Source organism: Rhizobium sp. 05L429, from assembly GCF_056397645.1.
Genome location: NZ_JBFTNV010000021.1, coordinates 1 through 113161, shown reverse-complemented (window position 1 = coordinate 113161; position 113161 = coordinate 1). Strand labels below are relative to the sequence as shown.

107 protein-coding genes, 4 tRNA genes, 1 pseudogene and 1 riboswitch are annotated in these 113161 nt (G+C 60.4%); of the genes and pseudogenes, 51 read left to right on the top strand and 61 right to left on the bottom strand.

Annotated elements, in window-relative coordinates; genetic code table 11:
• Nucleotides 1-879 (bottom strand): protoglobin family protein (locus AC1DNW_RS21720; RefSeq protein ID WP_477854303.1); only part of this gene is annotated, 879 nt, incomplete at its 3' end.
• A gap of 653 nt (nt 880-1532) precedes the next feature.
• On the opposite strand from AC1DNW_RS21720, the gene AC1DNW_RS21715 reads away from it, so the two are divergent.
• Nucleotides 1533-2957, top strand: coding sequence for a glycosyltransferase family 39 protein (locus AC1DNW_RS21715; protein ID WP_113306940.1), 1425 nt, complete (start codon nt 1533-1535; stop codon nt 2955-2957).
• 6 nt (nt 2958-2963) lie between these two features.
• Here the strand turns inward: AC1DNW_RS21715 and AC1DNW_RS21710 are convergent, their stop codons facing one another.
• Nucleotides 2964-3269, bottom strand: coding sequence for a helix-turn-helix domain-containing protein (locus tag AC1DNW_RS21710; protein WP_113298541.1), 306 nt, complete (start codon nt 3267-3269; stop codon nt 2964-2966).
• Between the two features lie 34 nt (nt 3270-3303).
• Between AC1DNW_RS21710 and ybaL the strand changes: the two genes are divergently transcribed.
• The 4 genes from ybaL to AC1DNW_RS21690 all read left to right on the top strand — a co-directional run bounded on the left by ybaL (nt 3304) and on the right by AC1DNW_RS21690 (nt 9009).
• Nucleotides 3304-5124, top strand: a complete 1821-nt coding sequence (gene ybaL, locus AC1DNW_RS21705) for a YbaL family putative K(+) efflux transporter (protein ID WP_113306941.1) — start codon at nt 3304-3306, stop codon at nt 5122-5124.
• Between the two features lie 54 nt (nt 5125-5178).
• Nucleotides 5179-5559, top strand: a complete 381-nt coding sequence (locus AC1DNW_RS21700) for a hypothetical protein (RefSeq protein WP_477854302.1) — start codon at nt 5179-5181, stop codon at nt 5557-5559.
• Nucleotides 5560-5643: 84 nt separating this feature from the next.
• Nucleotides 5644-8196, top strand: coding sequence for a protein translocase subunit SecD (secD, locus tag AC1DNW_RS21695; RefSeq protein ID WP_113298538.1), 2553 nt, complete (start codon nt 5644-5646; stop codon nt 8194-8196).
• A gap of 96 nt (nt 8197-8292) precedes the next feature.
• On the top strand, nt 8293-9009 hold the full coding sequence (locus tag AC1DNW_RS21690) for a sensor histidine kinase (protein ID WP_477854301.1): 717 nt from the start codon (nt 8293-8295) through the stop codon (nt 9007-9009).
• Between the two features lie 3 nt (nt 9010-9012).
• Here AC1DNW_RS21690 and AC1DNW_RS21685 read toward each other — a convergent pair whose 3' ends face one another.
• The 3 genes from AC1DNW_RS21685 to AC1DNW_RS21675 form a co-directional block, all read right to left on the bottom strand.
• Nucleotides 9013-9471: a response regulator gene (locus AC1DNW_RS21685; protein WP_477854300.1), complete on the bottom strand. Its 459-nt coding sequence runs from the start codon at nt 9469-9471 to the stop codon at nt 9013-9015.
• 9 nt (nt 9472-9480) lie between these two features.
• Nucleotides 9481-10185, bottom strand: coding sequence for a helix-turn-helix transcriptional regulator (locus tag AC1DNW_RS21680; RefSeq protein WP_113306945.1), 705 nt, complete (start codon nt 10183-10185; stop codon nt 9481-9483).
• A 455-nt stretch (nt 10186-10640) separates the two neighbouring features.
• Nucleotides 10641-11012 carry a response regulator gene (locus tag AC1DNW_RS21675; protein ID WP_113306946.1) on the bottom strand — a complete coding sequence of 124 codons (372 nt, stop codon included), beginning with the start codon at nt 11010-11012 and terminating at the stop codon, nt 10641-10643.
• Nucleotides 11013-11177: 165 nt separating this feature from the next.
• On the opposite strand from AC1DNW_RS21675, the gene AC1DNW_RS21670 reads away from it, so the two are divergent.
• From AC1DNW_RS21670 to AC1DNW_RS21655, 4 genes are all read left to right on the top strand, one after another.
• On the top strand, nt 11178-13358 hold the full coding sequence (locus AC1DNW_RS21670) for a sensor histidine kinase (RefSeq protein WP_477854299.1): 2181 nt from the start codon (nt 11178-11180) through the stop codon (nt 13356-13358).
• Nucleotides 13345-13770 (top strand): response regulator, encoded by a 426-nt coding sequence (locus AC1DNW_RS21665; RefSeq protein ID WP_477854298.1) that lies wholly within the window; start codon nt 13345-13347, stop codon nt 13768-13770. Before AC1DNW_RS21670 ends, AC1DNW_RS21665 begins: the two co-directional genes overlap by 14 nt.
• A 3-nt stretch (nt 13771-13773) precedes the next feature.
• Nucleotides 13774-15369, top strand: coding sequence for a response regulator (locus AC1DNW_RS21660; RefSeq protein ID WP_113306947.1), 1596 nt, complete (start codon nt 13774-13776; stop codon nt 15367-15369).
• Between the two features lie 88 nt (nt 15370-15457).
• The gene (locus AC1DNW_RS21655; RefSeq protein WP_477854297.1) at nt 15458-17032 is read left to right on the top strand and encodes a VOC family protein; all 1575 of its coding nucleotides are present in this window, start codon (nt 15458-15460) and stop codon (nt 17030-17032) included.
• Nucleotide 17033: 1 nt separating this feature from the next.
• On the opposite strand, the gene AC1DNW_RS21650 is transcribed toward AC1DNW_RS21655, so the two are convergent.
• The 4 genes from AC1DNW_RS21650 to AC1DNW_RS21635 form a co-directional block, all read right to left on the bottom strand.
• Complete coding sequence (locus tag AC1DNW_RS21650; protein WP_477854296.1) at nt 17034-18731, bottom strand: hypothetical protein; 1698 nt, start codon at nt 18729-18731, stop codon at nt 17034-17036.
• A gap of 65 nt (nt 18732-18796) precedes the next feature.
• Nucleotides 18797-19690, bottom strand: coding sequence for a DMT family transporter (locus AC1DNW_RS21645; protein WP_113306949.1), 894 nt, complete (start codon nt 19688-19690; stop codon nt 18797-18799).
• A 120-nt stretch (nt 19691-19810) separates the two neighbouring features.
• Nucleotides 19811-21262, bottom strand: coding sequence for an FAD/NAD(P)-binding protein (locus AC1DNW_RS21640; protein ID WP_477854295.1), 1452 nt, complete (start codon nt 21260-21262; stop codon nt 19811-19813).
• A 96-nt stretch (nt 21263-21358) separates the two neighbouring features.
• Nucleotides 21359-21787, bottom strand: a complete 429-nt coding sequence (locus AC1DNW_RS21635; RefSeq protein ID WP_113306951.1) for an OsmC family protein — start codon at nt 21785-21787, stop codon at nt 21359-21361.
• 156 nt (nt 21788-21943) lie between these two features.
• Here AC1DNW_RS21635 and AC1DNW_RS21630 point away from each other — a divergent pair, with 156 nt between their 5' ends.
• Genes AC1DNW_RS21630 through ligD form a run of 4 tightly spaced genes read left to right on the top strand, consistent with a single transcriptional unit; the run spans nt 21944 to nt 25839 of the window.
• Entirely contained in the window at nt 21944-22210 is a 267-nt protein-coding gene (locus AC1DNW_RS21630; RefSeq protein ID WP_113298619.1) for a hypothetical protein, read from the top strand.
• Between the two features lie 15 nt (nt 22211-22225).
• On the top strand, nt 22226-22459 hold the full coding sequence (locus AC1DNW_RS21625) for a DUF2188 domain-containing protein (protein ID WP_113298526.1): 234 nt from the start codon (nt 22226-22228) through the stop codon (nt 22457-22459).
• Between the two features lie 12 nt (nt 22460-22471).
• Nucleotides 22472-23314 carry a non-homologous end joining protein Ku gene (gene ku, locus AC1DNW_RS21620; protein ID WP_477854294.1) on the top strand — a complete coding sequence of 281 codons (843 nt, stop codon included), beginning with the start codon at nt 22472-22474 and terminating at the stop codon, nt 23312-23314.
• Nucleotides 23315-23316: 2 nt separating this feature from the next.
• Nucleotides 23317-25839: a DNA ligase D gene (gene ligD / locus AC1DNW_RS21615; RefSeq protein ID WP_477854293.1), complete on the top strand. Its 2523-nt coding sequence runs from the start codon at nt 23317-23319 to the stop codon at nt 25837-25839.
• Between the two features lie 113 nt (nt 25840-25952).
• Here the strand turns inward: ligD and ku (AC1DNW_RS21610) are convergent, their stop codons facing one another.
• Nucleotides 25953-26759 (bottom strand): non-homologous end joining protein Ku, encoded by an 807-nt coding sequence (gene ku / locus AC1DNW_RS21610; protein ID WP_477854292.1) that lies wholly within the window; start codon nt 26757-26759, stop codon nt 25953-25955.
• Nucleotides 26760-27295: 536 nt separating this feature from the next.
• Here ku (AC1DNW_RS21610) and AC1DNW_RS21605 point away from each other — a divergent pair.
• Entirely contained in the window at nt 27296-27841 is a 546-nt protein-coding gene (locus AC1DNW_RS21605) for a class I SAM-dependent methyltransferase (protein ID WP_162748410.1), read from the top strand.
• A 459-nt stretch (nt 27842-28300) separates the two neighbouring features.
• Here the strand turns inward: AC1DNW_RS21605 and AC1DNW_RS21600 are convergent.
• The 10 genes from AC1DNW_RS21600 to AC1DNW_RS21555 all read right to left on the bottom strand — a co-directional run bounded on the left by AC1DNW_RS21600 (nt 28301) and on the right by AC1DNW_RS21555 (nt 34467).
• Nucleotides 28301-28376 (bottom strand) — tRNA-Phe (locus AC1DNW_RS21600).
• Between the two features lie 276 nt (nt 28377-28652).
• On the bottom strand, nt 28653-28865 hold the full coding sequence (gene yacG, locus AC1DNW_RS21595) for a DNA gyrase inhibitor YacG (RefSeq protein ID WP_113298516.1): 213 nt from the start codon (nt 28863-28865) through the stop codon (nt 28653-28655).
• A 121-nt stretch (nt 28866-28986) separates the two neighbouring features.
• Nucleotides 28987-29607 (bottom strand): Maf-like protein, encoded by a 621-nt coding sequence (locus tag AC1DNW_RS21590; RefSeq protein WP_007821131.1) that lies wholly within the window; start codon nt 29605-29607, stop codon nt 28987-28989.
• A gap of 57 nt (nt 29608-29664) precedes the next feature.
• Nucleotides 29665-29883: a translation initiation factor IF-1 gene (gene infA / locus AC1DNW_RS21585; RefSeq protein WP_003545338.1), complete on the bottom strand. Its 219-nt coding sequence runs from the start codon at nt 29881-29883 to the stop codon at nt 29665-29667.
• Nucleotides 29884-30002: 119 nt separating this feature from the next.
• Nucleotides 30003-30488 (bottom strand): arsenate-mycothiol transferase ArsC, encoded by a 486-nt coding sequence (locus AC1DNW_RS21580; protein WP_477854291.1) that lies wholly within the window; start codon nt 30486-30488, stop codon nt 30003-30005.
• On the bottom strand, nt 30485-30958 hold the full coding sequence (locus AC1DNW_RS21575) for a UPF0262 family protein (protein ID WP_113306957.1): 474 nt from the start codon (nt 30956-30958) through the stop codon (nt 30485-30487). Before AC1DNW_RS21575 ends, AC1DNW_RS21580 begins: the two co-directional genes overlap by 4 nt.
• Before the next feature lie 4 nt (nt 30959-30962).
• Nucleotides 30963-32261, bottom strand: coding sequence for a histidinol dehydrogenase (gene hisD, locus AC1DNW_RS21570; RefSeq protein ID WP_477854290.1), 1299 nt, complete (start codon nt 32259-32261; stop codon nt 30963-30965).
• Between the two features lie 35 nt (nt 32262-32296).
• A complete protein-coding gene (locus tag AC1DNW_RS21565) occupies nt 32297-32734 on the bottom strand; it encodes a DUF2948 family protein (protein WP_113306959.1) in 438 nt (145 codons plus the stop codon).
• 114 nt (nt 32735-32848) lie between these two features.
• On the bottom strand, nt 32849-34141 hold the full coding sequence (gene murA / locus AC1DNW_RS21560) for a UDP-N-acetylglucosamine 1-carboxyvinyltransferase (RefSeq protein WP_477854289.1): 1293 nt from the start codon (nt 34139-34141) through the stop codon (nt 32849-32851).
• A gap of 116 nt (nt 34142-34257) precedes the next feature.
• Nucleotides 34258-34467 (bottom strand): hypothetical protein, encoded by a 210-nt coding sequence (locus tag AC1DNW_RS21555; RefSeq protein ID WP_477854288.1) that lies wholly within the window; start codon nt 34465-34467, stop codon nt 34258-34260.
• A gap of 154 nt (nt 34468-34621) precedes the next feature.
• On the opposite strand from AC1DNW_RS21555, the gene AC1DNW_RS21550 reads away from it, so the two are divergent.
• Together AC1DNW_RS21550 and AC1DNW_RS21545 are read left to right on the top strand one after the other, a co-directional pair.
• A tRNA-Thr gene (locus AC1DNW_RS21550) sits at nt 34622-34696 on the top strand.
• 152 nt (nt 34697-34848) lie between these two features.
• Nucleotides 34849-35091 (top strand): DUF982 domain-containing protein, encoded by a 243-nt coding sequence (locus tag AC1DNW_RS21545; RefSeq protein ID WP_477854287.1) that lies wholly within the window; start codon nt 34849-34851, stop codon nt 35089-35091.
• A gap of 235 nt (nt 35092-35326) precedes the next feature.
• Here the strand turns inward: AC1DNW_RS21545 and AC1DNW_RS21540 are convergent, their stop codons facing one another.
• Together AC1DNW_RS21540 and AC1DNW_RS21535 are read right to left on the bottom strand one after the other, a co-directional pair.
• A complete protein-coding gene (locus AC1DNW_RS21540; protein ID WP_113306961.1) occupies nt 35327-35590 on the bottom strand; it encodes a hypothetical protein in 264 nt (87 codons plus the stop codon).
• 84 nt (nt 35591-35674) lie between these two features.
• The gene (locus AC1DNW_RS21535) at nt 35675-35938 is read right to left on the bottom strand and encodes a BON domain-containing protein (protein WP_113306962.1); all 264 of its coding nucleotides are present in this window, start codon (nt 35936-35938) and stop codon (nt 35675-35677) included.
• A gap of 155 nt (nt 35939-36093) precedes the next feature.
• On the opposite strand from AC1DNW_RS21535, the gene AC1DNW_RS21530 reads away from it, so the two are divergent.
• Nucleotides 36094-36357 carry a hypothetical protein gene (locus tag AC1DNW_RS21530; protein WP_113307075.1) on the top strand — a complete coding sequence of 88 codons (264 nt, stop codon included), beginning with the start codon at nt 36094-36096 and terminating at the stop codon, nt 36355-36357.
• Between the two features lie 210 nt (nt 36358-36567).
• Nucleotides 36568-38628: an ATP-dependent helicase gene (locus tag AC1DNW_RS21525; protein ID WP_477854286.1), complete on the top strand. Its 2061-nt coding sequence runs from the start codon at nt 36568-36570 to the stop codon at nt 38626-38628.
• 22 nt (nt 38629-38650) lie between these two features.
• Here the strand turns inward: AC1DNW_RS21525 and AC1DNW_RS21520 are convergent, their stop codons facing one another.
• The 3 genes from AC1DNW_RS21520 to galE form a co-directional block, all read right to left on the bottom strand.
• Nucleotides 38651-39712 carry an enoyl-CoA hydratase/isomerase family protein gene (locus AC1DNW_RS21520; RefSeq protein WP_477854285.1) on the bottom strand — a complete coding sequence of 354 codons (1062 nt, stop codon included), beginning with the start codon at nt 39710-39712 and terminating at the stop codon, nt 38651-38653.
• Between the two features lie 67 nt (nt 39713-39779).
• The gene (locus AC1DNW_RS21515) at nt 39780-41735 is read right to left on the bottom strand and encodes an EAL domain-containing protein (protein WP_113306965.1); all 1956 of its coding nucleotides are present in this window, start codon (nt 41733-41735) and stop codon (nt 39780-39782) included.
• 109 nt (nt 41736-41844) lie between these two features.
• Complete coding sequence (gene galE, locus AC1DNW_RS21510; RefSeq protein WP_477854284.1) at nt 41845-42879, bottom strand: UDP-glucose 4-epimerase GalE; 1035 nt, start codon at nt 42877-42879, stop codon at nt 41845-41847.
• Nucleotides 42880-43352: 473 nt separating this feature from the next.
• Here galE and AC1DNW_RS21505 point away from each other — a divergent pair, with 473 nt between their 5' ends.
• A complete protein-coding gene (locus tag AC1DNW_RS21505) occupies nt 43353-44033 on the top strand; it encodes a Type 1 glutamine amidotransferase-like domain-containing protein (protein WP_113306967.1) in 681 nt (226 codons plus the stop codon).
• On the opposite strand, the gene AC1DNW_RS21500 is transcribed toward AC1DNW_RS21505, so the two are convergent.
• Together AC1DNW_RS21500 and mscL are read right to left on the bottom strand one after the other, a co-directional pair.
• Nucleotides 44030-45196, bottom strand: coding sequence for a pyridoxal phosphate-dependent aminotransferase (locus AC1DNW_RS21500; protein WP_113306968.1), 1167 nt, complete (start codon nt 45194-45196; stop codon nt 44030-44032). The two genes, AC1DNW_RS21505 and AC1DNW_RS21500, sit on opposite strands and share 4 nt — an antisense overlap.
• A 121-nt stretch (nt 45197-45317) precedes the next feature.
• Complete coding sequence (mscL, locus tag AC1DNW_RS21495) at nt 45318-45755, bottom strand: large conductance mechanosensitive channel protein MscL (RefSeq protein ID WP_113306969.1); 438 nt, start codon at nt 45753-45755, stop codon at nt 45318-45320.
• Nucleotides 45756-45974: 219 nt separating this feature from the next.
• Between mscL and AC1DNW_RS21490 the strand changes: the two genes are divergently transcribed.
• Complete coding sequence (locus AC1DNW_RS21490) at nt 45975-49475, top strand: PAS domain-containing hybrid sensor histidine kinase/response regulator (RefSeq protein ID WP_477854283.1); 3501 nt, start codon at nt 45975-45977, stop codon at nt 49473-49475.
• 3 nt (nt 49476-49478) lie between these two features.
• Here AC1DNW_RS21490 and AC1DNW_RS21485 read toward each other — a convergent pair whose 3' ends face one another.
• Nucleotides 49479-50042 (bottom strand): TetR/AcrR family transcriptional regulator, encoded by a 564-nt coding sequence (locus AC1DNW_RS21485; RefSeq protein WP_113298499.1) that lies wholly within the window; start codon nt 50040-50042, stop codon nt 49479-49481.
• 238 nt (nt 50043-50280) lie between these two features.
• Between AC1DNW_RS21485 and AC1DNW_RS21480 the strand changes: the two genes are divergently transcribed.
• A complete protein-coding gene (locus tag AC1DNW_RS21480; RefSeq protein WP_113306971.1) occupies nt 50281-51468 on the top strand; it encodes an MFS transporter in 1188 nt (395 codons plus the stop codon).
• Between the two features lie 18 nt (nt 51469-51486).
• On the opposite strand, the gene AC1DNW_RS21475 is transcribed toward AC1DNW_RS21480, so the two are convergent.
• Nucleotides 51487-52509 carry an LLM class flavin-dependent oxidoreductase gene (locus tag AC1DNW_RS21475; protein ID WP_113298615.1) on the bottom strand — a complete coding sequence of 341 codons (1023 nt, stop codon included), beginning with the start codon at nt 52507-52509 and terminating at the stop codon, nt 51487-51489.
• 258 nt (nt 52510-52767) lie between these two features.
• Between AC1DNW_RS21475 and AC1DNW_RS21470 the strand changes: the two genes are divergently transcribed.
• Complete coding sequence (locus AC1DNW_RS21470; RefSeq protein WP_113306972.1) at nt 52768-53079, top strand: metalloregulator ArsR/SmtB family transcription factor; 312 nt, start codon at nt 52768-52770, stop codon at nt 53077-53079.
• 215 nt (nt 53080-53294) lie between these two features.
• Here AC1DNW_RS21470 and AC1DNW_RS21465 read toward each other — a convergent pair whose 3' ends face one another.
• The 5 genes from AC1DNW_RS21465 to AC1DNW_RS21445 all read right to left on the bottom strand — a co-directional run bounded on the left by AC1DNW_RS21465 (nt 53295) and on the right by AC1DNW_RS21445 (nt 59642).
• The gene (locus tag AC1DNW_RS21465; RefSeq protein ID WP_113307077.1) at nt 53295-53765 is read right to left on the bottom strand and encodes an SRPBCC family protein; all 471 of its coding nucleotides are present in this window, start codon (nt 53763-53765) and stop codon (nt 53295-53297) included.
• An 8-nt stretch (nt 53766-53773) separates the two neighbouring features.
• Nucleotides 53774-54121 carry a metalloregulator ArsR/SmtB family transcription factor gene (locus AC1DNW_RS21460; protein WP_113298496.1) on the bottom strand — a complete coding sequence of 116 codons (348 nt, stop codon included), beginning with the start codon at nt 54119-54121 and terminating at the stop codon, nt 53774-53776.
• 154 nt (nt 54122-54275) lie between these two features.
• Nucleotides 54276-56489, bottom strand: a complete 2214-nt coding sequence (locus tag AC1DNW_RS21455; RefSeq protein ID WP_113306974.1) for a 3-hydroxyacyl-CoA dehydrogenase NAD-binding domain-containing protein — start codon at nt 56487-56489, stop codon at nt 54276-54278.
• Between the two features lie 12 nt (nt 56490-56501).
• Nucleotides 56502-57710: an acetyl-CoA C-acetyltransferase gene (locus AC1DNW_RS21450; RefSeq protein WP_477854282.1), complete on the bottom strand. Its 1209-nt coding sequence runs from the start codon at nt 57708-57710 to the stop codon at nt 56502-56504.
• 138 nt (nt 57711-57848) lie between these two features.
• The gene (locus AC1DNW_RS21445; RefSeq protein WP_477854281.1) at nt 57849-59642 is read right to left on the bottom strand and encodes an acyl-CoA dehydrogenase C-terminal domain-containing protein; all 1794 of its coding nucleotides are present in this window, start codon (nt 59640-59642) and stop codon (nt 57849-57851) included.
• Between the two features lie 221 nt (nt 59643-59863).
• Between AC1DNW_RS21445 and AC1DNW_RS21440 the strand changes: the two genes are divergently transcribed.
• The 8 genes and pseudogenes from AC1DNW_RS21440 (at nt 59864) to AC1DNW_RS21405 (ending at nt 69005) form a co-directional block, all read left to right on the top strand.
• Nucleotides 59864-60253, top strand: coding sequence for a hypothetical protein (locus AC1DNW_RS21440; protein WP_113298492.1), 390 nt, complete (start codon nt 59864-59866; stop codon nt 60251-60253).
• 78 nt (nt 60254-60331) lie between these two features.
• Nucleotides 60332-61015 (top strand): DNA-3-methyladenine glycosylase I, encoded by a 684-nt coding sequence (locus AC1DNW_RS21435; RefSeq protein ID WP_113306977.1) that lies wholly within the window; start codon nt 60332-60334, stop codon nt 61013-61015.
• 76 nt (nt 61016-61091) lie between these two features.
• Nucleotides 61092-61793: an SDR family NAD(P)-dependent oxidoreductase gene (locus AC1DNW_RS21430; protein ID WP_477854280.1), complete on the top strand. Its 702-nt coding sequence runs from the start codon at nt 61092-61094 to the stop codon at nt 61791-61793.
• A gap of 85 nt (nt 61794-61878) precedes the next feature.
• Nucleotides 61879-62244 carry a VOC family protein gene (locus AC1DNW_RS21425; RefSeq protein ID WP_113306979.1) on the top strand — a complete coding sequence of 122 codons (366 nt, stop codon included), beginning with the start codon at nt 61879-61881 and terminating at the stop codon, nt 62242-62244.
• Between the two features lie 284 nt (nt 62245-62528).
• Nucleotides 62529-66281, top strand: a complete 3753-nt coding sequence (locus AC1DNW_RS21420; protein ID WP_477854279.1) for a peptidoglycan-binding protein — start codon at nt 62529-62531, stop codon at nt 66279-66281.
• A gap of 213 nt (nt 66282-66494) precedes the next feature.
• A complete protein-coding gene (locus AC1DNW_RS21415) occupies nt 66495-67418 on the top strand; it encodes a sulfite exporter TauE/SafE family protein (protein WP_113298487.1) in 924 nt (307 codons plus the stop codon).
• Entirely contained in the window at nt 67418-68218 is an 801-nt protein-coding gene (locus tag AC1DNW_RS21410; RefSeq protein WP_113298486.1) for a TIGR02186 family protein, read from the top strand. Before AC1DNW_RS21415 ends, AC1DNW_RS21410 begins: the two co-directional genes overlap by 1 nt.
• Nucleotides 68219-68443: 225 nt before the next feature.
• A pseudogene (locus tag AC1DNW_RS21405) lies at nt 68444-69005 on the top strand (dihydrofolate reductase family protein).
• On the opposite strand, the gene AC1DNW_RS21400 reads toward AC1DNW_RS21405, so the two are convergent.
• Nucleotides 69006-69587 carry a TetR/AcrR family transcriptional regulator gene (locus AC1DNW_RS21400; protein WP_477854278.1) on the bottom strand — a complete coding sequence of 194 codons (582 nt, stop codon included), beginning with the start codon at nt 69585-69587 and terminating at the stop codon, nt 69006-69008.
• An 86-nt stretch (nt 69588-69673) separates the two neighbouring features.
• Between AC1DNW_RS21400 and AC1DNW_RS21395 the strand changes: the two genes are divergently transcribed.
• The gene (locus tag AC1DNW_RS21395) at nt 69674-70618 is read left to right on the top strand and encodes an alpha/beta hydrolase family protein (RefSeq protein ID WP_477854277.1); all 945 of its coding nucleotides are present in this window, start codon (nt 69674-69676) and stop codon (nt 70616-70618) included.
• A 57-nt stretch (nt 70619-70675) separates the two neighbouring features.
• Nucleotides 70676-71257, top strand: a complete 582-nt coding sequence (locus AC1DNW_RS21390) for a transglycosylase SLT domain-containing protein (protein ID WP_113298482.1) — start codon at nt 70676-70678, stop codon at nt 71255-71257.
• Nucleotides 71258-71292: 35 nt separating this feature from the next.
• Here the strand turns inward: AC1DNW_RS21390 and pdeM are convergent, their stop codons facing one another.
• On the bottom strand, nt 71293-72030 hold the full coding sequence (gene pdeM / locus AC1DNW_RS21385) for a ligase-associated DNA damage response endonuclease PdeM (RefSeq protein WP_477854276.1): 738 nt from the start codon (nt 72028-72030) through the stop codon (nt 71293-71295).
• Between the two features lie 8 nt (nt 72031-72038).
• Complete coding sequence (locus AC1DNW_RS21380; RefSeq protein WP_113298480.1) at nt 72039-74549, bottom strand: ligase-associated DNA damage response DEXH box helicase; 2511 nt, start codon at nt 74547-74549, stop codon at nt 72039-72041.
• 96 nt (nt 74550-74645) lie between these two features.
• Here AC1DNW_RS21380 and AC1DNW_RS21375 point away from each other — a divergent pair, with 96 nt between their 5' ends.
• Both AC1DNW_RS21375 and AC1DNW_RS21370 read left to right on the top strand, forming a co-directional pair.
• Nucleotides 74646-75146: an RrF2 family transcriptional regulator gene (locus tag AC1DNW_RS21375; protein WP_113298479.1), complete on the top strand. Its 501-nt coding sequence runs from the start codon at nt 74646-74648 to the stop codon at nt 75144-75146.
• A gap of 44 nt (nt 75147-75190) precedes the next feature.
• Nucleotides 75191-75652, top strand: coding sequence for a carboxymuconolactone decarboxylase family protein (locus tag AC1DNW_RS21370; RefSeq protein WP_113298478.1), 462 nt, complete (start codon nt 75191-75193; stop codon nt 75650-75652).
• Nucleotides 75653-75718: 66 nt separating this feature from the next.
• On the opposite strand, the gene AC1DNW_RS21365 is transcribed toward AC1DNW_RS21370, so the two are convergent.
• The 3 genes from AC1DNW_RS21365 to AC1DNW_RS21355 all read right to left on the bottom strand — a co-directional run bounded on the left by AC1DNW_RS21365 (nt 75719) and on the right by AC1DNW_RS21355 (nt 77782).
• Nucleotides 75719-75889 carry a hypothetical protein gene (locus tag AC1DNW_RS21365; RefSeq protein WP_162747144.1) on the bottom strand — a complete coding sequence of 57 codons (171 nt, stop codon included), beginning with the start codon at nt 75887-75889 and terminating at the stop codon, nt 75719-75721.
• A gap of 127 nt (nt 75890-76016) precedes the next feature.
• Nucleotides 76017-76652 (bottom strand): YitT family protein, encoded by a 636-nt coding sequence (locus AC1DNW_RS21360; RefSeq protein ID WP_113306984.1) that lies wholly within the window; start codon nt 76650-76652, stop codon nt 76017-76019.
• A gap of 197 nt (nt 76653-76849) precedes the next feature.
• The gene (locus tag AC1DNW_RS21355) at nt 76850-77782 is read right to left on the bottom strand and encodes a class I SAM-dependent DNA methyltransferase (protein WP_477854275.1); all 933 of its coding nucleotides are present in this window, start codon (nt 77780-77782) and stop codon (nt 76850-76852) included.
• 140 nt (nt 77783-77922) lie between these two features.
• Here AC1DNW_RS21355 and AC1DNW_RS21350 point away from each other — a divergent pair, with 140 nt between their 5' ends.
• The 3 genes from AC1DNW_RS21350 to AC1DNW_RS21340 are packed head-to-tail and all read left to right on the top strand — an operon-like array spanning nt 77923 to nt 80067.
• Nucleotides 77923-78189, top strand: a complete 267-nt coding sequence (locus tag AC1DNW_RS21350; RefSeq protein WP_113298476.1) for a DUF6460 domain-containing protein — start codon at nt 77923-77925, stop codon at nt 78187-78189.
• Between the two features lies 1 nt (nt 78190).
• Nucleotides 78191-78688, top strand: a complete 498-nt coding sequence (locus AC1DNW_RS21345; RefSeq protein ID WP_113298475.1) for a CAP domain-containing protein — start codon at nt 78191-78193, stop codon at nt 78686-78688.
• A gap of 32 nt (nt 78689-78720) precedes the next feature.
• Nucleotides 78721-80067, top strand: a complete 1347-nt coding sequence (locus AC1DNW_RS21340; RefSeq protein WP_113306985.1) for an MATE family efflux transporter — start codon at nt 78721-78723, stop codon at nt 80065-80067.
• On the opposite strand, the gene AC1DNW_RS21335 is transcribed toward AC1DNW_RS21340, so the two are convergent.
• Complete coding sequence (locus AC1DNW_RS21335; protein WP_113306986.1) at nt 80043-81131, bottom strand: quinone-dependent dihydroorotate dehydrogenase; 1089 nt, start codon at nt 81129-81131, stop codon at nt 80043-80045. The genes AC1DNW_RS21340 and AC1DNW_RS21335 overlap by 25 nt on opposite strands.
• Nucleotides 81128-81481: a DUF952 domain-containing protein gene (locus tag AC1DNW_RS21330; protein ID WP_113298472.1), complete on the bottom strand. Its 354-nt coding sequence runs from the start codon at nt 81479-81481 to the stop codon at nt 81128-81130. The genes AC1DNW_RS21335 and AC1DNW_RS21330 overlap by 4 nt, the downstream gene beginning before the upstream one ends.
• 113 nt (nt 81482-81594) lie before the next feature.
• Between AC1DNW_RS21330 and AC1DNW_RS21325 the strand changes: the two genes are divergently transcribed.
• The 5 genes from AC1DNW_RS21325 (at nt 81595) to AC1DNW_RS21305 (ending at nt 84809) form a co-directional block, all read left to right on the top strand.
• Entirely contained in the window at nt 81595-81993 is a 399-nt protein-coding gene (locus AC1DNW_RS21325) for a hypothetical protein (protein WP_113298471.1), read from the top strand.
• Nucleotides 81994-82082: 89 nt separating this feature from the next.
• On the top strand, nt 82083-82730 hold the full coding sequence (locus AC1DNW_RS21320) for a response regulator transcription factor (protein WP_113306987.1): 648 nt from the start codon (nt 82083-82085) through the stop codon (nt 82728-82730).
• A gap of 172 nt (nt 82731-82902) precedes the next feature.
• Entirely contained in the window at nt 82903-83571 is a 669-nt protein-coding gene (locus tag AC1DNW_RS21315) for a S24 family peptidase (protein WP_113298469.1), read from the top strand.
• An 11-nt stretch (nt 83572-83582) separates the two neighbouring features.
• Nucleotides 83583-84347: a thermonuclease family protein gene (locus tag AC1DNW_RS21310; protein WP_113306988.1), complete on the top strand. Its 765-nt coding sequence runs from the start codon at nt 83583-83585 to the stop codon at nt 84345-84347.
• Nucleotides 84348-84395: 48 nt separating this feature from the next.
• Nucleotides 84396-84809 carry a tellurite resistance TerB family protein gene (locus AC1DNW_RS21305; protein ID WP_113298467.1) on the top strand — a complete coding sequence of 138 codons (414 nt, stop codon included), beginning with the start codon at nt 84396-84398 and terminating at the stop codon, nt 84807-84809.
• Between the two features lie 117 nt (nt 84810-84926).
• Here the strand turns inward: AC1DNW_RS21305 and AC1DNW_RS21300 are convergent, their stop codons facing one another.
• Nucleotides 84927-85802 carry a transporter substrate-binding domain-containing protein gene (locus AC1DNW_RS21300; protein WP_113306989.1) on the bottom strand — a complete coding sequence of 292 codons (876 nt, stop codon included), beginning with the start codon at nt 85800-85802 and terminating at the stop codon, nt 84927-84929.
• Nucleotides 85803-86253: 451 nt separating this feature from the next.
• Here AC1DNW_RS21300 and AC1DNW_RS21295 point away from each other — a divergent pair, with 451 nt between their 5' ends.
• The gene (locus tag AC1DNW_RS21295) at nt 86254-88245 is read left to right on the top strand and encodes a methyl-accepting chemotaxis protein (RefSeq protein WP_477854274.1); all 1992 of its coding nucleotides are present in this window, start codon (nt 86254-86256) and stop codon (nt 88243-88245) included.
• A 61-nt stretch (nt 88246-88306) separates the two neighbouring features.
• On the opposite strand, the gene AC1DNW_RS21290 is transcribed toward AC1DNW_RS21295, so the two are convergent.
• Nucleotides 88307-88690 carry a VOC family protein gene (locus tag AC1DNW_RS21290; RefSeq protein WP_113306991.1) on the bottom strand — a complete coding sequence of 128 codons (384 nt, stop codon included), beginning with the start codon at nt 88688-88690 and terminating at the stop codon, nt 88307-88309.
• 372 nt (nt 88691-89062) lie between these two features.
• Here AC1DNW_RS21290 and AC1DNW_RS21285 point away from each other — a divergent pair, with 372 nt between their 5' ends.
• Nucleotides 89063-89344, top strand: coding sequence for a hypothetical protein (locus tag AC1DNW_RS21285; protein WP_113306993.1), 282 nt, complete (start codon nt 89063-89065; stop codon nt 89342-89344).
• Nucleotides 89345-89354: 10 nt separating this feature from the next.
• Here AC1DNW_RS21285 and AC1DNW_RS21280 read toward each other — a convergent pair.
• Nucleotides 89355-89428: transfer RNA gene (locus AC1DNW_RS21280), tRNA-Gly, on the bottom strand.
• A gap of 58 nt (nt 89429-89486) precedes the next feature.
• Nucleotides 89487-90581: a 2'-deoxycytidine 5'-triphosphate deaminase gene (locus tag AC1DNW_RS21275; protein ID WP_477854273.1), complete on the bottom strand. Its 1095-nt coding sequence runs from the start codon at nt 90579-90581 to the stop codon at nt 89487-89489.
• A 73-nt stretch (nt 90582-90654) separates the two neighbouring features.
• Nucleotides 90655-90733: riboswitch (SAM riboswitch) on the top strand.
• Nucleotides 90734-90779: 46 nt separating this feature from the next.
• On the opposite strand from AC1DNW_RS21275, the gene AC1DNW_RS21270 reads away from it, so the two are divergent.
• Together AC1DNW_RS21270 and apaG are read left to right on the top strand one after the other, a co-directional pair.
• Nucleotides 90780-91964 (top strand): O-succinylhomoserine sulfhydrylase, encoded by a 1185-nt coding sequence (locus AC1DNW_RS21270; protein ID WP_113306995.1) that lies wholly within the window; start codon nt 90780-90782, stop codon nt 91962-91964.
• 242 nt (nt 91965-92206) lie between these two features.
• Nucleotides 92207-92599, top strand: coding sequence for a Co2+/Mg2+ efflux protein ApaG (gene apaG / locus AC1DNW_RS21265; RefSeq protein ID WP_113298460.1), 393 nt, complete (start codon nt 92207-92209; stop codon nt 92597-92599).
• A 67-nt stretch (nt 92600-92666) separates the two neighbouring features.
• Here the strand turns inward: apaG and AC1DNW_RS21260 are convergent, their stop codons facing one another.
• The 4 genes from AC1DNW_RS21260 to AC1DNW_RS21245 form a co-directional block, all read right to left on the bottom strand.
• Nucleotides 92667-93257 carry a hypothetical protein gene (locus AC1DNW_RS21260; protein WP_113306996.1) on the bottom strand — a complete coding sequence of 197 codons (591 nt, stop codon included), beginning with the start codon at nt 93255-93257 and terminating at the stop codon, nt 92667-92669.
• A gap of 130 nt (nt 93258-93387) precedes the next feature.
• On the bottom strand, nt 93388-94383 hold the full coding sequence (locus AC1DNW_RS21255; protein ID WP_113306997.1) for an Hsp33 family molecular chaperone: 996 nt from the start codon (nt 94381-94383) through the stop codon (nt 93388-93390).
• 91 nt (nt 94384-94474) lie between these two features.
• Nucleotides 94475-95392 carry an ornithine carbamoyltransferase gene (argF, locus tag AC1DNW_RS21250; RefSeq protein ID WP_113298458.1) on the bottom strand — a complete coding sequence of 306 codons (918 nt, stop codon included), beginning with the start codon at nt 95390-95392 and terminating at the stop codon, nt 94475-94477.
• A gap of 45 nt (nt 95393-95437) precedes the next feature.
• Complete coding sequence (locus tag AC1DNW_RS21245) at nt 95438-96637, bottom strand: aspartate aminotransferase family protein (RefSeq protein ID WP_113298457.1); 1200 nt, start codon at nt 96635-96637, stop codon at nt 95438-95440.
• Nucleotides 96638-97063: 426 nt separating this feature from the next.
• Here AC1DNW_RS21245 and AC1DNW_RS21240 point away from each other — a divergent pair, with 426 nt between their 5' ends.
• Nucleotides 97064-97600 (top strand): GcrA family cell cycle regulator, encoded by a 537-nt coding sequence (locus AC1DNW_RS21240; protein ID WP_477854272.1) that lies wholly within the window; start codon nt 97064-97066, stop codon nt 97598-97600.
• A gap of 372 nt (nt 97601-97972) precedes the next feature.
• Here AC1DNW_RS21240 and AC1DNW_RS21235 read toward each other — a convergent pair whose 3' ends face one another.
• Both AC1DNW_RS21235 and AC1DNW_RS21230 read right to left on the bottom strand, forming a co-directional pair.
• Nucleotides 97973-98128 (bottom strand): hypothetical protein, encoded by a 156-nt coding sequence (locus tag AC1DNW_RS21235; protein ID WP_162748412.1) that lies wholly within the window; start codon nt 98126-98128, stop codon nt 97973-97975.
• Between the two features lie 229 nt (nt 98129-98357).
• Nucleotides 98358-99176 carry an alpha/beta fold hydrolase gene (locus AC1DNW_RS21230; RefSeq protein WP_113306999.1) on the bottom strand — a complete coding sequence of 273 codons (819 nt, stop codon included), beginning with the start codon at nt 99174-99176 and terminating at the stop codon, nt 98358-98360.
• Between the two features lie 379 nt (nt 99177-99555).
• Between AC1DNW_RS21230 and AC1DNW_RS21225 the strand changes: the two genes are divergently transcribed.
• Nucleotides 99556-100479, top strand: coding sequence for a LysR family transcriptional regulator (locus tag AC1DNW_RS21225; RefSeq protein ID WP_477854271.1), 924 nt, complete (start codon nt 99556-99558; stop codon nt 100477-100479).
• Nucleotides 100480-100757: 278 nt separating this feature from the next.
• Here AC1DNW_RS21225 and phoB read toward each other — a convergent pair whose 3' ends face one another.
• The 7 genes from phoB to phoR form a co-directional block, all read right to left on the bottom strand.
• The gene (gene phoB, locus AC1DNW_RS21220) at nt 100758-101441 is read right to left on the bottom strand and encodes a phosphate regulon transcriptional regulator PhoB (protein ID WP_003570612.1); all 684 of its coding nucleotides are present in this window, start codon (nt 101439-101441) and stop codon (nt 100758-100760) included.
• A 131-nt stretch (nt 101442-101572) separates the two neighbouring features.
• A complete protein-coding gene (phoU, locus tag AC1DNW_RS21215) occupies nt 101573-102286 on the bottom strand; it encodes a phosphate signaling complex protein PhoU (protein ID WP_113298453.1) in 714 nt (237 codons plus the stop codon).
• A 44-nt stretch (nt 102287-102330) separates the two neighbouring features.
• Complete coding sequence (pstB, locus tag AC1DNW_RS21210; protein WP_477854270.1) at nt 102331-103146, bottom strand: phosphate ABC transporter ATP-binding protein PstB; 816 nt, start codon at nt 103144-103146, stop codon at nt 102331-102333.
• A 14-nt stretch (nt 103147-103160) separates the two neighbouring features.
• A complete protein-coding gene (gene pstA, locus AC1DNW_RS21205; RefSeq protein WP_113298452.1) occupies nt 103161-104483 on the bottom strand; it encodes a phosphate ABC transporter permease PstA in 1323 nt (440 codons plus the stop codon).
• Nucleotides 104480-105961: a phosphate ABC transporter permease subunit PstC gene (gene pstC / locus AC1DNW_RS21200; protein ID WP_477854269.1), complete on the bottom strand. Its 1482-nt coding sequence runs from the start codon at nt 105959-105961 to the stop codon at nt 104480-104482. Before pstC ends, pstA begins: the two co-directional genes overlap by 4 nt.
• A gap of 164 nt (nt 105962-106125) precedes the next feature.
• Complete coding sequence (locus AC1DNW_RS21195; RefSeq protein WP_113298450.1) at nt 106126-107160, bottom strand: substrate-binding domain-containing protein; 1035 nt, start codon at nt 107158-107160, stop codon at nt 106126-106128.
• 198 nt (nt 107161-107358) lie between these two features.
• The gene (gene phoR / locus AC1DNW_RS21190) at nt 107359-108582 is read right to left on the bottom strand and encodes a phosphate regulon sensor histidine kinase PhoR (protein WP_477854304.1); all 1224 of its coding nucleotides are present in this window, start codon (nt 108580-108582) and stop codon (nt 107359-107361) included.
• 245 nt (nt 108583-108827) lie between these two features.
• On the opposite strand from phoR, the gene ppk2 reads away from it, so the two are divergent.
• The gene (gene ppk2 / locus AC1DNW_RS21185) at nt 108828-109709 is read left to right on the top strand and encodes a polyphosphate kinase 2 (RefSeq protein ID WP_477854268.1); all 882 of its coding nucleotides are present in this window, start codon (nt 108828-108830) and stop codon (nt 109707-109709) included.
• Nucleotides 109710-109835: 126 nt separating this feature from the next.
• Here ppk2 and AC1DNW_RS21180 read toward each other — a convergent pair whose 3' ends face one another.
• A complete protein-coding gene (locus tag AC1DNW_RS21180; RefSeq protein WP_113307080.1) occupies nt 109836-111062 on the bottom strand; it encodes a regulator in 1227 nt (408 codons plus the stop codon).
• Nucleotides 111063-111391: 329 nt separating this feature from the next.
• On the opposite strand from AC1DNW_RS21180, the gene AC1DNW_RS21175 reads away from it, so the two are divergent.
• Together AC1DNW_RS21175 and AC1DNW_RS21170 are read left to right on the top strand one after the other, a co-directional pair.
• Nucleotides 111392-112351, top strand: a complete 960-nt coding sequence (locus tag AC1DNW_RS21175) for an NAD(P)H-dependent flavin oxidoreductase (protein WP_477854267.1) — start codon at nt 111392-111394, stop codon at nt 112349-112351.
• 124 nt (nt 112352-112475) lie between these two features.
• Nucleotides 112476-112551: transfer RNA gene (locus tag AC1DNW_RS21170), tRNA-Thr, on the top strand.
• Nucleotides 112552-112695: 144 nt separating this feature from the next.
• On the opposite strand, the gene AC1DNW_RS21165 is transcribed toward AC1DNW_RS21170, so the two are convergent.
• Nucleotides 112696-112908: a hypothetical protein gene (locus tag AC1DNW_RS21165; protein ID WP_113307003.1), complete on the bottom strand. Its 213-nt coding sequence runs from the start codon at nt 112906-112908 to the stop codon at nt 112696-112698.
• Nucleotides 112909-113161 lie beyond the last annotated feature (253 nt).

Here is a 113161-nt window from a genome sequence, read left to right as displayed (position 1 = left end):
GCTTTCGGCGGCACCCTCGCGGACCCGCTCGGCGATGCCGGCAAGGGCAGCGGCGGAAAGCTGCAGCCGTCCGGCATGACCGGAAGCATTGCCGGCAAAGCTGCGGGATGCGCCGGCGAGCGATTGCGTTGCGGCTTCCGCCTTCGCATTGCGTTCGGCGATCGCTGCAAATTCCGTCTGGAGGTTGTCGAGTGCTGCGTTCAGCGCGGCGGCAATGTCGGCGTGAGCGCCATCGACCGGTGCGCGCTGCGTCAGGTCGCGGGCCGACAGGCCTTCAATGACATCGCTGAAGATGCGGGCGACGTCCGCCTCGCCTTCGGCACGCTGATCGGCGAGCTCCCGTTGCTGGGTGGAGCGCAGTGCGTTGAAGCGCAGCGAGACGGCGATTTCCGTATCGACCATGACGATGCGGATGATCGCTGTCATCAGGTCCGTGATCTCACGGGCGCGGCGTTTGGCCGAAGGCAGTACCGGACGGCCGGCAAGCTCGTCGGCCAGACCGGAAATCACGTGTTCCAGCATGACGCCGTGGCCCGCCACGTGCCAGCGGGGATCAAGGCCGATCTTCATTTCGGTATCAGAGAGAACCTTGACGCGCTCTGCATAGAGGCTGTCGAAACGCGCATCCGTCAGCACATCCCAGTGCGAGGATTGCAGGTCGTGCAGGCGCTCGATCTGGCGTTCGCTTTCGAAATTGCTGGCTGCGTCCGGGAAGGACTGGAAGCGATGGAAGAGATCGCGCAGGCCGGCCTTCAGATAGGCTTCGAGAGCGGGCCTGTTGCGGCGGACCATCTCACACTGGTCGGGATCGAGCCCGGCAAAGCGCAGGCGGTCGCGCAGGCTGCCTGCCTGTGCTCCACGAGCCTGATCTGATGGCATATCCTGCCTCAACGCCTGTCCCCAACCAATTTCCGGGCGAACCCGGCCAAAAACTTTCGCAGCTTCCGATGAATGCCATACGCGGAGACGGTCTTCGCCACCGGTCGCAACCGGGGGGCTGAAGCCTCCTGCTCAGCAATTCTGTTTCGGAGCTGCCTGAAGAAGATGGATACCGGATCAACCCGGTACGGCGGTACGGCGTCATGCCTGGTGGGAACGAGTGCATCTTCCCATTCCGACGTGTAACCCAATGTTTATGGTTAATTCCTTGCTTGAAGGTTAATAACCCATTCCTGCCGGCAGCTTTTGAAACAATTAGGCAGACTTCACATAGTAAATACTGGCGGGGAGTTGCATCGCTGCTACAAGGCACACGCAAGCTTTATGTTATAGACCCGTTTTATAGAGCCTGACATGATGTCAACAAGGAAAGAGAAATGATAGTTCTCGGAATGGGTTCCTGCCTGATCGCAATCACGATCGCCGCAGCCGTTGCCCTCCTCGATGTGATCGCGGCGCACCGCGGCAACCGCACGCTTCGCGTCTTCTAAGAGGCCACCGCGCCCAAAGTCTCCCCTTTACCTTTCCCGTTGGCAGCCCGGCACCGTTGGTGTATCGACACGCGCTCCTGTGTCAGCGGAAGTCAGTAATTCATGTCAGCTCGGACCGGCCTCTTCATCATTCTGGCGTTTACGATCTTCCGCATCGTGACACTGCATTTCGATAGGACGGATCTGTTCGTCGACGAGGCGCAATACTGGTTCTGGTCGCAGAATCTCGATTTTGGCTACTATTCCAAGCCGCCGATGATCGCATGGGTGCTCAGGATCTTCACCGAGCTTGCGGGCTCCAGCGACATCTATTGGCTGCGACTTCCCGGCCCCCTCTTCCATATGGCCACCGCGCTATTACTGATGAAAACGGCGAAGCGCTTCATCGGGCCCGAGATCGAAGGCTGGGTCGGCGCGACTTACATAACGCTGCCGGCCGTTGCCCTTTCCTCCGTGTTCTTTTCCACCGACGTCGTCCTGCTCTTCTTTATCGCGGTTGCGTTGTTTGCCTATTTCGAACTGACGCAACGCCGTTCGGTCGGGCTGGCGCTTCTCATGGGGTTGGGTGTCGGGCTTGCCTTCCTGTCGAAATATGCAGTGCTTTTCCTTGTCCCGGGTGGAGCGATCGCGCTGCTGTTCATTCCGGCTGCGCGGATTTCGCTGCGCGATTTCATTATCGCCGTCGTCACTTCGGCGGTTATCGCTTTCCCGAACCTCTGGTGGAACCTTCAGAACAACAATACGACAGTGCGCCACACGCAGGATATTGCCCATTGGAGCGATCTCGGCATCAATCTTCGCGGCGGGCTGGAGTTCTTTTCCGCGCAGTTCGGCGTCGTCGGTCCGATCGTCTTCTTCGCTATGCTCTGGGCCGTCTGGAACATGATCCGCGGCAACAGCGAGCCGCGTGAGAAGATACTCGTCTGGCTCTCGATCCCGGTCGTGCTACTCATTACGCTGCAGGCGACCGTCGCCAAAGCCTATGCCAACTGGGGGGTCACAGCCTATGTGGCGGGCATTGTGCTGGCTGTCTGGCTGCTTCACCGCCTGTGGCCGAAAGGTCTTAAAACCTCGCTCTGGATCAATGGCGTCACCTGCCTTCTTTTCCCCTTCGCAACGATCTTCTCGCATCAGCTGGTTCTGCCCAACGGCAAGGAGGTCATGCAGCGTTACCTCGGCCGGGCAGAAGTGAGCAGCGCCGCTGCCGATCTTGCGGCACAAGCCGGCGCCGGCATCATCGTCACCGATAACAGGGACATGGTCGCCGATCTCTTCCATACACTGCGCGATACTCCCTACAAGATCTATGCCCGTCCGCCAGCCGACCTGCCGGACAGCTATTACGAACAGGAATTCGCCTTACCGGCCGATACCGGCGGGCAGGTTCTGTTCCTAACAGTCAAACCGCTGAGCTGCGCCGACGAAACGCCGGAAATGCTGAAAAGCTGGCAGCCAGAAAAAGGCAACTACAAGGGCGATACGATCTACGTCTACAAGGTCGGCGCGGCCTGCTTGATGCAGCCATAAAGCCGTTCAGTTCACGGGGTCGGGCAGGCAGAGGCCGGTTCCACCGCCTTCCAATTCGACAAATCTCACGCCGCCCTCCTCGAAGGCGAGGCGCAGCTGCGCTTCCGTCGCACGATGGATTTCGTGATGCCGGCCTTCATAATCCCGGATCGTGCTGCGGGAGACGGCCGCCTTCTCGGCGAGATCCGTCTGGGTCCAATCGAGCAGCCCACGAGCCGCGCGGCACAAAGCCGGCGTCAGAATTGTCTCTTTTGCGCCTTGACCCATAATCCTAAACCACCCATATTGGTCAATATAGATCATATATGTCATATTCTGAACGGGATTTCCAGATCGGGAGAGAGCGATGCCACACGATACGCCTTTGATTTCGACGATCGTCGGGGGGCTCGTGCTGGCGTTTATCCTCGGTGCGATAGCCAATCGCCTGCGCCTGCCACCACTTGTCGGATATCTTGTCGCAGGCGTTCTCGTCGGTCCGCATACGCCGGGTTTCGTTGCAGATCAGAGCCTTGCGCCTGAGCTTGCGGAAATTGGCGTCATCCTGCTGATGTTCGGCGTCGGCCTGCATTTCTCCCTGAAGGATCTGCTTTCGGTGCGCGGCATTGCGGTGCCGGGCGCTGTCGTGCAGATCGGCTTTGCCACGCTGCTCGGCTGGGGTCTCGGCGCTTTCATGGGATGGCCGACCGGCGGCAGCCTAGTCTTCGGTCTCGCGCTTTCCGTCGCTTCCACCGTGGTACTGCTGAAAGCCCTGCAAGAACGGCGTCTCGTCGAGACCGAGCGTGGGCGCATCGCGGTCGGCTGGCTCATTGTCGAAGACCTCGCCATGGTGCTTGCGCTGGTACTCATCCCGGCAGCTGCCAGCATCACCGGCGATGGTCATGGCCCGGTCGAACCGCTTTCGGCAGGCTTGAACCGGCTTTTCGGTCTCGATCTTGGCGTCGGCGGCATCATCGCCATGACGCTGGTCAAGGTGGCGCTGTTCGTCGCCCTCATGCTCGTCTTCGGCCGCAAGCTCATCCCCTGGACCATGCACCGCATCGCTCATACCGGCTCGCGCGAACTCTTCCGCCTCGGCGTGCTGGCGATCGCCCTCGGCGTTGCCTTCGGCGCGTCCAAGCTTTTCGGCGTGTCGCTGGCGCTGGGCGCCTTCTTTGCCGGCATGGTTCTCGCCGAGAGCGAGCTCAGCCATCGCGCCGCCCAGGAAAGCTTGCCGCTTCGCGATGCCTTCGCCGTACTTTTCTTCGTCTCCGTCGGCATGCTTTTCGATCCGAACATCCTGATCGAGCGGCCGCTGCCTGTGCTTGCGACCGTCTTTATCATCGTGATCGGCAAGTCTGTCGCCGCCTTCCTGATCGTGCTCCTTTTCAGAAAACCAATCAGTACGGCGCTGACAATCTCGGCGAGCCTCGGGCAGATCGGCGAATTCTCCTTCATTCTCGCTGCCCTCGGCGTCGATCTCGGCCTGCTGCCAGAAGAAGGCCGCGACCTGATCCTTGCCGGGGCGATCATCTCAATCATCATCAATCCGCTGCTATTCTTCCTCTGCGACCGTGCACGGCCGTTCCTGGAAAGCCCGAAGCGCGAAGAGCCGGCCACCGAAGCTGCGCCGGCCGCTGAGCCTTCGCCCGCACCGGAAGCGCCTGAGGCAGACAGTGACGACGTCCGTCCGACAGTGCTGAACCGCCATGCGATCCTTGTCGGCTACGGCCGCGTCGGCAGCATCGTCGGCCAGAACCTCAAATCTTCGGGCACGCCCTTCCTCGTCATCGAGGATTCGGACAAGCGCATTGCCGAACTGCGAAGCCAGGGCATCGAGGTGCTTTCCGGCAATGCCGTCAGCCGCGAAACGCTGGATCTTGCCAATATCGCCGGCGCCCGCAGTCTTGTTATCGCCATTCCAAACGCATTCGAGGCCTGCAGTATCGCCGAGCAGGGCCGCACCATCAATCCGTCGATCCTGATCGTTGCACGCGCCCATTCCGACGCCGAGGTGGATGAACTGCAGCAATATGGCGCCGATACCGTGATCATGGGAGAACGGGAAATTGCGCTTGGCATGGTTGACCGGCTCGCCCAAGTGCATCATGACAGTGCACCCTATGAAGACGGGCTTGCGACTGGTACAATCGCGCCCACGGTGGAGCCCCCGCCGGAAAAAGAATGAGAGATTGCCGCACCTTTGAGCCGATTTGGGAGTGAAATCGCCGAGACAGGGGAGATGGAGCTGGATCAGCGCCGTCTGGCAAGTCGTATTGCCGCCTCCGTCGTCGTTGCGATTGTCGCCTATCTCGGCCTGCTCTTCGGCGGCAATATCATTATCGGCCCGTCCGCGGCGGCAAACAGCCTTTCTTCCTCCAGCAGGGATTCGCAGCAGACGCAAGTTACGGCGCGCGACGCCATTCGCGGCCTGCTGATCAGTGATCGCAAGGTTTCACCGAAACAATCGCTCCAGGATTCCGGCCCGGCGGCCTTTGCCGTTGTTCCCGCACTGCAATTTGCCAACTGGCGCGCCGCTRCGCCGGCGCCTGAATTCGAAGCCCCGCTCCGCCCCGCGGCAACCTGGGCTCATCAGCCCCGCGCACCGCCGCAGGCTGCCTGAATTACGCGCCTACGGGCACTTCTGATCCATAGACATGCCGCAGCGCGGTTGCGCCGGCCCAAGCATTATCCAAGGACTTAAAACATGCGCAATTCACCATGGCTGGTGTTCACCTATACGGTGATCATCGTGCTCGGTCTGTTGATCGCCCTGCCGAACGCACTGCCCCCGAGCGTCTTGCAGCGCGTGCCCTCCTGGCTGCCGCACAGTCAGGTTTCCCTMGGTCTCGACCTTCGCGGCGGTTCGCACCTCGTTCTCGAGGTCGATGAGGCCGACCTGACCAAGGAGCGCCTGAACTCGATGCTGCAGGATGCACGTCGCGTGCTGCGCGAAAAGAACATCCAGCCGAAGTCGGTCGTGCGCAACAACAACAACATCGTTGTTTCGCTTGCCGACCCGTCGCAGAGCGACGCAGCCGTCACAGAGCTTCGCACACTCGGCAATGTGATTGCCAGCGGTATCAGCGCCGGCCAGTCCGACCTTGCAGTTACGGCCAACGGCGGCAACATCACCATCGGCTTCTCGCCGGCCGGTATCTCCACCAATGTGGACAATGCCGTCCAGCAGAGCCTTGAAGTCATCCGCCAGCGCGTCGACCAGGTCGGCGTTGCCGAGCCGACGATCCAGCGCATCGGCGCCAACCGCATTCTCGTCCAGCTTCCGGGTGCGCAGGATCCCTCCCGCCTTCGCGAACTTCTCGGCTCCACCGCCAAGATGTCCTTCCACATGCTCGCCCCGAACGGCCAGGCCGGCCCGGGCGTGACGATCATGAAGGATGATGAGGGCAACTCCTATCCGGTTCTCGACCGCGTCGAGATTTCCGGCGACCGCCTCTCGGATGCCCGCGTGAGCTTCGACCAGAGCCAGCAGCCGGTCGTCACCTTCCGCTTCGACAGCGCAGGCGCCACCCGCTTTGCCGATATCACCCGCCAGAATGTCGGCAATCCCTTCGCGATCGTCCTCGATGACAAAGTGCTGAGCGCGCCTGTCATCCGCGAGCCGATCACCGGCGGTTCGGGCCAGATTTCCGGCAATTTCTCGACCGACACGGCAAATACGCTGGCCGCCATGCTGCGGGCCGGCGCCCTGCCCGCCAAGCTGACGGTCATCGAAGAGCGCACCGTCGGCGCCGACCTCGGCGCGGATGCGATCCGCATGGGTCTTTATGCCGGCATCGTCGGCTTCGCACTCGTCGCCGCCTTCATCTTCGTGCTCTACGGTACGTGGGGTATTCTGGCGAACACCGCGCTTCTCATCCACACGATCCTGACCTTCTCGGCACTGACGCTTGTCGGCGCGACACTGACGCTGCCCGGCATCGCCGGCGTCGTGCTCGGCATCGGCCTTGCGGTCGACGCGAACGTCCTGATCAACGAGCGCATCCGTGAAGAAACGCGCAAGGGCAAGAGCGCCTTTGCGGCCATCGACACCGGCTTCCGCCGCGCCTATTCGACCATTATCGATGGCAACATGACGGCGCTGATCGCCGCCGCCGTCCTCTTCTGGTTCGGCTCCGGCCCTGTTCGCGGCTTTGCCGTGACCATGGCGCTCGGCCTGATCATCTCGATGTTCACCTCGGTCGCCTTCGTGCGCGTCACGATGATCGAGATCACCCGCCGCCGGAAGATGAAGGTGCTGAACATCAAGCCGCTGTTCCCCTTCTTCAGCCCTTACGACAAGCATATCCAGTTCATGAAGGCGCGCTTCTTTGGCGTGAGCGTCTCCGCGCTGCTGTCGATCGCCTCGATCGCCCTCTTCGTCTATCCGGGCCTCAACTACGGCGTCGACTTCCGTGGCGGTATCCAGATGTCGGTGAAGACGCAGGACGCTGCCGATCTCGGCCGCTTCCGCGAGGAACTGAACGGCCTCGGCCTCGGCGAAGTCGCCCTGCAGTCCTTCGGCGACAACAACACCATGCTGGTGCGTGCGCAGAGGCAGGAAGGTGGCGAAGAGGCACAGACCGCTGCCGTCACCAAGCTCAAGGCCGAGATCGTCAAGATCGACCCGTCGGCGACCGTCACCGGCACCGACGTCATCGGTCCGAAGGTCAGCGGCGAACTCGCCTGGGCAGGTATCCTGTCCGTCGTGATCGCCAGCCTCGCGATGCTGTTCTACATCTGGTACCGTTTCGAATGGCCCTTCGCCGTCGGCGCAATCGTCACCCTTGTGCTCGACGTGACGAAGGTCATCGGCTTCTTCGCGCTGACGGGTCTCGACTTCAACCTGACGGCAATTGCGGCGATCCTGACGCTGGTCGGCTACTCGGTGAACGACAAGGTCGTCGTCTACGACCGCATGCGTGAAAACATGCGCCTCTACAAGTCGATGCCGCTACGCGAGATCATCGACAAGTCGATCAACGAGACGCTGGCACGAAGCCTCTACACCAATGCGACGGCCTTCCTCTCGCTCCTGCCGATGGCGATCTGGGGCGGCAGCGCCGTTGAAAGCTTCGCCATTCCGATGGCCTTCGGCATTCTCGTCGCCGCTGCATCGTCGGTCTTCATCGCAGCGCCGATCCTGCTCTTCCTCGGCGACTGGCGCCGCCGCCATGCCAAGGCAGTCGCGGCTTCCAACGATGCAGCCGTGGAAATCATTCCGCCGGACGCAGGCCAGCCGCGCAAGACGGCGGGCTAAAAAGTCGACATTTAACGTGGACTTGAAGAGGGCGCCGGTTGCACAGCCGGCGCCCTCTTTCTATGTTCGGTTCAAAGAGATCGGGAGCACCGCCACATGTCTTCCAGCCCGACGGCGAAAAAGCCGGAAACCGGTTCCACTGGGGATCAGGAGGAGCGTATCAAACGCTTCCTCGCGACCGCCTCGCACGACCTGCAATCGCCGCTTCGCCACATCGCCATGTATGCGGAAATGCTGCTCGACGATCTGGAACCGATGCTGGACAGCGAGCAGCTGCAGAGCCTCAAGACGATCATGGACAAGGCCCAGACGGCACAGCGGCTCACCAAGGCGTTGATGAGCCTTGCTGGAACGCCTCCCCAGATCACCATCGGCGACGCGCACCTCACCGACATTGCGCGGGATGCCTGGAAACAGGTGCTCGGTGAATTTCCTGGCAGCGGCGTGACACTCGATGCGGACAATCTACCCATTATCCGCAGTGATGCCGCACTTCTGACCATTGTTCTGAAGCACCTCTTCGCCAATGCCCTGACTTATCAGGGCGCTCCAACACCGCATGTCGCCGTGACGGCCGCAAGGGAAAGTGCGGACTGGCGCATCATCGTGGCCGACAATGGCTKCGGCATCGAGCCGGCCTATCAGGAGAAGATCTTCGATGCCTTCTGGAAGCTGCCGAAAGCCGGCAGCGTACCCGGACCGGGACTGGGTCTGACGACCACCCGCGAACTACTCGGCGCGCTTGGCGGTGATATCAGGCTCGAACATTCCGACGAGAACGGCAGCCGATTTGCGATCCGCCTGCCAGCCTGAGAGTCAGATGCTGTAATCGTCCTTCCAGAAATCCGGCACGTCATAAGTCACGTATTCACGGATGATGTGCTGCAGGGTTTGCACGTCGATCTCATCCTTGCCGATACGGAAATCGACGCCGTAATCGGGGAATTCCTGGAAATAATTGCCTGATATATCGGTCGAGATGACGCCGATCGGGCCGGTGTAACCGATGCCCCTGAGTTCGGGCACGGTCTCGCGAAAATCTGCATTCGGCAGCAGGCGGTTGTCGAGAAGAACGAGATCGAAGCGGGCAGCCTTCACCTTGTCCAGCGCATCGCCTATCGACTGGGAATATTCGACATCGACACGCGGTTCGGAGAGATCGGCGATCTTTTTCTTGAGCGAACGAAATTCGATGAACTCGTCATCGACGAACAATACCTTCACCGCATTCCTGCGCGTTGCTTCCGCACTMATCGTTTCATCTTCCCCCGACATGAAACCGGCTCACGAAACCAGACCGTTTCGCATCGCAATCGCCACCATATGAACGCGGTTGACGGCATCGAGTTTGCGGACTGCGGACGTAATATGCGAATTGACCGTGTGCTCCGAAAGGCCAAGGATAATGGCGATCTCCGCGGAGGTCTTGCCTTCACTCGTCCATTTTACGATTTCGGTTTCGCGCTGCGTGAGGCGACCCGACATTTCCTGCGTCAGGATTTCCTCATACAGCTTGTCGAAGATGCGCATGGCATCGAGCAGAATATCCGCCACCGCGCCCTGGTCCGGCTCCTGACGCTGGCCGCTGAGCACCAGGCAGTAACGCCGCCCCTCCGGCGTGAACAGCGGAATGAAAAGGAATGTGTTGCCGCTGAATTCATTAAAGACGAGGTCTGACGGATAGCCTTCTATCGCCGTACTCTTTCCATGCACCGGCGTCGTCAAAAACTGCGCCGTCCGCGCTTTGGCTGTTCCCAGCGCCTCCTTGAGTGTCTTAACAAAGAGGCTCATGCGCCTTTCAGCGACATTGGTGATGAGAACCTCGCGTTCGCCGAAAGGAGCAGCTGCTTCCGAGATGCGCGCCAGGGTAAAATTGTCGAAATTGTAATGCTGCGCGGCCGCCTTCAGCAGGCGAAAAAAATCCGTGCGGTTGATGGCCCGGCTAAGTTCCGGACCGGCATGAAAGGGAACTGCGGCAGCACTGGTCATTCCCACTCTTCTTCCTCCCCCAATTCTCATTCCGCCGATCCCGAAATCTTGGGATATACGTCTTAAACGCGAACAGCTACAAAAAGTGCGAGACAGTTGATGATCGATAGCGAAACGGGGACTTTCGATATCGCAGGCGGAAACATCTCAACTACAGGTGATGCACAGGACAGTTTACTCGAATAGTAGCTCTTACCTAGGTATCCCAATCTCTCCGCATTCAACATCCATGAATGCGGAAGACAGTGCCAGAAGTAAGCGCGGGAGAGTCGGTCGGCCCATCAGCTAAGGGGTTGGCTGGMGTTCGTGGCGGCGAACACGGATCGGTCGGCTCTCTCAGCGCTTTTGTTTTTCTTCTCTTCGGTTGCATCTTGAAATGCACCGCCAGGCTTGTCAATTGTGCATTGCTGCATGCACCCGGCACTTTGCGCACAGTCTCGTTGCATTTTCCACAATCACCGGTTGCTGATGATGCCGGCAAGATCCAGTGGCTTCTCAAGGTAGAAATCGGCACCGGCAGCAAGTGCCCGTTCACGGTCCTCGACCGCGTCCGAACCACTGCAGACGCCGAGCCGCATCGCGGAAAAGCGGTCGTCCCGCCGCAGTCGCGCGATCAGTTCGCTGCCGCTGTCGAGCGGCATGTAGAGATCGGCGATCAGTATATCCGGCACGCCTTCGCCTTCTTCCAGGCGCTTCTCAAGCGCCTCGAATGCAGCCGGTGCGGTGGAAAAGCAGAATAGATCAACATGTACCTGCTGTTTCTTTCGGATATAGTCGAGATAGAAGAGGTCATCCCGGCTATCATCGATGTAAAACAAGGTCGGCATCTGGCGCCACAATCCGGATATTGTTTCTGATGTCCTGCACTGTCCTTCACTGGGACAGTAACGCCACTTCACTAAAATTCGATATCAACCTTCACGGATTTGCTGTCGAAAAAGCATGTTTTGCGCAACAATCTGCCTATTGAGTATTCGGCGATTTCGGAAAAGATGGCTCGCAAACAAGGACATGGCGAAGAGGTGTTGCAGGTGCGGGATGCCGCTGTAGCGGGACGGAACGGGACGGAAAGCGTACGCTATCGCGCGGTCGCGCTCGTCGTCGGCTGCCTGCTGGTCTTGCTCGGCCTGACGGCGCTGACCGGGTGGCTGCTCGAAGTCGGGGTGATCATCTCGATCGTGCCTGGCTTTCCGTCCATGGCATTCAATACCGCCATCTGTTTCGTGCTGTCGGGTATCGGACTGGCCACGTCGATGGAGACAGGCAGGCGCTACCAAATAGTGCCTGTCATGACTTGCAGCCTTGCCACCCTGCTTTCCGCGATCCGCCTGATGGAGATCATCACGCTCGGCCGCACGATACATAATGTCGATGTGTTCCTGACGCAGTTTTTCATTTCTCCAACCTTTGCCGAGCAGATCGGCGGCGGCATGGGGCCGAATACGGCACTGATCTTCCTGATATCAAATCTTTCCATTCTTTTTGCCCTCTATGGGAGGCAGCCGCGCGGTCAGCTCGTACAGGAACTCACCAGCTATATCGCGATCACGCTCGGCATGATCGCGCTTGCCGGATACATCACCGATGCCGAACAGGGATATCGCTGGGGTCCCTATGCCGCCATGGCCCTGCCTACGGCCATCGGCCTGGTGGCTTTCGGCGGCGGGCTTCTCGCCAGATCCTGGTGGATGTTGCCAACCAACAGGGCACAGATCCCCCTCTGGATACCGGCAACGATCTGTTTTACCGGCATCATCGTCGATCTCTATACACCGCTCGGCGTGGCAAACGGTATTCTCTATGTCCCACTCGTGCTGACAGCGCTCTGGTTCGGCAATCGTAACGCGCCGATCTTCTTCGCTTTCGTCTGTACAGTCCTGATCCTGCTCGGCTTTTTCGCCGTCACCCATGCTGAGAACGAATACTGGCGGGAAGCCGCCAACCGCTCGATCACGGCAGCGACGCTCTGGCTGGTTGCCATTTTCGTCTTCTATTTCATGCGTAACAGCCAGCATCTGGAAACCGAGCGCATCCGCTTCAGCGCGCTGGTCCGCAATACGCCTGACGCCGTGATCGCCATCGACGAGGTGGGGCGGATCATGAGCTTCAATCCGGCCGCCGAGACCATGTTCGGCTACACACCAAAGGAAGCGACCGGCAACAACATCAAGATACTGATGCCGGAACCCTACCATTCCGAACATGACGCCTATCTCGGCAATTACCGGCGCACCGGCGAGGAACGCATCATCGGCACGACGCGCATGGTCTCCGGCCGGCGCAAGAACGGCGTGGTCTTCCCGATCGACCTCTCGGTCAGCGTTGTCATCACCGGCTCGAGCAAGACCTTCGTCGGCGTCGTGCGCGATATCAGCGAGCGCGTGCGCCAGGAAGAGCGGATGAAGACGACGCTTTCCCAACTCGAGGAATATACGGCCGATCTCGAGCGCTCCAACCACGATCTCGACGAGTTCGCCTATATCGCCTCGCACGATCTCAAGGAACCGCTGCGCGGCCTGCACAATCATTCGCGTTTCCTGCTGGAAGATTATGAAGACAAGCTCGACGAAGACGGCGTGCGCCGGCTCAACCGGCTGGTTCGCCTTAGCCAGCGCATGGAAAAGCTCGTCAACGATCTCCTCTATTTTTCGCGAATCGGTCGCCAGCAGCTCGCCGTCAAGCGCACCGACATCGGTTCGATCGTCCGCGACGTTGTTGCCACCATGGAGCTATTTCTGGAAGAKCGGCATGCGAAGGTCGTCATCGACGGCGTACTGCCGGAGGTCGTCTGCGATGCACCGCGCCTGACCGAGGTGTTCCGCAACCTCGTCACCAATGCCATCAAATATAACGACAAGCCCGTGCCTCTCGTCAGCGTCGGCTACCTGGAACGCTATGTCGGCAAGGACGGGACGCTGGCCCGCCATGTCTTTTACGTGAAGGACAACGGCAAGGGCATACCCCAAGAATTCCACGAGGATATTTTCCGCATTTTCAAACGGCTTGAAAAATCGCAAGATTCCGAGGATGGCACCGGCGCAGGGCTCACCTTTGTGCGCAAGATCATCGGGCGTCACAATGGTGAGGTATGGCTGGAGTCAGAAGTCGGCATCGGCACGACGTTTTATTTTACCTTGGGAAGGAAGCGCGAGGACCAGAATGCAGCAGCGTGACATGCAACCGATCCTCATCGTCGAGGACAGCGAGGACGATTTCGAAGCGACGATGCGCGCCTTCAAGCGTACCAATCTGCGCAATCCGATCCGCTGGGCTGCCTCCGGGCAGGAAGCGCTCGATGTGCTCGCCACGATGGCACCGAAGCCTGGCCTCATCCTGCTAGACCTCAACATGCCGGGCCTCGACGGGCGCAAGACGCTGGAGGCAATCAAGTCCAACGCACATTGGCGCAAGATCCCTGTCGTGATCCTTACGACATCGGACGACGAACGCGACATCGAGGGTTGCTATGCGCTCGGCGCCAATACCTATGTACAGAAGCCCGTCGATCTCGACGGGCTGTTCGCCGCCATCCAGCGGCTCAAGGAATRCTGGTTCGAAATCGCAATCCTGCCTTTAGAGGGCTGAAGTTTGGCGGAAGACTGCAGCGTTCTCATCATCGACGACAACATAGACGACCGGGAAGTCTATCGCCGCATGCTGGCGCGTGTCCCCGGCACGAACTATACGGTCATCGAGGCCGAGAGCGGTGAGGAGGGTATTGCCCTCAACAGCCAGAGGCGCCCTCAGTGCATATTGCTCGACTATTCGCTTCCCGGCCGTGACGGCCTCGGCGTGCTCTCGGAAATCCTCGCCCACGATGCTGCCGCCAATGTCGTGATGCTGACCGGCCAAGGCAGCGAGACCGTTGCCGTCGAGGTCATGAAGGGCGGCGCGCGTGATTATCTCACCAAGGATGCGCTGTCGCCCGAGACCCTGCATCGCTGCATCCAGAACGCGCTCATGCATGGTGCGCTGGAGGCGAAGCTGGAGCAGAAACGGCAATCGCTGGAGATATTCACCCGCGCCATGGCGCATGATCTCAAGGAGCCGCTGCGGACGATCAAATCCTTCAGCCGCATCCTTCACGGTTCGGCCGAACTGCCGGCCGAAGACCGCGAGCTTCTCGACTATATCCTGAGCGCCGCCGACCATATGGAAGACTTGATCGTCAAGGTGTCGGGCTTCACGAGGCTGGAGGTTTCGAGCGGGCTTGAGCTCAAGCCGGTTTCGCTGTCGGCCGTACTCGACCAGGTGGAGCACAATCTGCATCAGCAGATCGAGAGCCGACAGGCAGTCGTCGTTCGTGGTGCATTGCCTGAGGTGATGGGCGACGCGACGCTGCTGATCCAGCTTTTGCAGAATCTCGTGTCCAATGCGATTCGCTATTGTGAGGATACCGTTCCGGAAGTGCGCATTTCGGCCATGGCAGACAAGGGCATATGCCGCCTGACGGTCGGCGACAACGGGCCGGGCATCGCCCCTGATCACCGTGAGCTGATTTTCCAACCCTTCAAGCGCCTCGTCGGCCGCGGCATCGAAGGCACGGGGCTTGGGCTTGCGATCTGCCGGCGCATCGTGCAGCTGCATAGCGGCTCGATCTGGTGCGAGGCGAAGACCGGCAGGGGCGCGACCTTCCTGCTCGAAGTGCCGCTCGCGGAGATCTCAGGCGAACAGCCGGTCGCCAGCGGACAGCCGCAGACGGCAAAAGCAGCCGACCATACGAACGAAAGCAGCGGCCGGCTCGCCGAAGTGCTGCTGGTGGAAGACAGCCCGGCCGATATCCAGCTTCTGAAGATCAAGCTGATGCGGCGCGAGAAGGTGAGCTTCAACCTGCATGTGGCCACCAACGGCCGCGAGGCAATGCAACTTCTGGAGCAGCGTGCCGGCATTCCCGACCAGCCGCAGATCGACCTGATGCTGCTCGACATCAACATGCCGATCATGGATGGTTTCGAAGTGCTGAACGCGCTCTCGGCCGATCAGCGGCTGAGCCGAATTCCGGTCTGTGTGCTCAGCACGTCAAGCGACGAAAGCGACATACAACGGGCAAGAGACCTCGGCGCGCTCGCCTATATGGTCAAGCCGCCGACGCTGCAACAACTCGAAGAAGCTTTGGAGGAGGTCGACACGCTGGAACTCTTGCCGCGTGGTGACGCACTTGTGCTTTTTGCGGAACAAAATTAGAGAAAAGGCCATTGGCAACGGTATGATGCTAGCAACGACCCTCATACTCACGCTCCTAGCCTCGCCTTTTCAATTCGGGCTTTCATCTATGGCTTCAGGCATACACCATATCACGCTAATCACCCGCAAGGTGCAGGCGAATGTGGATTTCTACGCCGGATTCCTCGGCATGCGGCTGGTCAAGCAGACCGCCGGCTTCGAGGATGCGACGCAGCTTCATCTCTTCTATGGCGATGCGGAGGGCACTCCGGGCTCACTCGTCACCTTCCTCGTCTGGGAAGACGGAGCACCCGGCCGCGCCGGCTATGGCCAGATCAACGAAATGTCGCTGGCGATCGATCCGACCAGCATCGGCTACTGGCTGACGCGTGCCATGCGCTTCGGCCTCCGCTCGGAAGGCCCCGCGGATGAATTCGGCGAACCGGTGCTGCGGTTGAAGGACCCGGATAATGTCATCGTCAAGCTTGCCGGCGCCAGGGATCTGAAATCGCCGGCCGCCTGGGATGGCGGCGATGTGCCGGTCGAGCATTCCGTACAGCGCGTGCGCGGTGCAACCATGCTGACCGAAAAGCCGGCGGAGAGCCGCCATTTCATCGAAAGCCATTTCGGCTACCGCTTCCAGGCAAATCGCGGCACGATCGACCGCCTCGTTTCGCAATCGGGAGACATCATCGACGTGCGCGATGCGCGTGGCTTCTGGTCCGGCGCAGCGGGTACCGGCACAGTCGATCATGTGGCCTTCCGCGCAGATGACGACGCAGCCGTGCTGGCCGTTCACAAGGCGCTCGAAAAGGAAGACGCCTCGGCGACCAACCTGCACGATCGCAAATACTTCCGCTCACTCTATGCCCGCGAGCCCGGCGGCACACTTATAGAGCTCGCCACCAACAAGCCGGGCATGCTGGTGGATGAGCCGAAAGCCACACTTGGAACCAAGCTCTTCATCCCGCCGAAGGATTCGATCACCAATCTGACCGACCTGAAAGTCATGCTCCCGCAGTTTTCCATGCCGGGCCAGCCGCGCATCAATTATCGCGATCTGCCCTTTGTCCATCGTTTCTATACACCGCCCGATCCGGACGGCAGCGTCTTCGTACTGCTGCACGGCTCCGGCGGCAACGAGACGACGCTGATGCCGCTGCTGCACAAGGTCGCACCACGCGCCACCCTTCTCGGCGTGCGTGGGCGCGCGACCGAGGAAGGCTTCCCGCGCTGGTACAAGCGCATCACACCCTTCTCCTTCGACCAGGACGACATCAAGAACGAAGCCGAAGCGTTCGCTGCCTTCATCGAAGGCGCGGTCAAATCCTATGGCCTCGATCCGAAGAAGGTCGTCTATGTCGGCTATTCCAACGGTGCGAACCTTTTGAATTCGCTGCTCTACCTGCACCCGAACCTGKTGCACAAGGCCGTGCTGCTACGCTCCATGCCGGTACTCACCGCCTATCCGCATGCAGACCTGAAGGGCACGGACCTGCTTGTCATCAGCGGCAAGACGGATGCCTACGGCAAATATGCGAGCGAGCTGGAAGGGCGGCTGAAATCATCAGGTGCGACCGTCGATTCCGGCGTCATTTCCGGAGGCCATGACCTCGGCGACGCCGACGTGCCGATCATTCAGAAATGGCTGCTACAGGAAAATAAACTACAGGCAACCCAATAATCTACCAGTGGAAGCTATCAGGGCATGACGGCGGGACGGCATCCGGCAGCGTTGTTGCATTCCGATCGATGGCATAGAGTCTTGCAAAGCCTGCGTTTTTTACAAGATCGATGCCTTCCGGCATCGTGTCGCCGACATTCTGATCGACCATGTCGGCGTTGACGACCAGGATGAAATCGAACTTGCTGCGCCAATCGACAAGATAGGGCGTGAAGCTGGCGGCCTGCGCCATCAGGCCGGGACAGGACAGCACACCGGTCGAAAAGAGATTTCCTTCCGGCACCGATTTCTCCGACCAGGCGGGAAGCACGGCGAGCGGTTGCTTGCCCTGCGCGCTGAAGAGGGTCGGGACAAAGGCATGCGCCAGCGGGACGGCCATCGTCGGCAGGTGCCGGAACGTATCCTCGCTGAATGCAAAATGCCGCGGATCGAGTTTCATCTCGGCAAAGGCCGGATCGTGCTGCAGCGGCAGAATCGCGGCACCGGCGGGAACGGCTTCCAGTACCTTCTCGACGCTCGCAACATCGGCCTGCCCCCGCCACCAGTTGAAACCGATCCACATGGTCCGGCCGAAGACGACGATATTCAGGACAAGGAACAGGATCACGGCCTGTCGCCGGCTGACCTTTTGAAAGGGACAGATCATAATCATGCCGACAAGGGCGGCCATGATGGGAAAGCGCCAGCTTATCCATCCCGTGCCGAGGGCATGCCGCGGCGAGAGGATGGACAGGGCGAGCAGCCCTGCCGCAGTGACGACCAGGCCAGCGTGGATGCGCAGATTTTTCGCGGCAAGCGCCCTGCTGCAGACCAGCAGGATCGGCACAAGGAAAATCGCGTCGACAAACGCAGCATAGGTCCAAATAGCCGAGAGCAGATTAGAGATCAGCAGCATCGGGCTGTCGTTCCAGACCGCCAGGATGTCGCCAACCTGGCTACCGGGAAGATCGGCAGCGGTCAGCGACAGGGCGGCCGGAGGCAGCAGGCAGGCAATCATTGCCGCCACGAGCCTGCCGGCAAGGCGCAGGACCGCCGAACGCGATTTGAGGACATCGAAGCGCCAGGAAAATTCCAGTCCACAGACGATCGCCAGAAAGAAGCCCACGGAAAATATATGAACGACGGTGAGCAGCAGCGAGACTACCACCCGCCACAGGAAGAGCCTGACCGCGGAACCGGATTGCAGGCGGTGATCCAGCGTTGCAAACAGCAATGCGAGGCCAAGGCCGATCTGGAAATTGATAAAACCGCCGATCAGCGTGGCGCACCAGGCGAGATACAGCATTCCGATCTGCCAGTAGTAGCTGCCGCCGAACAGGCGTCGATGCAACGTGATGGCGCCGAGCGGCGGCAGGACGATCGCCAGAAACAGCAGGATGCGGGCGAGCAGCGAGACACCGATGAAAGGACCGATGAAGCGCGCGAGCAGATCGATGCCGACATTGGTGAAGGTGCGGTTCCACTCGATCGCGTAGATTTCGGGGAATGGTGCTTCCTTTATCCCGCCGGCAAGCAGCMACATGCGGGCATAGTGGTTCGCATAATCGAGCAGCGGCGGAAACTTGAAGAGGGCAACAAGGATGGCGACAAGGGCCATGAAGGCCACCAATGGCGCGGTCGAAGCCTGGCGCATAGCGACTTCCTGCGGCTTTTCCATATCGTGAACTTCAGCTGAAAATACCTGATCAAGGTTCGCCATGGCCGATCCTGTCCGAACTCCGGGACAGGTCTAGCAGCCAATGGTCAAGCTTCCTTTAAGCGGGATTAGCCGCGCCTTGCGACCATGATGCCCGCCAGAACGATCAGGCCGCCCAAGGCCTGCATTGCTGTGATCGACTCGTTGAGCAGAGCCCAGGCGAGAATGGCCGCCACAACCGGCTGGAGAAGCAGCGTCAGCGAGGAGAAGGCGGCCGGCAGATAGGCAAGCGCGTAGGCGATCGCCACTTGCCCGCCTGCATGGCTGATGAAGGCAAGGCCGAAGACGATCGACCAGCCATAAAGGCTGGCCGGCAGCATCTGGCCTTCGAAGAAGAAGGCGAGCGGGAAGATGCCGACTGCTGCAGAGGCTGTGCTCCACAGCATGATACGGATCGTATCGAAACGGCTGCGAAGCGCGCCGATCGCCAGGATATAGCAGGCGTAGAAGAAGGCGGCGATCATGGCGACGCCATCACCGCGCAGGTCACCATTGCCGAAGGCGGCAGGCCCGCCCTTCAGCACGACCACGCCGGCCAATGCCAGCACGAGGCCGAGCACGAAGACGCGGGTAACCTTCGCGCCGAAGAACAGGAAACCGATGGCGGTCACGAAAACCGGCGCAAGGTTTGCGAGCAATGTCGCATTGGCGACCGAGGTCATGGTGATCGACAGATGCCAGGCCGAGAGATCCAACGCCAGCACGGCGCCCGGCAGGATCAGCAAGCCGTAATCGGCAAGGCTCTTCGGCTTGGGGCCGGTATCCTTGCGCAGAAGCGAAAAGATGAAGATCGGGATCAGCGCCAGCGCCACACGCCAGAAGGCCGTCGCCATCGGCCCGACTTCGGAAAGCCGTACGAAGATCGGCGATCCGCCGATCGCAGCGCCGCCAAGAATGAGGGCGATCAGCGGAAGACGGCTGGTGGATGGATTTTCGGAAACGGGGGAAGCGGCCTGCGACATGATCTCGATGCTCTCTGTGCGGCTTTGTTGAGTAAGCCGCGCCTGTCGTCGCGGACTAGCAGAAGTCGCACAGGGATGACAGTCACAGAACGACAGATCGATAGGGAACAGAGCCACGAACTATCTCGCGGCTGCGGCTTTCAGCTTCTCGGCGATCTCGCGGGCAACGAAAACTGTATGTTCCGTTATCTGCGGCAATCCCATCAGCTCCCCGAACGTGCCGCGTGCAWGCGGGCCTGAAATAAGCAGCGATGAGACCACCCTGCCCTCTGGTCCCAGAGCCTCGGAGCGCTCACTGCAGGCAAGCCCGAGGCCGGTCGGATCAAGCGCGAGATAGCCCTCCCGCGCGAGTTCGCTGAGCCAGGGCTGCGTCTGCAAAATGCCGCCATGTGCCGGACCGGTCGTGACGATGACAGCATCGAACATTCGTTMCAATTTTCCGCGTGCATGCCGCGGCTGGAGGGTGACGTGGATCGCCTCGCCCTCTACCTTCGCATCGGCGATGGATGCCGCGAGGATTTCCAGCCTGCCGGCTTCGATTGCGGCGTCGAGCACCGCCTCCACCTGCGGCGCGATGCGGAAGCGGTGAACATCCCAGTAAGKCCGCAGATGCCGGACGATCCGCCRCCGCTCGGCAACCGGTAAACTGCGCCAGAGATCGTGACCCTGGCCACGCACCTGATCGATCACGGCATGCCAGCTCTGGCCACGCTCGGTCGCCTGGCGGATCGTCTGCCGGATAAGACGCAGCAACGCGACGGCTGACAATGCCGGCTCGGAGATGAAATCACCGAAAGCCTCCTGCGGAACTGCGGCATGGCCGCGCGAACGAAGGCCGCGGCGGGAGATTGCGGTAACGAAGCCGTCGTGGCCGTTTCGCGCAAGGGAGGCAATCACGTCTGCCGCGGTCAGCCCGTTGCCGATGACGAGAACCCTGTCATGCGGCCGCACGACTTCGAGCGCACCCGATTGGGTGGTGTCGGCAACGAAGCGCGGGTGTTCCCCAAGAATAGCCGCGAGCCTGCCCGGCGCCACCGGCGGCGGATGGCTGGTGGCGATGGCGACGATATCGGCCTCCGTCAGCCCGCCCTTGTCATCGAGGATCGCCCAGCCACTACCCCGGCGGTGGATGCCGGTCACGGTCGCCCGGCGATGGCTGATGGCGCCAGACTTCAGGAAAGGCTGGAGGAGCGAGCCAACGTAATCGCCGAATACGCGCCGGCGCGGGAAAAGCTGGCCGTTCTCGCGCGCGGCTTCGGGATCGTCGCGCACGGCATTGTTCGCCTCGATCCAGCGCTGGAACTCTTCCAGATCATCCGGCTGCAGGCTCATCTTGGCGGCCGGCACATTGATGCGGTGCGCCGGATCGGCAGTGTCATAGGCAAGGCCACGGCCCAGCATGGGACGCGGCTCGAAGACCACGATATCGGCTGCATCGTCGCCAGTCAGCTTCAGCAGATGGTAGGCGACACCCGCCCCGGAAACGCCGCCGCCGATGATGGCGACGAGCGGCCGCCGGGATTTCTGTTCGGTCGAAGCTTGTGTCTGGAACTGCATCTCAGCCGGCATCATTTCAATCGATGCCGGAGCATAAGTTGAGGGCGAAGACCACGCAATGCTCCGGTCCTATAGTCTATGATTTTTATGCCGAAACCTGCGGTGACCCGATCAGCCGGAGATCGTGGTTGCGAATTCCGGAGTGCCCCTGATGGTGTTGCTGACCGTGCAAATCTCGTCTTCGGCCATGTGGGCGATCTTGCGGCGCGTTTCCTCGTCGATATCGCCTTTGATGGAGAAGGCGATGTTGAACTTCGCGACGCGCGACAGCCCTTCCGCCGCCTTCTCGCCGGTCACATCAGCGGTGATCTCGGTGATCTTGTCGAGGATGCCGAGCTGGCTTGCCGCCATGCGGGCGCTCAGCACGAGACATGCCGAAAGCGAGGAATAGAGCAGATCGAGTGGATTGAAGCCCGGCTGCGACGGGCTGGTAACGATATCGATCTCGCCGCCGGTGACCGACGTGACATGCGGGAAACCGGTTCGGCCGAGAACGGCGCTTGCACCTGTGGGACGGGGACGCGCCTTGAGATCGGCCATTTTGAAATCCTCTGTCGAATAGAGCTTTCAAATAGTGTCTTAGCCGCAAACCCGCAATGCGGCGATTTTGATTTTCAATGCGCCGTTCAGCGGAACCTTTCCACCTGTCAGCGGTTTTTTCCCGTGAACAACCTCATGAAGAGGCAGGATTTTCCCATGCCTGGCATCCGCAAGATCGACCGCAAACACAGCAGCATGGATGCGCGCGACCGACTGATCGTAGCGCTCTATGCCCAGCTCAAGGCCGAACGGGAAACCCGCGAGACGCTGGAATGGGCAATACGCAATGGCGCTGTGTCCAGGGAAGTCCTGGAGGCGATCGCCGCCGATCCGGTTCCGGTCGTCACAAGCGAGGATATCGCATCTGTTGAAAAGATCATCGCGCTTGACGAGCGGCGCAGTCGCTCGCGTGGCAACGGCTGACAAGGAGGAAAGCACATGGCCGACATCACCTATCAGATCGTCCCTCACGACAATGGCTGGGCCTACAAGCTCGGTGATACATTGTCTGAACCCTATGCCACTGCAGAACAGGCGATGGATCGCGCGCGAGACGTAGCCGCGCGCCAGAAAATCGGCGACGGCGATGCGCTGCTCGCCTATCCGGCGCCGGATGGAAGCGGCTGGAAATTCCAGCCAATCGAAACCGACAAAAGCAACAGCAGGCTCTGAACGGAGGACGCGATGGCGGGACGCGCGAGCTGGAAGGGCCATCTGAAGGTCGGCGACCTCGCTTGCGCCGTTGGCCTTTATACGGCTGTTTCTTCTTCCGACCGTGTCTCTTTCAACATCGTCAACCGCAGGACTGGCCATCGCGTCGAGCGGCAGTTCGTCGATAGCGAAACGGGCAAACCGGTGGAGCGCGACGACCAGGTCAAGGGCTACAGGATGGAGAGCGGCGACTACATCGTCATCGAAGGCGACGAGATTGCCGAGATCATGCCCGAAAGCGACAAGGTGCTGAATGTGCAAGGTTTCATTCCCTGCGATGGGATCGACAAGCTCTATTTCGACCGCCCCTACTATCTGGCGCCAGTCGACGAGCATGATGCGGAAGCCCTCGCATTGATTGCCAAGGGCATGCTTGACGGCAAGGTGGYAGCCCTTGCCGAAGCCGTGCTCTTCCGCCGCAACCGGACGCTGCTCATCCGTGCCCATGACGACCACATCATCGCGACCATGCTGAACTTCGACTATGAGGTGCGCTCTGCAAGCTCCATTTTCAAAGACATTCCCGATATCAAGTTCGACAAGGAAATGCTGGAACTTGCCGGCCATATCATCGGCACCAAACAAGGCAGTTTCGACCCGAGCGAGTATCACGACCGCTACGAATCCGCGCTCGTCGAACTGGTGAAAGCCAAGATTGAAGGTCGCGCGCCGCCGAAGCGCAAGCGCGAGCCGGAGCGCAAGGTGGTCGATCTCAGGGAGGCGCTGCGCCAAAGTGCGAAGATGGGCGGCAAGGCGCCGGCGAAGAAGCCTGCCGCACGCAAGACCTCCGATAGAAGCAGCAGAAAGGCCGGCTGACCATGGCTCTCGAAACCTATCAGGCCAAACGCGACTTCAAGATCACATCGGAGCCGCGCGGCCGGAAAGGCCGGGCGACAGGCAACAGTTTCGTCATCCAGAAGCACGACGCCACGCGCCTGCATTATGATTTCCGTCTTGAGATGGATGGCGTGCTGAAAAGCTGGGCCGTCACCAAGGGTCCGAGCCTCAACCCCGAGGACAAGCGGCTTGCAGTGCATGTCGAGGATCATCCCCTCACCTACGGCGATTTCGAAGGCATCATTCCAAAAGGCCAGTATGGCGGCGGCACGGTCATCGTCTGGGATCGCGGCGTCTGGACTCCAACAGGCGATCCGCGCAAAGCCTACAAGAAAGGCCACTTGGAATTCGAACTCGACGGCGAGAAGCTGAAAGGGCGCTGGCATCTCGTGCGCATGCATGGCAAGGCCGGCGAAAAACGCGAAAATTGGCTGCTCATCAAGGGTGAGGACGAGGAAGCCCGCAATGAGGGCGAGGCCGATATCCTCGAGGAGCGTCCCGAATCCGCCAAGACCGGTCGGCAACTCGAAGAGGTGGCGGAAAATCCTGATGCCACCTGGCACTCCAGACCAGAAGGCGGCAAGGCCGTTGCCGCAAAAGCCGGGACTCCGGTGAGGAAGGCAAAGTCTCCTGCCCCGAAAGAGCAGGATTGGCCGAAGGGCGCGAAAAAAGCTGATATGCCCGACTTCATCGAGCCGGCGCTCGCCAAGCTGAAGCCCAAGCCACCGGCCGGTGAACGCTGGATCCACGAGATCAAGTTCGACGGTTACCGGCTGCAGGTGAAGATCGAGGATGGGCGGGTAACGATGCTTACACGCGGCGGTCTCGACTGGACGGAAAAATTCGGCCGGAACATTGTCGATGCCTTCGCTTCCTTGCCGACTGAAACGGCCGTCATCGATGGTGAACTGGTGGTGGAGCGCGATACCGGCGCATCAGATTTCTCCGCCCTGCAACACGATCTCAGTGAAGGCCGCTACGACCGCTTCGTCTTCTATGCTTTCGACCTCCTCTATCTCGATGGATACAGCCTGCTCGACGTAGGCCTTCTCGAGCGCAAACATCTGCTTGAGAAGCTCATTCCCGAAAATAGCGGCAAACTGCGCTACAGCGCGCACTTCAACGAGAACGGTGGTTTGGTTTTGAACCATGCCTGCCGGCTCAGTCTCGAAGGCGTSGTCTCCAAGCAGCGCGACAGCCACTACGTCTCAGGCCGCAAGGGTGAATGGATCAAGTCAAAATGCTCGCAGCGGCAGGAATTCGTCATCGGTGGCTATATGCCCTCGACCGCCATGAAGAATGCCATCGGCTCGCTTGCCATGGGTTATTACGAAGACGGCGCGCTGAAGCATGTCGGCCGCGTCGGCACCGGCTATACGGTTGCGACGGCGCAGCTGCTTTACGAACGCCTGTCGGCGATCGAGCTGAAGCAGAATTCCTTCGACGACAAGCTGAGCGCCGAAGAGCGGCGCGGCCTGCATTACGTCAAGCCGCAACTCGTGGCCGAAGTGGAGTTCCGCGCATGGTCRGCGGATGGTAACCTGCGCCACGCGGCCTTCCGCGGACTGCGGGAGGACAAGCCGGCAAAGGACGTTGTGCGCGAGATGGAAAAGACGACCGCGAAAAACCTGCCGAAATCAGCCGTGACGCTGACCCATCCCGATCGCATCTACTGGCCGGACGAGGGCGTCACCAAGGAAGGTCTCGCCAATTATTATGCTCAGGTCTGGCGCTTCATGGCGCCCTATGTCGTCAACCGGCCGCTTGCCCTGCTGCGCCTGCCCGACGGCATTTCCGGCCATCAGCGTTTCTTTCAGAAACATGCATGGAAAGGCATGAACGAACATATCGACGAGATCACCGACCCCAAGGACAAGGGGGGAGAGAAGCTGCTGCGCGTCACCGATTTCGACGGCGTCGTGGCCCTGGTGCAATCCGCCGTGCTGGAAATCCATCCATGGGGTACGACAACCGACAATTGGGAAAAACCCGACATGATCACCATGGACCTTGATCCAGGTGAGGATGTGCCATGGGAGAATGTGATAGCGGCGGCTTACGAGTTGAAGGAGCGCCTCGAGGACGAAGGTCTTGCGGCCTTCGTCAAGACATCGGGTGGCAAGGGCCTGCATGTGGTGACGCCGCTGGAGCCGAAGGCCGGCTGGGACCAGGTGAAGGGTTTTGCCAAATGGCTTGCGGACAGCATGTCGAAGGATGATCCCGACCKCTACCTTGCAACCGCCACCAAGGCAAAGCGCAACGGCAAGATCTTCATCGACTACCTCAGGAACGGGCGCGGCAATACCGCGGTGGCCGCCTATTCCGCCCGAGCGCGCCCGGGTGCTGCGGTCTCCATGCCGCTGGAATGGAGCGAGCTGACAGCCGAGATCGGCCCTGCCTATTTCACCGTCGACAATACGCCGGCGCGGCTCGATGCGCTTCCAAAGGATCCGTGGGATGGATTCTTCGCCGCGGCCAAACCGTTGCAGACGCGGAAGCGATAGAGCTTCGCTGTAAACCCTCCCCATCACATAGTTTGTGGCGCTCGGCGCTTGAGGAGCGCCGAACAGCCAAAGGTACCCGCTGGGGACGAGTGAGAAGGGATTTCTGCGGGAGACTACCRCGACTTGCCGCGCCCACCTTCCGCGGCCAGACTCTTCTTCAATGCATCCATGATGTTGATGACATTGCCGGTGGATTTGACGGGCGCAGGCTTGCGGGCCGGGGCTGCCTTTTTGAAGCTTTTCTCCTTGCCGCGGATCAGCGTTTTCAGCCGTTTCTGGATAGGGTCCTGCACCATCGAAGGGCTCCACTCCTTCGTCTCCTCCTTCACCAGTCGCTTCATCAAAGTCATCAGTTCGCCATCGACCTTCGCCTTCATGTCGAGTTCTGCCGCCGGTTCGCGCACTTCGTCGCCATAGCGCAGCGTCCAGAGAATGATGCCGTTGCCCTGCGGCTCCAGGAGAACGGCGCGCTCTCGCCGGTACAGTACCAGCCGGGCGATGCCGACGACATCACTGGCCTTCATCGCCTCGCGGATCACACAGAAAGCTTCTATACCGACCTTGTCTTCCGGCGCTAAAAAATGCGGCTTGTCGTACCAGATCCAATCGATCGACCCGCGCGGCACGAAGGTGTCAATATCGATGGTACGGGTGCTTTCCAGTCCCACTTCCTCGATCTCTTCATCCTCAAGCAAGACATAATCATCCTCGCCACGCGGATAGCCCTTCACCTGATCCTTCTCGGCGACGGGCTTGTGCGTGACGCTATCCACATAGCGGCTTTCGACACGGTTCTTCGTTGCGCGGTTCAGCACATGAAACCGCACCTTGCTCGACTCCGTCGTCGCCGGCGTCAGCGAAACCGACGCGGTGACAAGCGAGAGCTTCAGATAACCTTTCCAGAATGTTTGACGGGCCATTCGCCATAAACGGCGATGGCGGCGGGAGGTTCCGCCTGGTGATGTTTGCCGAAGCGGAATCCGAGCTCGACACCCGGACTTTCAACGGGATGTGATGGCCAGAGACAAAAATGAGAAAAGGACTGGCCGACCGTCGTGCCGTAGCCCTGATGCCGTTATTTTTACGCCGGAGCGGCAGGGCCGGTTACTCCGAGTACATGCGTAGTTAAAACGTCGTAGAAAACCAATTTGGACAGTGAGCAATGCAACCAGTGCCTGATATGCCCGCACCAATAGTCGAGGCTCCAAAAGCGACGCACATGTGAAACAGTTACAGAACTCACGTCACGTCTGTCTGTGAGTTGAGTTTCGCCTACAGGGAATTTTGCCCCGAATCTCACCTGGTCTTTGTACGGAGGTTGATGTGCGCGCTGCGATATACGACGCGATTAGACGGCGAACACCACCGGGAATGCGGCAGATGATCAAGGGACAAAATTGGATCATGCCACTCGTGGCAAAGACGTTTGGCAGCGATATATATTCAAAGTCTTACTATGATGAAGTTGAGAGGGACGAAGCCAACAGCGTTAAGGGCAATAAGCGAGTGGATCGTAAAAGAGATAGATCCAAAAAGCGTGGTGGACGTAGGCTGCGGCCCCAGGCACCTGATGGAGGCTCTGAATAAAAGAGGCGTGAAAGTTCTTGGGTTAGACTATTCTGCTGCAGCAAAAAAATATCTGCTTCGCAAGGGTTTGTCGTTCGAGACTTTCGATCTGACAGTTCCGGCAGCAACCATTCCAGGTTCGCCTTGGGATCTGGCAGTATGTTGCGAAGTGGCTGAACATCTTGAGCCGCGCCACGCGGATGTCTTTGTCTCCAAGCTCGCCAGCGCCAGCAACTCGATATTCTTAACGGCGGCCGTTGTGGGGCAGGGCGGCCTTAACCATGTCAACGAGCAGCCAAATTCCTATTGGATAGAGAAGTTCGCAAAACACGGCTTCGCTTTCGATGAAGCCCTTACAAACCTCGCGAGAAAAAGCTTCTCGGGGCGAGGTGTCGTTCACTATCTGGCAAAACCGATGCTGTTCCGCAAAACCTAGGGCGAGCACGGTTTGCGTACTACTCCTAGCTTCTCGTAGTGTTCCTCGGCCGGCTGAGACGCCTCACGCACCATACCCGCCCACCCGTTTGTTACGGTATGATCAGCTGCCGCACCCAAGGGCAAAGCCACCGTTCCATCCCACGTCGTTCAGTTCGAGGTAGTGGTGTCGAGTTGGATGTCAGAGGATGGCGTCACCGTCTGGGCCCGTGAAGTCCTGATGTCGACTGGCCCACCTCTCCCGCTATTCGTATGGCGGCTTGTATATATCAGTCATAGCATGCGCCGTCCCAAACGAGTCAGATCGCCAACCAGTTGGAATCACTGTGCAGGACGCGGGTGAGTCGGCGGAGTTTTTCCACGACATCGTGAGAAAGAGCCCTAGCGAGCGTCAAAAGGTCGATACAAAACATATGAGAGAATCTATAAAACCGGGAAATCAATGCTTTCCGGGAATTAATGGTGCCCAGGACCGGAATCGAACCAGTGACACGCGGATTTTCAATCCGCTGCTCTACCAACTGAGCTACCTGGGCTAACCTGCTTCACAAAAACATTCCGCTTTCGAATGTCGGGGCCTTGGTGCGCCCCGGAAGCGAGCGGGGTTATAGCATCTTGTTCGTCCATGGCAAGCATCAAATGATAGTTTTTTGACGGTCCCGGAGATTTTGGCGATTTGCGAGGAAAAATAAGGGCTTCGCGGTGGAAAACTGTCGAGCACTTCCGTTTTTCTTCGAATCCGGGAAATGCTCTACCTCATTGTTTTTGCGCAATTCCGGACGCAAACCGCTGCACACTTTTGCTGAATTGATCTAGCTTTCCTCGTCGGGATAATCCGCCTTCGTCTCGTCGTCCGCCACGGGAATGGCGTAGGAACCCGTCAGCCAGCGCGACAGATCTACTTCGCGGCAACGATTGGAGCAGAAGGGATAGTGTTCGCGGTTCGACGGTTTGCCGCATTCCGGACAGGGACGCGTCTTGCGCAGCGGCTCGACCTTGCCGCCAGTCTTCATTTCATCAGACATGGTTTCCTCCTACAGCATCGACCCGAAAATCGGACCGATTTTCGGAAAGCCCGATGCGTAGATTCAAAAGGTGGAGCGTCCTTTGTGCGTCCAAATGGACGCACGGAGCTCTAGCAGGAGATCAGCCCTCGGGCCAACGGCTGTGGACATCAAAGCCCTCGCCGGTCAGAAGCAGAATGGTCTCATAAAGCGGCAGTCCCACGACATTGGTGTAGGAACCCACCATTTTCTGCACGAAGGTGCCTGCCAGCCCCTGGATGCCATAAGCGCCGGCCTTGCCCCGCCATTGGCCCGAGGCAATGTAGTTTTCGATCTCGAAACTCGACAGGCGCTTGAAACGCACCTTGGTCTCGACGATCTTCTGGCGCACTTTTCGGTCGGGCGTGATCAGGCAGATGCCAGTATAGACCACGTGGTTGCGCCCGGAGAGCAGGTGCAGCGAGTTCGACGCCTCATCGGCGAATTCGGCCTTGCCCAGAATACGGCGACCGACGGCGACGACCGTATCGGCGGACAGGATATAGCTGCCCTTCCAGGTGATGTCGCCCTTGATGGCCGCAAGTGCAGCTTCCGCCTTTTCGCCCGATAGGCGACGGGCGAGCGAGCGCGGATGCTCCGACTTCTTCGGCGCCTCATCGATATCCATCGGCATCAGACGCGAAGGCTCGATGCCGGCCTGATTGAGCAGATCGACGCGGCGGGGCGAGCCCGAGGCCAGAATGAGCTTGTATTTCAGCGCCATGGAACCTCGACCATCGGCAGGCGGGAGCGGAAKCTTATCGAGCTAGGCAGACCAAGCTTACTTGAAGCGGTAGGTGATGCGGCCCTTCGTCAGGTCGTAGGGCGTCATTTCCACAAGCACCTTGTCGCCGGCGAGAACACGGATGCGGTTCTTGCGCATGCGGCCAGCAGTGTGAGCAATGATCTCATGCTCGTTTTCAAGCTTCACGCGGAATGTCGCATTCGGCAGAAGTTCGGTCACGATACCCGGGAATTCGAGGACTTCTTCTTTCGGCATATAAGGGTTTTCTTCCTGTGTGTTGGGCAAAAGGCGCACGGCGCCTCAAAATTTGCGCGGAAACTACACAATCAACGGGGATTTGTGAACCTCGTAGATCGGGCTTTCTATCTTTTGTTTCATGCCGATTGCGCGGCGATGCCATTTCTCTTGAGTAGCCGGCTCTCGATAAGGCCGGCGAGGTGATCACGAACCTCGCGATAGCTATCCAATATCTGCTCGCGTGTGCCGGCCGCAACGGTCGGATCCATGGTCGGCCAGTAGATGACATCAACGGCGCTGGAGCGCGTCAGCTCGAGGGCGGCGTGATGGGCCGGCGGCGAGAGCGTGATGATAAGGTCGAAATAATCGTCTTCGAGCTCTTCCAGCGTCTGCGGCTGGCGGCGGCCGAGCGAAAGGCCGATTTCCTCCAGCACSACATCGACGAAMGGATCGCGTTCGCCGGCGCGAACACCGGCAGACCGTATGTAGGTATTGGCCGGCAGAATACTACGGGCGATCACTTCCGCCATCGGCGAGCGGATGACATTCAGGCCGCACATGAAGAGAATGGCGCCGGGCCGCTTCCCATCCTCGGTTTCGACGTGCGGCTCCATCGCCGTCATCCGCGCCAGTAGAGCACGCAGACCAGCGTGAAGAGGCGGCGGGCGGTGTCGAAATCGACGTCGATCTTGCCGGAGAGCCGGTCCTTGAGGGTCTGCGAGCCCTCGTTATGAATACCGCGCCGCCCCATGTCGATCGCCTCGATGCGACTCGGCGAGGCGGAACGGATCGCCTCGTAGTAGCTCTCGCAGATCATGAAATAATCCTTCACGATCCGCCGGAACGGTGTCAGCGACAGGATGTGCGTGGCAACATCCTCACCCTTTTCCGTGGTGATGGAAAACACCAGCTTGGAATCGACCAGCGAGATATTGAGCCGATAAGGCCCGCCGGAATGGCCTGATGGCGCGAAGGAATTTTCCTCGATCAGATCGAAGATTGCCACCGCCCGTTCATGCTCGACATCAGGCGTCGAACGGCCGATCGAATCGTCAAGGACAACGTCGCAGAGCCGAAAGTTGTCCCTGCCCATCCCCTCACCTTTCGAGGTTCAGGCGGATCGCAACCGATCGCGCATGTGCATCGAGGCCTTCGGAAACGGCAAGTGCAATCGCAGCCGGCCCGAGATCACGAAGCTGCTGCGGCCCGAGCCGCAGGATCGAGGTGCGCTTGACGAAATCGAGAACCGAAAGGCCGGATGAAAAGCGAGCGGACCGCGCCGTCGGCAACACATGGTTGGAGCCGCCAACATAATCGCCGATGACTTCAGGTGTATGTGCGCCGATGAAGATCGCGCCGGCATTGCGGATCCTGTCCACGAAGAAATCRGGACTGACGACGGCGAGTTCGAGATGTTCGGCGGCGATACGGTTTGCGAGCGGAATTGCATCCTTCAGATCGGACACGAGAATGATCGCGCCGAAATCTCGCCAGCTGGCCGCCGCGATTTCCGCACGGTTCAGCATCTTCAACTGGCGTTCGACGGCGGCTTCGACCGACTTGCCGAATTCCTCGTCGTCGGTGATCAGGATCGCCTGCGAGCTCTCGTCATGCTCGGCCTGCGCCAAGAGATCGGCGGCGATCCAGTCCGGGTTGTTGTCCCTGTCGGCGATGACAAGCACTTCCGAAGGGCCGGCAATCATGTCGATACCGACAGTGCCAAAGACATGGCGCTTGGCGGCGGCCACATAGGCATTGCCGGGGCCGGTGATCTTGGCAACCGGCGCGATGGTCGCGGTACCGTAGGCAAGCGCGGCAATCGCCTGCGCGCCGCCGACGCGGTAGATCTCGCTGACGCCCGCAAGCTTGGCCGCCGCCAGCACCGCCGGATTGACCGAACCGCCCGTTGCCGGCACGGCGATAACGATACGCTCGACACCGGCGACCTTCGCCGGGACGGCATTCATCAGCACCGAACTCGGATAGCTCGCCGTGCCACCAGGTACATAAAGACCAACGGCTTCGATCGCCGTCCAACGCGAGCCGAGACCGACGCCCATATCGTCCTCGTAGATATCGTCCTTCGGAAGCTGGCGACGGTGATGCGATTCGATGCGGAGGGCTGCGACTTTCAGCGCGCCCAGCACTTCCGAGGGGACGACCTCGACGGCGTTGTCGATCTCTTTTTCGCTGACGCGCATCGGCACGACGGCGTAGTCGATGCCATCGAACTTCTTCGAATATTCGGCGAGAGCGACGTCGCCGCGGCTACGCACATCATCGATGATGGCGCGTACCACCGCGTTGACGTCTTCGGAGACCTCCCGTTTGGTGGTCAGAAAGGCCGCGAAGCGCTGTTCGAAACCGTTGGATGCCTGATTGAGCCAGATTGCCAAGGCCGGAATTCCTTCTTTGCTCGAAACTGTTGCGCTCAGGTGCCGGGGTGGCGCGGCTTGGAAACCGTTTCCCAGGCGCCGCCGACATCGGCAAGCTGCACTTCTATGCATTCGACATCGAGAACGATGGAAGCCGTGCCTGACAGGGAAAGTTCGAGCGTGCCTTCCGGTCCTTCGCCCCTCTGCTCGAAACGCAGGGCGAGCAACGACAGTACGTCATCACGCCGCGCGCGGTCGATGCCGATCGAGCGAACGGAAAGCACACGCTTGAAAACAAGAGCAGCGCGGCGGCGTTCGAAGCCCTTGCGCTTGCGCGCCGCCTCTTCCCAGACGAAACGGTTGGTGGCGATCGCGAACTGCTTGTCGCGCGGCGACCAGTCGATGTCGGCCACCTTAAAGACGCTGTCCTGCATATGCGCAGAAATGACCGCAAGGTCTTCGACATCGAGCGCAACAAGCTTCAGGTCCGTCATCCAGCGTCTATCCCATGTCCTTGCCGCCGCGCCTGCGGCGATCTGTCAGACAACGGAGATAAGGCGCTCGGACCAAATACGCAACCGGGATAAAGGGCGCATATGCGCCCTTTCTTACTCGCTGATGCGTTCGACGATGGCGCCGCAGCGGGTCAGCTTTTCTTCGAGCCGTTCAAAGCCGCGATCGAGATGGTAGACGCGGGAAACCGTCGTCTCGCCTTCGGCGGCAAGGCCGGCGATGACGAGGGAAACGGAAGCGCGAAGATCGGTCGCCATAACAGGCGCGCCCTTCAGCCGCTGGACACCTTCGATCTTGGCCGTCTGGCCAGACAATGAGATCTTCGCGCCGAGACGGGCAAGCTCCTGCACATGCATGAAGCGGTTTTCGAAGATGGTCTCCGTGACATGCGAGATGCCGGAAGAGCGCGTCATCAGCGCCATGAACTGCGCCTGAAGGTCGGTCGGGAAGCCCGGGAAGGGATCGGTGACGATATCGACCGGGCTGATGCCTGCGCCGTTGCGCTTGACGCGCATGCCGTTGTTGGTCGCCGAGATTTCTGCGCCGGCGCGGCGCAGCGTTTCCAGCGCCGTATCGAGCAAGGCTACATCGGTGTTTTCAAGCACGACATCGCCGCCGGCCATGGCGACCGCCATGGCGTAGGTGCCGGTCTCGATACGATCGGGCAGAACGCGATGGCGCGCGCCCGACAGCGAGGTGACGCCCTCGATTGTGATTGTCGAGGTGCCGGCGCCGGAGACCTTCGCACCCATGGCGTTCAGGCAATTGGCGARATCAACCACCTCGGGCTCGCGGGCAGCATTGCCGATCACGGTCGTGCCGCGAGCAAGCGTCGCCGCCATCATCATGACATGCGTTGCGCCGACCGAAACCTTGGGGAAGGTATAGCGCGTACCGATGAGGCCACCCTGCGGCGCACGGGCGTTGATATAGCCGCCGTCGATTTCCATCGTCGCGCCGAGCGCGGTCAGGCCTTCGATGAAGAGATCGACCGGGCGCGTGCCGATGGCGCAGCCGCCCGGCAGCGAAACGCGGCAATAGCCTTCGCGCGCCAGGAGCGGTCCGATGACCCAGAAGGAAGCGCGCATCTTCGAAACCAGCTCGTAGGGAGCGGTCGTATCGACGATGGTGCGGCAGGTGAAATGGATCGTGCGGGCATAGGAATCTTCCTGACGCTCGCGGCGGCCGTTGACGGCAACGTCGACGCCATGATTGCCAAGGATGCGCATCAGCAATTCGACATCTGCAAGGTGCGGAACGTTTTCCAGCGTCAGCGTATCGCTCGTCAGCAGCGAGGMGATCATCAGCGGCAGCGCGGCATTCTTGGCTCCGGAAATCGGAATGATGCCGTTAAGCTCATTACCGCCGACAATTCTGATACGATCCATGTGCACTTACGGGCGAGGCCCGCCTTTCCTCAAAAGTTTTGCCTGTGGGGGCCAGGCAAGAAGTGGGGGTGTTTAGAGCAAATCCCCCGACGCTTCAATTCGTCGCGCAAGCAACATTACGATTCGTCCATTTTTGCGGCGGGCATTTTCGCGGCGGGCAGCCCATTCGCCTCGTCCGCCTCGCCGGATCGGCGAGCGCGCACCTGCTGTTTGCGTCGCGAAAKATTTTCTCTCAGCTTTTCGGCCGCCCGCTCGCGGCGCAATGCCGCTTGTGCTTCCATGGCCGCTTTCCGGCTCTGCCGGGCCTTTTCAGTCTCTTCGTTCATGCCCCAGAATTAACCGAATTCGCGCCAATCCAAAAGTGGGCGGGACGTTATTCCCAGAGAAGTTGGAATTTGCGGCTTGCACTCCTGCCGAAGCTGTGGCAATAGCCGCCCCGTTCACGCGAATTGAGCGTTTCCGCTTCACGCGTCTGGTCCTGCTGCCGTAGCTCAGTGGTAGAGCACACCCTTGGTAAGGGTGAGGTCGGTGGTTCAATCCCACTCGGCAGCACCAGTTTCTCCTCCGAAGTCATTATGCACCGTCCCAATCGGTCGCCATTGCTGTCGGCGAAAATCTCGTTAGAATATTAGCATTCTGGAGTCTTCGCAGAGGGAACTCGAAGGCTTCATTCAATGTTTCTATCGAGACATGCTGGAGGAGCATCGATGGCGACTGAACGATGGAATGGTCCGATCAAGGTAGGTTTCGATGATGCGGGAGCACGCACGGTTAACGGACCGTTCGATGCCTTGGCCTGCCTTACCGAGCTCTGGCCTGCCGCACGCGGATTGAAATATCTGAAGGCACGCAGCGCCTGCCGCGCCGCGCTTGATGGCCGCAAGACCGTCGAGGAAGCACGCGCCGAGTTCATGGCGGCGGMCGAGGAAGCAAAGCTTAAAGTGCATTAAGCTTTCGGCGGCGACACCGGACAGCAAAAGCCGGATCCGTTCCGAAACGGAGCAATGCTTAATTTTCACTTAACCCTGCATGGAGCTCGTGCGGGGCTTTGTCTCAAAAGGCATTGCGCCGTTCATCCGTTCATCAATAGAACGACGCCAGCCATCATGATGATGGTTAGAGGCTCGTCACCCTCTACGGGAGACTACAGACGAGCCTCGTCTGACAGGAATTTCAAATATACCATCAGCAGTCAGAAGTATTCTCGTCACCGACTTGAATATAGCCAACACCGATGATTGTGCCATCTGCCGTGCGGATGAAGGACGGCAGATAGTGCGGTGCAGACGGCTCGCAGAGCGAGGCGTTGGTATATTCGTTCAGCGCTATTTCGTCCTTCGGCAAGACCGAATAATTCGTATCTGGTTCAAGGGAAGCATAAGCGGACCCGGCAAAGGCGCCGCATCCGAGAAGAAGGACCGCGGTCCAGAGGCGTATCAGCGTTTGCATTGTTGTCTCCAGCATTGAAATCCAGCATTTCAACACACGAGACGGGGAGTTGGTTCCTTGAGAATACCTGTGGGAAGACGTGATTTATCTGAGCAGCATGCGGCAATGCACATAACCGCTTCCGACGATATCCTCGGCAATCGCCAGTGCCCGCTCACTATCGCCCTTCCTGCGCACGAAACCTTCGAGAATGACGTAGGAGCCGAGGGTCGAGACGACAATTTCGGCCGCATCGAGGTCGGCTGCGGCATGCAGGGCGCTTTCCACGGACGCGCGCGTAGCAGCCGCGTTGTGGCCTTGCATGCAGGCTTCCTCGTGGACTAACGAGCTTTGAAAGCGCAGTACCATGATCGTTCCTGACATTGGCTAATACAGACTTAACGCCGGAAGACGACGTTTGTTGCCAGCCGCTGCTGGCTGGAAGCAAAGTTGAGAGTATGGTGGCGCCTGGATCTTGATGGTCTTGCAGCCGCTTTGTGCGATTGCGGCTGGAGGAGACGATGATGAAAGCTCAGTTGCCGGCCCTTTTTGCCGCCGCTCTTCTGGCGGGTTGTTCGGCTGCTGACGCGCCGGCGCTGGAGCCTATTCCCGGCAGCATCACCTATGGCGGCCAGCCGCGCACGAAGCTGACGAAATCGCCGATCGGCAGTGTCGTCCATAACGACTTCTACGATCAGCAGGGCCAGCACGTTTACGAAACCTACATACTCCAGCCCGACCGCAGCCTGAAGCTGGTGCGGCGCCAGATCGTGCCGGATTTTCCGTAGTAGCGCCGTGCGTCCATTTGGACGCATAAAGGACCCTCTACCTCTATTGGCCGATGCATCTGGCTTTCCGAAAACGAACTCGATTTTCGGGCCGATGGTGTCGTGAATGGTAGCCCGTGCCTGCTTGACAGGAGCGGCAATCAAGAACATTCAAGGAACGTCTAACACTCGCGCTGGTGATTCTCCGGCGAGAGCCAACCGGACCGCTGGATGTATCTCGAAAAGCTCAACCCCCAGCAGCGTTTGGCCGTCGAGCACGGCACGCTCATCGAAGGCAGCCATATTGCGGGGCCGCTGCTTATCATTGCCGGCGCCGGCTCCGGCAAGACGAATACGCTTGCCCATCGCGTAGCACATCTGATCCTCAAGGGTGCTGATCCGCGCCGCATCCTGCTGATGACCTTTTCCCGTCGGGCGGCTGCCGAAATGGGCCGGCGCGTCGAGCGCATCTGCGGCGAGGTCCTTGGCAAGAATTCCGGCATGATGGCAGATGCGCTGGCCTGGAGTGGCACGTTTCACGGCATAGGCGCACGACTGCTGCGCGATTATGCCGAGCAGATCGGCCTCGACCCGGCCTTCTCCATCCATGACCGGGAAGACAGTGCCGACCTGATGAACCTCGTGCGCCACGAGCTCGGCTTCTCCAAGACGGAAAGCCGGTTTCCAACCAAGGGCAYCTGCCTTGCCATCTATTCCCGCGCGGTAAACTCGGAAGCGGAACTGCCGTTGGTGCTGCGCGATGCCTTTCCCTGGTGCGCGACCTGGGAAAAGCAGCTTCGCGAGCTGTTTGCCTGCTATGTCGAGGCAAAGCAGAGCCAGAACGTGCTCGATTATGACGACCTGCTGCTCTACTGGGCGCAGATGGTGGCCGAACCGCTGATATCAGAGGATATCGGCAGCCGCTTCGACCATGTGCTGGTCGACGAATATCAGGACACCAACAGGCTGCAATCCTCGATCCTGCTTGCCCTCAAGCCAACCGGGCATGGGCTGACCGTTGTCGGTGACGATGCGCAGTCGATCTATTCCTTCCGCGCGGCCACAGTGCGCAACATTCTCGATTTTCCGGCGTCGTTCAGCCCGGCCGCCAATATCGTCACGCTCGACCGCAACTACCGCTCGACCCAGCCGATCCTTGCGGCGGCGAACGCCGTCATCGACCTTGCTTCCGAGCGCTTCACCAAGAACCTCTGGACGGAGCGGGAATCGCCGGAGCGGCCGCGGCTGGTGACGGTGCGCGACGAGAATGATCAGGCGCGCTACGTGGCCGACAAGATTCTCGACCATCGCGAAGAGGGCGTGAAGCTGAAAAGCCAGGCCGTCCTCTTCCGCGCCTCGCACCATAGCGGCGCTCTGGAAGTGGAGCTCACCCGCCGCAACATTCCCTTCGTGAAGTTCGGGGGGCTGAAATTCCTCGATAGCGCGCATGTGAAAGACATGCTGGCGGCATTACGCTTTGCCCAGAACCCGCGCGACCGGGTGGCGGGCTTTCGGCTGATGCAGATCCTGCCGGGGGTCGGGCCTTCCACGGCACAGAAGGTGCTGGACCATATGGCAGAAGGCCCAAGCCCGGTGACGGCGCTCGCCACCATGCCTGCGCCGCCGCGCTCGGGCGACGACTGGACCTCGTTCGTGTCCACCATGCAGGAACTGAAGACCGGCAAGGCCGGCTGGCCTGCCGAGATCGAACTGGTGCGGAAATGGTATGAGCCGCATCTTGAAAGGCTGCATGAGGATGCGAGCGCCCGGCTTGCCGATCTCGTGCAGCTCGAGCAGATCGCCGGCGGTTATGCTTCGCGCGAGCGCTTCCTGACGGAACTGACGCTCGATCCGCCCGACGCAACCTCGGATCAGGCGGGCGTGCCGCTGCTCGACGAGGACTATCTCATCCTCTCGACCATCCATTCGGCCAAGGGACAGGAATGGACCAAGGTCTTCATGCTGAACGTCATCGATGGCTGCATCCCCTCGGATCTCGCTGTCGGCACGACGGCAGAAATAGAGGAGGAGCGGCGGCTGCTCTATGTGGCGATGACACGCGCCAAGGACAGCCTCGATCTCGTCGTGCCGCAACGCTTTTTCACCTATGGGCAGAACTCGCAGGGCGACCGGCACGTCTATGCGTCACGCAGCCGCTTCATTCCCGCGACGCTGCTGCAGTTCTTCGAGGTCTGCGGCTGGCCGCAGGCCAAAGCGGAAACGGCGGCGGCCCAGCAGGCGCGGCAGGTGCGCATCGATGTCGGTGCACGCATGCGCGGCATGTGGCGTTAGAGCCTCTCCTGACCAGATGGCGCTAAAGCGCGAGCGGTGGCTTGGCGGGTTCGAAGAAACGGCCGATCATTTCATCGTTGACCAGGGCGATTGCCGGCGGCGACCATTTCGGATTACGGTCCTTGTCGATAACAGCCGCACGGACGCCTTCGTAGAAATCCGCACCATGCAGGATCTGCATGCAGGCGCTGAGCTCACGGGCCAGGCATTCGCCGAGCGTACGGCTCTGGCGGCCGGCTCTCAGCAGCCGCAAGGTGAGCTTGAGGCTGGTCGGCGAGCGTGTGAGCATCACGCGACGGGTTTCGGCTGCGAACTCGCCCTCTTCCTGAGCGAGGGCCAACGCGATGTCCTCGACACGGCTGAAGCGGAAGGCGCGGTCGATCATCGTGGCATTGGCCTGCAGCCTGCCTTCGCCCGGCTGATCCGATAGATTGCGCAGCGCCGCGTCGACATCGTCTGACGAGCTTCCCAAAGGCAGATCCGAGAGACGCTGGACTGCCTCTTCCAGACGCGAGAAGGGCATGTAGAAATCAGCAAGTCCAGCATGGATGGCATCGGCGCCATTGATATCCAGCCCCGTCAGGGMCATCCATGTACCGCTTTCGCCCGGCATGTGAGGCAGCAGCCAAGTGGCACCGACATCGGGAAAATAGCCGATGCCCGTTTCCGGCATGGCAAGGCGGGTGCGCTCGGTGACGATACGGTGGCCGCCGTGGCTGGAAAGGCCGACGCCGCCGCCCATGGTGATGCCATCCATCAACGCCACATAGGGCTTCGGATAATTGGCGATACGGTGATTGAGGCGAAATTCCTCGCGCCAGAACGTTTCCGCCAAGCCGTCGCCGGCGCGCCCGCTTAGGTGAATGGCGCGGATATCGCCGCCGGCGCAGAAGCCGCGTTCGCCCTCGCCCATCACGACGACGCTCGCCACGGATTGGTCGCCGGCGAAATCATCAAGTGCGGCGGCAATTGCGCGCACCATCGGGATGGTCAGGCTGTTCAGCGCCTTTGTTCGGTTCAGCCGGATAAGACCTGCCGTACCACGTCGTTCAACGATGACTTCGTTCTGATTGCTTTTGTCCATGGTCCACCTCGCTCCTGCCCTAGGAATAGACGGGGTTGAGCCGGGGTTCCAGTGGCTGGCTGATCAATCAGGCCGAGAGGGACTGCGAAACGGCGACATCGCACCGCATCGCGTAGTCGATCGCCAGCTCCAGCGGCAGCGGCCGGGAGAAGTAATAGCCTTGCGCCAGCCGCACGCCGAGGCCCTTCAGCGCCTCCGCCACATCCTCGCTTTCGACACCTTCCGCGACGGAGGCAATGCCGAGGTTCTGGCAGAGATTGGCGACAGAGCGGGTGATGTTCATGCAACGCGCATCGCGATCGAAATTCATGACGAAGGCCTTGTCGATCTTCAACTTGTCGAAGGCGAGGCGATGGATGTGGCTCAAGCTGGAATAACCGGTGCCGAAATCGTCGAGCGCAATCGAGATACCGGCAGCACGCAGCACGCCGATCACCTGATCGGCTGTGTCGAAATCGGAGAGAAGCGCCGTCTCGGTGATCTCGAACTCGATGCGTTTGGGATCGACACCGGATCGATTGATCATGGCAAGCAGGGCCATCGAAGTTTCGTGGTCGCAGATATCGCGGGCKGACAGGTTGAAGGACACGCGCAGATGGGCCGGCATGATCTTCAGTGCGTCGAGCGCCTGGCTGAAGAGGATGCGCGTCATGCGGCCGATCACGGCGGTACGTTCGGCAGCCGGAATAAAGGCATCCGGGCTGATGCGGCCGAAGCGGGCGCTATCCCAGCGCGCAAGCGCCTCAAAGCCGACAACGCGGCCGCTGCGCAGCTCCATGATCGGCTGATATTCGAGCTTCAACTCCTTGGCGAAATTGTCAGCCTGCAGCTCCAGCTCGATCAGGTAGCGTTGCGTCAGGATCTTTTCGTGTTCCGGCGAGAAGAATTCCACACCGCCGGTGCGCTTGCTCTTGACCTGATAGAGCGCGAAATCCGCCTTCTCGTAGAGATCTTCGGCAGTGTATTCGCCCGCGTCAGGATAGACGATGCCGCAGGAGCCGGAAACGCGCACCGAACCGTCCGGAATGTCGAAGGGCTCACGGACGGCTGCACATAGCGCCAGGCCGAGGTCGGAGACGGCCCTGAGCGTCATATCGGAGGGGAAGATGATGCCGAATTCATCGCCGCCAAGGCGCGAGACGATGCCCTGATCACCCAACAGCGCGACGAAGCGGCGCGCCGTTTCCTTCAATACGAGGTCGCCGGCCGAATGGCCGAAGACATCATTGACCGGCTTGAAGCCATCGAGATCGATGATGCCGATGACAGGCGGCGAAGTCGGATGCTCCAGCAGCATCTTTTCGAGCGACAGGAAGAAGCTGCGGCGGTTGGCGAGACCGGTCAACTGATCCTGCAGCGCATTGCGGCTGTTGACGAGGTTCAGTTCCTCGGCTTCTGCCTGCTTCTCCTTCAGCTCCTCGGCAAGCCGCACCAGATGGGTGAAATTCTGGAAGTAGCTGTTGATGACGCGCAGGAACGGCAGCACGAGAAACAAGCCGCTGACCGCCGTGGCCACGAAAACCGGATTGCCGGAAAAGAGGAAGGTCACGACCATGGCAGTGAAGGTGATGACCGTGGTGATCGCCGCGGCGAGCGGCAGATGCATCAGACAGAAGACGCAGGAGATACCGGTTACGACGAGGAAATAGGCGATCTGGCCCTGCTGTGAGGCATCGCCATACTGATAGAGCGCGACGGCCCAGCCGCCGAAGCCGATCGTCAGGATCGTGGCGCCTACCTGGGTCACCTTCATCAGCCGTAACGCACGCTCCGGCGTGACGTTTTCCTTGCCACAGATCTCCCACCAGCACAGGCGGAAGACGCAGACGATGCTGAGGCCGACGGGAATGTAGAGCGAAAGCCAAAGAGGCGCCGACTTGATGTGGGTGATGGCCACTGCCAGCGCGTTGATGACAAGAAGAACGTACAGAATCGGAATCTGCGATGACAGAGCTTTGAACTGCGCCACCAGAAACTTCGGATTATCTTTTTGCAGCCGCAATGAGGCTATGAAGTTCTTCATGATCCCTTTTCCCTTGGCTGAAGCGAGCCAGAGAAAGTTTGACTATTCCTTATTCACGTAACGTCAGCCACCCACATCTACGCCGGGATGGTAAATGTTCGGTTGCAGCTCAGAAGGAGGCTGCAGCCAGCGCGCGATGAATGCTGTGCAGATCGTCGACACTCTTGTTCATCAGGAAGAGTTCCCAGTCGAGCGAGCTGCGCACGATGGTTTCCAGCGAGTCGTGTTTCGGCGCCCAGTCCAGGACGCGGCGGGCAAGCGTCGCATCGGCGACGACGCTTGCCGCATCGCCCGGTCGGCGCGGCGCCATGTTGATCTTGAAGGAGTGACCGTTCAAGCGGGTGACCATGTTCAACACATCGAGCACGGAATAGCCGCTGCCATAGCCGCAGTTGGCGACAAGTGGCCCCCTACCCTGGCGCAGATGCTGGAGCGCCTTCAAATGCGCCGCTGTCAAATCGCTCACATGGATGTAGTCGCGTACGCCGGTGCCGTCATGGGTCGGGTAGTCGAAGCCATAGACGGCGATGCTGTCGCGCTTTCCGAGTGCGGCCTCACAGGCGACCTTGATGAGATGGGTCGCGCCTGAGGTCGACTGGCCGGTGCGCAGCTGCGGATCGGCGCCTGCGACGTTGAAGTAACGCAACGCCACATAGCCGAAGTCATAGGCGGCGGCGGCGTCACGCAGCATCATTTMAGTCATCAGCTTCGACTGGCCGTARGGATTTTCCGGATTGAGCGGCGMCGTTTCCTTCACCGGAGCAGAGCTCTTCTGCTGGCCGTAGACGGCGGCCGTCGAGGAGAAGACGAAGTTGCGGATGCCGGCCTTGATCGCGGCGCTCAGCAGCACACGCGTCTTGCCCGAGTTATTGTCGTAATAGGAGAGCGGATCGGCAACCGATACAGGAACGACGGCGGAGCCGGCGAAATGGATGATCGCCTCGATATCGTTTTCGATGAAGATCTTCTTCAAAATGTCGGGATCGGCGACATCGCCGAGATAGAAGCGCGCGGCCGGCGCCACGGCCCAACGAAAACCGGTAGAAAGCCGGTCGAGCACGACGACATCTTCACCGGCATCGAGCAGCGTCCACACCATGTGGCTGCCGATATATCCAGCCCCACCTGTTACCAGAACCGCCATGTCTGCATTCCCTGTTTTATCTTTTTTCGGGAGCATCAGAACGGCTTTTTCCCTTCCGATTTTGTTATCAAACAGCCTCGGAAAGCCTTTGCGGCCGGTATGTTTGGGGACGTGGTTAGAGGCGGATTTCGGGCTTTGCTACAATTTTATCGACCAGCCGTTTTTGGGACGAAACCGGCTCGCGACCCCTCTTTTTGGGCTCGTTGACATCACGCACGCGGCGGGGCAAATTAGCGGCATGAGCAACCTCGCGTTTCAGRCTATGACGATGGGCATGACGACCACCCTTTGCGGTGGGGGCGTCGGCTTGTGACCTGAAACTGTTCACTACACCCGACCCAACCCCGCCGGACACGCGCGGGGTTTTCTGTTTCTGCCCCGATGTCCGCCTCACGCAAAGGACTTCTCGTGGCACAAGACCTTCTCGCAATGCCGGTTCGTGACCTGCTTCTCCAAAACGGGGAGCGGCATCGATGAGGCTCTACCTGTCATCCTATCGGCTCGGCGCAAGTGCCGCCCGGCTGAAGAAACTCCTCAAGGGCGGAAGGCGCGCGGCCGTCATCCAGAATGCGCTGGACTTCGTTCCGGCCGAGGCGCGGCTCGCCTATGAGGCCAATATCTACGATCCCAAGGCAGATCTTGCMGATTGGGGGATCGAGCCGGAAGAACTCGACCTGCGGCACTATTTCGGACAGCCGCATGCATTGGAAAAGGCGCTTGCTCGCTTCGACTTCGTCTGGGCTGTCGGCGGCAATGCTTTTCTCCTGCGGCGGGCCATGCGGCAGAGCGGCTTTGATCGCATCATAGCGGAATTGCTGCGCAAGGATGCACTCGTCTATGGCGGCTTCAGCGCTGGAGCAGTCGTTGCGGCACCCTCGCTTGATGGTATCGACATCATGGATGATCCGCAGCAGCTCGCGCCTGATTATGACGAGGCGATCCTGTGGGACGGGCTTGGACTCGTCGATTTCTCCATCGTCCCCCACTATCGCTCGGCCCATGATGAGGCCGAAGCTGCCGAAAAGACCGTCAACTTCCTTGAAGAAGCCGGCACGCCCTTTCAGCCGCTGAGAGACGGCGAAGTCATCATCGTTGAGGGTCGGAATGTGACGCTGCTACCGGTGCTACCGGAAGCGCTACGCCGTTCCGCCTAGAGCTTCAGGATATAGTCGCAGAGCCGCTCGGCCGCGACTATCACCTGAGCCGGATCGCGCAGGAAGCAGGCGCGCAGGAAAAGCTCACCGCCCGGTCCGAAGGCCGTACCGGGTGCAAGCCCGACGCCGGTCTTGTCGACAATGTCGATCGCAGTCTTCCGGCTGTCGGTCACGCCGTCGATCTTGAGGAAGGCATAGAGCGCGCCATCGGGTTTCAGCGTCTGGACGCGGTTGGTGGCAATCAGCGCATCGCAGAGGATATCGCGGGAGCGGGTTGCCTTGTCGATATTCGACTGCACGAAGGCGTCTCCTTCGTTGAGCGCCGCGACCGCGCCTTTCTGCATGAACTGTGCGACGCCCGAGGTCGAATACTGGATCAGGTTTTCCAGCACCTGCCCGGTTTCCGGCGGCGCGACGATCCAGCCGACGCGCCAACCGGTCATGGACCAGTTCTTGGAGAAGGAATTGACGAAGATGATCTTGTCGCCGGGCTCCATGACGTCGAGGAAGGACGGCGCGCGGCCGCCAGCATAGAAATAACGCGCATAGATCTCATCGGCCATGATCCAGAGATCATGCTTGCGCGCCAGTGCCAGGATATCGGCCAGATCCTTCTTCGTCGCGGTCCAGCCGGTCGGGTTCGACGGGGTGTTGACGAAGAGGCCATGGGTCTTCGGGGTGATGGCCGCCTCGATACGGTTGAGATCGACCGCCCAGGTGCCACCTTCGAACTGCAGCTCGACCCCGATGGAGCGGGCGCCGGCGATCTCAAGCGCTGCGGCAATGTTCGGCCAGGCGGGCGTCAGATAGACAAGTTCATCGCCGGGTGAGGTTATTGCCTGGACGGCGATCTGGATCGCCTGCATGCCCGAACCGGTCACATAGAAATGCTCAACCGGAAGACGGATGCCGAAATGTCTGGCGTAATAATCGGAGAGCGCCTGGCGCAGCTCGGGGATGCCGCGCTGCCAAGTATAAAAGGTTTCGCCGGCGGCGAGCGACTGCATGGCGGCCTGATTGATGAAATCGGGCGTGGGAAGATCGCCTTCGCCAACCCAGAGCGGCAGAAGGCCTTCACGGCCACGGGCGTAATTGACGACTTCGACGATCCCGCTTTCTGGCGCTGCGACGGCGCGCGGGCTGAGGCTGCTTACAATCGACATGCATATCTCCAGTTCACGCCTTCATAACGGATTTGCGGGCGCAAATCCTATGACAATGCGTGATGGCATATCGATTTTCGTGATGGATGAGCCCGCCGGAATGGACGGGCCCCAATTCGGATCAAACCGTCGGACGCTTGGCGAGAAGATCGCGGATTTCGGTCAGAAGCTGGACGTCGGCCGTCGGTGCGGGCAGCTCTGCCGGTGCTTCCTTTTCCTTGCGTTCGACCTGCTCGCGCAGCTTGTTCACGCCCTTGACCATCAGGAAGATGATCCAAGCGAGTATCAGGAAATTGATGAGGACTGTAATGAAACTACCGTAGGCGAAAACGGCACCCTGCGCGCGGGCTGCGGTAAGGGCTGGCGCATTGACATCCTTCGACAGTGGAATGAAGTAGTTGGAGAAGTCGAAACCGCCGAAAACCGCCCCGACGATCGGCATGATGATATCGTCGACCAGCGACTTGACGATGCCGCCGAAGGCGCCGCCGATGATAACACCGACTGCGAGATCCATGACATTGCCGCGGGCGATGAAAGCTTTGAACTCATTGAGCATCCGATCTGTCTCCCCTTGATGCATTTTCAAAGACATGCCGTTGTTTTCATTAGCTACACCTTCATCTCAATTAATCAATCGGCAATTGGAAATATTCGGACACTGCCCCCATCCACGTAGAACTTAAGACCAAGGCCGCGGGAATTTTCAAACCTGCTGAATTGCCCTAATCTCGGACTGTTCCGGGAGGACGGCGGATTGTCCGTCGGCGGAGGGTCAATGCTTCCAGGCTGGGTCATATTTGCGTTTGCCTTGGGTTATCTTCTGCTGCTTTTCGCGGTAGCAAGCTACGGCGACCGACGGAGCCGGAAGTTCGGCGTGCCGGAAGGCGGCCGGCCCGTGGTCTATGCACTCAGCCTGGCGATCTACTGCACCTCCTGGACCTATTTCGGCGGCGTCGGTCTTGCAGCCCATAACGGGCTGGAATTCGCCGGCATCTATATCGGGCCGATCCTCGTCTTCACACTCGGCATGCCGCTGCTCAAGCGAATCATCGAACTTGCAAAGGCCGAGAAGCTGACCTCCGTCGCCGATTTCATTGCCGCACGCTACGGCAAGAATTCCACTGTTGCGACCATCGTGGCGCTGATCTGCCTGATCGGCACCATTCCCTATATCGCACTGCAGCTGAAATCCATTTCGGCGACGGTCACGGCCATGGTCAATCCGTCCGACTATGGCATCGGCAGCGGCAACCTCTATTTCCTCGACCTGCCGCTGATCGTCACCCTGGTGCTGACCTGTTTCGCCATCATGTTCGGTACCCGCCATACGGATGCAACCGAACATCAGGACGGGCTGATCCTCGCGGTATCGATGGAATCAGTGGTGAAGCTCGTCGCCTTCCTGACGGCTGGCGTCTGCGTCATCTGGTTCCTGTTCGACGGGCCAAGCGACCTGTGGCAGAAGGGTTCGGAGAACGCCCTGGTCACCGCCGCTCTCGACTATCAGACCCCGCTCAGCCGCTGGATCACGCTGACGCTGCTCTCTGCCTTCGCCATCATCATGCTGCCGCGCCAGTTCCATGTGACCGTCGTCGAAAACCGCACGGCCAAGCAGCTTCGGCTCGCCGGCTTTCTCTTCCCGCTCTATCTGATCGTCATCAATCTCTTCGTGCTGCCGGTTGCGATCGGCGGGCTGCTCGTCTTCGGCGGCAACGGCAATGCCGATCTTTATGTTCTTACCCTGCCACTTGCAGGGCAAATGCCGGTTGTCTCGCTGATCACTTTCATCGGCGGCTTTTCGGCGGCGACCGCCATGGTGATCGTCGATTCCGTGGCGCTTTCCATCATGGTGTCGAACGACATCGTCATGCCGTTCTTCCTGCGCCGGAAGCTCGCGGGTCTTGCGAGCCAGCGTGACGACTTCGCAAAGAGCCTGCTCAATATCCGCCGCAGCGCGATCTTCGCCGTGCTGCTGCTGGGTTATGCCTATTACCGCTCGACGGACAGCACGGCAGGGCTTGCTTCGATCGGCCTGCTCTCCTTTGCTGCCATCGCGCAGATTGCACCCGCCCTCTTCGGCGGCATGATCTGGCGGCGGGCGAATGCGCGCGGCGCCATCCTCGGCCTATCGTCCGGCATTATCATCTGGGTCTACCTGCTGTTTCTGCCTTCGCTCGGCGGCCCGGATTATTCCTATGTGGCAAGCAGTTTCCTCGGCTTCATCTTTCCCGGCACGACGCTCTTCACGGGGCCGGATGCCGATGCGCTTGTGAATGCGACAGCGATGAGCCTGCTCGTCAACACTGCCGCCTTCATCGTCGGATCGCTGACGCGCAACGCCAAACCGCTGGAACGCATCCAGGCCGGCATCTTCGTGAAGCGGCATTCGCGCTCGCAATTTGCGACCCGCGGCTGGAAGACCCGCATCAGCGTCGGCGATCTCAAGACGGCCATCGCCCGCTACCTCGGCGAGGAGCGCATGCAGCGTTCGCTTGCGACCTACGAGCAGACGTCCGGGCGCAAGCTGGAGGACGACCAGCCGGCCGACATGGCGCTCATCCATTTCACCGAGCAGCTTCTCGGCAGCGCCATCGGATCCTCCTCGGCGCGGCTGGTGCTGTCTCTGATCCTGCAGAAGATCGAGGATGCGTCCTCGGATACGGCCTGGCTGCTCGATCAGGCGAGCGAAGCGCTGCAATATAATCAGGACATGCTGCAGACCGCGCTTTCGCAGATGGACCAGGGCATCGCGGTCTTCGACAGTTCCAACCGCCTGACGATCTGGAACCGGCGTTTCCGGCAATTGCTGGACCTGCCGGAAAATGCCGGCCAGGTCGGTTTTCCACTGTCGGAGATCGTCAATATCCTCAGTCAGCGTGGCGATATCGCGCCCGGCGACCAGTCACAGGCCGTGCGGCACTTCCTGACACTCGACAAGCCCTTCTCGCTGGTGCTCGGCGGCGGCGAGCACATCATCGAAGTGCGCTCCAACGCCATKCCGGACAAGGGTATCGTCGCGACCTTTACCGACATCACCCAGCGTGTGACCGCCGACCGGGCGTTGAAGCAGGCAAACGAGACGCTGGAACAACGTGTCGTGGAGCGAACCGCGGAGCTTACCCGCGTCAACCGGGAACTTGGCGAGGCGCGGGCTGCGGCGGACGAAGCCAATATCGGCAAGACCCGCTTCTTTGCCGCTGCCGGCCACGACATTCTGCAGCCACTCAATGCCGCCCGGCTTTATTCCTCCGCACTTGTCGAGCGTATGGCGCAATCGGAAAACAGCCCGATCGTGCGCAATATCGATTCCGCGCTGGAATCGGTCGAGAGCATTCTCGGCGCCGTGCTCGATATTTCACGGCTCGATACCGGCGCCATGCGGCCGCGGCTGGCATCCGTGCCACTCGCCGATCTGCTCAAGCGGATCGAAACCGACTTTGCGCCGGTCGCCCGGGAGAAGAAACTGAAGCTCAAGGTTATGCCGACCTCGCTGCGGGTGCGCTCCGACCCGAACCTGCTGCGGCGACTGGTGCAGAATCTTGTCTCCAACGCGATCAAATATACGGTTAGTGGCAAGGTGCTGGTCGGGGTAAGGCGACGTGGCAATCAAGTGATGATCCAGGTGATGGATTCCGGCATCGGCATTCCGCCTTCGAAATTCCGGACTGTGTTCAAGGAATTCGCGCGGCTGGATGAAGGCGCCAAGACCGCGTCGGGCCTCGGGCTCGGCCTCTCCATCGTCGACCGTATCGCCCGTGTGCTCAATCATAAGGTCGAGCTTCACTCGACGCATGGCAAAGGCACGGAATTCCGCATCCTCATGCCGCTCGATGTTTCGAAGAGCGCGGAAGCCGCAGCAGCCGTGCTTCCCGTCGACCGCACGACCGAACCGCTGAAGGGATTGCGCATCCTCTGTATCGACAACGAACCGAAGATCCTCGAAGGCATGCGGCTTCTGATCGACGGATGGGGTTGCGATACGCAAGTGGTGGATTCGCTTTCGGCTGTCCAGGCGCTTTCGATGCGGCGGCCACCCGATCTTGTCATCGCCGACTATCATCTTGCCGACGGGACCGGCGTGGCGGCGATCCTGCACCTGCGGCAGCATTTCGACATCGATATTCCGGCCCTGCTCGTTACCGCCGACCGGACACCGGAAGTGCGGGCCGAGGCGGAAAAGCATGGCATTGCCGTTCAGCACAAGCCGGTCCGCCCGGCCGCATTGCGCGCCTATATCACGCAGATTTCCGGCTTGAAGCGCGCTGCCGCCGAGTGAAGTTCAGGCCGCCTTGCGGCGGTCGAAGACGTGGCCGACAAGCTCCCGCACGTGAGCGGCAGTCGGGACATCGCCGAACAGGATGCGGTACATAATGGGGGCGACCACGCGATCCATCACCGCATCGACATCGGGGAAGGCCTCGCCCCTCTCCTCTGCCCGCCCGGCGATCGTCTCGATCTGCTGGCGCGTGAAGTTGCAGCATTTATTGGCATTATCGCAGGTTTGGGCTGCGAGCACGTCACGGACATATTCACGACCGGGGCCGGAGGACATTTCCTCCGCATATTGCTCGGCCCAGGCTTCCAGATCGTCGGCAGCATTGCCAGTATCGACCGGCTCCATGTCCGGACGCAGACGCTCGACGGCAACGTCGGCCAGCAATTCCTGCAGATCGCCCCAGCGGCGGTAGATGGTGGAGGGCGTGACACCGGCGTGCGTCGCAATCAGCGGAACGGTGATCTCCGCGCGGCTCATCTCTTCCAGCAGTTGGCGGACTGCCGCATGCACCGAGGCCTGGACGCGGGCGCTTCTGCCGCCCGGACGGATATTCTCTTTCACTGCCATCACGAACCCAACTTTCTCCGCCCTGAACCGTGCGGCGATCTTTCGGATTCGCCTACCACGCTTCAGGTCCTTTTTACGTATGTCGTTGTCCCAAAACCACTGCACAGTTTTGCGCGACATGCTTCAGCGCCAACAGTTCAGAAACTTTCATCGATCCATTAACGCAACTTATTTGCCTTTAGGCGCCGCCTCATCTAGATAAAGCTAACGCAATGATTTAGCTTTAAGGGACTTATAGATGGTCGCCGCTCCCGAATCCATCAAGAATTCGTCACCGATGGGCTTCCATGCTCTGACGCTTGCCTTCTTCTTCGGCGCATCGGCAGCGCCGACGCCGCTCTATCGGATCTATCAGGAAGCCTTTGCCGTCTCTCCCGTCCTCATCACCGTCATCTTCGCAGTATACGCCTTCGCGCTGCTTGGAGCATTGCTGATTGCCGGCTCAATCTCGGATCATCTCGGGCGGCGACCGGTGATCTTCGGCGCACTGCTCCTCGAAATCCTTGCCATGGCGCTGTTTTCCATCGCCAGCGGGCCGGAATGGCTGATCGCGGCACGCATCGTCCAGGGTATCGCCACTGGTATAGCCGGTGCTTCGCTCGGCGCCGCCCTGGTCGATATCAACAGGACCAAAGGGCAGATCGTCAACTCGATCGCGCCGCTCTCCGGCATGGCTATCGGAGCAATCGGTACCAGCGCGCTGATCCAGTATGGGCCGGAGCCGCTGCATCTCGTCTATGCCCTGCTGCTTGCCGCCTTTGTGGTGCAGGCCATTGCGCTGTGGTTGACGCGGGAGACGGGCGGCACGCGGCCTGGCTTCCTCGGATCGTTGAAGCCCAGCATTTCCATTCCGCAACGGGTCAAGCGGCCGCTGTCGATGATCACGCCAATCAATATTGCCAACTGGACGCTCGGCGGCTTTTACCTGTCGCTCGTGCCTTCGCTGGTCGCCTCCACCACAGGCAGCCGTGCACCGCTGACGGGCGGGGCGGTCGTTGCTGCGCTGATGCTGTCAGGCGCAATTGCCGTCTTCCTGCGCCGCAGCCGCAGCCCGAAGGCCAATCTCGCCTTCGGCGTGAGCGCACAGACGCTCGGCATTCTGACAGTCGTGGCGGGTGTGCATCTCGCCAACGTGCCGCTGCTGCTGATCGGGACGGTTTTCACTGGCGCCGGTTTCGGCACCAACTTCCTCGGCTCCATCGGGACGATCATGCCGCTTGCCAAGCCTGAAGAACGGGCCGGACTGCTGTCTGCCTTCTACATCCAGAGCTATCTCGCCTTCAGCCTGCCGGCGATCCTTGCCGGCTTCCTCGTCAAATCGATCGGCTATGGCGCAACGACGGATATCTACGCCACGGCCATCGTTCTTGTCAGCATTGCCGGGCTGATGGTGGTGCGGAACACCAGAGAAACGGCGACGGCATGACGCCGTCGCGCAATGTCATCACCGCCAGCCGAGCGCAGGGGCGATATATTTCAGGATCGATTCGATGACGTGGGCATTGTATTCCACGCCGAGCTGGTTGGGCACGGTGAGCAGCAGCGTATCGGCCTCGGCAATCGCCTCGTCCTTCTTCAGTTCCTCGATGAGGGCATCGGGCTCGGCGGCGTAGGAACGGCCGAAGATTGCCCTGGTGTTTTCATCTATGAAGCCGATCTTGTCCTGCCCCTCATTACCGTAGCCGAAATAGCTGCGGTCGCGATCGTTCACCAGCGCGAAGATGCTGCGGCTGACGGAAACGCGCGGTTCGCGCTGATGACCGGCCTCTTTCCAGGCCTCGCGGTAGGCGCGGATCTGGTTGGCCTGCTGGATATGGAAGGCCTCGCCTGTCTCATCGTCCTTCAGCGTCGAGCTCTGGAGATTCATGCCGAGCTTGGCGGCCCAGACAGCCGTGGCGTTGGAGCCGGCACCCCACCAGATGCGGTCGCGCAGCCCTTCGGAATGCGGCTCGAGGCGCAACAGGCCGGGCGGATTGGGGAACATCGGGCGCGGATTGGGCTCGGCAAAACCTTCGCCGCGCAGCACTTCGAGGAAAACCTCGGCATGGCGGCGGCCCATATCGGCATCGCTCTGGCCTTCCGGCGGGTTGTAGCCGAAATAGCGCCAGCCTTCGATGACCTGTTCCGGCGAGCCACGGCTGATACCGAGCTGCAGACGTCCCCGGGAAATCAGGTCGGCCGCACCGGCATCTTCCGCCATATAGAGAGGGTTCTCGTAGCGCATGTCGATAACCGCTGTCCCGATCTCGATACGGCTCGTCCTGGCGCCGACAGCCGCGAGCAGCGGGTATGGCGAGGCAAGCTGACGGGCGAAGTGGTGAACGCGGAAATAGGCGCCGTCGGCGCCCAGCTCTTCTGCCGCGACAGCAAGGTCAATCGACTGCAACAACGTATCGCCGGCCGAGCGGGTTTGGGATTGCGGCGAGGGCGTCCAGTGCCCGAACGAGAGAAAACCGATCTTTTTCATGATTCCATCGCTTAAACTGAAATGTGCCGTGGGACGTTTCTTTGCATGATTCCGGATACGCATATAGGCGCTATGCGAGAGATTTGTGAGCCGCAATGCCCGATGAAATATGAATGCGACAGGGGCGCCTGCTCGAAAGAGCGGCCTATCCGGAAGCGTTTAGAAGGCAGAGAGGGAAAATTACGCCTTTCTGCCATATTAAGATAATTCTTTATTAGTTATGTGAAATTACCGTTTATCAATTGCGAAGGGAAACTCATGAATATCGACATTTATGAAAAGAAAGCCGAACTGTTGCTGGTCATGGCGAATGCCCATCGGTTGAGGATGCTGCAAACGCTCACCGAGCGTGAGGTTGCGGTCAACGACCTCGCCGACATTATCGGGATCAGTCAATCGGCTCTCTCCCAGCACCTTGCGAAACTCCGCACCAAGGACCTCGTCAAGACACGGCGTGATGCCCAGACGATTTACTATTCGGTCAAATCCGACAAGGTCCATGTGATCCTGCAGATGCTCAGCCAGATGTTTGACGAAGGTCAGATGAAAGATTTTCGCCTCGCCGTTTAGCGACTCTGGGCAGAACGTTCAGCGTGCATCGCATCCGCCTCCACCCTGCCTGCCGTGTGAACCGGTCACGGAAATGGTGACTTCGAGTGCTCCGCCTGCCGACCTGAAAGAAGACTAATCGGGTATGACGATTGTATCGGGCTTTGCGGACTTCTCGTCCTTGCCACAGCCGGCACCGTCTTTGCCTATCCTGCGGCTGTCACCTGCTCTTCCTGCTATGCCTCCACGAGCTTCGACAACTGTTCGGCAACCGTGCCCCAGCCGTCATGGAAGCCCAATTCCTCATGCGTGTTGCGGGTGTCCTTGTCCTTATGCATGACGAGGGCGTTGTAAGCGGTGCCTTCGGGATGGTCGGCGAAGGTGATGATGGCGGTCATGAAGGGTGTCGGCGCGGGGCGCCAGCCGCCGAGGAGCGCATTGGTGAAGACGATGCGACGACCATCCTGAACATCCAGATAGCAGGCACTGAGATGCGGCTGGAAGGGACCGCCATCCTCGCTCATCTCGGTGACGAGGGCACCGCCGGGTTTGGCTTCCATGGTGGCGACGCGGCAGAGCGCCGGCGCGGGGATCCACCATTTTTCGAATTTTGCAGGCGTGGTCCAGGCACTCCAGACAGCCGCCGGCGGGGCCTTGATGATGCGCGAAATAGTGAGGTCGAGATCGGGGTTCGCATTTGCGTGCATTGGGATGTTCATCGGGATTTCTCCTCCTTCGATTGCGTGGCGGTGACGAAAGCTTCCAACCTGTCCGTGCGGGCTTCCCAGATGGCGCGCTGGGCCGAGAGCCAGCCATCGACCAGGGCAAAACGCTTCTTCTCCAGCGTGCAGGTTCGAACGCGGCCCTGCTTCCTCGTTTCGACAAGACCGGTCTCTTCCAACAGGCGGATGTGCTTCATGAAGGACGGCAGAGCCATGTCAAAGGGCTTTGCGAGGTCGCTGATACTGGCCGGTCCGGTGCCCAGCCGGCCGATGACGGCGCGGCGCGTGGGATCGGCTAGCGCCAGGAAGATGCTGTCGAGTTGATGTGAATAGTAATCCATAAGGCTAAGTATCACGACATGATAGTTAGCGCAATGGCTAAGTGTTTTCGATTGCTTGTCCGCGCCTGCAGCAGGAATGCTCGCTCAAGCATAACCACAGATCGAAGGGATGTGAGGGCGGCAGCAGCTCTTAAGAGCCGCGCCGCCTCGCCATTTATGCAGCCTTGTCAGTGGCCGGATAGGGATCGAAGCGGCCGTAGAAGGTCTCGCCCTTGGCGGCCATGTCCTTCAGCAACGGCGTCGGCTTGAAATGGTCGCCATAGGTAGATGCCAGCTTCTCGGCGAGATCAACAAAGGTCTTTACGCCCATGCCGTCGATATGGCTTAGCGCACCGCCCGTGTAGGGCGCAAAGCCGAAGCCCAGGATCGAGCCGACGTCGGCTTCACGTGGATCGGTGACGATACCCTCTTCCATGGTACGGGCTGCCTCGAGCGCGATCGTCACCAGGAAGCGCTGCTTCAGGGTGTTGACGTCGATTTCGTCGGCCGGCTTCTGTGGATAGAGCGTTTTCAGCTCGGGCCAGAGGAACTTCTTGGCGGGCTTTGCCGGGTATTCGTAGAAACCCTTGCCGTTCTTGCGGCCGCGGCGGTCGAGTTCATCGACCAGCTTGTTGATGAGGGCGAGATGGCGTTCGTCGACGGCATCAGGGCCGAGATCAGCGACCGTCGCCTTGAGGATTTTCTGAGACAGGTCAATCGCCACCTCGTCGTTCAGCGAGAGAGGGCCAACCGGCATGCCCGCCATCTTGGCGGCGTTCTCGATCATCGCCGGTGGCACGCCTTCGATCAGCATGTCATAGGCTTCGTGAATGTAGCGGAAGACGCAGCGGTTGACGAAGAAGCCCCTGACATCGTTGACAACGATCGGCGTCTTCTTGATCGCCGCGACATAGTCCAACGCCACGGCGAGCGCCCGGTCGCCGGTGTTTTTGCCAAGGATGACCTCGGTCAGCATCATCTTCTCTACCGGCGAGAAGAAGTGCACGCCGATGAACTGCTCGGGACGCTTCGAATTTTCCGAGAGACCCGTAATCGGCAGAGTGGAGGTGTTGGAGGCGAAGACGGTCGTTTCCGGAATGACGGCTTCCACCTGCTCGATGACCGCCTTCTTGACGGCGCGATCCTCGAAGACCGCCTCGATAACGAGGTCGGCATCCTTCAGATCGGCGTAGTCGGCTGATGGTGTGAGGCGGGAAAGAAGCGCGGCACCCTCCTCTTGCGTAAGACGACCCTTACCGATGGAATCCTTGACGAGGCTCTCGCCAACGCCTTTACCCTTGGTGGCGGCCTCCATATCGCGGTCGATAAGCACAACCTCGAAGCCGGCGGCGGCCGTGACATAGGCGATCGAAGCGCCCATGAAGCCCGCGCCGACGACGCCGACCTTCTTCAGCTCCGTCTTCGGAATGCCAGCCGGGCGGCGGGCGCCCTTGCCAAGCTCCTGCATGGAGATGAAGAGCGAGCGGATCATCGAGAAGGCCTCGGTGGTCTGCAGCACCTGCGTGAAATAGCGCTGCTCGATCTTCAGCGCCGTATCGAAGGGAACTTGCAGGCCTTCATAGACGCATTTCAGGATGGCGAGCGCGCCCGGATAATTGCCTGAGGTTTCGCGGCGGAGGATCGCGGGTGCTGCCGGCCAGAGCTGGGCTGCGGCTGGCGTCCAGATGCCGCCGCCCGGAACCTTGAAACCCTTTTCGTCCCAAGGGGCGACGGGCTTGAGCCCATCCTTGATCATCTGCTTTGCGGCGGGGATCAGCTGATCCGGATCGACGACTTGATGGACGAGGTTCATGGCCTTGGCGCGTGAAGCGTTCAGCGACTGGCCAGTCGTCATCATCTGCAAGGCGGACTGCGCATCGGTGAGACGCGAGATACGCTGCGTGCCGCCGGCACCCGGGAAAATGCCGACCTTGACTTCCGGCAGGGCGATCTTGACGCTTTTCGCGTTGGAGGCGACGCGGCCATGGCAGGCGAGCGACATTTCCAGCGCGCCGCCCATGCAGGTGCCGTTAATGGCGGAGACCCAGGGCTTGCCGCAGGTTTCCAGCTTGCGGAAGAGGCCGGTCATGCGGCCGACGAGATCGAATAGTTTCTGTGCCGCACTGTCAGGGTTCGCAGCCTTCTCCTGCTGATAGAAGCTGAACATGGCCTTGATCATCGATAGATCAGCGCCGCCGGAGAAGGAGGACTTGCCCGAGGTGATGACGACGCCCTTGACGGCGCTGTCGGCGACGGTCGCATCGATGATAGCGTCGAGCTCGCTCATCACCTCTTCGGTGAAGACGTTCATCGACTTTCCGGGCATGTCCCAGGTGACCAATGCAATACCATCCGCATCGGTCTCGACGGTGAAGTTGGTGTAGCTCATCGTCTCTCTCCCTTAGACGCGTTCGATGACGGTGGCCGTGCCCATGCCGGCGCCGATGCAGAGGGTGACCAATGCGGTATTGAGATCGCGGCGCTCCAGCTCGTCCAGCACGGTGCCGAGGATCATGGCGCCGGTTGCACCGAGCGGATGGCCCATGGCGATGGCGCCACCATTGACGTTGATCTGGTCGTGCGGGATGTCGAAGGCCTGCATGTAGCGCAGCACGACGGCGGCGAAAGCTTCGTTGAGTTCGAATAGGTCGATATCGGCAAGCGTCATGCCCGATCGCTTCAAGAGCTTTTCGGTCACGTCGACCGGACCGGTCAACATCAGGGCCGGGTCGGAGCCGATATTGGCGAAAGCCTTGATGCGGGCGCGAGGCTTCATGCCCATGCTCTGCCCGCCAGCTTTCGAGCCGAGGAGGACAGCCGCGGCACCGTCGACGATKCCGGAGGAATTGCCGGCGTGGTGGACGTAGTTGACGCGCTCGACTTCCGGATGGGCCTGGATGGCAACGGCTTCGAAGCCACCCATTTCGCCGGGCATCTGGAAGGAGGGATTGAGGGAGGCGAGCGCCTGCATATCGGTGCCGGGGCGCATKTGCTCGTCATGGGCAAGGATGGTCAGTCCGTTCTGGTCCTTGACCGGGATCACGGAATTCTTGAACCAGCCCTTTTCCCAGGCGTTCGCCGCACGTTTCTGGCTTTCGACAGCATAGGCGTCGACGTCGTCGCGGGAAAATCCATATTTGGTGGCGATGAGATCGGCCGAGACGCCCTGCGGCATGAAATAGGCCGGGAAGTTCACCGAAGGGTCCATGAACCAGGCGCCGCCGGACATGCCGAGGCCGACGCGGGACATGCTTTCCACGCCACCAGCGATGACGATGTCATCGGCACCCTGCGCGATCTTGCCGGCGCCGAAATTCACGGCATCGAGGCCGGAGGCGCAGAAGCGGGAGATCTGCATGCCGGGCGCCCTGATCGAGTAACCAGCCTCGAACGCCGCAGCCTTGGGGATGACGGCGCCGGCATCCATGACCGGATCGACGCAGCCCATGATGATGTCATCGACCGTTTCCGTAGCCAGCCCGTTGCGGTCGCGGATTGCCTCCAGCGTCTTTGCCGCGAGGCGTACGGAGGGCACTTCATGCAGCGCGCCGTCCTTCTTGCCGCGGCCGCGGGGTGTTCGGACGTGATCGTAAATGAAAACCTCGGTCATTGTCTCATCTCCCTGGCGGCGCGAACGCGCCGGTGAATTTCGGTCGTCCGGCGGGCTGGAACCGGAGAAAGCTGCGCCTGCGGCCCCTCATCCGGCCCTTTGGGCCACCTTCTCCCCACCGGGGAGAAGGGGAAGCAATCAGAACKCGTCGGCGGCCAGTTCCATCATCGTGTCGGCGCCGGTTTCGATGCGGGCCTTGCGCAATGCGGTTTCCGGCATTACGCGCTCCATGAAGAATTTCGCCGTGATCAGCTTGTTCTTCAGATAGTCCTCCCTGGCGTCGCCGGCGGCAAGACGTTCGTTGGCGGCTTTGGCCATGCGCGCCCACATATAGCCGAGAACGACAAGGCCGAAGAGGTGCATGTAATCGGTCGAGCCGGCGCCGGCATTGTCGGGCTTGGCCATGGCATTCTGCATGAACCACATGGTCGCGCCCTGCACATCGTTCAAGCCCTTCTTCAGGTGCTTTGTGAAGAAACCGAGTTGCTCGTCACTACGATTTTCCTCGCAGAAATCGCCGATCTCCTTGAAGAGCGCCATCGCGGCGCGGCCGCCGTTCAGCGCCAGCTTGCGGCCGACGAGATCGAGCGCCTGGATGCCGTTCGCTCCTTCATAGATCATGGCGATGCGGGCATCGCGCACATACTGGCTCATGCCCTGTTCTTCGATATAGCCGTGGCCGCCGAAGACCTGCTGGGCCATGACGGCGTGATCGAAGCCCTTGTCAGTCATCACGCCCTTGAGGATCGGCGTGACAAGGCCGAGAATGTCATCGGCCGTCTCACGCTCCTTCTCATCGCTGGCGCGGTGGGCAATATCGGATTTCAACGCAGTCCAGAGCAGGAAGGCGCGGCCGGCCTCGTTAAAGGCGCGGATGGTCATCAGCGCGCGGCGGATATCCGGATGGACGATGATCGGATCGGCCTTCTTGTCCGGCGCCTTCACGCCTGACAGCGAGCGGCCCTGGATGCGATCGCGGGCATAGCTGGCGGCGTTCTGATAGGCGATCTCGGAAATGGCAATGCCCTGCAGGCCGACCATCAGACGGGCCTCGTTCATCATCACGAACATGGCGTTGAGGCCGCGGTTCTCCGCACCGATCAGGAAGCCCGTCGCCTCGTCGTAATTCATGACGCAGGTGGCGTTGGCGTGGATACCCATCTTGTGTTCGATCGCGCCGCAGGAAACGCCGTTGCGGGCACCGAGACTGCCGTCTTCATTGACGAGGAGTTTCGGAACGATGAAGAGCGAGATGCCCTTGGTGCCCTCAGGCGCGCCTTCGATGCGGGCCAGCACCAAGTGGACGATGTTGTCGGCCAAGTCATGTTCGCCGGCGGAGATGAAGATCTTCTGGCCCGATATCCTGTAGCTGCCATCAGTCTGCGGCACGGCCTTGGTGCGCAGCATGCCGAGATCGGTGCCGCAATGCGGCTCGGTGAGGTTCATGGTACCGGACCAGCTGCCGTCCACCATCTTCGGCAGGTAGGTGCTTTTCTGCTCGTCAGTGCCATGGACGAGGATGGCGGCGATGGCGCCTTGCGTCAGGCCCGGATACATCATCAGCGACATGTTGGCGGCCGAGGTATACTCGCCGACGGCAGCATGCAGCGTATAGGGCAGGCCCTGACCGCCGAATTCCTCCGGTACGGCAAGGCCGATCCAGCCACCTTCGCGATAGGCCTGGTAGGCTTGCTTGAAGCCTTTCGGCGTCGACACCGTGGCGTCTTCGTGACGTGCGCAACCTTCCTGGTCACCGGAATAGTTCAGCGGAAAAAGAACTTCCTCGGCCACCTTCGCCGCCTCGCCCAGAATGGCCTCCACCATATCAGGCGTGGCATCGGCAAAACCCGGGAGATTGTTGTAGCGCTCGAGACCCAGCACATCGTTGAGCACGAAGAGCGTGTCGTTCACCGGGGCCTTGTAGATTGGCATCGTTCGAATTCCTCCAATTCGGCAACCGGATCGCTCCGGCCTTGGGACTCTCTTACAAAATATTGACGTTTCCGTAAACGTCAAATTCTGCGTGTGCGCGATTTTGTGAAGTGGGCGAAGGCAGGCGCTTCAAACAGAATCCTCTCGCCCCCGTTTTCTTCTCCGGCTAAGCGCGCTACATTTATCCAAACCGGCAGAAGCAGCTTGGRAGGAGCTATTTCATGAGAAGAACGTGGCCTGCGGAGTTCAATTCCATTTTCGATGCGGCGGAGGAAGTGACCATCGAGCCCGTGACGGTCGAACCGGTCAACGGCGAAAGACTGGTTGCGCATGAGGAGCCGCCGGCTCCGCGCAAGGCGCTGAGAGTGCGCATCCCCATGGAAACTTATGAACGCATCTGGCCGCTTGCCGAAATGCGTTTCCGGCCGGCAGAAGGGCCTTATGCCGGCAAGGCAGTGACGCTGATCGTCACCAATCCGCACTATCACCCCTGGCATCCTGCCGATGGCGGCTGCGAAGAGAAGGTGAGCGACAGCGGACGGCAGTACAAGACCGATTATCTGGTCGTGCACTTCCTGCTGGATGAGGTTCGCGAAACCGTAGAGGCCTGAGCGTCCATCGCATGGCTTGAAGATAAGGCAGCTCCCGGAATAGGCTTGCGCCAGTAAGGTCCATTCGGGAGCGAAGCCTTGAGCGATTTCGATATCATCCGCCAGCGTGCCGAGCAGCGAAAAGGCGGCGCCGATGCGCTGAAGGCGCTTCTGCCGGCGATGCCGGATCGGGATGCGTTACGCGCTTTGCCTGATGACCGCATTCTTTCGCAGATGACGCGTCGCATCTTCTACAGCGGCTTCGTGCACAAGGTCATCGACAATAAATGGCCGGGCTTCGAAGAGGCTTTCGACGGCTTCGATCCCGCTGCCCTCAACATCGCTCCCGACGAATACTGGCATGATCTGACKAGCGACAACCGTATCGTCAAGAACGGCGCGAAGATCATGTCGGTGCGCGCCAATGCAGCCTTCGTGCGCGAACTGGCGAAAGAGACAGAAAGCGCCGGCGCCTTCTTTGCGGACTGGCCACGCGAGGACCATATCGGCCTGCTTGACATGCTCAGCAAGCGCGGCAACCGGCTGGGCGGAGCCACCGGGCAATATTTCCTGCGCGGCATCGGCCGCGACGGGTTCATCATGACATCAGATGTGCTCGCCTGCCTGCGGGACGCGGGCATTCCGCTTTCGGCATCCGGAACCGGCAAGAAGGACCAGCAACTGATCCAGCAGACATTCAACCGCTGGGCCAGGGAAACGGGGCTGCCGCTCGCCTATCTCTCGCGCATCTGCGGGCTTTCGATCGACGCTCCAGAAAAGTGAAATATTTCCGGCCGGCTGTTTTTTGGAGGCGCGCGACTGCCTACCTCTCCGGAAGGTTCATCCGAAGGAGAAGATCATGGCCGAATTTCCCTATCGTAGCGCGCTGATCGTCGGCGCCGGTTCCGGCATCAGCGGTTCGCTCGCCCGCAAGCTTTCAGAGCGCGGCGTGAAGGTCAGTCTTGCCGMTCGCAATATCGGCAAGCTCGGGCCGCTGCTCGACGAAACAGGCGCCAAGGCTTTTGCCACGGACGCTTCGCAGCCAGCTGCCATTTCGGCACTATTCGAGCGCGTGGATGCGGAAATCGGCGCACCTGACGTCGTGGTCTATAATGCCAGCGGCAGGGTACGCGGGCCGATCGCCGAACTCGATCCCGAAGAGGTGGAAAAGGCGATCGCCACCAGCGCCTTCGGCGGCTTCCTCGTCACCCAGCAGGCGGCGAAACGCATGATCCCGCAGAAACGCGGCGCGATCCTGCTGACAGGGGCAACGGCCAGCATCAAGGGATTTGCGCAATCGGCGCCCTTTGCCATGGGAAAATTCGCGCTGCGCGGACTGGCGCAAAGTGCTGCCCGCGAACTCGGGCCTCTCGGTATCCATGTGGCGCATTTCATTATCGACGGCGGCGTGCGATCCGAGGCCCGACCCGATCGGGAAGACAGGCCTGACGGAATGCTTTCGCCCGATGCGATCGCGCAGTCCTATATCGACGTTCTGCTGCAGCACCGCAGCGCCTGGTCGCAAGAGGTGGAACTGCGGCCCTGGACGGAGAGCTTCTGATCCGGCGGCGGCGCGGCATAACTGCTTTCCTGAAGGTGCGGAAACCGATAAGATTGGGCCGGCTTCGACAGCTTGGGAGGGGATGATGCTGCGCCTGGACCATGTGACAATCGAAACGCGCGATGCGCCTGTCATGATTGGCTTCTTCGAAAGCATTCTCGGTGTGAAGGAAGGCTACCGGCCGCCCTTCCCTACACGCGGCCACTGGCTCTATCTGGATGACAAGCCGGTCATCCATCTGAGCCTTACTTCACGCGCTGCTGATTTTCCGCGCGGCATATTCAACCATGTGGCTTTCAGTCTTTTCGAATTCGAACCGGCGCTCGCCCGCATCAAGGCGAGCGGCTATCGCTACGAATATCTCGATATTCCCGATACCGACCTCGGACAGGTCTTCATCTACGGGCCTGAGGGCGTGAAGATCGAGCTGCAATACAAGCGGCCGATCTGAGGATTTTCGCGGCCTGAATCGGCTTGAAAAGGCAAAAGTTAAAAAATTCTCATCCGGGTTAACGAGTTCTTTACCACGTTTCGTAAAAGGTGCGCGGTGAGCATTGGCGATCTGCATTCCTTTTCTTTGTCTCGCGTTTCAGGAGTGCCGTCAAAAGTCCGTCCAGCTTGAGGAAAGTCTAATTGATTATTTCCTTATGGATGGAGCTCTCCGACGCGCGCCCTGGTGTGTTTCGGAAAAGGCAATGATCGAGCCCTGACCGGGCAATCGAAGCGAGCAAAAACATGAACGGATCGCGATCACATTCTTCCCGGCATTCCGACAGGACCTCGCTCGACGCGTTGAACCGCACTATCGAAGGTCTGGAAGCGCGGATCGAGGGACTGATGGGCAGCGGGCGCGAACAGCGGCCGCGCAGCCCGACGCCCGAACGCGATCTTTACCCCAATTCCCCCGCACCGCGCCCGGCCGATCCGCTTGCGGAAATCCGCCAGCGCCAGCGTGCGCTCGACGCTACCAGAGAGAACCGCGAGCGGACCTATACGCGCGAGCCGGCGCCAGCCCATCTCCGGGAAGCGGCCCCTGCCCCGCAGCGTGCTTCGGCGCCGCAGCCGGCAACCCCTGTTTACCGCGCATCCGACGACACGATGACGGAAATMGCCCAGGCGCTCGTCAACCTGCGGCAAGACCTGAAGCGTGATATTTCCGAAGGTGTGACGCGCGAAATGAATGTGCTGCGCAGCGAGCTGCGCGAGATCAAGACCAGCGCCCAGGGCCAGTATTTCGCCGACGACATCCGCGCCGACATGGGCCGCCTGTCGCAGAGCATTGCGCAGCTCGCCACCCGCTCGGCCGGGCCGGAAGCCACCGGCCTGCGCACTGAATTCGAAGAGCTGCGTTCGCTGATGGACGGGCTGGCGCGTGAGGATTCGCTGCGCCATATGGAACAGCGCTGGGACGGCGTAGAAGGCCGACTGGCCGATCTTGATACCGCCGGGCTGCAGGAAGAGCTGGTATCGCTCGCCTATCGGCTCGATGACATCAAGCGGCATCTCGGCGACATGGGCGAAAGCCCGGCCGTGCGCGCACTCGAAGACAAGCTCATCACGATTGCGTCGGCCGTCGAGCAGTTCGGCAACATGATCCAGCCGCACGACCGGATCATGTCCGAGCAGTTCGCGGCCATGGATACGCGGCTCGACGAGATCAGCCGCGCGATCSCCGCCGGCGGGCGCGTGGCGGCTGGTACCGACCCGGCGCTGATGCAGCGGCTGGAAAACCGTCTCTCCGCACTCGGCGAACAGATCGAGCTGATGGGCCGGGCCGCCATGAGCCGCCCCAACCCCGCCGACGAGATGGCAGGCCGCCTGGAGGCGCTGACGGCGCGGGTGGAAGACCTTGCCAATACCGAAGCGACCTCTCGGCTCGACGAGCGGCTGGAGCATCTTTCCTACCTGCTCGAACGTACGCACAAGACCGCGCCGCAACAGGACCTGACCGGCGCGCTCTCCGATATCTCCCGCAAGATCGATGCGCTGGAAAACGGCTCGGTCAATGACGCGCTTGCAAAGCGGCTCGACTATCTCGCACGCCGTATCGACGAGATGGAAATCCGCCCTGCCCCGGCGGTGGAAATCGACGACAGCGCCTTCCGCCGTCTCGAAGGGCGGCTCAGCGACATCGCCGCACGGCTGGAGGAAAGCACGGCGGCCGCGCCGACCGATGCGCGCGCCTTGAAGAACCTCGAGGACCAGATCGCCAACCTCTCCGAGCTGCTGAGCACGCCGCGTGAAAACGCCGAGGCATCGGTCGATCTGGACCGCCGCATGGGCGCGATCGAAGACTATATCGCGACCAACGACGAATATATCATCGAGGCCGCACGGCAGGCGGCTGAAGCTGTGGTCGATGCCTATTCGCGCAACGGCGGGGTAYAGGGAACCGCACCCGCGGCCGCCGATATGTCGGCGCTTGTCGCGCTGGCCGAAGACCTGCGGCATCTGGAAGATTTGAGCCGCAACGGTGAAGAGCGTACTCACAAGACTTTCCAGGCCCTGCACGAGACGCTGGTGCACATCGCCGACCGGCTGGACAGCATGGAAGACAGGGTACGCCCTGCCAGGACTCAGGCTGCCGATGTCGATTTCGACGTCGATCCTTATGCGTTGGTCGATGCCGGCAGGGAGCCGACCAAGGCTGCGGTGATGCAGGCGCCCAAGGCCTCGCCGGTGCTGCGTACGGCTGATATTGCTGAAGAGAGGCCAAGCCGCACGCCGGAACCGGCATTGGCCGACAGCACCAGCGCGATCGCAATCGAAGCCAACAGCCAGCCGGAAAAGCCGGCCGTTCCTGTCAGGGGCAGCCTGCTTGCAAGCCTCGGCCGCAAGCTGATGCCTCCCCGCAAGACGGAAACAAAAGCCACCGAGCGCACGGTTATCGATCCGGCTCCATCGATCGATCCCATCGATGTGGTGCCGGCCGAAGCGGCAAACGAACTGCTGGAACCAGGCTCCGGCGCTCCCGACGTGAAGAGGATCCTGGAGCGCGTACGCGCCAGCCAGAACGCCCAGCGCGGCAAGCCGGCCACAGAGAACGACCGGGCAGACTATATCGCCGCCGCGCGCCGCGCCGCGCAGGCCGCCGCCATGGAAATCGACAGCAGCGCAAAGCCGGCGACGCGTGCCGAACGCCGCGCCGCAAAGCCGGAGAAAGCCGGCAAGGGTAGCGCCTTCGCGCGCTTCCGCCGGCCGATCCTGCTGGCAGTCGGCGCCGTGCTGCTTGCCATCATGGCCTTCCCGCTCGCCCGCACGCTGACGACGGGCGAAAAGGCGCCGCCGCCTGCTGAAGTCTCGGCACTGACCGGCGCGACCGAAATGCCGCAGGCCAATATGGCAGCACCAGTACCGGTTGCCCCGGAAGCCACGGCACCGGAAACGGCTGCCCAATCGCAGACTATGGTACTGGAGACAACGCCCCCCGAGGCGGCCGCTCCAGCAGAGCCGCAGGCGACAACGCCCGATCATCTGACCGATGCCACGCCGCTTGATGGCGAGGGAGCCGAGGGCTTCGGCCAGGCACCGGCGCAGGAGTCTGCAGCTTTCGTTCCGAACGCGCCCACTGTCCCGGCGATGGCACCGGCAGCCCCGGCTGCTGCCTCAATCGTCGTTCCCGATGCGGTTCAGCCGCAGCCGCTTGCCGATGCGGCACGCAACGGCGATGCGCTGGCGCTGTTCGAGATCGGCGCGCGTTATACCGAAGGCCGTAACGGGCTCGCCGCCGACCAGAAGCAGGCAGCGAGCTGGTACCAGCTTTCGGCCGACAAGGGCTTTGCACCGGCGCAATACCGTCTCGGCAGCATGTACGAGAAGGGCAACAGCGTCGACCGCGACGTGCGGAAGGCCAAGGGCCTCTATGAGCAGGCCGCGGCCCAAGGCAATGCCAGCGCCATGCACAATCTCGCCGTGCTCTATGCTTCCGGTGCGCTCGGCCAGCAGGATTATTCGACGGCAGCATCCTGGTTCCAGAAGGCGGCCGATCTCGGGATCACCGACAGCCAGTTCAATCTGGCCATCCTGTGTGCCCGCGGCAACGGCGTTCCRGCGGATCTGGAAGAATCTTACAAATGGTTCGCGATCGCCGCCAAGGCCGGCGACAAGGATGCTGCCCAGAAGCGGGACGAAGTGGCGAATGCCATGAAGCCGGACCAGCTTGAACGCGCCCGCGCCAAGGCCGACCTCTGGAAGCCGCAGCCGCTCGACAACAAGGCGAACGGCATCGAGATCCCCGATGCATGGGCAAGCGGCGCTGCGCCGAAGACGGCAACCATCGACATGAAAAAGGCGATCCGCAACATCCAGGCGATCCTCAACAACAACGGCTTCGACGCCGGAGCACCCGACGGCGAGATGGGCGCCAAGACGGTGACCGCCATCAAGAACTTCCAGAAGTCGATCGGCCAGGAACCGACCGGCAAGATCAACGACGATACGGTGAAGGCGCTTCTGGAGCGCAACAAACCGGGCGCCAAGGCCATATAAGCACTCAACCATTACGCTTTCCGGCTTTTAAAGCCGGCTGTCACAAAACCTGAAAAAAGCCGGATTATGCGGGACATATCGGGGCCCGCATCCGGCTGATCGCGTTTTTTTCCTTCGAAAGCCTCTGGCAACGATTTCACAGTAGGATGCGCCATTCGAACGGAAACGTGAGACAGGCCGCCGCGGCGGGCGCGGCGATAATCGAGGTCGGCTGTGACAATCTATCTGCCAATCGCAGAATTGTCGGTGAACATCTTCATCATTCTCGGCATGGGGGCAGCCGTCGGCTTCCTGTCCGGCATGTTCGGCGTCGGCGGCGGCTTCCTGATCACCCCTCTTCTGATCTTTTACAACATCCCGCCGGTCGTCGCCGTCGCAACCGGCGCCAACCAGGTGGTCGCCTCCTCGATCTCGGGCGCAATCACGCATTTCAGGCGTGGCACGCTGGATATGAAGCTCGGCTCGGTGCTTCTCGTCGGCGGCCTATCCGGCGCGACACTCGGTATCTGGATCTTTTCGCTGCTGCGCGCCATCGGTCAGCTCGACCTCTTCATCTCGCTTCTTTACGTCGTCTTCCTTGGTACCGTCGGCGGGCTGATGTTGTGGGAGAGCGTCAACGCCATGCGGCGCGCCGCCCGCAACGAGGCACCGGCTCCGCGCCGTCCCGGCCACCAGCACTGGGTACACAAGCTGCCACTCAAGGTTCGGTTCAAGAAATCGAAGATTTATCTGTCTGTCATCCCGATCGTGGCGCTGGGATTTTCGATCGGCATCCTCACCTCGGTCATGGGTGTCGGCGGCGGCTTCATCATGGTGCCGGCGATGATCTACCTGTTGCGCATCCCGACCAATGTGGTCGTCGGAACTTCGCTCTTCCAGATCATCTTCGTGACCGCCTATACGACGATCGTGCAGGCAGCGACCAACTATTCGGTCGATATCGTACTCGCCTTCTTCCTGATGCTCGCAGGCGTCATCGGCGCGCAATATGGCGTGCGCGTCGGCCAGCGGCTGCGCGGCGAACAGTTGCGCGCGCTACTCGGTCTCCTGGTTCTCGCGGTCGGCCTGCGCCTTGCCGTCGCGCTGGTCGTGACGCCCGAAGATATCTATTCGGTGGTCATGGGAGCAGGAAACTGATGCTTTGGCGCGTTCTTGCCCTGCTGTTCGCACTTTTGCCGCCATCACTGGCGGCGGCGCAGATGCTGCCCGGGCAGGGAACGCAGTCCGAGCGGGAGGGGCTGGAAATCGGCACCTCCACCAGCGAAATCGCCATCACCTCCGATTTTCGCGGMGCGGACCTGACGATTTTCGGTGCGGTGACGAATACCGACGACCTGCTGCTCGCCATCGGCCAGTATGACGTTATCGTGGTTCTGGAAGGTCCGCGTGAAGACGCCACGGTGCGCAGGAAAGAGCGGGTCTTCGGTATCTGGATCAATGCTTCGTCCATGACCTTCGCCGATGTGCCGCATTCCTATTCGATGTCGAGCTCGCGTTCCATCGACGACATAACGACGCCACTCGACCTGACCGGCGAGGGTATCGGTATCGACCATATTCCGCTGCGGCCGATCGATTTTGCCGGCAACTTCAACAGTCTCAACGAATTCCGCACCGCCTTTCGGCGTTTGCAGCAGGGGGGCGGACTGTACGAGCGCGATCCGAGCGGCGTGCGCTTCGTCTCCTCTAATCTCTTCAAGGCAAGCCTGCGGCTGCCGGCGAATATTCCAAACGGCGTGCACACAGTGCGTGCCTACCTGTTCAAGAGCGGGAAGTTCGTGACGCAGAAATCGCAGCCGCTGCGCGTCATCAAGACGGGTATCGAGCAGACCATCACCGATGCTGCCCATGAGCAGCCCATCCTCTACGGCTGCCTTTCGGTGCTGCTGGCAGTGCTGACGGGATGGGGCGCCAGCCTGATCTTCCGCAAGGACTGATCGGGCGCATTCCGCCCTCTCGCGACCACTTTCAGCCAGGTTTCAATCAAATATCCGGGCGCGTGATCGACCCATCGGCGGGAGCTTTTCCGATGCCTTGTGCTGCCAAAGCTGCATATCCCTGCATCTCCCGCTCAAGACTGCTTGCAATTTACCATCGGTCGAGCTAAAACCAGTTGTCCTAAGCAACTGGTTTTTAAACTAGCACAGTCGATGGAGGATGAAATGAGAAAGCTTATTGTCTGGAACCCTGATGACGCTGGATGGCTATTTCGAAGGATCGAAGCCCTGGGATATCGACTTCCACAATCTGGCATGGGGGCCGGAGCTTGAAAAATATGCCGAGCAGTTCGGCGAGGAAGGCGATCTGCTGGTCTTCGGCCGCAAGACCTATGAGGGCATGGCCGCCTACTGGCCGAGCGCGGAGAGCGAAGACAAAATCAAGGCCTATATGAACGGCATCGCCAAGATCGCCGTTTCGCGGACCATGGAGAAGGCGGACTGGAACAATACGCGCGTCGTCAGCGATCCGGTGTCTGAACTGAAGCGGCTGAAGGATATGGGCGGCAAAACGATCTTCATCTTCGGCAGCGCCGAGCTTGCCGATACCCTGTTGAAGGCGGGGCTGGTGGATGAAATCCGTATCTGCCTCGTTCCCGTCATCCTCGGCGGCGGCAACCCGCACTTCAAGCCCGCTGAAGCCCAGCAGCCGTTGAAACTCCTCGACTCCTCGGTGACGAAAAGCGGCGCGGTGATCCTGCGCTACGAACCGGTCAGGGCAGCCTGATCATTTGCCCGCGCTGGCTGCAGCCACCAGGGCAGCCGCCRCCTCCCCTGCAGTTTCCATATAGGTGGGGTCGCGATGCAGGAGCACCGCGGCAAAAGAACCGTCGAGCAGCAAAACGATCTGGCGAGCGAGCTTTGACGGCTCGGACGAATGTTGCTCCTCGAAGAGAGAAGCCAGCCATTCCTCGACATTTTTCTTATGTGCGGCACCGACCTTGATAGCGGGATGGCCAGGCATGTTCGCAAGCTCGGCCGATGTTCTCAGATAACCGCAGCCCTTCCATTTCGGATGCCGGGCCGAGCGGGCCAGGTTTTCGAAAATCCCCTTTACCTTCGCAGGCAGATCCCCCTTCGTCTCCGCAAACCACCGTCGATAAACAGCGAGGTTGGGCTGGTCGCGGGTCTCGAGATAGGCAGCAATCAGTTCATCCTTGCTGTCGAAATGATAATAAAGGGTACGCTTCGTGACAGCTGCCTTCTCGGCCACGGCATCGACGCTGACTGCCCTTATCCCCTCACTGTAGAAGAGCTTTGCGGCAGCGGCGACAATGCGTTCGCGCGTATCGGATCCTGATCTCGCCATTCACCCAATGTATACCGACTAGTGAGTGTCATCAACGCACGTATCTGCCTATCGTACCCGCTGAAGCGTCGCACAGGAAATCATGCATGCCGGACGGCAAACGGAGGCAAAACGAGCTTGCACGAGAAGCGGAATCCGTCTCGATACGGTGCCGCGACGGCGTCGAACTTCATGGCCATTTCTGGCGTGGCGCCGACAATGGCGGCAATGGCAGCGTCATCATCAATCCGGCAACCGGCGTTGCGGCAAGCTATTACCACTATTATGCGCGTTTTCTCKCCGAGCATGGCTTCGACGTGCTGACCTATGACTATCGCGGCATCGGCCTCTCGCGCCCGGAACGCTTGCGTGGCTGCCGCTATCGCTGGCGGGACTGGGGCGAGCAGGACTTCGACGCGGCGCTGCTTTTCATGGAAGCTGTGCGGTCCGGCCGCGAGCTTCTCGTTGTCGGGCACAGCATCGGCGGTTTCCTGCCGGGTATTTCTGCCCATGCCGACCGCATCACGCGCATGCTGGCGGTCGGCGCACAACATGGCCACTGGCGGGACTATGCTCGAACGCATCGATGGCGACTGTTCCTGAAATGGCACGTAGCCATGCCGGCAGCGACCCAGCTGTTCGGCTATTTTCCCGGACGGCGCTTCGGCTGGCTCGAGGATCTGCCGAAGGGTGTGGCACTCGACTGGGCGCTCCAGCGGACATGGATCGAATGTCATTCACCAGCGGCAGAAGAGGCGGGCGCGGCGCGGACCTTTAAGAATTTTCATGCACCCATCCTCAGCGTCACTGCCTCGGACGACGAGATTGCGACTGTCCAGGCCATTCGCCGCGGTCTTTCCCATTATCGCAACGCCAAGGTGGAGGAAGTGCTGCTGGCGCCCGATGAGCTCGGATTTTCGAGGATCGGGCATTTCGATCTCTTTCACGCGCGCCACGCCGCCGGTTTCTGGCTCGACACACTTCTCTGGCTGCGGAACGGGACCAATCCCTGGCCTGCAAAAAGGCCACCGGAACATCTCGTATTCGCGTAAAAACCGCTCTTTAACGTTTACGAGTTAGTAATCTCTCGGAAACGAGAGGTTTGTATCATGCGTACTCGTACCGTGCTTGCGGCTGTCGGGCTGGCCTTGCTTGCTGGTTGCGCGACAGCACCCCGCCAGACGAGAAATATCTGCGCCGTCTTCGACCAGAAGGATGGTCTCTTCACCAGCTGGCAGGGTGCTGCGGAGCGTGCGGAGAAGAAATACGGCGTGCCGGTGCCGATCCTGATGGCGACCATGTATGTCGAGTCCGGCTTCCAGCCMTATGCGCGGCCGCCGCGCACGAAACTCTTCGGCTTCATTCCCTGGACACGGCCTTCGACGGCCTACGGCTATTCGCAGGCGCTGAACGGGACCTGGGACCACTATCAGTCCGCCACCGGCAATTGGGCCGCGACGCGTACCAACTTCGCCGACGCGATCGATTTCATCGGCTGGTACCACTACAGCAACAGCCAGGCGACTGGCATTCCACCGAACGACGCCTACAATCTCTACCTCGCCTATTATTCCGGCCCGACCGGCTACAAGCGCGGCGACTGGCGCAACAATGGACAGCTGCAGCAGACKGCAGGGAAATTCGCAAAGATGGCGGGGAGCTATCAGCAGCAGTTGCAGGAATGTAATTGAGCCCCTTCCCTTCTCCAGCGAGAAGGGAGTGCGTGTCAGCCGCGCAAATTGCCGTAGCGGACCGAGTAGATCCGGTCGCGGCCGAGCAGATGGGCAATCAGCGAAGCCTTGTCGAAAAGGCCCGTCATTGCCTTGTGGCCGAGATCCAGCCCACCGCTCATGACGCCGAAGGCGGGCATCAACAGACGGGCACCATCGGTGGCGAAGCAAGGACGGCGAACGGATTTTTCACGACGGCGGACCGTGGCCGCCGGGTGCAGATGGCCGGCGATCTCGCCTTGCTGCAGGCCGTCGCGCGGCTCATGGCGGAAGGTCAGGCCGGCATAATAAAGCTCGTCGGAGCAGGTACCCGGCAGGTTGATCGTGCCATCGGGATCGTGGTTGCCATTGATCCAGATCCATTCGCGGCCGCGGGCCATTTCGACGATCAGCGTGCGGAAGGCATCCGGCAGATGCTCGGAGCCGACACGGTCGTGGAAATTGTCGCCGAGCGAAATGACGAGCTTCGGATCGTAGCGGGAGATGACGGCGGCGAGCACGGTGAGTGTCGCCAGCGTATCATAGGGCGGCAGCATCATGCCGCGGCGGGCAAAGGCCGCGCCTTTTTCCAGATGCAGGTCGGAGACGACGAGAATGCCGGCGTCGGGCAGATAGAGCGCGCCCAGGGGATCGCAGACGGCGGCAACGCCTTGAACGGCGGTTTCGACGCCCGGTATTGCGGCAAGCCCGATCATGTCGCGCGCGAGCGCAAGGCGGTTCATCACGTCAGTCATTCCAGTTCTTACGCCATCGCCTCGGCGATCAAATCGTCGGCAGCTTCGGCAAGCAGTGCGTCATGAGCCTGGCCCGGCACCGATTCCCTGCCGATTTCCAGCATGACCGGCACCGCGAGCGGCGAAATATGGTCCAGCGCCCGATGGGTGATATGGCCCCTGATTCGCTTCAGCATATCGCCAAGGCGGGAAATATCCAAAAGTCCCGATCCCGCGTCCTCACGCGTCGCCTGCAGCAGGATGTGGTCGGGCTCGTGGGTTCTCAGCACATCGTAGATCAGGTCGGCCGAGACGGTGATCTGCCGGCCGGTCTTTTCCTTGCCCGGATGGCGCCGCTCGATCAATCCGGCAATCACGGCGCAATTACGGAAGGTGCGCTTCAATAGGAAGGATTCATTCAACCAGGATTCCAGATCGTCGCCCAGCATGTCCTCATCGAAGAGATCGGGAAGGCTGAGGCGGCCATTGGCGATCATCAGGCCGAGATCCTCCAGCCCCCAGATGCCGAGCGAATAATCCGTGGCGACGAAACCGAGAGGTTTTGCGCCTGCCCGATCCAGCCTGCGGGTGAGAAGCATGCCGAGCGTCTGGTGGGCGAGCCGCCCCTCGAACGGATAGATGACCATGTAACCCCGGCTGCCRCGCGGGAAGGTCTCGATCAGCAGCTCGTCATGCTTCGGCAGCATGGACTTTTCCTTCTGCAGAGACAGCCAGTCGCGCACCTGATCCGGCAGGCGATGCCAGCGGTCCGGATCATCCAGCATCGAGCGGACCTGATCGGCGAGATAGGTCGAGAGCGGAAACTTGCCGCCGTTATAGGACGGGATTTTCGGATCGAAGGAATAGGCCGGACTGACCAGCGCCTCGCTCTCCCTGATACCCTCAAAACGCAGGACCTTGCCGGAGAAGATGAAGGTGTCGCCCGGCGCGAGCTGTTCCAGGAAATATTCCTCGACCTTGCCAAGCACGGCACCGGGGCGACCGAGCTTGCCGCCCTCGCCACGTTTGGCCATGCGGATGTTCAGCATCGGGGCCTCGACAATAGTGCCGAGGTTCAGGCGATATTGCTGCGCGACCTGCGGGTTGGAGACGCGCCAGCGACCTTCCTTCGTCTTGCGGATGCGGGCATAGCGTTCATATGTGCGCAGGGCATAACCGCCGGTCGCGACGAAATCGACGACGCGCTCGAAGGTTTCCCACGGAAGATCGGCATAGGGCGAGGCGCTGGTGATCTCCTCATAAAGCTCCAGCATATCGAAAGGTTCGGCGCAGGCCATGCCGAGCACGTGCTGGGCGAGCACATCGAGCCCGCCACGGCCGACCGGGGGCGTATCCTGCGCACCGATATAATTCGCATCGAGTGCTGCCTGGCATTCCATGACTTCGAAACGGTTGGCGGGAACGAGGATGGCCTTCGACGGCTCGTCCATGCGGTGGTTGGCACGACCGATGCGCTGGGCAAGACGGGAGGCACCTTTCGGCGCACCGACATGGATGACGAGATCAACATCGCCCCAGTCGATGCCGAGGTCGAGCGTTGAAGTAGCGACGACGGCGCGCAGCCGATTGGCGGCCATGGCCGCCTCGACCTTGCGGCGCTGGGCGACATCGAGTGAGCCGTGATGAAGGGCGATCGGCAGGTTTTCTTCATTGACCGTCCAGAGCTCCTGAAAGAGCATTTCAGCCTGCGAGCGGGTGTTGACGAAGAGCAGCGTCGTCTGGTGGTCGATCAGTTGCCGATAGACATCGGGGATCGCGTATTTGGCGGAATGGCCGGCCCAGGGGATGCGCTCTTCGGTATCGAGGATGGAGATATTTGGCTTGGCGCCGCCTTCGACAAGCACGACGCCGGCATGGTTTTCACTGTCCTCCTGCTGCCCCACCAGCCATTTCTGCAAATCCATCGGCTCGGCAACGGTGGCTGAAAGGCCAATGGTCTGCAGATCAGGTGCTAGCCTGCGCAAGCGGGCGAGGCCGAGCGAGAGCATATGGCCGCGCTTGGACGTGACCAACGAATGCAACTCGTCGAAAATGACGTATTTCAAGTCCTTGAAAAAGCGCTCGGCCTCGCGGTTTGCCAACAACAGGGCGACCTGTTCCGGCGTCGTCAGCAGGATATCAGGTGGATCGAGCTTCTGGCGCTGGCGCTTTGCGGCCGGGGTATCGCCGGTGCGGTTCTCAACCGAAATCGGCAGCCCCATCTCGGTGACGGGCTTCATGAGGTTGCGCTCGATATCGACGGCGAGCGCCTTCAACGGCGAAACATAGAGCGTGTGAATGCCGGCGAATGCCGAGCCCGGCGGGATCTTGCCACGCCGCGTGAGGTCGGTCAGCGACGGCAGAAAGCCGGCCAGTGTCTTGCCGGCGCCGGTCGGGGCAATCAGCAGCGTGCTCTCGCCGGCCTCGGCGCGAGCAAGGAGCTCGAGCTGGTGAGCTCGCGGGCGCCAGCCCTTTTCCGCAAACCAGCGGAGAAAGGGTGCGGGCAAGGCAAGGCTGGTTTCGGCATCGATCTGATCCACGGGGCAAATGTAGTTCAAACGCGGGCGAATAAAAGCGGTGTTGACTCCTCGGCATAATCGTGGATAAATAATATCTACGATTAAAGGAGATCAGCTGTGAAGCTTGGTGACGGTGTCGAACAAAGCATTCATTGTGCGGCGGTACTATCAGGGCTTGCAGAAGGCAGCGTGCTGTCGGCCGCGGCCCTCGCCGAATTCCACGGCGTATCGACGAGCTATCTGCTGAAGCATCTGCAGGCGCTTTCGGGGGCCGGCATTCTGGTGACGGTTCCAGGGCCTAAAGGTGGTTACCGGCTGGCGAAGGCGGCAGAGGACATATCGCTGCTCGATATCGTGCTTGCGGTCGAAGGTCCGGCGCCGGCCTTTCGCTGTTCGGAGATCCGTCAGCGCGGGCCGAACCCGCTGCCGCAGCGCTATTTCACCAAGCCCTGCCAGGTTACGGCGGCAATGCTCAGGGCCGAGCGCGCCTATCGCGCGGAACTTGCGAACACCAGCATCGCCGACATCCTGACCGAACTTTCCGCAGACGATGACGGCGGCATCGCCGCCAGAGGCTGCGCCTTCATGGAAATCCACGAGAGAAAGACGGCTCGCTGAGCCACAACACAAACCCAACCCAACCCAACCCAAGGAGAATACCCATGCAAACACGTTTCAACTTCGGCAAGGCCGCTCCCGATGCCTACAAGGCCGTTGTCGCCCTGGAACAGTACGTCCAGACCTCCGGCCTGGAGCGTCGATTCATCCACCTGATCAAGCTTCGCGCCTCGCAGATCAACGGCTGTGCCTACTGCGTCGACATGCATGTGAAGGAAGCACGTCACGACGGACTTTCCGAGCAGTGGATCAACTTGATGTGCGTATGGCGCGAATCGCCGGTTTACGACGCACGCGAGCGCGCCCTGCTCGGCTGGGTCGATGCGGTCACGAAGATTGCCGAGACCGGCGCTCCGGATGCCGACTACGAGGCACTGAAGGCGCATTTTTCCGAAGAGGAAATGACCAAGATCACGGTGGCGATCGGCGCGATCAATATCTGGAACCGGCTGGCCGTCGGCTTCCGCAGCCAGCATCCGATCGATGCGTCACAGAAGGCAGCCTGATACTTTTTTGCTGATAAGGGGCTTTGTCCCGGTGACCGACCCGAGAGATCGGGTCGGTTGAATATTTCATCGTCTGTGGCGCGTATCGGACCTCACGGCAACGGCTTCAGGCAATCTGCCCGAGAGATCGATGCTGTTGAATATGTCGCGAACGACCTTGGCGATATGCTCTGCGGAAGAGCCTTTGGCGTATTCTTCCTGCATGCGGCGTCTGACAAGCTTTTCCAACTCTGACATAGCTCACCTCATTACATCCGGCGCGAGAGGAAGTGTCGCGCCGGGGCCGATCACAGGCAAGTTACGTTTTGTTTATAATGGCTTACCGATTTGTAAGATTGAGTCTTTGCGGGTCGACAGGAAAACACTAGAGAGCGATGTAGCGGTCGGCCCGGTGATTGATTGCCACGAACAGGTTGAGGACGACGGCGCCGAGCACGGAATAGAAGACGACCGGCGGCGTAGTGACGAAGAAGGCGGCGGCTAGCACGCACATATCGATGGCCAGTTGCACAAGGCCGGCGCGGATACCGAAACGCTCCTGCATATAGATGCCGAGAATGCCGACGCCGCCGAGGCTGGCGCGATGGCGATAGAGCGCAAGAAGGCCGAAACCAAGTAACAGGCCGCCGAGAAGTGCTGCCCAGGCTGGGTGAATGGTTGCGATTTCCATGACCTTCGGCTGCAGGCTGGTCAATGCGGAGGTGAGGCCGATCGCGAGGAAGGTCTTGATCGTGAAAGCCATGCCGAGACGCTTCCGCGAGAGGTAAAAGAACGGCAGGTTGAGCAGGAAGAAAGCGAAGCCGAAGTTCACGCCGAAGGCATAATGCAGCAGGAAGGCAATGCCGGCGGTGCTGCCGGTGAGAAGACCGGCGCTGGCGAGCACGTAAAGTCCGAGCGCCGAGACGAGGCTGCCGGAGAAGACGCCCTGCACATCCTCCACCGGCGTGTGGCGCGTCGCCGTGGTGTTCCAGAACCCAAGGGCACTGATAAGCTGGCTCATGTCGCGATCTCCGATAGCGGCTGCTCCGGGCTGGCCGGAGGAAGAGGAAATGTCTGGATGGATGCGGCGCGTGCTGCGCCCCGGGGAGCGCGTCGCTTTCTCACTGAATAGCCCGAGTTATCAGGCCTTCTGAAGTTGCGCGCAAGCGAAATACGTAAGCAATGCTGACCTATTTCAAAATCGCAAGAAATATGCGCTCAGGCGGTCTTGCGCGTAAGGAACAGAATGCCGGAAACCGGCTTGCCGCCATCTTTGCGAATGACGGTTTTGACCGTCTCGAGGATTTCGAGCCGATGGGCCGAGGCAAGCGCTTCGACATAAGCTTGCGCATGCGCATAGCGCAGCGACGGCGCCAGATGAAAACCGTTTGCCTCGCCGCCATCCTCGACGGAAAAGGCGAAGTCGGCGCCGGGAGCCAAGAGCTCATCGAGGATCGCGAAGACGCTTTCCAGATTGCCGAGATACATCAGCACATCGGCGGCGGTTACGAGGTCGGCGCGGTGCCGCCCACCGTCTGCAAAAAGACCTGACGCTTCGGGCTCCAGCGACAGATCGGCCTGGGCGAGATGGTCGTAGACGTGCTTTTCGGCAGCCTTCGCCAGCATGTTTTGCGAGAGATCGAAGCCTTCGAGATGGGTGACATCAGCGCGGATTTCGGGGCCGAGCAGGCCTGTGCCGCAGCCGAGGTCGACAGCAAGCTGATACTGCCGACCGGTCGAGGCAACCAAAGCGGCAAGCTTCTGCGGCACGGAATAATCGAGCTTCTCCACCAGGGAGGTTTCGAAACGATCGGCATAGTCATCGAAGAGGCGCTCGACGTAGCGGCTCGGCGGCTGGTCCGGCGTTTCGGCATCGCCGAGCAAGGCGAGCTTCAAGCCAGCCCCGAAAATATCCTCTGGGTCTAGTTCCAGCGTGCGGCGGTAAGCTTCGACGGCAGCCTCTGCCTTTCCTGCCTTTTCGCGGTATGTGGCGAGGCGGTACCAGCCGGCAGCCCATGCAGGTRCCAGTTCCAGCGCCTGCTCCATCAGCTCGGCCGCCGCGTCCGGTTCGCCGCCCTCGTCGAGCATCTTCGCATAGTCGGCGCGGCGGTCGGCGATGACGTCGCCGGAGGAAAGCTGGCTTGGCTGCATGATCGGACCCTTTGGCTGGCGGCATTTGGCGGCGGCCACAAAAAAACTCAAGTCCTATTTCAGAGGCGGTGCTGTCTTAGAGGAAAAGGCTTGCAGGCGAATCGCCGCAACCGTATCTCAAGACAAACAGGAGATGGCGCATGTCCGATCAGGTGAACAGGTTCCTCGGYGATTCCATTGGCCGCACGATCATCAAGCTTCTGGTGGTGTCGCTGATCGTCGGTTTCGTCATGGCCATCTTCGGGCTGACCCCCTGGGAGCTCATCTACAACTTCCGTGATTTCGTGATCCATCTATGGCGACAGGGCTTCTCTGCGCTTGGCCGCGTCGGCGACTATCTGTTGCTTGGCGCCACCATCGTCATCCCGATCTTCATCATCATCCGTCTTTTCAGCTATCGCAAATAACATGAGCTCAATCATCCTTTCGCGCCGCAGCCTGCTGCAGCTTTCCGGCCTCGCACTGGCAGCCGGCATCGCCGGCTGCACGACGACACCCAAGCTTGCAAGCACGCCCTCCAATGCCTCCGACGAGACCGCCTCGGCGCTGCCGCTCGTCAACCAGCTTCGGGCCAGGAACGGCCTGCCGCCGCTCAGCGTCGATCCGCATGCGAGCACGGCCGCGATCTTCCAGGCCAAGCGCATGGCAAGCGCGGGCAAGATGAAGCATCTGATGGGCATGACCGACAGTTTCGGCGCCCGCGTGAAGGCAAGCGGCGTCAACCTGCCGGCCGCCGAAAACATCGCTTCGGGCCAGCAGAGCGTCGATGCGGTCGTCACCGCCTGGATCAATTCTCCCCATCATCTGGAAAATATGCTGGGGCGCTATAGTGGTATCGGCGTCGCCGTTGCGCATAATACGTCTTCCAGGAACCTGCCCTATTGGGCCATGGTGCTTTCCAACTGAGGCGATTCCGCCTCTCTCCCCACGAGGCGGATATGGATACCGACAGAAGCAGAAACGCGTTGGCATTCGATGTGACGCACCGACTGGTGCTGGCGATCGCTATTCCGATGACGCTCGGCTTCATGACCACGCCGCTGCTTGGCATCACCAATACCGCCGTCGTCGGCCATATGGGCGACCCGGAAGCGCTGGCAGGCCTTGCGATTGGCGCCATGCTGTTCGACCTCATCATGGGAAGCTTCAATTTCCTGCGCGCTTCCACGACGGGACTGACTGCGCAGGCGCTCGGGCGGCGCGACGCGCATGAGCAGCAAGCGGTTTTCTGGCGGGCGATCGTCTCGGCGCTGGGTTGTGGTCTTGCGCTTCTCGTCCTGTCACCGCTTCTGATTATTGTCGGGCTGAAGCTCATGGGGGCAGAAGGTAGGATCGCGGAGGCGACCAGCACCTATTTCTCGATCCGCATTCTCGCCGCGCCGGCAACCCTTGCCAACTACGCACTCCTCGGCTTCGTGCTCGGCCGCGGACAGGGCCGAACCGGGCTTCTGCTGCAGGCGCTGATCAACGGCATCAACATCCTGCTTTCCATCTACCTCGGCCTATCGCTCGACTGGGGCGTTTCGGGCGTCGCCTGGGGCACGATGGCGGGTGAAACGGCGGGCGCGCTTGCCGGTCTTTTCATCGTGTTACGCGGTTTCAATGGGGCGGACCGGCCAAGCCGGACGGAAATCTTTTCAAGAAACAGACTGGCCGAGCTTTTTGCGCTGAACCGCGACATCCTGATCCGCACCTTCGTGCTGATCGGCTCCTTCGCGATCATGACCCGCATCGGCACGAGCTTCGGCGCTATTACATTGGCAGCCAATGCGGTGCTGATGAACTTCTTCCTGCTGTCGGGCTATTATCTCGACGGTCTCGCCAATGCTGCCGAGCAGATCACCGGCCGGGCGATCGGCGCGCAATACCGACCGGCCTTCGACCGCGGACTGAAGCTCACGATCTTCTGGTCCTTCGGACTGGCGGCGATCATTTCCGGCTTTTTCTATTTTGCCGGTCCTTATCTCATTTCCGTCCTGACCAGTTCCCCGGAGGTGCAGGCGGCGGCCGAGACTTATCTGCCCTGGGCAGCGGTGACGGGACTGACGGGTGCGCTCGCCTTCCTGATGGACGGTGTCTTCATCGGCGCGACATGGTCCGTGGACATGCGCAACCGGATGCTGATGTCCTTTGCGGGCTATCTCGCCATGCTCGCCATCTTCGTGCCGATGTTCGGCAATCACGGCCTGTGGCTGGCGATGAACGCCTTCCTGCTGCTTCGTGGTTTCTTCCTGGCGGTGCTGGTCAAGCCCCGGGCCGCTCAGACTTTCCGCGCGGCCCAGTAATCGACACGGCTGTCCCTGAGATCCCGGATCGAAGCCGCCTTTTCACGGTCGAGCAGTTTCGACAGGTCGCGCACGATCGTGCCCGGAAGGCCCGGGCCTTCATAGATCATGCAGGAATAGAGCTGCACGAGATCCGCCCCCGCCCTGATTTTTTCCAGCGCAGTTTCAGCCGAAGATACGCCGCCGACGCCGATGATCGGCAGGGCCTGGCCGACGCGCTTGCGCATTCTCGCAAGCACCGTCGTCGACTTCTCAAACAACGGCGCGCCGGAGAGGCCGCCGGCCTCCCTGGCCTGTCGCTGATCCTTCAGCCCGTCCCGGGAGAGGGTCGTATTGGAAACGATCAGACCGTCCAGCGCATGCGAGAGGGCCTCGGCGGCGATGTCGTCCATGCCTTCCTCGGTAAGATCGGGGGCGATCTTCAGGAAGACGGGAATTTTGCGGCCGGCCTTCTCAGCCTCATCGTCGCGAGCAGCCAAGACAGAAGACAGAAGGGCGGCGAGGCTTTCGCGCGCCTGCAGGTCACGCAGGCCCGGCGTGTTGGGCGAGGAAATATTGGCGGTGAAATAGCGAGCGACCGAATAGAAGCGGCGGATGCCGGCGACATAATCGGCGATGCGATCCTCGCTATCCTTGTTGGCGCCGATATTGACGCCAACGATGCCCGTATGGCCGATCTTCGAGAGCCGCTGGAAGGCCGCTTCATGGCCTTCATTGTTGAAGCCGAGGCGGTTGATCACCGCGTCATCCTCCACCAGGCGGAAGATGCGCGGGCGGGGATTGCCTGACTGCGGCTTCGGCGTGACCGTGCCGATCTCGGTAAAGCCGAAGCCGAGCTTCAGCAATGCTTCCGGCACTTCGGCATTCTTGTCATAACCCGCGGCCATGCCGAGCGGATTGGGGAAGTCGATATTGGCAACGGTCTGGTGCAGGCGCGGGTCCGACGCGATACGGCAGGCGGGCACCACGCCAGCTTTGAGCGCCGCAATCGACATGCCATGCGCTGTTTCGGGATCGAAGAGGAAGAGGCCACGGCGGGCAATGCGCTTGAAAGGATCGATCACGGGGCGAGCTCCGGAAAAATGTGGAGGCCGGCATCATCGAGCGACAAGGCCGCTTCCCAGAGCACGGCCGAGAGCGGTAGATCGGCATAGAGATGCGGGAAGAGCGCACCGCCGCGCGAGGCTTCGAAGACCAATTTGTCACCGAAGCTACGGCCATCGACGGCAACGAGCAGGAGGCCCGTCTGGCCGGCAAAATAGAGGGCTGCCGTCTGCTTGACCTGCTCCGAAGTCGAGAAATGGATGAAGCCATCCTTCTGATCGATGCCGGCGCCATGAAAAATGCCGGTTTGTCTGGCTTCCTGCCAGAGCGCCTCCGGCACGATCTTGTAAAGGGTCGGTGTCGCGGTCATGATGATCCCAGTGGCTGGCCTTTGTGAGGACGGCTTTGCCTCAAAGAGGCGGCGATGTCCACGCCTGCGGACTCAAAAACGGGCTGGTACCACGCTTTGCGGAGGATGAGACGATGAAGGCATTTGCAATTACGCTTGCCGCCGGTCTTCTGCCGCTTGCGGCTTTTGCCGCGGAGCCCGATGCGACGCGCTTCCAGCTCGAACGCAGCGGCGACCATTTCGTGCGCCTCGACCGGCAGACGGGGGCGATGTCGCTCTGCACCGAAAAGGACGGGGCGCTCGTCTGCCGTATGGCGGCCGATGAACGCGCCGCCTACGAGGATGAACTCGACCGGCTTTCCGACCGTGTCAGTGCCCTGGAGAAGAATACAGCCGGGCGGCCTGCCCTGCCGACAGATGCGGAAGTGGACCGCTCGATCGGCATCATGGAGCGGATGATGCGCAGTTTCATGGGTATAGTGCGGGAATTCCGGGCCGAAGACGAGGCCAATCCTCTTCCGCAGCGGAGTTGATCCGGTTATATTCATATAAGTGGAGAGTCATGTTCGTGCGGGGAGCCGGACGGAACTGGCGGGATCGAGCTCTTGGGAGGGAGTTTTCGATGCAGGAACAGACCATCATCATTGCCGACGACCATCCGCTGTTTCGCGACGCGCTGCGGCAGGCGGTGATCGGCATGGAAGGCCGGCAGGCAATCGTCGAGGCCGGGGATTTTGCCGCGGCAAGGACGGCGGCGACGGCACATCCGGATGCGGACCTGATGCTGCTCGATCTTGCGATGCCAGGGGTGAGCGGTTTTTCCGGCCTGATGGCGCTGCGCTCCGAATTCGTCAGCCTGCCGATCGTCATCATCTCAGCCACCGATGACACCACGACAATCCGCCGGGCCCTGGAGCTCGGCGCTTCCGGTTTCATTTCCAAATCCTCAGGTATCGAGGATATCCGCCGCGGCATCCAGACGGTGCTGGCGGGTGATATCGCCACGCCGGAGAGCTATCGCGACGGACAGGAACAGGATCCCGATGTCGCCGACCTCATCCATCGCCTGCACACGCTGACACCGCAACAGAGCCGGGTGCTGACCATGCTTGGCGAAGGGCTGCTCAACAAGCAGATCGCCTACGAACTCGGGGTTTCCGAGGCGACGATCAAGGCGCATGTCTCGGCGATCCTCTTAAAGCTCAACGTCGACAGCCGCACGCAGGCGGTGATCCAGCTCGGCAAGATCAACATGGCGATGGTCGCCTAAAAACCTGATGCGCAGATTTAAAGAGTCAGGGCGTCCCTTGTGCGTCCGAATGGACGCATGGCACCCTCACGAGACAGGATTTTATTCCTCATTTTCACTTTACTCGGGGAGATGCCTCGGTTAATCTGCCGGCGATAGAAAGCGGCCGGACGGACCGCGGGGCCGGACGCATATGCTGTCACACGACCAGATCTGGGGAGCGATCGACGGGCTTGCCGAACGGCATGACCTGACGCCGTCGGGTCTTGCGCGGCGGGCAGGGCTCGATCCGACCTCCTTCAACAAATCAAAACGACTTTCGGCGGACGGACGCCTGCGCTGGCCCTCGACTGAATCCATCGCCAAGGTGCTGGAGGCGACGGGGGCAAGCATGGAGCAGTTCATGGGCTTCATGCGACCGGCGGGGGCAGCTGCCGCCAACCTGCCGGACGGTATTTTTGCGTCGCAGGGAAACTCCATTCCCCTGCTCGGCTTTGCGCAGGCAGGTGCCGGCGGCTTTTTCGACGATGGCGGCTTTCCGGCAGGCCAGGGCTGGGACGTGGTGGAATTTCCGGCAGGCCCCTCGCAGAAGGCGGGGGTCTATGCGCTGGAAGTGCAGGGCGAGAGCATGATGCCGCTCTATCGCGACGGCGATGTGCTGATCGTGGAGCCCGGTGCGCAGGTGCGCCGCAACGACCGCGTCGTCGTCAAGACGCGCGAGGGCGAGGTCATGGCCAAGGTGCTGCTGCGCCAGAGCCCGCGTTCCATCGAACTGCTGTCGCTCAACCCCGAACATCCCAACCGGACGATCGAGCTTTCCGACGTCGAATGGATCGCCCGGATCATATGGGCCAGCCAATAGGAAAATAATCCATGCGCCCTGCAGCCTTCATCACAGGTATCGCGGGGATGGCGATGGTGGTCGGCCTGCTGCTGGCAGGGCAAGCGCGGCTCGATGGCGGCGATGGATCGGTATCTGACACGGATGCCAGCGGCGCGGCCACAAAACTGCCAGATGCGAATGCCGATATGGCAAAACCGCCTGCAACGCTTACGGATGAAGATGCAGCGCTGATTGCCCGGGCAACGGAGCCTGCAGCATCAGAGCCGGCAGGGGCCACCTCCCCGCCTCCCTCCGAAGATGCAACAGCGGATGAAACGGCGCAGAATGCTCCGGTAGCGACCGAGACGCCGTCGGCCACGCCCGAGGGAAAAGACAGCGTGGAGCTGTTGCGGCCGACGGTAGAGAATGCCGGTGTCCTCTCCTTCGGCAAACGCAGGCTGCAGATTGTCGACGTCATTGCGACGCCCGCGGACAAGAGCTGCGGATCGGAAGGAAGGGAATGGCCGTGCGGCATGATGGCAAAGACGGCGCTGCGGCTTTTCCTGCGCAACCGTACGGTCGATTGCGACCTGCCTTCCGATGCATGGCAGGATATGGCGAGGACTGCCTGCCGGCTGGGACAGCAGGATATCGGCACGTGGCTGGTGGAAAACGGCTGGGCTGAGGCGCAACCGGGTTCGCCGCTTACCGCTGCCGGCGAAAAGGCAAAACAAGCGAAGAAAGGCATCCACGGCGAGGATCCGCGCCGMAGGCCGGCGGCAGCGCCCCGGCCTGAACCGGCCGATCCCTTGTAATGGCGACTGCCAATTCCTAATCTCCGCTCATCGAAGAGGGAATCAGACATGAACAAGCCGCTTTCAGCCCACGACGCCCTGATCTACGTGATGGTCATGGCATCTGCCGTCGACAGCACCATGAACGATCGGGAAATGGAAAGGATCGGCCAGCTCATCGGCTTCCTGCCGGTATTCCGTGATTTCGACGACGACAATCTGATTTCCGTCGCCCGCGACTGCGCCTCGCTGCTGGCCGGCCCGGAAGGGCTGGATGTGGTTCTGGAGACGGTGCGCGACACGCTGCCCGCCCGGCTCTACGATACGGCCTATGCACTGGCAGTCGAAGTCGCCGCCGCCGACCTTTCCGTGAAAGCTGAAGAATTGCGGCTGCTCAGTCTGCTGCGCGACCGTCTCAGCCTCGACAAGCTGACCTGTGCCGCCATCGAGCGCAGCGCGATCGCCCGCTTCCGCAAGGGGTAAACCTCTCTCCTTTTTTAACGCATTTCCGGAGGCAAACCGCTGCACACTTTTGCTGGAATTGCTTTTTTCACCGCAATTCCGGACGCAAAGTCGCTGCACACTTTTGCTGGAATTGCTCTAATACAGCCCGTAAGGGAAATAGCGCAGATAGATTTCCTCCAGGCGGCCATTGCGCGAGAGCGTTGCCAGCGCGTGGTCGATCGCCGCCGTCAGCACGCTGTCGTTCTGGCGCAGCATGATCGTCATGCCCTCGCCCAGGAAATGCTCTGATGTGTAGGGCCCGTCGAACAGGGAACAGCACTTGTCCGAAGCGGGCGAAGCGACCCAGAAGGAAAGCTGCAGCGCATCGGCAAAGGCGGCATCGACCTTGCGTTCCTTCAAGGCTGTCAGCAGTGCCTCCTTGTTGTCAAAGGGCTGCGCCTTGATGGCGGGGAAGAAGGCCGCCAGCATGGCCTCATGCACGGTGCCCTTGACGACGCCGACCGGATGGCCTGCKAGGCCGGCAGCCGTCGTTCCGGTCACGGAGACGGCCGTGTTGCGGACGAAGCGGGCCGGCAGCATCAGATAGGGGCGGGAGAAGAGGAACTCGCGGCGTAGCTCCGGCGTGACGGCAAGTCCGGCGATGACGGCATCACCCTGCGAGCCGGCGAGCGCCTTCTGCAGGTCGGCAAAGGGCAGCGCCTGAATCTGGCACTTGTCGGCAATCTCCAGTTCGCCGCAGATCTCGCGGGCGAGATCGACGTTGAAGCCGGAGAGCTTGCCGTTCTGGTCGCTGAAATTGAAGGGCGGGAAGTCCACGGAAGTCAGGAAGCGCAACCGCACGAGCGAGGAAAGGTCGGGCTTTGCCAGGCGTTCACGGGAATCGAACAGCAGCGGCACGGACGGTCCTGCCTGCTGCGCAAAAACGGAAAAAGCCGAAAGCAGTGCAACCGAAAACAGGCAAAGGATAAAAATCCCTCTTGGAGCCGGAAACGCCGGTTTAGATTGCACCATATGACCTGCCTCAAGTTAAGCGCCGCGCCTGCCGCCCGGCAGAGATGTAACAGAATCATACCCATCGGGGAATATGGCCCGGCAGGTAGCAGACTGCGCTTCGGTGGAATCAGAACGACGCGTCGGCCTTCAAAGCACGGTCTTTCGTGGAGTTCGACGCCATGCCAGCCACACAAAAATTTCGCATAAATTGCATTTTTGAACGCTTAAGCACAAATAACAACCACGCCTCTGGAATTTACGGCCACGCCCCGAGCCCGTTAGCGCGGAATTAAGCAATATCCCGTCTTATTTGTCGCGACGACATCGACCTCGCCGGCCGATCGCATGATGCGCATGTCGAACCTCTCAAGGTATCCCCCGCCAGCGCAATACCGAAGAATCGTTCTACAACAAATGATTTCAAAAGCACCGGGTTCGCAACACACCCGGCTAATCGGGTGACATTTCCATGCTGAAACATCTGAAAATCCGCACAAAAATCATCTCGGTCGTGGCGCTCCTGGGGCTGATCACGATGGCCGGAATGATCTATGTCATCTCCGAGTTCCGCCGAGCGGACGCGGCCTACAGCGCCTTCATCGACCATGAGGCGCTGGCCTCGATGCAGAGCGCGCGCGCCAGCGCATCGGTCGTCGCCTCGGTGCTGCAGGTCAGTCTGCTGGCCGAAATGAAGCCCGATACGCCGGCATTCCAATCGGCGCTCGCGACACCGAGCAAGCTGCCGCAGGCACGCGACCGCATGACGCAGGCGCTGGCGCTTGTGCCCAGCCGCAAGGCGGCGGTCGATGAAATCCAGGCCGGCATCGATGAAATCGAAGCTCTGGCGAACAAGATCGTCGAGCAGAGCAAGGCCAAGGACAGCGCCGGCGCGCTGGCGAATGTCGCCCTGATCAATGCCAAGCTCAACGCGCTGACGCCGAAGATGATTGCCAACAACGATGCGATGATGGCGATGCTCAACGACGGCGGCGACGCACTTTCGGCTTCCGTCAACGATAGTATCAACCTCTGTTTCGCGCTGATCGGCCTTGCCGTAGTCGGCGCCGTCGGTCTCAGCGTCGTCGTCGCCCAGATCGGTATCACCACCCCCATGGCGAAGCTGCGCGATCGGATGACTCAGCTTGCCGCAGGCGATACCGGCAGCGAGATCAGCGGTCTCGACCGCGGCGACGAAGTCGGCCAGATGGCGAAGGCCGTCTCGATCTTCCGCGACAACGCGGTCGAGCGTATTGCCCTCGAAGCGCGCGCCGAAGCCGACCGCAGCGTCAGCGACAACGAGCGCCGCGATCGCGAGGCGCAGAGTACCCGCGAGGCATCCGAACTCGAACGCGCCGTCTCAGCACTCGGCGATGGCCTGCGCCGCCTTGCCGCCGGCGACCTGGCCTCGAATATCAACGAACCCTTCGTCGCGCATCTCGATGCGCTGCGCCAGGACTTCAACAACTCGGTCGAGAAGCTCAACGAGACCATGCACACGGTCGGCTCCAATGCCCGGGCGATCGGCGCCGGCGCCAACGAGATCCGTTCGTCTGCCGACGAGCTTTCGAAGCGCACCGAGCAGCAGGCCGCTTCCGTCGAAGAAACGGCAGCAGCCCTCGAAGAGATCACCATAACGGTGAAGGACGCGGCAAAGCGTGCAGAAGAGGCAAGCCAGCTCGTCGCCCGCACCCGCCTTGGTGCCGAGAAGTCCGGCGACATCGTCCGCAAGGCGGTCGCCGCCATGCATCAGATCGAGCAGTCCTCCGTCGAGATCGGCAATATCATCGGCGTCATCGACGATATCGCCTTCCAGACGAACCTGCTGGCGCTGAACGCCGGCGTTGAAGCAGCGCGTGCCGGTGAAGCCGGCAAGGGCTTTGCGGTCGTCGCACAGGAAGTCYGCGAACTGGCCCAGCGCTCTGCAAACGCCGCCAAGGAAATCAAGGCGCTGATCAACACATCCGGCACGCATGTGCAGACCGGCGTCTCACTGGTCGGCGAGACGGGCAAGGCGCTCGATGCGATCGTCCACGAGGTGCAGGAAATCAACCAGCACGTCCATGCGATCGCCGAAGCTGCCCGCGAGCAGTCGACCGGCCTGCAGGAAATCAATACCGCCGTCAACACCATGGACCAGAGCACGCAGCAGAATGCGGCGATGGTCGAGGAATCCACCGCGGCAAGCCACGGCCTTGCAACGGAAGCGACGGCACTCAACAACCTGCTCGGCCAGTTCCGACTGACCGGCACCGGCGGATTCGTTGCAAGCGCGCCGATCCCGACCGCACCGCGCGCCGCCGCACGACCGGCCGCGAGAACCCCGATGCGTGTTGCCGAAAGCACGTCACGCCCGAAGGCTTCGCCGGCCCGCGCCCTCGGCCAGAAAATCGCCAATGCCTTCGGCAAAAACAGCGCGGCCGCCCCTTCCAGCAGCCAGGAGGCCGACTGGACGGAATTCTGAGCTGAAAACCTGATTGAGTGTGAATGGGCGGCTTCGGCCGCCCATTTTCGTTTTAGGTCTTTCAGGCCTGTGGGCGCCAGCCGACCTCGACAAGCACGTTGCCGGGCGCCGTGCAATAGAACAGCCAGCCACCGCGGATGGCAGTGGGTGGTCCGGAAACGGCAGCACCATCCGCCGCCAGGCGAAGATGGAGATGATCGACATCCGATCTTTCGGGAAGGATAAAGCCGATATGATAGGTCTGTCGCTGCAGCTCGACCTGATCGGCACCGCCGAATTTCGGCAACGGACGACTGAGAACGATCTCTGTGCCCTGCTCGTCGTAGAGGATCGCCCGGCCGATCCGTTCGTTCATCTCCCGCAATTCCAGACTGAAATAACGCAGGAAGAAATCGGCCGCAGCGGCAATATCGGGCACGTAGAAATCAAGATGGTTCAAACGCATGACTGTCTCCTTCGAAAATGAAATCCCGGAGGAGTGCGTTCTTTACGCTCCGCATSCCGCCGGGACCCCGCATTCGCATGCGGGCCACGTCGCGGGTTCTCGTGTGAAACACGGAGCAGAGCTTCCGATGATGGAAGGGACCGGGCTTACCTCATCCGATCCTGCCTTTTTCGACAGTGCCGCTCTAGCAGATCGCGCCACGAGCGGCAATCAGATCGGTCGAGCATATCGGTCGAGCGACTTCGGAAAAGCAGTAGACCATGGTCGCAACGCCCTTCTCGAAGGGTTGAAGACGTGTGCGCCGTTTGTATCGTGAGCTTTTCGCAATTTGCGGTACAATGACACCGTGCTGCGGAAAGAAAGGCTTCCAATATGAAACTGATCGCACTTGGCCTCATCGGCGCGCTGGCGCTCGCCGGCTGCACGACCGTCGAATATACGGGTCCCGGCATCGAGCCCATTCCCGGCAGCATCACCTATAACGGCCAGCCGCGCACGAAACTGACAAAGTCGCCTGTCGGCTCGACCTTCCCGCACGATTTCATCGACCAGTACGGCCGGCAGGTCGAGGAGACCTATATCATCCGTCCGGACCGCACGTTGGCGATCGCGCATCGCCGATACAGGCCGATCAACATTTTCGGAAGAGATTGAGAGGAGTAGCTGGAGCGGGTGAAGGGAATCGAACCCTCGTATTCAGCTTGGGAAGCTGCTGCTCTACCATTGAGCTACACCCGCCTGAAGCTTGAGACTTCCAACAGATGGCCGCCGCTGTCAAGTCGCGGCATTACCGAGATCAGATCCGGAAATGCTTCGAGAGCTTGAGGCCCTGCGCCTGATAGTTGGAGCCTAGGCCTGAGCCATAGAGGCTCGTCGGCTGTTCCTGCATGTGCTCGTAGATCAGGCGGCCGACGATCTGGCCGTCTTCGAGGATGAAGGGCACTTCGTGGCTGCGCACTTCCAGCACCGCGCGGCTGCCGCGCCCGCCGGCCGGCGCATGGCCGAAGCCCGGATCGAAGAAGCCGGCATAATGCACGCGGAATTCGCCGACGAGCGGGTCGAAGGGCGTCATTTCCGCCGCGTAATGCGGGGGGACGTGAACGGCCTCACGCGAGACGAGAATGTAGAACTCATCGGGATCGAGGATCAGTTCGTTGCGGCCTCGGCTATAGAGTGGCTCCCAGAAATCGAAGATATCGTGCTGGGCCTTCTTGTCGACATCGACGACGGCCGTGTGGTGTTTGCCGCGATACCCGATCAGGCTCTCCTCGTCGCCCGCCAGATCGATCGACAGTGCAATGCCGCCGCCGGATACGTTCGGTTGCTTGGCAGCCACCAGCGTTTCCGTTTCGTGCAGCTTCAGGAGCTCCGGTTCGTTGAGCACAGCATGGCCCACACGGAAGCGGATCTGCGACAGGCGCGAACCGCGGCGCACGACGATCGGGAAAGTACGCGGGCTGATTTCGAGATAGAGCGGACCGGAATAGCCTGATGGGATCTTGTCGAATTCCTGCGCGTAATCGGTGATGACGCGGGTAAAGATATCGAGACGGCCGGTCGAGCTCTTGGGATTGGCAGAGGCAGACATGTCGGCCGGCAGATCGAGACGCTCCATCAGCGGTACGATGTAGACGCAGCCGGTTTCCAGCACCGCGCCTTCGCTGAGATCAATGACATGCAGGCTCAGCCGATCGAGCTTGTCTGCGACAAGGTGAGAAGGGCCGGGCATGAAGCTGGCGCGCACCCGGAAAGCCTTGGCGCCCAGCCGCAGATCCAGGCTCGCAGGCTGGATCTGATCACGATCAAGCTCCCGTTCGCTTTGAAGACGCCCCGTTTCAAACAGCGCGGAAATCGCGCRGTCGGCCAAAATTCCAGTTTCGCGAGCCATCATGCTCCATCCATAATTTGCCGCCGACAAAACCAAAGTCGGGGAATTGACGCAAGCGCAGAACGGCAGTATTGCAATTTTATCCCGTGGTGATTTGGCCGGTCGGCTTGCAGCCACGTTAAATAAGTGGCTAAAAAGACCGGGTTGAAAACCGGTCTGCTTTTGCGGCCGGTTTTTTTGTTGTTTGAAAGTGGTGATGGCATGAGCAAGACCTGGCGCCCGGCAACCCAACTCGTCCACGGCGGAACGCTCCGCTCGCAATATGGCGAGACATCCGAGGCAATCTATCTCACGCAGGGTTTCGTCTACTATACGTCGGAAGCAGCCGAGGCGCGCTTCAAGGGCGAAACCGAAGGTTTCATCTACGCGCGCTACGGCAGCCCCACCAATGACATGTTCGAAAAGCGCATGTGCATGCTGGAAGGCGCGGAAGATGCCCGCGCCACGGCTTCCGGCATGGCCGCCGTCACCGCCGCCATTCTCTGCCAGCTGAAGGCCGGCGACCACATCGTCGCCGCCCGCGCCCTCTTCGGTTCCTGCCGCTGGGTGGTCGAGACGCTGGCGCCGAAATATGGCATCGACTGCACGCTGGTCGATGGCCGCTACCTGGAGAACTGGGAAAAGGCCATCACGCCGAAGACCAAGGTGTTCTTCCTGGAAAGCCCGACCAATCCGACGCTGGAAGTGGTCGATATTGCCGGTGTCTCCAAGCTCGCCAACCAGATCGGCGCGAAGGTCGTGGTCGATAACGTGTTTGCGACGCCGCTCTTCCAGAAGCCGCTGGAACTCGGCGCCCATATCGTCGTCTATTCCGCCACCAAGCATATTGACGGCCAGGGCCGCTGCCTCGGCGGCGTCGTGCTTTCCGACAAGGAATGGATCGACGAGAACCTGCATGACTATTTCCGCCATACCGGCCCGGCCATGTCGCCCTTCAATGCCTGGACGCTTCTGAAGGGCATCGAGACGCTGCCGCTGCGCGTCAAGCAGCAGACGCAGAATGCCGCCAAGATCGCCGATTTCCTGGCCGAACAGGGCAAGGTCGCCAAGGTCATCTATCCCGGCCGCAAGGACCATCCGCAGGCCGATATCATTGCCAAGCAGATGACCGGCGGCTCGACGCTGGTCTGCTTCGAGCTGAAGGGTGGCAAGGAAGCGGCATTCGCGCTGCAGAACGCGCTCGATATCGTCAAGATCTCCAACAACCTCGGCGACTCCAAGAGCCTGATCACCCATCCGGCGACGACGACGCACAAGAACCTGACGGACGAGGCCCGCGCCGAGCTCGGCATTTCGCCGGGCACGGTACGCCTCTCGGCCGGTATCGAAGACACGGACGATCTCATCGAGGATTTCGCCCGCGCACTGGAAACGGTTTCGGCCTGACCCGTCGATTCAAGGGATAGAGCGTTCCTTTGTGCGTCCGAAAGGACGCACGGCGCTCCTGGCGCGGCCGCGGAATACCACCGTGGCCGTGGCATTTGCCTTGAAATTAACACTGAGAGTTAGGCTTAATGAACAAAAGGCGGCCCGACCGAGGGCGGCGGGGCCACGTTCACTGTTCCGTTTCTTGACGCATGAGGACTGTTATAAGATACGGGTAACGTATATTGACTAAGGTGTAAGGCATGTATCGCGCCCTCACACGAGACATCGAAGTGGTTGTCGAACCGTTCTATCTGGAGGAGCAATCCGATCCGGACGACGATCGCTATGTCTGGGGTTATCGCGTCGTCATCGCCAACAACTCCGGCATAGCCGTACGTCTCGTCAACCGCTACTGGAATATTACCGACCAGAACGGGCAGATCGACGAGGTCAGCGGCCCCGGCGTCGTTGGCGAGCAGCCGCGTCTGCAACCTGGCGATACCTATGAATATTCATCGGGCTGTCCGCTGGATACGCCATCCGGCCTGATGTTCGGCCATTACCAGATGGAGACGGACGAAGGCGAGCTGTTCGATGTCGACATCCCCGCCTTCTCGCTCGATTCACCCGGCCTGCTCAGGGTGCTCAACTGATGCGTAAATTCGAACCGATTGCTCGCGGATATGCGGCAATGCTGAAGTCTTCAATCGGCAATCTCTATTAAAGCTCAAAGGGATCCGATGCGGTCTGAGCATCCGGCTTTGCCTCAAACGGATCTTTTGATTGCGGCTGTGCCGGCTGTTGGGCCACTGCAGCGTTGACAGCCTTTTGACAGACGAGCATCTCATCGGTCGCTTTGACGGAGTTCTTTAGACTGAGGGCAACTATCCGCTTGCCGTTAAAATCGACACGAAAACTCAACTTGCGAGCGAACTCGCCAATCAAGCCAGTATCCTTAAAATTAATCCACAATGCCTTAGTACCGTCAAGATCTACGGCGCTTGCGTCGGCAGTCCATTTGGAGCGGTCCAGGTAGAATTCGATCGGATATTGCTTGCCTTCTTCCAATGATTTCCAATTTGCATTGGCCATCAGGATATAAAAGGGATTATCCTTTTCGATGAAATTGAAGCCGAGACGAAAAACTGTACCGTCTTCAAAGGAAGTCATGACAAAGCAGGCGTTGCCCAAACTTTTGTCGACAGCCACACTCCAGCCACCAACTTCTTTCCATAGAACAGTCTCGTCGTCGGCAAAGCTAATTCGCGGCACTGCAGCTAAGAGCGCAAGTACCAAACACAAAAACTTCATTGGCACCCACCCCGCTTCCATAGCCTGAACCAATGAAACACAATAGGCACACAGTGACTACCAAAAGTCGAGTCACTGCGCTGCGCTATCGCTTAGTTCTATTGCTCGCCTGTTCTTATACTCAGGAAGACTAAGTAAGCTGAGACGCAACCTCATGCACCGGAAAGCGGTAGGTCGTTGAGCAGAACTCGCAGGTCACGGCGATCTCACCGTTTTCCTGGCTTGCCTCTACTTCCTCGGCGCTGAAACCCTTCAGCACGCCGCCGATCTTTTCCCGCGAACAGCTGCAGCGATCGAAGACGGCACGCGGTTCGTAAACGCGCACGCCGCGCTCATGGAAGAGGCGGAACAGCAGGCGCTCGGTGCCAACAAGCGGATCGGTGAGTTCATCTGCATCCACGGTTTCGACGAGCGAGCGGGCTTCCGCCCAGGCATCGTCCTCAAGGTGGCCGCGTTCGCCTGTGTCGCCGTCGCCGCCATGAAGATCKGTCTGGCGCATGCGCTCCGGCGCTTCCGGCAGGAACTGGGCAACGAGGCCCCCTGCCCGCCAGCGGTGACGCGGCTTGCCATCGTTATCACGGTCGAAGAGCTCCGCAGCAGCAAGGCGCACCCGCGTCGGGATCTGCTCCGACTGGCGGAAATAGACGCCGGCAATGTCTTCCAGCGAGGTACCGTCCAATGCGACGATGCCCTGATAAGGCTGGCTGAACTTGCCCTGATCGATGGTGAAGGCCAGCACGCCCTTGCCGAGAAGCTGCTCAGGCTCCGTTTCGCCTGATGCGATCGCCTGATCGAGCATCGCCTGATCGAAGCGGGCATAGGCGCGGACATTTTCCGGCGTCGAGAAATCGGCGACCAGCAGATCGACGGGACCGTCGCTCTTGGTCTGGACGGTGAACTTGCCGTCGAACTTCAACGAGGTGCCGAGCAGCACCGTGAGCACCACCACTTCAGCCAGAAGGCGGGCGACGGGCGTAGGATAATGATGGCGTTCGAGGATTGAATCCAGCATCGGGCCGAGCTGGACGGCGCGACCGCGCACATCAAGCCCTTCCACCTGGAAAGGGACGACATGATCATCGCCGGCGAAATCGAACTCGCCGAGAGCGGCTGCAGCTTCTGCCATGGCTTACACTCCTGTTCTATGGGAGCAGCAGGCTAGCGTGCCGGCCGCTCGCGCAGCCGCGAGCTTGGGACTCGCGGCATCCGATTATGGTTCAGATCGCGCCCAGGCACCAAGCAAGAATCGACTTCTGCGCATGAAGACGGTTTTCCGCCTCATCGAAGACCACGGACTGCGGACCGTCGATCACCTCATCCGTCACCTCCTCGCCGCGATGGGCGGGAAGGCAATGCATGAACAGCGCATCTTTGCCGGCCTGCGCCATCAATTGCGCGTTGACCTGATAAGGCTGGAAGACATTGTGACCGCGAGCCCGATGTTCCTGATTCATGGAGACCCAGGTATCGGTCACCACGCAATCGACGCCGGCGACCGCACGGTCAGCATCATGGTAAAGCATGATTTCGGCGCCCTCATTGCGGGCCCAGTTCAGATAGTGATCCTTCGGCTCGGAACCAAGGGGTACGGCCATGTTCATGCGGTAGCCGAAGCGGGCAGCTCCTTCCACCAGCGAATGCAGCACGTTGTTGCCGTCACCCGTCCAGGCGATCGTCTTGCCCTTGATCGGGCCGCGATGCTCTTCGAAGGTCATGACGTCAGCCATGATCTGGCAGGGATGGGTATCGTCCGTCAGCGCGTTGATGACAGGCACGGTGGCGTGCTCGGCCAGTTCCAGCATACGGTTATGGTCGGTCGTACGGATCATGATCGCGTCGACATAACGCGACAGCACCTTGGCGGTGTCGCCGATCGTCTCGGCGCGGCCGAGCTGCATTTCGGTTCCCGACAGGAACAGCGTCTCGCCGCCGAGTTGGCGCATGCCGACATCGAAGGAGACGCGGGTTCGGGTAGACGGCTTCTCGAAGATCATGGCCAGCATCTTGCCGGCGAGCGGCTTGTCGGCCGTGCCTGCCTTGAAAGCCTGCTTTCGCAGCTTGGCGTCATCCATGATGGTTCTGAGGTCGGATGTGGTGACGGCGGAGAGATCGAGGAAGTGTTTAGGGGAAGCCATTGTTCGTTACCTGCTACGCCCGCCAGCGGGCGGGGCATTGTCCTATCAAGCGGTCTTCTTGACCTTGGCGGCACGGATATTTTCGGCGGCACGCTCGATACGGGAAATCCCCTCGCGCGCCTCTTCCGCGGTTACGACCAGCGGCGGCAGCAGACGGATGACATTGTCGCCTGCCGGGATCGCCAGAAGGTGTGCTGCACGGATTTCCTTCAGAAGCTCCGCCGAAGGAATGGCTGCCTTGATGCCGAGCATCAGGCCTTCGCCTCTGATATCCTCGATGACATCGGGATAACGATCCTTGAGCGAGGCGAGGCCCTGACGGAAGACGAGGGTGATATCGCGCACATGCTGCAGGAAGCCATCGGCCAGGATGATATCCAGCACCGCACTGCCGACAGCCATGGCCAGCGGGTTGCCGCCATAGGTGGAGCCGTGCGTGCCGGCCTTCATGCCGGAAGCAGCTTCTGCCGTTGCGAGGCAGGCCCCGAGCGGAAAGCCGCCGCCGATGCCCTTGGCGACTGCCATGATGTCAGGCGTTATACCCGACCATTCATAGGCGAAGAGCCTGCCGGTACGGCCGACGCCGGTCTGGACCTCGTCGAGGATCAGCAGCAGGCCATGCTCGTCGCAAAGCTGGCGAAGCGCCTTCATGAATTCCGGGGTCGCCGGGCGGACACCGCCCTCGCCCTGCACCGGCTCGATGAGGATGCCGGCCGTATTATCGGTGATTGCCGCACGGACGGCCTCGATATCGCCGAAAGGCACCTGATCGAAGCCGGGGGCCTTGGGGCCGAAACCTTCGAGGTATTTCTCCTGACCGCCGGCGGCGATGGTCGCCAGCGTGCGGCCGTGGAAGGCGCCTTCGAAAGTGATGATGTGAAAGCGCTCGGGATGCCCCTTGGAGAACTGGTAACGGCGCGCAGTCTTGATGGCGCATTCGAGAGCCTCGGCGCCGGAATTGGTGAAAAACACCTTGTCTGCGAAAGTGGCATCCGTCAGGCGCTTGGCAAGCTTCTCCTGCCCCGGCACTTCATAGATATTGGAGAGATGCCAGACCTTGTCGGCCTGATCCTTGAGGGCGGCCACAACCTGCGGATTGCCATGCCCCACGGATGTGACGGCAACGCCCGCGCCGAAATCCAGATATCGCTCGCCAGTTTCGGTGATCAGCCACACGCCTTCGCCTCGCTCGAACCGCAGCGGGGCACGAGAATAGGTATCATAAAGCGGCGAGGCTTCAGCCATGGCGCAATCTCCTGGTCAGGCTCTGAAACAATGGACTCCGGCTAAGAAAACCAGGCCCGAAAAATTAAAAATGCCGCCTTGCGGCGGCCTCTCAGGCACTATTTCCTTTTCGCAGTGCGATGTCAACAAAACTGAGGATTTAGCGCATGCGTCAAGCGCCTAATGGGCTTTTCAGGTCTATCAACAGCTAATGTTGCAGAAATGACTCGCCGGGGAAGCAAGTTGGGGAAAACCCCGAATTCGGATTCATCGGATTCCTGCGACTCTTGTCACAGAGTCAGGCTCACACTAGGTTAAAGTTCAATTACTAGACTGCATGCGGCGGAACTAGTCACCAAAATTGATCAGGCGTTTCTTGCTTCGGAGGCTTTCGGGGCAACGGTGAGGGATTCTGCCATCACCAACGCGAAAGGCGGAGACAGGGCAATGAACTGGACAGACGAGCGTGTCGAGAAGCTCAAGAAGCTTTGGTCGGAAGGGCTGAGCGCCAGCCAGATCGCTGCGCAGCTTGGCGGAGTGAGTAGAAACGCTGTTATCGGCAAGGTTCACCGGCTCAGTCTTCCCGGCCGCGCCAAGGCCGGCGGCACGGCGACCGCTGCGCGCGCACCCAAGCGCAATACGTCGGCTCCGCGGGCCCCGAACTACGCATCTCGCCTCGCCACCACCCGCACCGTGACCCGCCAGCAGGGCGCAACGATGCTGAAGGAAGAGATCGAGATCGAAACGGTCGAGGAAATGGAATATGTGCCGGCCAAGAATGTGKTCGTGCCGATCTCCCGCCGCCTTGGCCTGACGGAACTGACCGAGCGCACCTGCAAGTGGCCGGTCGGCGATCCGCTGAAGGACGACTTCTATTTCTGCGGCTGCGACTCCACGGATTCCTCGCCTTATTGCAACTATCACCAGCGCCTCGCCTACCAGCCGGTCAGCGAGCGCCGCAGGGCAGCCGTCCGGGCAGCCTGACAAGCGCCTGCAAAAAGCAGCATCCATGGCCCCTCCTAGCGAAAGCGTGGAGGGGCTATTTTTTTGGCTTTATCGCCTGAGGCTGAACCACCTGCCTGGCGAACGATGGCGCCGCCTTGATCGCAAGAACGCAGTTTCGCTGGCCATGACGCTGGGGCGGAACGGGGCGATCATTGCCTCGCTGATCAAGACGTGCAAGCTCAGCGCCGTCGTCAACGACCACAGGCCKACGCGGAGCGGTGAACTCTTGCCGTAGAATTACTAGGCAGGGCAATAAGTGCTTAAATCCTTCTGTTGGCTCTAAGCGGACATACCAAAGAGTTTTCTCAGGGGCAGCTTCGCGCCATCATTTCAGCCGTTCAGACACAATCGTCAGCGTCCCAAAACCGCCATCGAGCTGAGCGCCATAAAGTTCAAAGACGACAGCAACGCCAGCCTGAAATTACCTAAAGGCCGGAAGCCGAAAAACGAGCCTATATTGAGCACTTCGGAAGCTGGCGGTGCTCCTGACATTAAATCGACGGACATCCCCCGCTCTTATTTCCAGATGTCGAAGCCGAGATGCCGAGCCATTTCGGCCGGTGGAGTAACCGGCCACCGCAACGAAAGATTTAAGCGCGACAAGTCGCATCTTTCGCTTCTCACCAAGCAAAGCAAATTGCCACTGTCGGAAGCACCCTCCGGGAACGCTCCCCGTACCAGGCACCAACAGGTGTCACCCGGCACTGCCGGGTGACAGAACGTCCCGTCGATGTCGTCAAGACCTGATGAACGAGAGCAGGTCGGGGTTGAGGACATCCGCATGCGTGGTCAGCATGCCATGGGGGTAGCCCGGATAGGTCTTCAGCGATCCGTTCTTAAGCAAGTTGACCGCACGCGGCACGGAACTTGCGAAGGGGACGACTTGATCGGCCTCGCCATGCATTACCAGCACCGGCACGGTGATCTTCTTGAGGTCTTCGGTATAATCTTCCAGCCAAGAGTCGACAGTCGCGTAGTGAGCCAGGGCACCACCGGCCATGCCCTGGCGCCACCAGTTCGCAATGATTGCCTCCGAAGGCTTGGCCCCATCGAGGTTGTAGCCGTAGAACGGATTCTCAGGGACGAAACGGTAGAACTCCGCCCGGTTGCCCAGCATGCCTGCCCGGATCGCTTCGAACCACTCCGGCGGTTGACCGGACGGATTTTCCGCGCTCCGGTACATGTTCGGTGTCAGCGAAGCGACCAGCACCGCCTTCGCGACGCGCTCCTGATGGCGAGCCACATAGCGAGCCACCTCACCGCCACCTGTCGAGTGCCCGATATGGATCGCGTCGCGCAGGTTGAGGTGCTCGGTCAGGGCCGCGAGGTCGGCAACCCAGTGGTCCATATCGTTGCCGGTGCCGGGCTGGTCGGACCGGCCGTGGCCGCGCCGGTCGTGGGCGATCACCCGATACCCCTGATGAAGGAAGTATGTCATCTGGGCGTCCCAGTCGTCCGCTGTCAGCGGCCAGCCGTGGCTGAAAACGATCGGTTGGCCCGAGCCCCAGTCCTTGTAGAAGATGTTTACGCCGTCCGTGGTCGTGATTGTAGGCATCGCGTCGCTCCATCTGCGCTGTTAAACATTCATTGGAAGATAATAAATCACTAAATAAAGCCATCCATCCACGCGCTATTGCAATAGCCGACGCAAGATTGCCACGCATGCCTCATCTTTCGAGGCCCAGGCACATGATCCGACACAAGAATTGGTCAGTCTCACATAATGTAGGTCAGCGCCGATAATTGCGGGTCACGACAGGTAGGCTTTTAGACATTTAGCTTTCCTTCTCTGACTGGACACAGTTGACTGCGAAATACTTCCGATGAAGCATTCGACTATGTCCCTAGATTGCGGCGTTAATTAAATCCCCCTTTTATCAAGGACAAATACCTTGTACGTTCGAGCTATGCCTTAAAGGCATAGCGGGGACGCGATGGAACTCAGGCATTTGCGCTATTTTATTGCTGTTGCGGAAGAGGGAAGCTTACTGACCGCAGCCGAGCGGCGGCTACACACTTCCCAGCCCTCACTCAGCAGGCAAATTCGCGATCTGGAAACCGAAGTCRGTGTAAAACTGCTGGAACGGCAGCCGCGCGGCGTGACGCTCACCGCCGCCGGTAAAGTGTTTCTTGATCACGCGCGGCTGGCGTTGTTGCAAGTCGAGGCGGCTGCGGAAGGGGCCCGGCGGGCAGAGCAGCCGCAAAAGCAGTCGTTCACTATCGGTTTTCTCGCAGGGCAAGAGGTCGTGTGGCTACCCCATGCACTGCGCATTATTCGTGAGGAAGCGCCGGAGGTTGAAATCATATTGTCCAGTCAGTCTTCCCCGGACCTTGCTCTGGCACTGATGCGAGGCAAGCTGGACGTCGCTTTCCTTCGCCCCGAGACGCAGAGTGTTGGTGTGTCGTTCAAGTTTTTAGCCAAGGAGCCACTGATCGCCGTGCTGCCGGCTGACCATCGCTTGACGTCGCAGAAAAAGATCCGGCCACAGGATCTTGCCCGCGAAACTTACGTCAGTTCGGCTAGAATTTCTCCGGTCTTGCAATCCGTGATCCAGGAGTACGCGTCGAACGTTGGGATCACACTCAAGGCAGAGTACGAAGGTGAAGGCCTACCATCAGCAATGTCGCTCGTCGTGTCTACAGGTGGAATAACGCTTATTCCGCTTTATGCGCAAAATATGCTGACGCCAAATGTCGTTGCCAGAGCACTTGAGGGTGTGCCTCCGACAATTGATCTCACCTTAGGATACAACGATTCAAATTCCTCACCTTTGCTCCGCCGATTTTTGTCTCGTTCTGATGAACTAGTCGCCAACGTACAAAATCAGAGCATCATCCGCTATGCTGAAGTTCCATAGCAGAGCTCACGCTCATCTTGGTGACGGCTTCGATTGGCTAGCGCCAGCAAGCCGACAGTCCCCTTCCGGCCCCAAATCAGTCGATGCTCAAGGCTCAGAGAATGTTCGCAATCGGCGCATAGCAGATGTCCCCGTCATCGCTTGAGCCCTCGCGATGCAAGGGGCATGTCGGTCAAGGCGTCAGCAAGCCAACGTCTACTCTTAAAAAGCCCACCCGAACAAACAAACGGGCCGCCCGGTTACCCAGACGACCCGTTCGTGACCTCCGATCACTCGGATCAGGCTTCCATGGAATATCCCGCGCCGCGGACGGTGCGGATGACATCCTGCATGTTGGAGAAATTCAGCGCCTTGCGCAGGCGGCCGACATGGACGTCGACGGTGCGTTCATCCACGTAGATATCGTGACCCCAGACGCCATCGAGAAGCTGCGAGCGGGAGAAGACCCTGCCCGGCGACGACATCAGGAATTCCAAGAGGCGGAATTCGGTCGGGCCGAGGCGGACTTCGCGGCTCTTGCGATGGACGCGATGGGTTTCGCGATCGAGCTCGATATCACCACACTTCAAAACGGTGGAGAGAACCTCCGGACGGGCGCGTCGCAGCATCGCCTTGACGCGGGCAACGAGTTCCGGCGTGGAGAAGGGCTTGACGACATAGTCATCCGCGCCGGTCGAGAGACCGCGAACGCGCTCGCTCTCTTCGCCGCGTGCCGTCAGCATGATGATCGGCAGACGCTCGGTTTCCGGCCGCATGCGCAGCCGGCGGCAGAGCTCGATGCCGGAAACGCCCGGCAGCATCCAGTCAAGGATGAGCAGGTCCGGGGTGCGCTCCTGAAGCCGGATTTCGGCCTCGTCGCCACGGAGGATCGTATCCACCTCGAAACCTTCAGCCTCGAGATTGTAGCGGAGAAGCACGCTGAGTGCCTCTTCATCTTCAACAACTGCAACTCTTGGGATCATGCGTGTCAGTCTCCTAATGCATGATCCTTAAACCGGGGGTGATTTAAGCAAGGGACCATGCAGGAACTCGGAATTGGCTGCGACCCTTGCGCGCCCCAGCGCGGGGCGCGCACGCAATCGGCAGGTCCAGATTACTCCGTCACCGCACCAACGGTATTGGAGCTGTCGTCCTTCGGACGCTCGCCCTCCGGCTGGGCGCCGGTTGCCATGTAGTAGATCGTCTCGGCGATGTTGGTTGCATGGTCGCCGATGCGCTCGATGTTCTTGGCGCAGAAGAGAAGATGCGTGCAGCTCGTGATGTTGCGCGGATCTTCCATCATGTAGGTCAGGAGTTCGCGGAACAGCGAAGTGTACATCGCGTCGATCTCGTCGTCGCGTTCGCGGATCGCATTCGCCTTGTCAGCTGAACGATTGGTGTAGACGTCGAGCACTTCCTTGAGCTGGACGAGCGCCAGTTCGGAGAGATGCTCGAGGCCGCGGGCGAGCTTGCGCGGAACGCCGGTGCTCTGCACCGCGATGACGCGCTTTGCCGTGTTCTTGCCGAGATCGCCGACGCGCTCGAGGTCGGCGGCGATGCGGATCGAACCCATGATCTCGCGAAGGTCGGAGGCCATCGGCTGGCGACGGGCGATCGTGACGATCGCCTTGTCGTTGATCTCGCGCTCGGCGTGATCGAGGATCACATCGTCGGAAATGACCTTCTGAGCAAGCGCGGTATCGCCGTTGACGAGCGCGCGGACAGCGTCGCCGCCCATCTGTTCGGCAAGACCACCCATCTCGGAAATGCGCCGGGACAGGAATTTCAGATCGTCATCGTAAGCAGAGAAAATATGTGTTGATGCCATGGGGCTTTGTCCTCGAAAATCGGGAAGGCTTCACATCGCCAAAATCAGCCGAAGCGACCCATGATGTAGTCCTGGGTACGCGGATCGTCCGGGTTGGTGAACATCTTGTCGGTATCGTTCTCCTCGACCAGGTTGCCGAGGTGGAACATAGCCGTGCGCTGCGATACGCGAGCGGCCTGCTGCATGGAATGCGTCACGATGACGATCGTGTAGTTTTCACGCAGCTCGTGGATCAGCTCTTCGACCTTGGCAGTTGCGATCGGGTCGAGCGCCGAGCAGGGCTCGTCCATCAGGATGACTTCCGGGCTGACGGCAACGGCGCGTGCGATGCACAGACGCTGCTGCTGACCGCCGGAAAGGCCGGTGCCGGATTCATGCACGCGATCCTTGACCTCATTCCAGAGGCCGGCGCGCTGCAGGCTCGTCTCGACAATCTGGTCGAGGTCGGCCTTGGACTTGGCAAGGCCATGGATGCGCGGACCGTAAGAAACGTTTTCATAGATCGTCTTCGGGAACGGGTTCGGCTTCTGGAAGACCATGCCGACGCGGGCGCGAAGTTCGACGACGTCGATGTCGGGATCGTAGATGTCGTCGCTATCGAGCGTGATCTTGCCGGTGACGCGGCAGCCGTCGATCGTGTCGTTCATGCGGTTCAGCGACCGCAGGAAGGTGGACTTGCCGCAGCCCGAGGGGCCGATCAGGGCGGTCACGGTGTTTTCGCGGACGTTCAGATTGACATCGAAAAGCGCACGCTTCTCGCCGTAATAAACGGAGACATCCTGAMCGATCATCTTATACGGGACGTTGCTCATTTTCTGGTCCAGCGCCTTCTCGACTGCGGCTTCCGTCAACATGTTCATGATCTTTACTCCGTTTACCAGCGGCGCTCAAAGCGACGACGCAAGAGGATAGCTCCGAGGTTCATGACGATCAGGAACAGGAGCAGGACGATGATGGCACCCGAGGTTCTTTCCACGAAGGCGCGCTCGGCTTCATTGGCCCACATGTAGACCTGAACCGGGAGTGCCGTGGAAGGATCGAGCGGGCTGGACGGCGCCTGGGCGACGAAGGCGACCATACCGATCAGCAGCAGCGGCGCGGTTTCGCCGAGTGCGTGGGCAAGGCCGATGATCGTGCCGGTCAGGATGCCGGGCATGGCAAGCGGCAGCACATGGTGGAACACCATCTGCATCTTGGAAGCACCGAGGCCGAGGGCGGCCGAGCGGATCGACGGCGGCACGGCGCGCAGTGCGGCACGCGTGGCGATGATGATCGTCGGCAGCGTCATCAGGGTCAGCACCAGACCACCGACCAGCGGTGCCGAACGCGGCAGGCCGGCGAAGTTGATGAAGACCGACAGGCCGAGCAGACCGTAGACGATGGACGGAACGGCGGCGAGGTTGTTGATATTGACCTCGATCAGGTCCGTCAGCCTGTTCTTCGGCGCGAATTCCTCGAGATAGATCGAGGCGGCGACACCGATCGGCAGCGCAAGCACGAGGACGATCAGCATCAGATAGAGCGAGCCGATGAGGGCAACGCCGAGACCTGCGGCTTCCGGACGGCTGGAATTGCCGTTGACGAAGAGGCCGGTGTTGAAGACCTTGTGAAGCGAACCRCTCGCCTTCAGCTGGTTCATCCAGCCGACCTGCTTGTCGTTCACCTTACGGTTCTTCTCATCGACCGAGAGGTCGATCTGGCCCTTGTTGGCGCTGTCGACATTGGCATCGGCCAGGATCGTGACATTGACGGTCTTGCCGATGATCGAGGGGTCGGCAACGACCATGTCGCGCAGCTGGATCGGCGCACCCTTGGACAGCATGTTGGATGCATCGCGCACGTCGGGACGGCTCGACGCGTTGATGCCGAGCTGCTTGACGATCGCGTCACGCAGGAGAACCGGGTAGCTGGCGGCGATGAGAACCGAAGGATCGGTCGCACGCTTGTTATCCGGATCGATGGTCTTTTCGGTAAACTCGATCGGCAGCGTGATCGCCGTCTGCTGGAACGCGGTATAGCCGTTGCTGATGACGGTCCACAGCAGGATAAACAGGAAGATCAGGCCGAAGGAGATCGCGGCGATACCATAGGCCTGGAAGCGGCGCTCGGCAGCGTAACGGCGCTTGATGCCGATGTCGCGGCGCGCAGGCGCCTTGGAGACCGTGACGCCGGCGACGGGGGAAACAATATTCGTCATTCGTACTGCTCCCGGTATTTGCGCACGATATAGAGCGCGTAGATATTGAGGCAAAGCGTGATGAAGAACAGCGTGATGCCAAGCGCGAAGGCAACCAGCGTCTGCGGCGAGGTGAACTCGAGGTCGCCGGTCAGCTGGTTGACGATCTTGACGGTCACTGTCGTCATCGGCTCGAAGGGATTGATCTGGATGCGGGCGGCGACACCGGCCGCGAGAACCACGATCATGGTTTCGCCGATGGCGCGGGACGCCGTCATCAGCAATGCGCCGACGATGCCCGGAAGGGCGGCCGGCAGGACCACCTTCTTGATGGTTTCGGAGCGCGTGGCACCGAGGCCGAGGGAGCCGTCGCGCAGCGAGCGCGGCACGGCGGTGATGATGTCATCCGACAGCGAGGAAACGTAAGGGATCAGCATGATGCCCATGACGATGCCCGCGGTGATGACGCTCTGTGCCTGGATGAAATTGGTATAGCTGCCGGAGAGCAGACCGCTGACCTGCGCAGAGAAATCGCGCAGGAACGGACCGACCGTGACGAGGGCGAAGAAGCCGTAGACGATGGTCGGGATGCCGGCCAGCACTTCGAGAAGCGGCTTGGCAATCGAACGTACCCGCGAAGAGGCGTATTCGGCCATGTAAATGGCGGCGAAGAGGCCGACCGGAACGGCGACCAGCATGGCGACCAGGCCGATATAGAGCGTGCCGAGCAGCAGCGGGATGAGGCCGAACTGGCCGAAGGAGGAACTGCCGGCACCGGCAAAGCGCGGGTCCCAGACCGTTCCGAAGAAGAAGTCGGCGAAGGGAACGACGGCAAAGAAGCGGGCCGCTTCCGACAGCATCGAAAAAACGATGCCGATCGTCGTCAGAATGGCGATGGAGGACGCGACGAGAAGTGACCAGAGCATGACCCGTTCAACGCGATTGCGAGCGCGGAAGCGCGGAGCAACGGCGCGAAGGKCGTAGAAGGCGCCTGCGACGGAGATGAGCAACACGATCGCCGTCATAATGATACGGCTCGTCATGCTTTCGGCGTTCAGGGTCTTTGCGGCGTCGATCATGTAGGGCTGCGGCTCGCCAGCGAGCGGAACGCCCTTTTCATTGAGCCTTGCCTGCAGACCGGCAGGATTGCCGGAGAGGGAGGAGACCTCATCCGAAGTCAGCATGTTCATGYCGCGGGCGACCGTGGCGATCATGCTGTAGGCGAGATCCTGCTGGACGGCCGGCTGCGCCTTCACATCATCGGGAAAACCACCGMGAACGGAGGAAGAGACGATGCCCGGGCTTACGGCAAGCCAGACGAACAGAACGATCAGGGAAGGCAGAACAGCCCAGATCGCGGCATAGGAGCCATGATAGGCCGACCGCGAGTGCATGGCGGACGACCTGCCGCCTGATAGTGCCGTGGCGCGGCTGCGCGCGGCCACATAGGCAACGGCGCCGATAATCACCAGGCACAAGAGTATGATGGATGTGCTCATTCGTTACGTCCCCAGGCCCACAGCCCCCAAAGAGCCCGGCAGCTCCAGGAGCATGCCATCGGCTTCAATATCATGGAGAAGAAGTTCATTCCGCACGGCCCTTGCGGGCCGGGCGGACAGGCGATGCCGGCGCAACACCCCCGAGTGGCGCGCCGGCAAAGTCATTACATGGTCTTGCCAGCCTCTACGTCCTTGCGGATCGCATCGCGCTCTGCATCGGGAGCAGCAACGAGACCGTATTCGACGAGCGGGCTGTCAGGGCCGATCATCTGGTCGGATACGAAGAAGTTGACATATTCCTTCAGGCCGGGAACGGCGCCCAGATGTGCCTTCTTGACGTAGAAGAACAGCGGGCGGGAAACCGGGTACGTGCCGTTAGCGATCGTTTCCGTGGACGGAACGATGCCGCTCATGGAAGCAACCTTGAGCTTGTCGGCATTGTTTTCGTAGAAGGAGAGGCCGAATACGCCAACGCCGGTCTTGTTGGCAGCGATGCGTGCCAGCGTTTCCGGATAGTCGCCGTCGATGTCGACTGCAACGCCGTCCTTGCGAACTGCGACGCAGGCCTTGGCCTGGGCAGCCTTCTCGGTGATTTCCTTGGCGATGACTTCCTGAGCGCCAGCAGCCTTGCAGCCGGCAGCGAGAACGTTCAGTTCGAAGACTTCGCGGGTGCCGTGCTTTTCGCCCGGGATGTAGGCAGCGATATCAACAGCCGGAAGCTTCGGGTTGACTTCCGACCACTTCTTGTAGGGGTTGGCGACGAGCTTGCCGTCAACAACAACCTGGGCAGCGAGGGCCTTGTAGATGTCCTGCGGAACGTAGGCAACGTCCGGGTTGGAAGCGTCGGTTGCGAAGACGATGCCGTCATAACCGATCTTGACTTCCTGGATGTCCGTTACGCCGGCAGCCTTGCAGGCTTCGGCTTCGTTCTTGTTGATCGGACGCGATGCGTTGGCAACGTCGATCGTGTCTTCACCGACGCCCTTGCAGAATTCCTTCAGACCAGCGCCGGTGCCGCCGGATTCGACGACCGGCGTCTTGAATTTGGTGAAGGTTTCGCCGAAGGACTCGGCGACGATCTTTGCGTAAGGCAGGACGGTGGACGAACCAGCAACCTGAATCTGGTCGCGAGCAACGGCAACGCCAGCGAAAGCGGCGGTTGCAGCAAGCGCGGCAACAGTAAGTTTAAAGGTGTTCATTTGAATCTCCCGGCATTTGGGCTTGTGTGAGTGCGGCCTCAAAGAGGCCCTCGCATTGCCTTTTTTCATCGGCAGGACTCTCTTAGCGCCTTAAGCACCGTCCTTTTATGTCAGATCGATGAAACATTTATGACAGAATAATCCATTGATTTTAAATGCAGAAATATGGCGTCGATAAATTGCGTGCGACATATGGAGTCAGAAACGCACGGTAAACTCCGTTCCCTTGCCCACCTCCGATTTAACGATCAGCCGTGCACGATGGCGCGTCAGAATATGTTTGACGATGGCAAGCCCGAGGCCCGTGCCCTTCTTCGAGCGGCTGTCTTCGATGCTGACGCGATAGAAACGCTCCGTCAGGCGCSGCACATGTTCGGCCGGGATGCCGGGGCCTCTGTCGACGACGCTGACCTCCACCGGCTGGCCGGACCCGTTCTTCAGCCAGACATCGACAGTCTCGCCTTCCTGGCCGTATTTGCAGGCATTTTCCATCAGGTTTTCGAAGACCTGAAYGAGTTCGTCGCGGTCTCCCAGCACTTCGACCTTGCCGTCGGGCAGGTGCAGATTGATCGAGACGCCGACATCCGTGGCAAGCGGCACGAGCGAATCCCTGACATGGCCGAGAAGCGGCACGAGATCCACCTTCTCGTCGGGGGCGATGTGCGACTTGAGCTCAAGCCTGGAAAGAGACAGGAGATCGTCGACGAGCCTGCTCATGCGCGTCGTCTGGTCGAACATGATGCCGAGGAAACGTGCCTGCGCCTTCGGATCGTTCTTGGCCGGGCCCTGAATCGTCTCGATGAAGCCGCGCAGCGAGGCAAGCGGCGTGCGCAGCTCATGGCTGGCATTGGCGACGAAATCCGTGCGCATGCGATCGATGCGGCGTAATTCGGAAATATCGCGGAAGGAGAGGATGTAATAACGCTCGTTGCGGCCGTCGTCGTCCTTGAATTCGACGGGAGCGCTGCGCACGATATAGACGCGCTCGGAAGGCAGCCGCTCGGAATGCTCGATCTGGTTCGGGGCGTTGGTGGCGATGGTTTCGCGCACCATATCCAGGACGCCAGGCGAACGCAGCCGCGCCGATATGTGAGAACCGAGCGTCACCTCGCCGAAGGCCTTTTCGGCCGCGCGGTTCTGAAACAGCACCGAGGCATCTTCCGAGAGCACCATGACAGGGATATCGAGGCCGGCCAGTGTGGCGGAGACCTCCGGCAGGCGACTGGGAAGCACTTCGGGCTCGGGTTCGGCCGGCTCGACGACATCAGATTTGATGACCGGCGCCTCGTTGAAAAGCGAGGCGAAGATCATCACCAGAAGCAGGACGAGCACGATCCATTTGTTCATGCCGGCGGCAAGCGCCACCAGCGCGCTCAGCAGCGTCGCCAGCAAAACCGGGCGCTCGCGCCGGATGCGCGCCAACAGGCTTCTCGTCCACGGCATTTCTTCTTCCAAGGCGCCCCTCACGGCATCGATTCGTTTCTCTTTATATTCAAACTCTGCCTGATAGCCGCATTTCATGACAGAAGTTTTCCGTTTCTGAAACTTGCGCGAAAAGCCGCAGCGCGCGACAGCGAATTGCGCTTTGCTGACGCAGCGGATTTGATTTTCAATGATAAATATGTTCGCCTGCTGAAAAACGAAATCAGCAAGCGCAGGAGAAGACGATGGCCGAAGACGTCGAAAGCAGGGTCGTGGAGCTGGAGATCAGGGGCAAGAAGCGCGTCTTCGATATCGACGATCCCGTGCTGCCCGACTGGGTGGATGAGCATGCGCTGGAATCCGGCGATTATCCCTACAAGAAKAAGATGAAGGACGACGAATACGTCGAAGAGCTGGAGAAGCTGCAGATCGAGCTCGTGAAGGTGCAGTTCTGGCTGCAGGCGACGGGCAAGCGGGTGATGGCGCTCTTCGAAGGGCGCGATGCGGCCGGCAAGGGCGGCGCGATCCAGGCGTCCTCGGCCCACATGAACCCGCGCCTTGCCCGCGTCGTGGCGCTTGCCAAGCCAACCGACCGGGAACAGGGCCAATGGTACTTCCAGCGCTATATCGCGCAGTTTCCGACATCGGGCGAATTCGTGCTCTTCGACCGCTCCTGGTACAACCGCGCCGGCGTGGAGCCGGTCATGGGCTTCTGCACGCCGAAACAATACGAGGATTTCCTGAACCAGGCGCCGCAGGTCGAGAAGGTCATCGCCCACGAAGGCATATTCTTCTTCAAATTCTATCTGGATATCGGCCGCGAGATGCAGATCAAGCGATTCCACGACCGGCGGCACGACCCGCTCGCCGTCTGGAAGCTTTCCTCGATGGATATAGCCGCATTGACCAAATGGGGCGACTATAGCGAGAAGCGCGACCGGATGCTGAAGGAGACCCACACGGAATTTGCGCCCTGGACCGTGATCCACGCCAATGACAAGCACCGGGCGAGGCTCAACCTCATCCGCCACATGCTGAAGACCATGGATTATGACGGCAAGGACAAGGACGCGATCGGCTCACTCGACGACAAGATCATCGGTTCGGGTGCCGGCTTCCTGAAATAGACATCGCTACAGCATCGGCCCGAAAATCGAAATCGATTTTCGGGAAGCCTGATGCGTAGATTAAAAGGGGCAGAGCGTCCTTTGTGCGTCCGAATGGACGCACGCCGCTCTGGCAAACCGGGCCGCTTACTGGCCCGGCAGGATCCGCACGGCAAAGAGATTGATGCCGCGAGCCTTGCCGTCCACATCGCTGTTGATCATCAGCCGGCCCGCAGAATTCGGCGCCAGCGAGCGGTCGAAGCGGACCTGCAGCAGCGCGTCCGATTTTTCACGCGTGACGTTGAAACGATGGCGGGCGCAATTGCCGAGTGACTGGAACTCGCACTCGACGGTGATCTGGGTCGGCTCGTCCGTGGTGGACTGCAGGGTCAGCGCGATGGTCGAGGACTTGCCGGCGAGCTGCTGCAGGACATTGGCGGGAACGTTGATGGAGACATTGCCATCCGTATTGCCGCTCTGGGAGGTCAGGCGGACGGCCGGGCCTTCGGTTTCGGTGACATTTTCCACGCGCGCGCGCGGGCCGCTCTCGATCTTGTCGGCAGGCTTGAAGACCTCGATCCAGTCTGCCGAGAAGCCGTTCTGCGGATCGATCGTGAGCGGTTCATCGACATGCGGGGTGCTGTTATCGGCACTATCCTCGCCATCGAAATCCTCGGGCTGCGTGCTGGCCGGCGGGTTGGCGACGCTGGTGTCGCGCTGGGCCGCCGTCAGGAGAAGGCCTGATGTATAGGCCCACCAGCCACCCATGCCGATGAAGGCGAGCAGCACGCACCAGACAAGCAGGCGCGAGAAGAACTTGCGCGGCCTGCGGCGGACAGCGGCCCGCTCGGGGCGGAAATCCATGCCGCCGCGCTTGCCCGACGTCGCGCGCATCTCTCCACCCGGTGCCGCTCCCAGCTGATCGGCGCTGCTGGCGTGAACGCCATCCAGGCTCGCATCGTCCACATGCCCGGCGGCATCGTGGCCGCGTGTTTCACCTGTAACGGCCAGGCTGTCATCCTCTTCCGCATGATAAGGGGGCTCTTCCACATGATAGGGCGCCTCTTCCACACGATAGGCGGGCTCTTCCACGTGACGCGGGGGCTCAGGCATCTCTACAACGGGCGGGACCGGAACTTCCGGAGGCCCCTGGCGCGGGTGAAGGCGGGTGCGCTCTTCGCTCTCGATGGTGTGGATCGTCGTTTCGAGACGGTGGCGGTGATGGGCCACGACGTCGGCATCGGTGATATCCTGCTTTCGCAGGCCGGCTTCCAGCGCCTGACGGGCGGACTGATAGATGCGTGCACGAACTTCCGCGCTGTTGCGGTCGGAATTATCGAGCGCAGTTCTGATAGCCGTTTCTAGTCCGCTCACATCAGGCCCTTCACGTTTCGTGCCGGCATCGACCTCAAAAGATTGAATGCCTGTCAAAATTCGGTAGCGTCAAGTGCGGCAAACCGCAAGCCTTGCAGCCTTTTGCGAGCGCATCGGCGGGGGATAAGGACGCCGCGCAGCGCCTCGAARCACTGTTTTCAGCATGTCGTTGTCGCAAACCGCCGCGCAGTTTTGCGCGACATGCATTAGATATTCCGAAAGTGGACAGGATTACGGAAAAGAAAGCTAGCTCCCGCCATACTCTTTTCCTCGGGCGCCGGCTCTGATAATCAATTGACGTTTTCGTAAACGTCAAAAATGGTGGAAGCATGGCCCTGCCCCCGATCCTCAAGGACAACCTGAGACTGCCGGTCATCGGCTCCCCGCTTTTCATCATTTCCCATCCGGCACTGACACTGGCGCAATGCAAGGCCGGCGTGATCGGCGCCTTTCCCGCACTCAACGCGCGGCCGGAAAGCCAGCTCGACGAGTGGCTGGCGATGATCACCGAAGATCTTGCCAACCACAATGCCAGGCATCCCGAACGGCCGGCAGCGCCCTTCGCGGTCAACCAGATCGTCCACATGTCGAACAAGCGGCTGGAGCACGACCTGATGCTCTGCGTGAAATACAAGGTGCCTGTCGTCATTTCCTCGCTCGGCGCCGTGCCGGAAGTGAATGCGGCGGTGCATTCCTATGGCGGCATCGTGCTGCACGACATCATCAACAACCGCCATGCCAATTCGGCGATCCGCAAGGGCGCAGACGGACTGATTGCCGTTGCGGCAGGTGCGGGCGGACATGCGGGCACGCTTTCCCCTTTCGCACTGGTGCAGGAAATCCGCTCTTGGTTCGACGGCCCGCTGCTGCTTGCCGGCTCGATTGCGACCGGCGGCGCTATCCTCGCCGCCCAGGCCATGGGCGCCGACATGGCCTATATCGGCACGCCTTTCATCGCGACAGAGGAGGCCCGCGCTTMCGACGCCTACAAGCAGGCGATMGTGGAAGGTGCCGCTGCCGATATCGTCTACTCGAACTATTTCACCGGCGTGCACGGCAACTACCTGAAACCCTCCATCCGCGCGGCCGGCCTCGACCCCGATGACCTGCCTGACGCCGATCCCTCGAAGATGGATTTCGAACAGGCAACCGGCGGCGCCAAGGCCTGGAAGGACATCTGGGGCAGCGGCCAGGGCATCGGCGCGATCAAGGCCGTGGAACCGGTCGCGACGCTGGTCGACCGGCTGGAAGCGGAATATCAGGCCGCCCGCACCCGGCTGGCGCTGTGAACTACGGGCCTTTCCACAGGCTTCAGCTTTTTTGCCAAAGGGCATAAGAGGGTGCTTGAAATCTTCGGACAATGGCTGTATCAGCCCCATGCAAATCGCGGGCCTATGCTTCGCCCGCCGGATTGCCGCTTTAGCTCAGTCGGTAGAGCACATCATTCGTAATGATGGGGTCAGGTGTTCGAGTCACCTAAGCGGCACCATTTTTCTTAGTGAATTCAATGCATTGAGCCTTAGAGGTTTTTCGAATTTACGGAGCACGGATCCGTTTTTCGCGCCGTGCGACCGCATTGCTACCTCCAGGCAGGCGTCTGGCTAGGCCAAGTCATCCTGCATAACGGCGCCAATTAGGTGTCGAGCATGTCCCATTCTTCGCCAAGCACCCATCGAAGGGCGGAAAGTTTGCCGTTGACCATGCCCCATTCAAAATCGGTCCACGGTCCCAAATTCTCCAATCCGACTTCTTCTTCCGTGCGCTTAGCCGCCGCCAACGCTCCTCTCCAAACTTCGTCCCTGATGACCTCCGGATGAATATCCAGAGAGGTTTCTGAATTCGGCACTGGTGATGATCTTTATCTCGCCGGATTCAACGCCACTCCTAAGTAGAAGATGCTCGGCAGCGAGGATCTCGGATAGGCGGCGAGACTCTATAGCGAAATTAAGCTCGAATTCGCGCTCGTCCCTGAGATCCGCATCTACTTCCTTGAGACAGTCAACGATGGATATCCAGAACGCGGCCGGCGAGGGAGATAAAGAAGTTTCCGGTGTTTGTTCCGAATATTCGTCCCGCCCAAAGTTTCCCTATCGGCATCC

What these genes read in the sequence shown, in the direction of transcription:
- AC1DNW_RS21305 (WP_113298467.1), top strand. Translation starts at nt 84,396, where the DNA reads ATGAACAAGCCGCTTTCAGCCCACGACGCCCTGATCTACGTGATGGTC.
- AC1DNW_RS21320 (WP_113306987.1), top strand. Translation starts at nt 82,083, where the DNA reads ATGCAGGAACAGACCATCATCATTGCCGACGACCATCCGCTGTTTCGC.
- AC1DNW_RS21480 (WP_113306971.1), top strand. Translation starts at nt 50,281, where the DNA reads ATGGTCGCCGCTCCCGAATCCATCAAGAATTCGTCACCGATGGGCTTC.
- AC1DNW_RS21325 (WP_113298471.1), top strand. Translation starts at nt 81,595, where the DNA reads ATGAAGGCATTTGCAATTACGCTTGCCGCCGGTCTTCTGCCGCTTGCG.
- AC1DNW_RS21645 (WP_113306949.1), bottom strand. Translation starts at nt 19,690, where the DNA reads ATGTCGCAGGCCGCTTCCCCCGTTTCCGAAAATCCATCCACCAGCCGT.
- AC1DNW_RS21330 (WP_113298472.1), bottom strand. Translation starts at nt 81,481, where the DNA reads ATGACCGCGACACCGACCCTTTACAAGATCGTGCCGGAGGCGCTCTGG.
- AC1DNW_RS21675 (WP_113306946.1), bottom strand. Translation starts at nt 11,012, where the DNA reads ATGCCGACCTTGTTTTACATCGATGATAGCCGGGATGACCTCTTCTAT.
- AC1DNW_RS21565 (WP_113306959.1), bottom strand. Translation starts at nt 32,734, where the DNA reads ATGACGGACCTGAAGCTTGTTGCGCTCGATGTCGAAGACCTTGCGGTC.
- infA (WP_003545338.1), bottom strand. Translation starts at nt 29,883, where the DNA reads ATGCCGAAAGAAGAAGTCCTCGAATTCCCGGGTATCGTGACCGAACTT.
- AC1DNW_RS21230 (WP_113306999.1), bottom strand. Translation starts at nt 99,176, where the DNA reads ATGCCTACAATCACGACCACGGACGGCGTAAACATCTTCTACAAGGAC.
- pdeM (WP_477854276.1), bottom strand. Translation starts at nt 72,030, where the DNA reads ATGACTGACGTGATGAACCGCCTTGCGCTCGCGCGCGACATGATCGGG.
- AC1DNW_RS21470 (WP_113306972.1), top strand. Translation starts at nt 52,768, where the DNA reads ATGAATATCGACATTTATGAAAAGAAAGCCGAACTGTTGCTGGTCATG.
- AC1DNW_RS21345 (WP_113298475.1), top strand. Translation starts at nt 78,191, where the DNA reads ATGAGCTCAATCATCCTTTCGCGCCGCAGCCTGCTGCAGCTTTCCGGC.
- AC1DNW_RS21440 (WP_113298492.1), top strand. Translation starts at nt 59,864, where the DNA reads ATGAGAAGAACGTGGCCTGCGGAGTTCAATTCCATTTTCGATGCGGCG.
- AC1DNW_RS21535 (WP_113306962.1), bottom strand. Translation starts at nt 35,938, where the DNA reads ATGGTACTGCGCTTTCAAAGCTCGTTAGTCCACGAGGAAGCCTGCATG.
- AC1DNW_RS21635 (WP_113306951.1), bottom strand. Translation starts at nt 21,787, where the DNA reads ATGGCCGATCTCAAGGCGCGTCCCCGTCCCACAGGTGCAAGCGCCGTT.
- AC1DNW_RS21465 (WP_113307077.1), bottom strand. Translation starts at nt 53,765, where the DNA reads ATGCACGCAAATGCGAACCCCGATCTCGACCTCACTATTTCGCGCATC.
- AC1DNW_RS21365 (WP_162747144.1), bottom strand. Translation starts at nt 75,889, where the DNA reads ATGTCAGAGTTGGAAAAGCTTGTCAGACGCCGCATGCAGGAAGAATAC.
- AC1DNW_RS21290 (WP_113306991.1), bottom strand. Translation starts at nt 88,690, where the DNA reads ATGCGTTTGAACCATCTTGATTTCTACGTGCCCGATATTGCCGCTGCG.
- AC1DNW_RS21530 (WP_113307075.1), top strand. Translation starts at nt 36,094, where the DNA reads ATGAAAGCTCAGTTGCCGGCCCTTTTTGCCGCCGCTCTTCTGGCGGGT.
- AC1DNW_RS21315 (WP_113298469.1), top strand. Translation starts at nt 82,903, where the DNA reads ATGCTGTCACACGACCAGATCTGGGGAGCGATCGACGGGCTTGCCGAA.
- phoB (WP_003570612.1), bottom strand. Translation starts at nt 101,441, where the DNA reads ATGATCCCAAGAGTTGCAGTTGTTGAAGATGAAGAGGCACTCAGCGTG.
- AC1DNW_RS21360 (WP_113306984.1), bottom strand. Translation starts at nt 76,652, where the DNA reads ATGAGCCAGCTTATCAGTGCCCTTGGGTTCTGGAACACCACGGCGACG.
- AC1DNW_RS21270 (WP_113306995.1), top strand. Translation starts at nt 90,780, where the DNA reads ATGAGCAAGACCTGGCGCCCGGCAACCCAACTCGTCCACGGCGGAACG.
- AC1DNW_RS21605 (WP_162748410.1), top strand. Translation starts at nt 27,296, where the DNA reads ATGATGAAGTTGAGAGGGACGAAGCCAACAGCGTTAAGGGCAATAAGC.
- AC1DNW_RS21575 (WP_113306957.1), bottom strand. Translation starts at nt 30,958, where the DNA reads ATGGGCAGGGACAACTTTCGGCTCTGCGACGTTGTCCTTGACGATTCG.
- AC1DNW_RS21425 (WP_113306979.1), top strand. Translation starts at nt 61,879, where the DNA reads ATGCTGCGCCTGGACCATGTGACAATCGAAACGCGCGATGCGCCTGTC.
- AC1DNW_RS21340 (WP_113306985.1), top strand. Translation starts at nt 78,721, where the DNA reads ATGGATACCGACAGAAGCAGAAACGCGTTGGCATTCGATGTGACGCAC.
- AC1DNW_RS21625 (WP_113298526.1), top strand. Translation starts at nt 22,226, where the DNA reads ATGGCCGACATCACCTATCAGATCGTCCCTCACGACAATGGCTGGGCC.
- AC1DNW_RS21370 (WP_113298478.1), top strand. Translation starts at nt 75,191, where the DNA reads ATGCAAACACGTTTCAACTTCGGCAAGGCCGCTCCCGATGCCTACAAG.
- yacG (WP_113298516.1), bottom strand. Translation starts at nt 28,865, where the DNA reads ATGTCTGATGAAATGAAGACTGGCGGCAAGGTCGAGCCGCTGCGCAAG.
- AC1DNW_RS21195 (WP_113298450.1), bottom strand. Translation starts at nt 107,160, where the DNA reads ATGAACACCTTTAAACTTACTGTTGCCGCGCTTGCTGCAACCGCCGCT.
- AC1DNW_RS21630 (WP_113298619.1), top strand. Translation starts at nt 21,944, where the DNA reads ATGCCTGGCATCCGCAAGATCGACCGCAAACACAGCAGCATGGATGCG.
- AC1DNW_RS21485 (WP_113298499.1), bottom strand. Translation starts at nt 50,042, where the DNA reads ATGGCAGTGAAAGAGAATATCCGTCCGGGCGGCAGAAGCGCCCGCGTC.
- AC1DNW_RS21475 (WP_113298615.1), bottom strand. Translation starts at nt 52,509, where the DNA reads ATGAAAAAGATCGGTTTTCTCTCGTTCGGGCACTGGACGCCCTCGCCG.
- apaG (WP_113298460.1), top strand. Translation starts at nt 92,207, where the DNA reads ATGTATCGCGCCCTCACACGAGACATCGAAGTGGTTGTCGAACCGTTC.
- AC1DNW_RS21590 (WP_007821131.1), bottom strand. Translation starts at nt 29,607, where the DNA reads ATGGCGCTGAAATACAAGCTCATTCTGGCCTCGGGCTCGCCCCGCCGC.
- AC1DNW_RS21460 (WP_113298496.1), bottom strand. Translation starts at nt 54,121, where the DNA reads ATGGATTACTATTCACATCAACTCGACAGCATCTTCCTGGCGCTAGCC.
- AC1DNW_RS21500 (WP_113306968.1), bottom strand. Translation starts at nt 45,196, where the DNA reads ATGTCGATTGTAAGCAGCCTCAGCCCGCGCGCCGTCGCAGCGCCAGAA.
- phoU (WP_113298453.1), bottom strand. Translation starts at nt 102,286, where the DNA reads ATGGCATCAACACATATTTTCTCTGCTTACGATGACGATCTGAAATTC.
- AC1DNW_RS21715 (WP_113306940.1), top strand. Translation starts at nt 1,533, where the DNA reads ATGTCAGCTCGGACCGGCCTCTTCATCATTCTGGCGTTTACGATCTTC.
- AC1DNW_RS21540 (WP_113306961.1), bottom strand. Translation starts at nt 35,590, where the DNA reads ATGCAAACGCTGATACGCCTCTGGACCGCGGTCCTTCTTCTCGGATGC.
- AC1DNW_RS21245 (WP_113298457.1), bottom strand. Translation starts at nt 96,637, where the DNA reads ATGGCTGAAGCCTCGCCGCTTTATGATACCTATTCTCGTGCCCCGCTG.
- AC1DNW_RS21710 (WP_113298541.1), bottom strand. Translation starts at nt 3,269, where the DNA reads ATGACATATATGATCTATATTGACCAATATGGGTGGTTTAGGATTATG.
- ybaL (WP_113306941.1), top strand. Translation starts at nt 3,304, where the DNA reads ATGCCACACGATACGCCTTTGATTTCGACGATCGTCGGGGGGCTCGTG.
- AC1DNW_RS21260 (WP_113306996.1), bottom strand. Translation starts at nt 93,257, where the DNA reads ATGAAGTTTTTGTGTTTGGTACTTGCGCTCTTAGCTGCAGTGCCGCGA.
- argF (WP_113298458.1), bottom strand. Translation starts at nt 95,392, where the DNA reads ATGGCTTCCCCTAAACACTTCCTCGATCTCTCCGCCGTCACCACATCC.
- AC1DNW_RS21455 (WP_113306974.1), bottom strand. Translation starts at nt 56,489, where the DNA reads ATGAGCTACACCAACTTCACCGTCGAGACCGATGCGGATGGTATTGCA.
- AC1DNW_RS21680 (WP_113306945.1), bottom strand. Translation starts at nt 10,185, where the DNA reads ATGACCAGTGCTGCCGCAGTTCCCTTTCATGCCGGTCCGGAACTTAGC.
- mscL (WP_113306969.1), bottom strand. Translation starts at nt 45,755, where the DNA reads ATGCTCAATGAGTTCAAAGCTTTCATCGCCCGCGGCAATGTCATGGAT.
- AC1DNW_RS21285 (WP_113306993.1), top strand. Translation starts at nt 89,063, where the DNA reads ATGAAACTGATCGCACTTGGCCTCATCGGCGCGCTGGCGCTCGCCGGC.
- AC1DNW_RS21235 (WP_162748412.1), bottom strand. Translation starts at nt 98,128, where the DNA reads ATGTCCGTCGATTTAATGTCAGGAGCACCGCCAGCTTCCGAAGTGCTC.